General features: G+C 32.9%; 105 protein-coding genes and 3 tRNA genes (1 of these 108 cut by a window edge). 55 read left to right on the top strand and 53 right to left on the bottom strand.

The window, feature by feature from the left end; all coding sequences use genetic code 11:
• Nucleotides 1-113: 113 nt before the first annotated feature.
• The 4 genes from EB819_RS11090 (at nucleotide 114) to lepA (ending at nucleotide 3,604) form a co-directional block, all read left to right on the top strand.
• The gene (locus tag EB819_RS11090) at nucleotides 114-665 is read left to right on the top strand and encodes an RNA polymerase sigma factor (RefSeq protein ID WP_069799924.1); all 552 of its coding nucleotides are present in this window, start codon (nucleotides 114-116) and stop codon (nucleotides 663-665) included.
• A 22-nt stretch (nucleotides 666-687) separates the two neighbouring features.
• Nucleotides 688-1,191, top strand: coding sequence for a hypothetical protein (locus tag EB819_RS11095; RefSeq protein ID WP_069799922.1), 504 nt, complete (start codon nucleotides 688-690; stop codon nucleotides 1,189-1,191).
• 7 nt (nucleotides 1,192-1,198) lie between these two features.
• A complete protein-coding gene (locus EB819_RS11100) occupies nucleotides 1,199-1,711 on the top strand; it encodes a hypothetical protein (RefSeq protein WP_069799920.1) in 513 nt (170 codons plus the stop codon).
• 96 nt (nucleotides 1,712-1,807) lie between these two features.
• Entirely contained in the window at nucleotides 1,808-3,604 is a 1,797-nt protein-coding gene (lepA, locus tag EB819_RS11105) for a translation elongation factor 4 (RefSeq protein WP_069799918.1), read from the top strand.
• A 73-nt stretch (nucleotides 3,605-3,677) separates the two neighbouring features.
• Here lepA and EB819_RS11110 read toward each other — a convergent pair whose 3' ends face one another.
• Nucleotides 3,678-4,478 carry a hypothetical protein gene (locus EB819_RS11110; protein WP_069799916.1) on the bottom strand — a complete coding sequence of 267 codons (801 nt, stop codon included), beginning with the start codon at nucleotides 4,476-4,478 and terminating at the stop codon, nucleotides 3,678-3,680.
• Between the two features lie 55 nt (nucleotides 4,479-4,533).
• On the opposite strand from EB819_RS11110, the gene EB819_RS11115 reads away from it, so the two are divergent.
• Both EB819_RS11115 and EB819_RS11120 read left to right on the top strand, forming a co-directional pair.
• Nucleotides 4,534-6,231: a M14 family zinc carboxypeptidase gene (locus EB819_RS11115; protein ID WP_069799914.1), complete on the top strand. Its 1,698-nt coding sequence runs from the start codon at nucleotides 4,534-4,536 to the stop codon at nucleotides 6,229-6,231.
• Nucleotides 6,232-6,776: 545 nt separating this feature from the next.
• The gene (locus tag EB819_RS11120; protein WP_069799912.1) at nucleotides 6,777-7,277 is read left to right on the top strand and encodes a ferritin; all 501 of its coding nucleotides are present in this window, start codon (nucleotides 6,777-6,779) and stop codon (nucleotides 7,275-7,277) included.
• A 30-nt stretch (nucleotides 7,278-7,307) separates the two neighbouring features.
• Here EB819_RS11120 and feoB read toward each other — a convergent pair whose 3' ends face one another.
• Together feoB and EB819_RS11130 are read right to left on the bottom strand one after the other, a co-directional pair.
• Nucleotides 7,308-9,350 carry a ferrous iron transport protein B gene (feoB, locus tag EB819_RS11125; RefSeq protein ID WP_069799910.1) on the bottom strand — a complete coding sequence of 681 codons (2,043 nt, stop codon included), beginning with the start codon at nucleotides 9,348-9,350 and terminating at the stop codon, nucleotides 7,308-7,310.
• A gap of 32 nt (nucleotides 9,351-9,382) precedes the next feature.
• The gene (locus EB819_RS11130) at nucleotides 9,383-9,637 is read right to left on the bottom strand and encodes a FeoA family protein (RefSeq protein WP_069799908.1); all 255 of its coding nucleotides are present in this window, start codon (nucleotides 9,635-9,637) and stop codon (nucleotides 9,383-9,385) included.
• Between the two features lie 206 nt (nucleotides 9,638-9,843).
• On the opposite strand from EB819_RS11130, the gene EB819_RS11135 reads away from it, so the two are divergent.
• Nucleotides 9,844-10,356 (top strand): methylated-DNA--[protein]-cysteine S-methyltransferase, encoded by a 513-nt coding sequence (locus EB819_RS11135; protein ID WP_245993147.1) that lies wholly within the window; start codon nucleotides 9,844-9,846, stop codon nucleotides 10,354-10,356.
• A 50-nt stretch (nucleotides 10,357-10,406) separates the two neighbouring features.
• Here the strand turns inward: EB819_RS11135 and EB819_RS11140 are convergent, their stop codons facing one another.
• Both EB819_RS11140 and EB819_RS11145 read right to left on the bottom strand, forming a co-directional pair.
• Nucleotides 10,407-12,527 (bottom strand): carboxy terminal-processing peptidase, encoded by a 2,121-nt coding sequence (locus EB819_RS11140; RefSeq protein WP_069799906.1) that lies wholly within the window; start codon nucleotides 12,525-12,527, stop codon nucleotides 10,407-10,409.
• A gap of 165 nt (nucleotides 12,528-12,692) precedes the next feature.
• On the bottom strand, nucleotides 12,693-14,972 hold the full coding sequence (locus EB819_RS11145) for a DUF5686 family protein (RefSeq protein ID WP_069799904.1): 2,280 nt from the start codon (nucleotides 14,970-14,972) through the stop codon (nucleotides 12,693-12,695).
• Nucleotides 14,973-15,386: 414 nt separating this feature from the next.
• Here EB819_RS11145 and surE point away from each other — a divergent pair, with 414 nt between their 5' ends.
• The 5 genes from surE (at nucleotide 15,387) to guaC (ending at nucleotide 21,235) form a co-directional block, all read left to right on the top strand.
• Nucleotides 15,387-16,154 carry a 5'/3'-nucleotidase SurE gene (gene surE / locus EB819_RS11150; protein WP_069799902.1) on the top strand — a complete coding sequence of 256 codons (768 nt, stop codon included), beginning with the start codon at nucleotides 15,387-15,389 and terminating at the stop codon, nucleotides 16,152-16,154.
• A 254-nt stretch (nucleotides 16,155-16,408) separates the two neighbouring features.
• The gene (locus tag EB819_RS11155) at nucleotides 16,409-16,621 is read left to right on the top strand and encodes a helix-turn-helix transcriptional regulator (RefSeq protein WP_069799898.1); all 213 of its coding nucleotides are present in this window, start codon (nucleotides 16,409-16,411) and stop codon (nucleotides 16,619-16,621) included.
• Nucleotides 16,618-17,574, top strand: a complete 957-nt coding sequence (locus EB819_RS11160; RefSeq protein ID WP_069799896.1) for a hypothetical protein — start codon at nucleotides 16,618-16,620, stop codon at nucleotides 17,572-17,574. The genes EB819_RS11155 and EB819_RS11160 overlap by 4 nt, the downstream gene beginning before the upstream one ends.
• A 49-nt stretch (nucleotides 17,575-17,623) precedes the next feature.
• Nucleotides 17,624-19,609 carry an N-6 DNA methylase gene (locus tag EB819_RS11165; RefSeq protein ID WP_069799894.1) on the top strand — a complete coding sequence of 662 codons (1,986 nt, stop codon included), beginning with the start codon at nucleotides 17,624-17,626 and terminating at the stop codon, nucleotides 19,607-19,609.
• Between the two features lie 582 nt (nucleotides 19,610-20,191).
• On the top strand, nucleotides 20,192-21,235 hold the full coding sequence (guaC, locus tag EB819_RS11170) for a GMP reductase (protein ID WP_069799892.1): 1,044 nt from the start codon (nucleotides 20,192-20,194) through the stop codon (nucleotides 21,233-21,235).
• 227 nt (nucleotides 21,236-21,462) lie between these two features.
• Here the strand turns inward: guaC and EB819_RS11175 are convergent, their stop codons facing one another.
• The 5 genes from EB819_RS11175 to EB819_RS11195 all read right to left on the bottom strand — a co-directional run bounded on the left by EB819_RS11175 (nucleotide 21,463) and on the right by EB819_RS11195 (nucleotide 26,218).
• Nucleotides 21,463-22,041 carry a 5'-methylthioadenosine/S-adenosylhomocysteine nucleosidase family protein gene (locus EB819_RS11175; RefSeq protein ID WP_069799890.1) on the bottom strand — a complete coding sequence of 193 codons (579 nt, stop codon included), beginning with the start codon at nucleotides 22,039-22,041 and terminating at the stop codon, nucleotides 21,463-21,465.
• 224 nt (nucleotides 22,042-22,265) lie between these two features.
• The gene (fabG, locus tag EB819_RS11180) at nucleotides 22,266-23,009 is read right to left on the bottom strand and encodes a 3-oxoacyl-[acyl-carrier-protein] reductase (RefSeq protein ID WP_069799888.1); all 744 of its coding nucleotides are present in this window, start codon (nucleotides 23,007-23,009) and stop codon (nucleotides 22,266-22,268) included.
• Nucleotides 23,010-23,105: 96 nt separating this feature from the next.
• On the bottom strand, nucleotides 23,106-23,780 hold the full coding sequence (gene rsmI / locus EB819_RS11185; RefSeq protein ID WP_069799886.1) for a 16S rRNA (cytidine(1402)-2'-O)-methyltransferase: 675 nt from the start codon (nucleotides 23,778-23,780) through the stop codon (nucleotides 23,106-23,108).
• Nucleotides 23,777-25,144, bottom strand: a complete 1,368-nt coding sequence (locus EB819_RS11190; RefSeq protein WP_069799884.1) for a UDP-N-acetylmuramate--L-alanine ligase — start codon at nucleotides 25,142-25,144, stop codon at nucleotides 23,777-23,779. Before EB819_RS11190 ends, rsmI begins: the two co-directional genes overlap by 4 nt.
• 66 nt (nucleotides 25,145-25,210) lie before the next feature.
• Complete coding sequence (locus EB819_RS11195; RefSeq protein WP_069799883.1) at nucleotides 25,211-26,218, bottom strand: DUF8457 domain-containing protein; 1,008 nt, start codon at nucleotides 26,216-26,218, stop codon at nucleotides 25,211-25,213.
• Between the two features lie 60 nt (nucleotides 26,219-26,278).
• Here EB819_RS11195 and EB819_RS11200 point away from each other — a divergent pair, with 60 nt between their 5' ends.
• The 6 genes from EB819_RS11200 to EB819_RS11225 all read left to right on the top strand — a co-directional run bounded on the left by EB819_RS11200 (nucleotide 26,279) and on the right by EB819_RS11225 (nucleotide 34,860).
• A complete protein-coding gene (locus EB819_RS11200) occupies nucleotides 26,279-26,863 on the top strand; it encodes a thymidine kinase (RefSeq protein WP_069799881.1) in 585 nt (194 codons plus the stop codon).
• On the top strand, nucleotides 26,863-29,310 hold the full coding sequence (locus EB819_RS11205; RefSeq protein WP_069799879.1) for a bifunctional UDP-N-acetylmuramoyl-tripeptide:D-alanyl-D-alanine ligase/alanine racemase: 2,448 nt from the start codon (nucleotides 26,863-26,865) through the stop codon (nucleotides 29,308-29,310). The genes EB819_RS11200 and EB819_RS11205 overlap by 1 nt, the downstream gene beginning before the upstream one ends.
• A 35-nt stretch (nucleotides 29,311-29,345) precedes the next feature.
• Nucleotides 29,346-31,502, top strand: coding sequence for a patatin-like phospholipase family protein (locus EB819_RS11210; RefSeq protein ID WP_069799878.1), 2,157 nt, complete (start codon nucleotides 29,346-29,348; stop codon nucleotides 31,500-31,502).
• Nucleotides 31,503-31,514: 12 nt separating this feature from the next.
• Nucleotides 31,515-31,925, top strand: a complete 411-nt coding sequence (ybeY, locus tag EB819_RS11215) for an rRNA maturation RNase YbeY (protein ID WP_069799876.1) — start codon at nucleotides 31,515-31,517, stop codon at nucleotides 31,923-31,925.
• 180 nt (nucleotides 31,926-32,105) lie between these two features.
• Entirely contained in the window at nucleotides 32,106-33,971 is a 1,866-nt protein-coding gene (mnmG, locus tag EB819_RS11220) for a tRNA uridine-5-carboxymethylaminomethyl(34) synthesis enzyme MnmG (RefSeq protein WP_069799874.1), read from the top strand.
• A gap of 70 nt (nucleotides 33,972-34,041) precedes the next feature.
• Nucleotides 34,042-34,860, top strand: a complete 819-nt coding sequence (locus EB819_RS11225) for a class I SAM-dependent methyltransferase (protein WP_069799872.1) — start codon at nucleotides 34,042-34,044, stop codon at nucleotides 34,858-34,860.
• A 184-nt stretch (nucleotides 34,861-35,044) separates the two neighbouring features.
• On the opposite strand, the gene EB819_RS11230 is transcribed toward EB819_RS11225, so the two are convergent.
• The gene (locus EB819_RS11230) at nucleotides 35,045-36,235 is read right to left on the bottom strand and encodes a phosphoglycerate kinase (RefSeq protein ID WP_069799870.1); all 1,191 of its coding nucleotides are present in this window, start codon (nucleotides 36,233-36,235) and stop codon (nucleotides 35,045-35,047) included.
• 657 nt (nucleotides 36,236-36,892) lie between these two features.
• On the opposite strand from EB819_RS11230, the gene EB819_RS11235 reads away from it, so the two are divergent.
• The 10 genes from EB819_RS11235 to tsaB all read left to right on the top strand — a co-directional run bounded on the left by EB819_RS11235 (nucleotide 36,893) and on the right by tsaB (nucleotide 46,068).
• On the top strand, nucleotides 36,893-37,324 hold the full coding sequence (locus EB819_RS11235; RefSeq protein ID WP_069799868.1) for an RpiB/LacA/LacB family sugar-phosphate isomerase: 432 nt from the start codon (nucleotides 36,893-36,895) through the stop codon (nucleotides 37,322-37,324).
• A gap of 69 nt (nucleotides 37,325-37,393) precedes the next feature.
• A complete protein-coding gene (gene rnr, locus EB819_RS11240) occupies nucleotides 37,394-39,541 on the top strand; it encodes a ribonuclease R (protein WP_069799866.1) in 2,148 nt (715 codons plus the stop codon).
• Nucleotides 39,542-39,652: 111 nt separating this feature from the next.
• Nucleotides 39,653-40,339: a LysE family translocator gene (locus EB819_RS11245; protein WP_069799864.1), complete on the top strand. Its 687-nt coding sequence runs from the start codon at nucleotides 39,653-39,655 to the stop codon at nucleotides 40,337-40,339.
• On the top strand, nucleotides 40,336-41,268 hold the full coding sequence (locus EB819_RS11250; RefSeq protein ID WP_069799861.1) for a S66 peptidase family protein: 933 nt from the start codon (nucleotides 40,336-40,338) through the stop codon (nucleotides 41,266-41,268). Before EB819_RS11245 ends, EB819_RS11250 begins: the two co-directional genes overlap by 4 nt.
• A gap of 67 nt (nucleotides 41,269-41,335) precedes the next feature.
• Nucleotides 41,336-41,707, top strand: coding sequence for a YraN family protein (locus EB819_RS11255; protein ID WP_069799859.1), 372 nt, complete (start codon nucleotides 41,336-41,338; stop codon nucleotides 41,705-41,707).
• A gap of 22 nt (nucleotides 41,708-41,729) precedes the next feature.
• The gene (locus tag EB819_RS11260; RefSeq protein WP_069799977.1) at nucleotides 41,730-42,479 is read left to right on the top strand and encodes an SDR family NAD(P)-dependent oxidoreductase; all 750 of its coding nucleotides are present in this window, start codon (nucleotides 41,730-41,732) and stop codon (nucleotides 42,477-42,479) included.
• A 52-nt stretch (nucleotides 42,480-42,531) separates the two neighbouring features.
• Nucleotides 42,532-43,584 (top strand): DNA cytosine methyltransferase, encoded by a 1,053-nt coding sequence (locus EB819_RS11265; protein WP_069799857.1) that lies wholly within the window; start codon nucleotides 42,532-42,534, stop codon nucleotides 43,582-43,584.
• A complete protein-coding gene (locus EB819_RS11270) occupies nucleotides 43,581-44,693 on the top strand; it encodes a DUF262 domain-containing protein (RefSeq protein ID WP_069799855.1) in 1,113 nt (370 codons plus the stop codon). The genes EB819_RS11265 and EB819_RS11270 overlap by 4 nt, the downstream gene beginning before the upstream one ends.
• The gene (locus EB819_RS11275; protein ID WP_069799853.1) at nucleotides 44,683-45,396 is read left to right on the top strand and encodes an MAE_28990/MAE_18760 family HEPN-like nuclease; all 714 of its coding nucleotides are present in this window, start codon (nucleotides 44,683-44,685) and stop codon (nucleotides 45,394-45,396) included. Before EB819_RS11270 ends, EB819_RS11275 begins: the two co-directional genes overlap by 11 nt.
• Nucleotides 45,397-46,068 carry a tRNA (adenosine(37)-N6)-threonylcarbamoyltransferase complex dimerization subunit type 1 TsaB gene (tsaB, locus tag EB819_RS11280; RefSeq protein WP_069799851.1) on the top strand — a complete coding sequence of 224 codons (672 nt, stop codon included), beginning with the start codon at nucleotides 45,397-45,399 and terminating at the stop codon, nucleotides 46,066-46,068. It begins immediately after the preceding gene.
• Nucleotides 46,069-46,247: 179 nt separating this feature from the next.
• Here tsaB and porW read toward each other — a convergent pair whose 3' ends face one another.
• The 9 genes from porW to EB819_RS11325 all read right to left on the bottom strand — a co-directional run bounded on the left by porW (nucleotide 46,248) and on the right by EB819_RS11325 (nucleotide 54,728).
• Nucleotides 46,248-48,716 (bottom strand): type IX secretion system periplasmic lipoprotein PorW/SprE, encoded by a 2,469-nt coding sequence (gene porW, locus EB819_RS11285; RefSeq protein ID WP_069799849.1) that lies wholly within the window; start codon nucleotides 48,714-48,716, stop codon nucleotides 46,248-46,250.
• A 78-nt stretch (nucleotides 48,717-48,794) separates the two neighbouring features.
• The gene (locus EB819_RS11290) at nucleotides 48,795-49,355 is read right to left on the bottom strand and encodes a Maf family nucleotide pyrophosphatase (RefSeq protein ID WP_069799847.1); all 561 of its coding nucleotides are present in this window, start codon (nucleotides 49,353-49,355) and stop codon (nucleotides 48,795-48,797) included.
• A 115-nt stretch (nucleotides 49,356-49,470) separates the two neighbouring features.
• On the bottom strand, nucleotides 49,471-49,989 hold the full coding sequence (locus EB819_RS11295) for a KdsC family phosphatase (protein ID WP_069799845.1): 519 nt from the start codon (nucleotides 49,987-49,989) through the stop codon (nucleotides 49,471-49,473).
• An 83-nt stretch (nucleotides 49,990-50,072) separates the two neighbouring features.
• A complete protein-coding gene (locus EB819_RS11300; RefSeq protein WP_069799843.1) occupies nucleotides 50,073-50,822 on the bottom strand; it encodes a Rossmann-like and DUF2520 domain-containing protein in 750 nt (249 codons plus the stop codon).
• A gap of 135 nt (nucleotides 50,823-50,957) precedes the next feature.
• Entirely contained in the window at nucleotides 50,958-51,863 is a 906-nt protein-coding gene (locus tag EB819_RS11305; protein ID WP_069799975.1) for a glycosyltransferase family 9 protein, read from the bottom strand.
• 44 nt (nucleotides 51,864-51,907) lie between these two features.
• Nucleotides 51,908-52,327, bottom strand: a complete 420-nt coding sequence (locus EB819_RS11310; RefSeq protein WP_069799841.1) for a SufE family protein — start codon at nucleotides 52,325-52,327, stop codon at nucleotides 51,908-51,910.
• A gap of 132 nt (nucleotides 52,328-52,459) precedes the next feature.
• Nucleotides 52,460-53,293, bottom strand: coding sequence for a TraB/GumN family protein (locus tag EB819_RS11315; protein ID WP_069799839.1), 834 nt, complete (start codon nucleotides 53,291-53,293; stop codon nucleotides 52,460-52,462).
• A gap of 76 nt (nucleotides 53,294-53,369) precedes the next feature.
• Nucleotides 53,370-54,497, bottom strand: a complete 1,128-nt coding sequence (locus tag EB819_RS11320; RefSeq protein ID WP_069799837.1) for a glycosyltransferase — start codon at nucleotides 54,495-54,497, stop codon at nucleotides 53,370-53,372.
• A 12-nt stretch (nucleotides 54,498-54,509) separates the two neighbouring features.
• Nucleotides 54,510-54,728: a uroporphyrinogen decarboxylase gene (locus EB819_RS11325; RefSeq protein WP_069799835.1), complete on the bottom strand. Its 219-nt coding sequence runs from the start codon at nucleotides 54,726-54,728 to the stop codon at nucleotides 54,510-54,512.
• Between the two features lie 160 nt (nucleotides 54,729-54,888).
• On the opposite strand from EB819_RS11325, the gene EB819_RS11330 reads away from it, so the two are divergent.
• The gene (locus EB819_RS11330; protein WP_069799833.1) at nucleotides 54,889-57,405 is read left to right on the top strand and encodes an ATP-dependent Clp protease ATP-binding subunit; all 2,517 of its coding nucleotides are present in this window, start codon (nucleotides 54,889-54,891) and stop codon (nucleotides 57,403-57,405) included.
• 45 nt (nucleotides 57,406-57,450) lie between these two features.
• On the opposite strand, the gene EB819_RS11335 is transcribed toward EB819_RS11330, so the two are convergent.
• Nucleotides 57,451-57,975, bottom strand: coding sequence for a hypothetical protein (locus EB819_RS11335; RefSeq protein ID WP_069799830.1), 525 nt, complete (start codon nucleotides 57,973-57,975; stop codon nucleotides 57,451-57,453).
• A gap of 108 nt (nucleotides 57,976-58,083) precedes the next feature.
• Between EB819_RS11335 and mnmA the strand changes: the two genes are divergently transcribed.
• Both mnmA and EB819_RS11345 read left to right on the top strand, forming a co-directional pair.
• Complete coding sequence (gene mnmA, locus EB819_RS11340) at nucleotides 58,084-59,271, top strand: tRNA 2-thiouridine(34) synthase MnmA (RefSeq protein WP_069799828.1); 1,188 nt, start codon at nucleotides 58,084-58,086, stop codon at nucleotides 59,269-59,271.
• Between the two features lie 131 nt (nucleotides 59,272-59,402).
• Nucleotides 59,403-60,632, top strand: coding sequence for a DUF6051 family protein (locus tag EB819_RS11345; RefSeq protein WP_069799972.1), 1,230 nt, complete (start codon nucleotides 59,403-59,405; stop codon nucleotides 60,630-60,632).
• A 10-nt stretch (nucleotides 60,633-60,642) separates the two neighbouring features.
• On the opposite strand, the gene EB819_RS11350 is transcribed toward EB819_RS11345, so the two are convergent.
• The 5 genes from EB819_RS11350 to EB819_RS11370 form a co-directional block, all read right to left on the bottom strand.
• Nucleotides 60,643-61,383, bottom strand: a complete 741-nt coding sequence (locus tag EB819_RS11350; RefSeq protein ID WP_069799826.1) for a LytR/AlgR family response regulator transcription factor — start codon at nucleotides 61,381-61,383, stop codon at nucleotides 60,643-60,645.
• Between the two features lie 116 nt (nucleotides 61,384-61,499).
• Nucleotides 61,500-61,811, bottom strand: a complete 312-nt coding sequence (locus EB819_RS11355) for a 2TM domain-containing protein (protein WP_069799824.1) — start codon at nucleotides 61,809-61,811, stop codon at nucleotides 61,500-61,502.
• 4 nt (nucleotides 61,812-61,815) lie between these two features.
• Nucleotides 61,816-62,124, bottom strand: coding sequence for a 2TM domain-containing protein (locus tag EB819_RS11360; RefSeq protein WP_083250191.1), 309 nt, complete (start codon nucleotides 62,122-62,124; stop codon nucleotides 61,816-61,818).
• On the bottom strand, nucleotides 62,115-63,458 hold the full coding sequence (locus EB819_RS11365; protein WP_069799822.1) for a 2TM domain-containing protein: 1,344 nt from the start codon (nucleotides 63,456-63,458) through the stop codon (nucleotides 62,115-62,117). Before EB819_RS11365 ends, EB819_RS11360 begins: the two co-directional genes overlap by 10 nt.
• A gap of 23 nt (nucleotides 63,459-63,481) precedes the next feature.
• Nucleotides 63,482-63,775 (bottom strand): 2TM domain-containing protein, encoded by a 294-nt coding sequence (locus tag EB819_RS11370; protein WP_069799820.1) that lies wholly within the window; start codon nucleotides 63,773-63,775, stop codon nucleotides 63,482-63,484.
• 197 nt (nucleotides 63,776-63,972) lie between these two features.
• On the opposite strand from EB819_RS11370, the gene EB819_RS11375 reads away from it, so the two are divergent.
• Nucleotides 63,973-64,584, top strand: a complete 612-nt coding sequence (locus EB819_RS11375; protein ID WP_069799818.1) for a hypothetical protein — start codon at nucleotides 63,973-63,975, stop codon at nucleotides 64,582-64,584.
• Between the two features lie 44 nt (nucleotides 64,585-64,628).
• Here the strand turns inward: EB819_RS11375 and EB819_RS11380 are convergent, their stop codons facing one another.
• From EB819_RS11380 to EB819_RS11395, 4 genes are all read right to left on the bottom strand, one after another.
• Nucleotides 64,629-65,285, bottom strand: coding sequence for a hypothetical protein (locus EB819_RS11380; RefSeq protein WP_069799816.1), 657 nt, complete (start codon nucleotides 65,283-65,285; stop codon nucleotides 64,629-64,631).
• Nucleotides 65,286-65,417: 132 nt separating this feature from the next.
• Entirely contained in the window at nucleotides 65,418-67,634 is a 2,217-nt protein-coding gene (locus EB819_RS11385; protein WP_069799814.1) for a TonB-dependent receptor, read from the bottom strand.
• Between the two features lie 96 nt (nucleotides 67,635-67,730).
• Nucleotides 67,731-68,636, bottom strand: coding sequence for an AraC family transcriptional regulator (locus EB819_RS11390; protein WP_069799968.1), 906 nt, complete (start codon nucleotides 68,634-68,636; stop codon nucleotides 67,731-67,733).
• A gap of 130 nt (nucleotides 68,637-68,766) precedes the next feature.
• Nucleotides 68,767-69,654, bottom strand: coding sequence for a GLPGLI family protein (locus EB819_RS11395; protein WP_069799812.1), 888 nt, complete (start codon nucleotides 69,652-69,654; stop codon nucleotides 68,767-68,769).
• A 127-nt stretch (nucleotides 69,655-69,781) separates the two neighbouring features.
• Between EB819_RS11395 and EB819_RS11400 the strand changes: the two genes are divergently transcribed.
• Together EB819_RS11400 and EB819_RS11405 are read left to right on the top strand one after the other, a co-directional pair.
• Nucleotides 69,782-70,279, top strand: coding sequence for a DinB family protein (locus tag EB819_RS11400; RefSeq protein WP_069799810.1), 498 nt, complete (start codon nucleotides 69,782-69,784; stop codon nucleotides 70,277-70,279).
• A gap of 95 nt (nucleotides 70,280-70,374) precedes the next feature.
• Nucleotides 70,375-72,165 (top strand): DUF885 domain-containing protein, encoded by a 1,791-nt coding sequence (locus tag EB819_RS11405; protein ID WP_069799808.1) that lies wholly within the window; start codon nucleotides 70,375-70,377, stop codon nucleotides 72,163-72,165.
• Between the two features lie 32 nt (nucleotides 72,166-72,197).
• Here EB819_RS11405 and nth read toward each other — a convergent pair whose 3' ends face one another.
• The gene (gene nth / locus EB819_RS11410; protein WP_069799806.1) at nucleotides 72,198-72,818 is read right to left on the bottom strand and encodes an endonuclease III; all 621 of its coding nucleotides are present in this window, start codon (nucleotides 72,816-72,818) and stop codon (nucleotides 72,198-72,200) included.
• 30 nt (nucleotides 72,819-72,848) lie between these two features.
• Here nth and bcp point away from each other — a divergent pair, with 30 nt between their 5' ends.
• Complete coding sequence (gene bcp / locus EB819_RS11415) at nucleotides 72,849-73,295, top strand: thioredoxin-dependent thiol peroxidase (RefSeq protein WP_069799804.1); 447 nt, start codon at nucleotides 72,849-72,851, stop codon at nucleotides 73,293-73,295.
• Nucleotides 73,296-73,407: 112 nt separating this feature from the next.
• Here the strand turns inward: bcp and EB819_RS11420 are convergent, their stop codons facing one another.
• From EB819_RS11420 to EB819_RS11435, 4 genes are all read right to left on the bottom strand, one after another.
• The gene (locus EB819_RS11420) at nucleotides 73,408-73,920 is read right to left on the bottom strand and encodes a GNAT family N-acetyltransferase (RefSeq protein WP_069799802.1); all 513 of its coding nucleotides are present in this window, start codon (nucleotides 73,918-73,920) and stop codon (nucleotides 73,408-73,410) included.
• A 5-nt stretch (nucleotides 73,921-73,925) separates the two neighbouring features.
• A complete protein-coding gene (locus tag EB819_RS11425; protein WP_069799801.1) occupies nucleotides 73,926-74,993 on the bottom strand; it encodes a calcium:cation antiporter in 1,068 nt (355 codons plus the stop codon).
• Between the two features lie 17 nt (nucleotides 74,994-75,010).
• Nucleotides 75,011-75,487: a YdeI/OmpD-associated family protein gene (locus EB819_RS11430; RefSeq protein ID WP_069799799.1), complete on the bottom strand. Its 477-nt coding sequence runs from the start codon at nucleotides 75,485-75,487 to the stop codon at nucleotides 75,011-75,013.
• A 166-nt stretch (nucleotides 75,488-75,653) separates the two neighbouring features.
• Nucleotides 75,654-77,786, bottom strand: a complete 2,133-nt coding sequence (locus tag EB819_RS11435; RefSeq protein WP_069799797.1) for a S46 family peptidase — start codon at nucleotides 77,784-77,786, stop codon at nucleotides 75,654-75,656.
• Between the two features lie 93 nt (nucleotides 77,787-77,879).
• Between EB819_RS11435 and EB819_RS11440 the strand changes: the two genes are divergently transcribed.
• The 7 genes from EB819_RS11440 (at nucleotide 77,880) to EB819_RS11470 (ending at nucleotide 82,647) form a co-directional block, all read left to right on the top strand.
• Nucleotides 77,880-78,302: an META domain-containing protein gene (locus tag EB819_RS11440; protein WP_069799795.1), complete on the top strand. Its 423-nt coding sequence runs from the start codon at nucleotides 77,880-77,882 to the stop codon at nucleotides 78,300-78,302.
• 104 nt (nucleotides 78,303-78,406) lie between these two features.
• On the top strand, nucleotides 78,407-78,670 hold the full coding sequence (locus EB819_RS11445; protein ID WP_069799793.1) for a SemiSWEET family sugar transporter: 264 nt from the start codon (nucleotides 78,407-78,409) through the stop codon (nucleotides 78,668-78,670).
• Nucleotides 78,667-79,326 (top strand): endonuclease/exonuclease/phosphatase family protein, encoded by a 660-nt coding sequence (locus EB819_RS11450; RefSeq protein ID WP_069799791.1) that lies wholly within the window; start codon nucleotides 78,667-78,669, stop codon nucleotides 79,324-79,326. Before EB819_RS11445 ends, EB819_RS11450 begins: the two co-directional genes overlap by 4 nt.
• 236 nt (nucleotides 79,327-79,562) lie before the next feature.
• On the top strand, nucleotides 79,563-80,777 hold the full coding sequence (gene hflX, locus EB819_RS11455) for a GTPase HflX (RefSeq protein ID WP_069799789.1): 1,215 nt from the start codon (nucleotides 79,563-79,565) through the stop codon (nucleotides 80,775-80,777).
• Between the two features lie 153 nt (nucleotides 80,778-80,930).
• Nucleotides 80,931-81,587: a DUF4919 domain-containing protein gene (locus EB819_RS11460; RefSeq protein ID WP_069799787.1), complete on the top strand. Its 657-nt coding sequence runs from the start codon at nucleotides 80,931-80,933 to the stop codon at nucleotides 81,585-81,587.
• Nucleotide 81,588: 1 nt separating this feature from the next.
• Nucleotides 81,589-82,305: a DNA alkylation repair protein gene (locus EB819_RS11465; protein WP_069799966.1), complete on the top strand. Its 717-nt coding sequence runs from the start codon at nucleotides 81,589-81,591 to the stop codon at nucleotides 82,303-82,305.
• Nucleotides 82,306-82,359: 54 nt separating this feature from the next.
• The gene (locus EB819_RS11470) at nucleotides 82,360-82,647 is read left to right on the top strand and encodes a DUF6122 family protein (protein WP_245993150.1); all 288 of its coding nucleotides are present in this window, start codon (nucleotides 82,360-82,362) and stop codon (nucleotides 82,645-82,647) included.
• On the opposite strand, the gene EB819_RS11475 is transcribed toward EB819_RS11470, so the two are convergent.
• The gene (locus EB819_RS11475; RefSeq protein ID WP_069799785.1) at nucleotides 82,642-83,028 is read right to left on the bottom strand and encodes a group III truncated hemoglobin; all 387 of its coding nucleotides are present in this window, start codon (nucleotides 83,026-83,028) and stop codon (nucleotides 82,642-82,644) included. The genes EB819_RS11470 and EB819_RS11475 overlap by 6 nt on opposite strands.
• Before the next feature lie 80 nt (nucleotides 83,029-83,108).
• On the opposite strand from EB819_RS11475, the gene EB819_RS11480 reads away from it, so the two are divergent.
• A complete protein-coding gene (locus tag EB819_RS11480; RefSeq protein WP_069799783.1) occupies nucleotides 83,109-83,597 on the top strand; it encodes a YkgJ family cysteine cluster protein in 489 nt (162 codons plus the stop codon).
• 71 nt (nucleotides 83,598-83,668) lie between these two features.
• On the opposite strand, the gene gdhA is transcribed toward EB819_RS11480, so the two are convergent.
• The 3 genes from gdhA to EB819_RS11495 all read right to left on the bottom strand — a co-directional run bounded on the left by gdhA (nucleotide 83,669) and on the right by EB819_RS11495 (nucleotide 87,111).
• Nucleotides 83,669-85,027: an NADP-specific glutamate dehydrogenase gene (gene gdhA / locus EB819_RS11485; protein ID WP_069799781.1), complete on the bottom strand. Its 1,359-nt coding sequence runs from the start codon at nucleotides 85,025-85,027 to the stop codon at nucleotides 83,669-83,671.
• A gap of 185 nt (nucleotides 85,028-85,212) precedes the next feature.
• Nucleotides 85,213-86,316 (bottom strand): DNA-processing protein DprA, encoded by a 1,104-nt coding sequence (gene dprA / locus EB819_RS11490; protein ID WP_069799779.1) that lies wholly within the window; start codon nucleotides 86,314-86,316, stop codon nucleotides 85,213-85,215.
• Nucleotides 86,317-86,340: 24 nt separating this feature from the next.
• Nucleotides 86,341-87,111, bottom strand: coding sequence for a rhomboid family intramembrane serine protease (locus EB819_RS11495; protein WP_069799777.1), 771 nt, complete (start codon nucleotides 87,109-87,111; stop codon nucleotides 86,341-86,343).
• A 165-nt stretch (nucleotides 87,112-87,276) separates the two neighbouring features.
• On the opposite strand from EB819_RS11495, the gene EB819_RS11500 reads away from it, so the two are divergent.
• Entirely contained in the window at nucleotides 87,277-88,383 is a 1,107-nt protein-coding gene (locus EB819_RS11500; RefSeq protein ID WP_069799775.1) for a DUF3078 domain-containing protein, read from the top strand.
• Nucleotides 88,384-88,458: 75 nt separating this feature from the next.
• On the opposite strand, the gene EB819_RS11505 is transcribed toward EB819_RS11500, so the two are convergent.
• The 4 genes from EB819_RS11505 to EB819_RS11520 all read right to left on the bottom strand — a co-directional run bounded on the left by EB819_RS11505 (nucleotide 88,459) and on the right by EB819_RS11520 (nucleotide 93,969).
• On the bottom strand, nucleotides 88,459-88,917 hold the full coding sequence (locus EB819_RS11505; protein ID WP_069799773.1) for a DUF5362 family protein: 459 nt from the start codon (nucleotides 88,915-88,917) through the stop codon (nucleotides 88,459-88,461).
• A 21-nt stretch (nucleotides 88,918-88,938) separates the two neighbouring features.
• Nucleotides 88,939-90,474: a YifB family Mg chelatase-like AAA ATPase gene (locus EB819_RS11510; protein ID WP_069799771.1), complete on the bottom strand. Its 1,536-nt coding sequence runs from the start codon at nucleotides 90,472-90,474 to the stop codon at nucleotides 88,939-88,941.
• 205 nt (nucleotides 90,475-90,679) lie between these two features.
• Nucleotides 90,680-91,525: a hypothetical protein gene (locus tag EB819_RS11515; protein ID WP_069799769.1), complete on the bottom strand. Its 846-nt coding sequence runs from the start codon at nucleotides 91,523-91,525 to the stop codon at nucleotides 90,680-90,682.
• A gap of 317 nt (nucleotides 91,526-91,842) precedes the next feature.
• The gene (locus EB819_RS11520; protein WP_069799767.1) at nucleotides 91,843-93,969 is read right to left on the bottom strand and encodes an elongation factor G; all 2,127 of its coding nucleotides are present in this window, start codon (nucleotides 93,967-93,969) and stop codon (nucleotides 91,843-91,845) included.
• Nucleotides 93,970-94,306: 337 nt separating this feature from the next.
• Between EB819_RS11520 and EB819_RS11525 the strand changes: the two genes are divergently transcribed.
• The 4 genes from EB819_RS11525 (at nucleotide 94,307) to EB819_RS11540 (ending at nucleotide 98,951) form a co-directional block, all read left to right on the top strand.
• Nucleotides 94,307-95,707, top strand: coding sequence for a spore maturation protein (locus EB819_RS11525; protein ID WP_069799765.1), 1,401 nt, complete (start codon nucleotides 94,307-94,309; stop codon nucleotides 95,705-95,707).
• A 96-nt stretch (nucleotides 95,708-95,803) separates the two neighbouring features.
• Nucleotides 95,804-97,153, top strand: coding sequence for a TolC family protein (locus tag EB819_RS11530; RefSeq protein ID WP_069799763.1), 1,350 nt, complete (start codon nucleotides 95,804-95,806; stop codon nucleotides 97,151-97,153).
• 126 nt (nucleotides 97,154-97,279) lie between these two features.
• Entirely contained in the window at nucleotides 97,280-97,882 is a 603-nt protein-coding gene (locus EB819_RS11535; RefSeq protein WP_069799761.1) for a SprT-like domain-containing protein, read from the top strand.
• A complete protein-coding gene (locus EB819_RS11540; RefSeq protein ID WP_245993153.1) occupies nucleotides 97,872-98,951 on the top strand; it encodes a mannose-1-phosphate guanylyltransferase in 1,080 nt (359 codons plus the stop codon). The genes EB819_RS11535 and EB819_RS11540 overlap by 11 nt, the downstream gene beginning before the upstream one ends.
• A 38-nt stretch (nucleotides 98,952-98,989) precedes the next feature.
• On the opposite strand, the gene EB819_RS11545 is transcribed toward EB819_RS11540, so the two are convergent.
• The 8 genes from EB819_RS11545 to EB819_RS11580 all read right to left on the bottom strand — a co-directional run bounded on the left by EB819_RS11545 (nucleotide 98,990) and on the right by EB819_RS11580 (nucleotide 105,505).
• On the bottom strand, nucleotides 98,990-99,514 hold the full coding sequence (locus EB819_RS11545) for a DUF6973 domain-containing protein (protein ID WP_069799759.1): 525 nt from the start codon (nucleotides 99,512-99,514) through the stop codon (nucleotides 98,990-98,992).
• 110 nt (nucleotides 99,515-99,624) lie between these two features.
• Nucleotides 99,625-100,476 (bottom strand): acetyl-CoA carboxylase, carboxyltransferase subunit beta, encoded by an 852-nt coding sequence (accD, locus tag EB819_RS11550; protein ID WP_069799756.1) that lies wholly within the window; start codon nucleotides 100,474-100,476, stop codon nucleotides 99,625-99,627.
• 54 nt (nucleotides 100,477-100,530) lie between these two features.
• Nucleotides 100,531-101,601 (bottom strand): class II fructose-bisphosphate aldolase, encoded by a 1,071-nt coding sequence (gene fbaA, locus EB819_RS11555; RefSeq protein ID WP_069799754.1) that lies wholly within the window; start codon nucleotides 101,599-101,601, stop codon nucleotides 100,531-100,533.
• 75 nt (nucleotides 101,602-101,676) lie between these two features.
• Nucleotides 101,677-102,543 carry an NAD kinase gene (locus EB819_RS11560; protein WP_069799752.1) on the bottom strand — a complete coding sequence of 289 codons (867 nt, stop codon included), beginning with the start codon at nucleotides 102,541-102,543 and terminating at the stop codon, nucleotides 101,677-101,679.
• 30 nt (nucleotides 102,544-102,573) lie between these two features.
• Complete coding sequence (locus EB819_RS11565) at nucleotides 102,574-103,227, bottom strand: CBS domain-containing protein (protein WP_069799749.1); 654 nt, start codon at nucleotides 103,225-103,227, stop codon at nucleotides 102,574-102,576.
• A gap of 186 nt (nucleotides 103,228-103,413) precedes the next feature.
• Nucleotides 103,414-104,289 carry a DMT family transporter gene (locus tag EB819_RS11570; protein WP_069799748.1) on the bottom strand — a complete coding sequence of 292 codons (876 nt, stop codon included), beginning with the start codon at nucleotides 104,287-104,289 and terminating at the stop codon, nucleotides 103,414-103,416.
• Between the two features lie 105 nt (nucleotides 104,290-104,394).
• Nucleotides 104,395-105,057, bottom strand: a complete 663-nt coding sequence (gene aat, locus EB819_RS11575; RefSeq protein ID WP_069799746.1) for a leucyl/phenylalanyl-tRNA--protein transferase — start codon at nucleotides 105,055-105,057, stop codon at nucleotides 104,395-104,397.
• Between the two features lie 67 nt (nucleotides 105,058-105,124).
• On the bottom strand, nucleotides 105,125-105,505 hold the full coding sequence (locus EB819_RS11580) for a DUF3127 domain-containing protein (protein WP_069799744.1): 381 nt from the start codon (nucleotides 105,503-105,505) through the stop codon (nucleotides 105,125-105,127).
• A 164-nt stretch (nucleotides 105,506-105,669) separates the two neighbouring features.
• On the opposite strand from EB819_RS11580, the gene EB819_RS11585 reads away from it, so the two are divergent.
• The 3 genes from EB819_RS11585 (at nucleotide 105,670) to EB819_RS11595 (ending at nucleotide 105,931) form a co-directional block, all read left to right on the top strand.
• A tRNA-Leu gene (locus tag EB819_RS11585) sits at nucleotides 105,670-105,751 on the top strand.
• A 14-nt stretch (nucleotides 105,752-105,765) separates the two neighbouring features.
• Nucleotides 105,766-105,838: transfer RNA gene (locus EB819_RS11590), tRNA-Gly, on the top strand.
• Between the two features lie 9 nt (nucleotides 105,839-105,847).
• Nucleotides 105,848-105,931 (top strand) — tRNA-Leu (locus EB819_RS11595).
• Nucleotides 105,932-105,987: 56 nt separating this feature from the next.
• Here EB819_RS11595 and EB819_RS11600 read toward each other — a convergent pair.
• Nucleotides 105,988-106,731 (bottom strand): NUDIX hydrolase, encoded by a 744-nt coding sequence (locus tag EB819_RS11600; RefSeq protein ID WP_069799958.1) that lies wholly within the window; start codon nucleotides 106,729-106,731, stop codon nucleotides 105,988-105,990.
• A complete protein-coding gene (locus EB819_RS11605; protein ID WP_083250189.1) occupies nucleotides 106,721-107,944 on the bottom strand; it encodes an MFS transporter in 1,224 nt (407 codons plus the stop codon). Before EB819_RS11605 ends, EB819_RS11600 begins: the two co-directional genes overlap by 11 nt.
• A gap of 191 nt (nucleotides 107,945-108,135) precedes the next feature.
• On the opposite strand from EB819_RS11605, the gene EB819_RS11610 reads away from it, so the two are divergent.
• The 4 genes from EB819_RS11610 to bglX form a co-directional block, all read left to right on the top strand.
• Nucleotides 108,136-110,910, top strand: coding sequence for a SusC/RagA family TonB-linked outer membrane protein (locus EB819_RS11610; protein WP_069799742.1), 2,775 nt, complete (start codon nucleotides 108,136-108,138; stop codon nucleotides 110,908-110,910).
• Nucleotides 110,911-110,977: 67 nt separating this feature from the next.
• On the top strand, nucleotides 110,978-112,405 hold the full coding sequence (locus EB819_RS11615; protein ID WP_245993156.1) for a RagB/SusD family nutrient uptake outer membrane protein: 1,428 nt from the start codon (nucleotides 110,978-110,980) through the stop codon (nucleotides 112,403-112,405).
• Nucleotides 112,406-112,516: 111 nt separating this feature from the next.
• Nucleotides 112,517-113,914, top strand: coding sequence for a glycoside hydrolase family 30 protein (locus EB819_RS11620; protein ID WP_245993157.1), 1,398 nt, complete (start codon nucleotides 112,517-112,519; stop codon nucleotides 113,912-113,914).
• A gap of 11 nt (nucleotides 113,915-113,925) precedes the next feature.
• A protein-coding gene (gene bglX, locus EB819_RS11625) for a beta-glucosidase BglX (RefSeq protein ID WP_069799738.1) crosses the window boundary here: on the top strand, nucleotides 113,926-115,343 show its 5' portion. 802 nt of this gene lie beyond the right edge of the window; only the first 1,418 of its 2,220 coding nucleotides appear in the window; its start codon is at nucleotides 113,926-113,928; the stop codon falls past the right edge of the window.

A 115,343-nucleotide genomic window follows, 5' to 3' on the forward strand; every position in this document is an offset into this window, starting at 1 on the left:
ATAAAACCATTCCGAATATCGGGATGGTTTTTTTATTTTATAAACTTTTGTTTTTTTTATTTTTAAATTTAACTTTCCTTAAAAAGAACAATCAAACCATTGAAAACTAAATTATGAAGTGTAAAGACGACGAAATCATCAGCTTGATGTTACAGCCCAATTCTTCGGAAAAAGGACTTCGTGCGATGATGGACACCTACCAAAGTCGGCTTTATTGGCATATCAGAAGGTTAATTGTGCAACATGATCTTGCGCAAGATGTTTTGCAAGACACTTTTATTAAGGCATATAACAATTTTGGGCAATTCAAGCAAGACAGTAAATTGTACACTTGGCTCTACAGAATCGCTACCAATGAAGCGCTTCAGCAATTGGCAAAATTGAAAAAAATGCAAAAAACAGATGAAGATGCAGAATACTACATGCAAAACTTAGTCGCCCAAAATGCAGAACATGACGCAGAAGAAATTCAAGTTTTATTGCAGAAAGCCATTCAAACATTGCCAGAAAAACAAAAATTAGTTTTCAATATTAGATATTATGACGAATTGCCTTTCGAAGAAATAAGTAACATTCTAGAAATGAGCGTAAGTACTTGCAAAACCAATTACCACTACGCCAAAGAAAAAATAGAAAACTACATCAGAGAAAACTACGAATCATAAGAAAATTTAAAATTTTTAGAAAATGAAAGATTTTAATATAGAACAATTAGCTAAAAAAACACCCTACAAAATTCCCGAAAACACTTTCGAGGAAATGCAGGAAAATGTGTTTAATAAAACCGTAAGAAAAAAAGAACATCAACCGAAGATTTTTAAAATCAATTTTTCTATGGTGACTTCTATTGCTGCTGCTTTAGCATTAATTTTTGGCTTTACTTTCTTATGGAAAACCAACCAGACAGAATTTTCTAAACCAAGTCAAGATTCAGTGCAATCCATAACCAAAGTAGAAACTACACAGCCAAAACCAGAACAAAATAACACCCAAAATTCATCACAAAATATTGCCAAAGGAAACAATAGTGAAGTTGCTTATATCCAAAACCCAGAAATTACAGAACAAATTTTGAATTCTAAAAACACTGATGAAAATTATGAGCAACTTCTTAATTCTTTGACTCAAGAAGAATTGGCAGAATTATCAAAAAATACCAGTCACGACATCTATTTAGACCTTTATAACTAAATCTATTATGAAAAATTTTATTTATATCCTTCTATTTTTTGGAACCTTTATGTGTTTTAAAGCTCAAGAAAAGCCAAATTTTAGAGAAATGACACCAGAACAGCGCAGAGAATACATCAGACAAATGTCTCCTGAGCAAAGAAAACAATTGATGGAAGATGCCGCTACCATGATGGCCATCAAAAACTTACAGGTTCCTGTCGAAAAGCAAGAAGCTTTTAAAATCCTTCTCAAAGAATATCTAGAAAGTCAAAAAACCATCAAAAATAAATTCAGAGCAGATTTCTCTCAAGAAAACCTTTCTAATGCAGAAGCTAAGAAAATGTTGAACCAAAGTTTTGACTTAGGTCAACAACTGCTCAACAACCGAAAAGTGTATGCTGATAAGTTTCTCAAAATTTTGACACCTCAACAAGTGCTGAAACTTTTTAATCAAGAAGGAAGAATGCGCGAAAAATTTATGGAACGCAGACAAAAAATGGGACCACCAAAAGGTCGCGAACCGATGCCAAATCCTTAAAATCTTTAAAATATACTCCGAAAATCAATTCGGAGTTTTTTATTTTTAGGATTTTACCTTAAAATCAATATCTTTGCAAATCATTGAAAAAGAAGAATGAAGAACATTAGAAATTTTTGCATAATCGCACATATCGACCACGGGAAATCTACCCTTGCTGACAGACTTTTAGAATATACCAATACGGTTTCTCAAAGAGAGTTGCAAGCGCAAACTCTTGACGATATGGATTTGGAAAAAGAACGTGGAATTACCATAAAATCTCACGCCATTCAAATGGATTATGAATATAAAGGCGAAAAATATATTCTCAACCTGATCGATACACCGGGACACGTAGATTTTTCTTACGAAGTATCTCGTTCCATCGCTGCTTGTGAAGGTGCACTTCTCATTGTAGACGCTGCACAAAGTATTCAAGCACAAACGATTAGCAACTTATATTTAGCGCTAGAAAATGATTTGGAAATTATTCCAATTCTGAATAAAATAGACTTACCTTCTGCTAATCCGGAAGAAGTTACCGATGAAATCGTAAATCTTTTGGGTTGTAAACCAGAAGATGTTTTGCGTGTTTCTGGGAAAACTGGAGCTGGCGTTCATGAATTGCTTGAACAAATTGTAGAAAGAATTCCTGCACCAAAAGGTGACGAAAATGCGCCGCTTCAAGCATTGATTTTTGACTCTGTTTATAATCCTTTCCGTGGAATTGAAGCTTACTTTAAAGTAGTAAACGGTAAAATTTCTAAAGGTGAGAAAGTAAAATTCATGGCGACGGATAAAGTCTATGAAGCAGATGAAGTAGGAACGCTGAAACTAAAACAAGCGCCAAAATCTGAAATCAAATGTGGAGATGTAGGCTATATTATTTCTGGAATTAAAGACGCAAGAGAAGTAAAAGTAGGTGATACCATTACTTCTATGGCAAATCCTGCAACCGAAGCAATTGATGGTTTCGAAGATGTAAAACCAATGGTTTTCGCGGGAATTTATCCTATAGAATCAGAAGATTTTGAAGAATTAAGATTTTCTCTAGAAAAATTAAGGTTGAATGACGCTTCTTTGGTTTTCGAGCCAGAAAGTTCTGCGGCTCTTGGTTTCGGTTTCCGTTGTGGTTTCTTAGGAATGCTCCATATGGAAATTGTACAGGAACGTCTTGACAGAGAATTTAACATGAACGTAATTACTACAGTTCCTAACGTTTCTTACTACGGATATTCTAAAAAAGAACCGAATGTTCCGATTTTGATTAATAACCCGTCAGAAATGATGGATCCTATTGCTCTAGATCGTGTAGAAGAACCTTATATCAAAGCTACCATTATTACAAAATCAGATTTCGTAGGTGCTGTAATGACGCTTTGTATCGAAAAACGTGGCGAAATTGTAAACCAATCTTATTTGACTTCAGACCGTGTAGAATTAGTGTTTAATATGCCTTTGTCAGAAGTTGTTTTTGATTTTTATGACAGATTAAAATCAATTTCTAAAGGTTATGCTTCATTTGATTACCACCCAATTGGTTTTAGAGCTTCAAAATTGGTGAAAATGGACATTTTAATCAATGGAGATATGGTAGATGCACTTTCTTCGTTAATTCACGACAGCAACGCGTATTACATTGGTAAAAAAATGTGCGAAAAACTAAGAGAATTGATTCCTCGTCAACAGTTTGATATTGCAATTCAGGCAGCTCTTGGTTCAAAAGTTATTGCCCGTGAAAACGTAAAAGCTTTAAGAAAAGATGTTACCGCAAAATGTTATGGTGGTGATATTTCCAGAAAGCGTAAACTCCTAGAAAAGCAAAAAGAAGGAAAGAAAAAGATGAAGCAAATTGGTAGAGTCGAAGTTCCACAATCTGCATTTATGGCAGTTTTGAAATTGAATGATTAAACGTAGGGACAAGTCGCGACTTATCCTTACTTTAAATACAAATCCACAGAAATTTCTGTGGATTTTTTTATTTCTAAAAATCCATAATATATCTATTTCTTTGATCTTCAATAATTTTATCATCAATAGAAATATCAAATTCTTTTGAAGAAGCGTCATGAAATTTCACTTTAGCTTTATGCACTTTTCCTTTTTTGAAGTAAGGATAAGCATAAACTAAAATTTCATTGGGTTTGAGTTCGAAATAGTTGTAGAAATTAATTCCTGTTCCGCAAATCATATAATTACTATTTCGAAGATAATAGAAATTTTTTCTCTCATTATCATAAGCATAAAAGGCTACACCTTTAGATTCAGTTGGGATTTTTAAAGTTTTGTTAGAAATATTCTTAATAAAAACAGGAAATGCTTTGAACGTTTTAAATTGATGAGTTATATAATCTTGCTTATAAATAGGAATTGTATCTTTTTGTTTTACAATAATTTGTAGGTTTTTATTTGTTAAAGAATCATAAGGCTCATTTTCTTTAGAAAAATGAATTTTCAATAAATTTCGTTTAAAATATGGTTTTTGACTTAAATTGATTGAGTCAATTTCTTTCTTTATTCTTTCATTGAAAGTTTTATCTATCTCATTGATTTTCACAGGTGGAGGTGGGGGAGGCAAAATACTCTCATAATATTTCACATCAATATTTGGAATAATTTTTCCAACATATATTAAATTATCGCCTCCTAAATTACCATCTTCATTAAACTCCTGAATTTTCATTTTAGTGTTTTTTGGATAAGCCAAAGTAATATCATCAGCAAAAGTTTTCTCTTGGCAACTGATAATGAATAGTGAAACGAAAATAAGGTAGAATGTTTTCATTGTTTAGTTTTATCAAAGATATAAAATTAATACCTTCGTTTAAAATTTCCTTTCAATGAAAAAAATCACAATACTTTTCCTCTTTCAAACGATATTTTCTTTTGCTCAAGATTTCAAAACACCTTACGAAAAAGGCAACGGAAATCAAACCACCACCTATGAAGAAATGGTGAAGTTTTATGAAGATTTAGACAAAAACTTTGAAAGTATTTCGGTGGTAGAAAAAGGAAAAGATGACAACGGAGAACTTATTAGAGTCGTAATTTTTGATAACTCAAAAAAACAAAATATTCCCGTAATTTTCATTAATAATGGCATTCATCCTGGTGAAAGTGACGGAATTGATGCTACCATGATGCTGATACGAGATTTGGCTTTAGGAAAAATAAAAGTTCCACAAAATACCAAAGTTGCAGCAATTGAAGCATACAATATTTCGGGAATGCAAAGACGCGGGAAATTTTCAAGAGCCAATCAAAACGGACCAGAAGAACACGGTTTCCGTGGAAATGCTAGAAATTTTGATTTGAACAGAGATTTCATCAAAAATGATACAGAAAATGCCAAAGCTTTTCAAGAGATTTTTCATTGGCTAAAACCGATTTATTTTATTGATAATCACGTAAGTAATGGCGCAGATTATCAGTATACTTTTACCTATATTTCTACCAATAAAGAAAGATTAGGAAATTCTCTCGGAACGTATTTTCACAAAGAAATGCAACCGAAACTGATTCAAAATATGGAGAAATCTAAAATTTTGAACGTTCCTTACATCAATATTCACGGAGATTCTCCAGATGAAGGATTTCCAGCGTTTATGGATTCTCCTCGTTATGCAACAGGTTACACTACCCTTTTCAATATTCCGGGAACCGTGGCAGAAACGCACATGCTAAAACCTTACAAAGACCGCGTAAATGCAACGTATGAATACATGAAGCACTCCATCAATTTTGTGGATGAAAACTACTTGGATATTTCTAAAAAAATGATGGAAGAATTAACCAATTATTTACCAAATAAAAAATACGCAATTCGTTGGAAATTAGACAGCACCAAATACAGTTTTATTGATTTCAAAGGTTATGAAGCTGGAAAAAAACCAAGTGAAATTTCAGGAAAACCAAGACTTTTCTACGACAGAAATAAACCTTTCACAAGAAAAGTAAAATTCTTTGACACTTACAAAGCTGACAAAGAAATTGTAATCCCAAGTTACTATGTGATTCCAAAATCTGAAGGGAAAATCATAGAAAATTTAAAACGCAATCAAATCAAATTCAAAGAATTACAATCAGATTCTTTGATAACAGTTGAATCTTATAAAATTGTAGATTTTAAAACCGTAAAAAATCCTTACGAAGGTCATTACTTGCATTTCGATACTCAAGTTTCATCAGAATTAAAGACTAAAAAATTCAGAAAAGGAGATTATTTGGTTTCTACAAAACAATCTGGCGTGAAATTCCTTTTAGAAACGCTAGAACCAGAAGCAGTTGACTCTTACTTTAACTGGAATTTTTTCGATGGAATTTTGGGACAAAAAGAGTATTTTTCTGACTATGTTTTCGAAGATACTGCTGCCGAATTATTAAAAACCAACAAAGCTTTAAAAACCGCTTTTGAACTGAAAAAAGCTTCAGATGCTAATTTTGCAGAAGATGGAGCTGCTCAATTAGATTGGGTGTATAAAAATTCAGAATATTACGAAGGTTCTGTAAATCAATATCCTATTTATAGAATTCGGTAATTTAAAAATAGATTTTTAAACCATTAAGCAAGAAAGCTATTAAGAAAAAACTCGAAGAATTAAAACTTATTTTTCTTAATTCCTTAATAAACTCTTAATGTTAGAAAAAGGTTTTCAATGTTTTAAAAATCATGAACATCCGCAATCTTTATCGCAATGCGTTCTTTTACTATCGAATTTTTTTGGAGAAAAAGTTTTTTTAATGATGTTATAAATAGAATAAGATGCCGCTAATAAAGCCGCAAAAATGATAACGTATTGAAGGACTAAACTTTCCATGACAAAAATCTTATTACAAAATTACATAATTATTTTGAACTATTCTAAATAAAGATTAATTTTGTATCATGGATTTCAGAACTAACCCTTATTTCAATCTTGTTGTTCCAACCATGGAGAGCAAAAATTACGAACAATATTGTGGCAAAAAGAAATGTTGCAAGAAATTTAAGAAAGGGAAAAGATGTAAAAAATGCCCAGGAAGAGATAAAATTTCTTAAAACTAAATCAGATTTCTTTCTTATCTTTGAATAAATTCATTTATTATGAACAGAGATTATATATTTGATTTGCTGAATCAGCAAATTGCAAAAGAACAATATGCCGCGCAATTGTATCTATCCATGAGCGCTTGGTTTTTAGAACAAGATTTAGACGGAATTGCCAATTATTTCAGAGTTCAATCTAAAGAAGAACTGATGCATTCAGAAAAATTCTTTGATTATTTGAACGATATCGGTGGAAAAATTGTGCTACAAGAAGTAAAACAACCTCCTCATGATTTCAAAGATGCTTTAGAAATTTTTGAAAAAGCTTTAGAGCACGAAAAATTAGTAACCAAAAGTATTTTTGACATTGTAAAAGCTGCTAATGATGCAGGAGATTACTCTACTGCTGCTTTCTTACAATGGTTTGTGAATGAACAGGTAGAAGAAGAAGCCAATGCTTCTCAATTGATTTCGAAAATTAAAATGGTGAAAGACAATCCTTCTGCTTTGTATCTTTTTGATCAAGAATTGGCGAAACGCGTTTTCGTAGCTGAATAAAATGAAAAACTGCTTTTAAAAGCAGTTTTTTTATTTGAAAAATTGGTAAACCAACATGGAAGCTAGATAAGCTAAACCAGACATGAAAACCAATTGAATCGCCGTCCATTTCCAAGATTTTGTTTCTCTGTAGACTACAGCAATCGTAGAAATACATTGCATCGCAAAAGCGTAGAATATAAGAATGGAAAGTCCTGTTGCAAAACTGAAGACTTTTTCGCCATTCGGTTTTACATCACTTCTCATTTTTTCAATAACAGATTTTTCTGGAGCATCATCATCAAGACTGTAAAGTGTTGACATTGTGCCAACAAACACTTCTCTCGCTGCAAAACTGGTAAGAATTCCTACTCCCATTTTCCAATCGTAACCCAAGGGTGAAATCACAGGTTCCATTTGTTTCCCGATTTTAGCCAAATAAGAATTTTCTAATTTCACATCTGAATGATGTTCTAAAATATGGAAATCATCTTTCGGTCCGAAATAACTTAAAAACCAAAGAATTACACTTACCGCCAAAATGATTTTTCCAGCTCCAGTAATAAATTCCCAAACTTTACCTAAAACCAATTTGAAATCATATCTCCAAAGTGGCATTTTATACGTTGGCAAATCCATTACCAAGAAGGTTTTTCCTTTATTTTTAATGAAATATTTTAAAATAAATGCGGCTAAAAGCGAAGTCGCAAATCCTAAGAAATACATTCCCAGAAGCGCAATCGCTTTATATTTTACGCCAAAGAAAGTTCCATCGGTAAATATAAGCGCAATAATAATACTGTAAACCGGAAGTCTTGCAGAACACGTCATAAAAGGCGTAATCAGAATCGTAATGAGTCGCTCTTTTACATTTTCTATGTTTCTGGTACTCATAATTGCAGGAATGGCACAAGCTGTTCCCGAAACGAGCGGAACAATACTTTTTCCGTTTAAACCAAACGGTCGTAAGAATCTGTCCATCAAGAAAATAACTCTTGCCATGTAACCAGAATCTTCTAATAAATACAAGAAATATAAAAGAATCCCGATTTGTGGAGCAAAAATCACAATTCCGCCAATTCCTGGAATAATTCCGTCAGAAATTAATGAATTCAATGGACCTTCTGGAAGCCAAGTTCTGGAAGTTTCTGATAGCCAAGCAAAAGCAGCATCAATCCAATTCATAGGATATTCTGCGATGAAAAATACACTTTGGAAAATGGTGAGTAAAATAATCCCAAAAACCAAATATCCTAAAACAGGATGTACTAAAACTTTATCTAATTTTTCGGTGAGAAGTTCCTTGAACTGAGGTTTTTTAGAAATGGTTTGAGAGATAATTCCGTCAATTTGTTGGTATCTTCTGATGGTTTCCTGCACTTGTAAACGCTTAGGAACCATACATTTTCTGTCTTCTTGATTCAGTTGTGTTTTTACACTTTCTAATTTGCCGAGATAAGTATCTGCAGCAATAAGCGTCCACACTTTATAGAAATTGTTCTCCTCGATTTGTCTTGAAATCTTGAAAACCAATCCTAAATTCTCTGAAGGAATATCAAAATAAGGCTTATCCGAAACCGAAAATTCATCTTTAAAAATAGATTCTCTTATTTCTTCAATTCCGATATTCTTTTTGGCATTGGTTTCTAGAATATTTTGACCTAGAAGTTCGCTCAGTTTTTTAGAATCAATGTGTAAACCTCTTTTTTCCGCTAAATCTACTTGGTTAATGACCATCAAAACAGGAATTCCCAAATCTTTAATTTGCTGATAAAGCAGTAAGCTTCTTTTGAGATTCAGCGCATCTGCAATGTAAATTACACCGCTGTATTTTTCTTGTTCTTCAATCAAATATTTAGTGAAAATAGCCTCGTCTTCAGAAGTGGGATAAATGCTGTAAGAACCTGGCAAATCTACAATTTCTACTTCTTCGTCTTTGTATAGGTAAGTTCCTTCGTGTGAAGCAACGGTAACTCCAGCGTAATTGCCGGTTTTTTGGTTTTTGTTACAAAGCAAATTGAAGAGGGTAGATTTTCCTACATTGGGATTTCCTACCAAAAGAATATGTTTTTGTTTTTTTGCTGAGTTCGGCATATAATTTTCCAAATTTCAGTAGAAATTATGGTTTAATTTTCTGGTTCTACGAAAATAAATCTCGCTTCTTCTTCACGAAGAGCAACTCTCGTTTTTTCTTCTCCGTATTCTATGTACAGAGGACCGCTAAAAGGCGCTTGATGTAAGATGACGAAAGATGTTTCTGGCAATAATCCCATTTCGATAATCTTATTGGGCATCTGCAAGTTTTCGTTATCATAACCTTTGATTTTCCCCTTTTTATTTCGAGGAAAACAGCACAATTTATTTGAAATATTTGTCTGCAAGATTTCTATAATTAATTGAGGAGCAAATATACTTTATTTATTTTAATTCTAAATAAGACTTCCATAGTTTTTTTCAAAAGAATTGCTGATTAAAAACATCTTCTCACGAAAAACGATTCTCCAATTGATGAAATGAAAAAGTATTTTAAAAATTAAACCCTCTTTTCGCAAAAATTCTTCCTAAATTTGTTGAAAACTCATTCATTATGAATATGCTGTACACCAAATCATACGAAACTCCACTTGGTAAAATGGTGGCTTTTGCCAATCAAAATGCCTTGCTTCTCCTCGATTTTGAAGATTCTAAATATTTTGAAAAGCACATGGAAGAAATTTCGCAAGGTTATGGCGTCATCAAAACATCGAATAACAGAGTTTTAAAACTTCTGGAAAAGGAATTGAGCCAATATTTCAAAGGTAAATTGACAAAATTTACCGTTCCAGTAGAATTTACGGGTACAGATTTTCAGAAAAAAGTTTGGGAAGAGTTGCAGAACATCAGCTTTGGAGAGTACAGAAGCTATCAATCTCAAGCCGATGCCATGAAACGTCCAAAATCGGTAAGAGCAGTTGCCAATGCCAATTCTAGAAATAAATTATGCTTGGTGGTTCCTTGCCACCGAGTAATTGGCAAAAATCTTTCATTAACGGGTTATGCTGGTGGTGTCAATAGAAAAGCCGCGCTTTTAAAACTTGAAGGAGTAGAATTGACGTTCTAAATAAAAACTCCTCCAAAAATTTGGAGGAGTTATAAATACATCAAAGATGTTTATTTGAGTTCAGAGATAATATTTACGGTTTCTTGAAGGTAAATATCTCTTTTCAGATTTTTCATCCAGTTTTCAGATTTTTTAGCAAAAACCTCATCGGTTTTTCCTCTGGCAACTTCGTCTGCATGAAGCGCGAAGTTCAATCCGTTATTGTATTTAATCAATGGTTTGAATTTATCAATCTGTGCTTTTCTGGTTTTCATCACCGTTTCAAAATCTTTTAGATTAAGAGAAATCTTTTCTTCTTTGTCTAATTTTTCTCTCCATTGTGCAGATTCTAATAACAATTGATAAAATTTATTTTGAGCCATTCTTGACTGACTGTTTTTCGCCAAATCTGCAACATTTATTGGATTATTCACTGTAAAACTGCTAGAGTTAACTTGATCCCAAGGTAAAGCATAATTGTCAAACCTTTCGCCGATTTCTTCATAAGAGAACACATCTTTCATCGGGATGTCAGACTCAACTCCTTTTAACTGGGTAGATTTTCCGTTGATTCTATAAAATTTCTGAATGGTTAATTTCAGTGAACCAAAATCATCCGTACTGTTTAAAAATCTATTCAGTTCTACGAAAGTCTGCACTGTTCCTTTCCCGAAAGAATTAGGAGAACCAACAATCACTGCTCTTCCGTAATCTTTCATCGCACCTGCTAAAATTTCAGAAGCAGAAGCCGAAAGTTCGTTTTGCATGATTACCAATGGACCAGTCCAAATTGGGTCATTTTGTTTGTTTCTCATCACCTGAACTCTACCGTTTCCGTCTTTTACTTGAACAACAGGTCCGTTATTCATGAAAAGTCCCATAATATCTACCACTTCGGTAAGAGAACCACCTCCGTTATTTCTTAAATCAAGGATGATTCCTTCTACCTTTTGAGCTTTTAGTTTAATAAGTTCTGCTTTTATGTCGTCTGAAGCATTTCTTCCTTTAGCATCTTCAAAATCTGCATTGAAACTTGGCAAATTGATGAATCCATATTTTTTACCATTCGCTCCATTGATGATGATACTTCTCGCAAAAGTGTCTTCTATCGCTACTTCTTCACGAATCATCTTCACTTCTTTGATGGTTCCATCTTTTTTCTTAAGCGTAAGAACTACTTCTGTTCCTTTTTCGCCACGGATAAAACGCACCGCTTCATCTACCAACATTCCCGTCACATTAATTGGTTCTTCTCCTTTTTTAGACTGAACTTTTAGAATCTCGTCTCCTTCTGAAATCTGTTTCGATTTCCAAGCTGGAGCGCCAACTACCAATGTTCCGATTTTTATTTTTCCTTTGCTTTCTTGAATCGTTGCCCCAATTCCAATGACTTTTCCTACGAAATTCACATCAAAATCTTCTTTGTCTTGAGGTGAAAAATAATTGGTATGCGGATCAAAAACTTCTGTGTATGCATTCATGTAAACCGAGAACCAATCCATTTTTTTACGCTTTTGGAATCTCTTAAACATAGAAGTCATTAAATCTTTTACTTCTTCCGTAGCTTTTACTTGTTTCTGCGCAGGTGTAAGAATTTCTAACTTGATGGTATCTTTCAGTTTCAGACGGTTTACACTGTCTTTTTTCTCACGTTGCGTTTCTTCTTTTGCATTGAGCGTTTCTATTTCTTGAAGAATATTGTACTTGATGAATTTTTTCCACTCGTTTTTTAATTCTTCTTGATTCTGAGGATATTTTTTCAGTTTTGGCTCCAGAATTAATTCATCATTTTCTTCAAAATTAATGGGTTTGCTCAAGATTTCCTGAGAATATTTTTCGATTTCTGCGGTTCTGTCGTACAATTTATCAACCGTTAGTTTATAAAAAGTTAAATCACCTCTGTTCAGATAATCATCTAATTTGGTTCTGTGTTTGCTGAATTCATCTACTTCTGATTGCAGGAAAAATCTTTTTCCTGGGTCTATCATTTCCATGTATTTATCGTAAACATCAGCAGAATAAGCATCATTAATCGGCTTAGGCGAATAATGCAGATAAGAAAGCGTATTTTTTACACTTATCATAATCGTTTGCATCTTCTCGTCATCATTCTGCGGTGCATTGAAACAGAACATTAGCGTTACAAGTGGCGCAAAAAATAAAAGTCTATTGAGTTTGAATTTTTTGAACATATTTTTTAATAAAATTATTTACAATAAGTTGGGTTAACTATTGCTTTGTTACAGAATACATTTTTAAATAAAGCTCAAATTTAATGTCTTATTTAAAAATATGATATATTTTTTTGATTTTTTTCTTCGATTTTAAAAATTTACAGAAACAAGAATGTATTTTTCTTAATAATTATACTGTAATCCGAATTTAATCCCAAATTTTTGTGCACCTGGATTTTCTAAATAATTGCCTCTCCAATTGAAATCTATTCTCAGCATTCTGATGTTCCCGAAACCAATATTTTCAATCCCAAAGCCATACTCGTAATAAGGTTTTTGATGTGGCGCAGAAAGCAAGATATTGGTAGAATTAATATTTTTAGACGCATCGCTTAAACTACCGATTGCGGTTCTGTAAAATGCTACTTCTCTCAATTTCAGTTTTTTAATTAAGGGAATATAAGAAAGTAATTTTCCATTAAAATGATGTTCGGCCTGAAAACTAAGGTACTCATCCGTAACAAATTCATAATAATTGAGTAATGAAAACGTGTTGGGCGTAAGCCCGTAAGATTGATTGCCTGGGATTACATTTTGCAAAGCCAAAGGAACCGTATTGAAGTTTTTACCCGCTTCTACATTCAGAATTAATCTTCCGAAACTCTTCAATAAAAATGGCTGATAATAGTAAAACTGCAATTTATTGTAATTAAAATCTGCATTGAAAACGCCTTCTAAACCTCTGGTATATTTCAAAACAAATGTTGGCGCCAAAGTACTATGTTCGTAACGATCTACACCATATTGTGAGAATTTTGCGCCAGGTCTTGCGGTAATGCTCAGTGCTAGTTTACTATCTTTAAGTTCTGAAAAAAGTTGGTTATTTTGATAAAAATCCAGCGAAAATTTAGTCGGATTGGCAGATTTTATGGTTTGATATGTTGCGTCTAATCTTACCGTAAAATTTTTAAAAGGGTCTATAGCTGCAAATGCACTGGTCTGATTTACAGAACTTAAATTAAAATTATTCCCTGAATTAAGAACTCCTGAAGAGGCAAAAGAACGCGTCATAATTCCCTCATCTGTAGTAAGTTGCGCGCCTAATTGCATTACATCTCTTCTGGTGCCAATTCCTATGGTAAATCTATTATCTCGGTTGAACATTTTTCTGGCCTCGAAACCGTATTTTATCTGCCCGTCTTTAAATCCGTAGGCGGTATAAAATGCAGCCCTCCACATATCATTTGGCGAAAAAAAGGTTCTTGCGCCAACCCTCACCCTAAAGCCTTCAACATCATTAAAACCAATGGTAGAATACAAATCGCCAATATCAATAGCGTTCCCAACGTTGTAATAGCCAGATGCAAGCGTTTCATAAAGCTTTACAGCTCTTTTAAATTTCGGAACATTATTAAGCTCATCCATCATTACATAAATGTTCTTTTCTGATTCAGAAAGTGGTGTTTTTCTGTTTTCTTCCCAAAAATTTTCGTCTTTTTGCAACTGTTCATCGCTTAGAAATTCCGTTTTCTGTTCAAATACCTCATCTTTTAAATTTTGATTGAATAAATAATCAGAAAAAGTAGTATTCTTTTTGATTACCAAGCTTTTAGACTTGTCTTTTTTACTTAAGATAGACATTTGTATTTCCTGATAATTTTTCTTTGGCAAGAAAATACTATCATTTGGGTTATCAAAATCCAACTCATTATAAAAATTGTTCACAAAATTTACGTTTAGGTTTTTGCTAGATTTCAAAGTAGCTCTTACAACCGCATAATTTTCTTTAGAAATATACAACATCCCATAAATAGACAAAACATCTTTTCTTTTTGGAGTATATTTTATTCTATAACAATCTACACTATTGTAATTTTGGTCTGATAAAAGTTCATAATCATAACTCATAAAACCATCCTTCGCAACAGGACTTGTAAAGCCTATGTTAAAGAAATTCAGAATATTATCATAAATATTAATGTCTTTATAAAGGTTTTTAGCAGTATTGGCGACTACTTCGTTACTAGAAAATCCTGAAGCTTTATTGGCTAAAACTTCTTTTTTCTCTTTTTTTACAGGTTCTTTTTTACCCCAATTTTTATAGACCGTTTCATTAAAATAAATAGGTAAAGACAATTTATTATCAACAGTATCCGCATATTTAAAAATAAAATCTACTTTGTTGAAAATTTTCTTTTGCGTAAAAGTACTGTCTAAATTAATAACATCTACCTGTATTTTTTCGTACTCATTATACTGATAGTCTTGAAACTGAGAAAGACCATTGTTTTTCTTGTGTTTCCACACTTGTTGCAAGATTTCGTATGCAGGATTGTCTTTTTTCTTCAATTTCTTTTTTGAAGATTTTATAACTACTGCATCAATATTTTTCTCTTTAATCTGAGAAAAAGCTACAATTGGTATAAGAAAAGTAAAGACTAAAAGTAGTTTAAAATAGTTCATATTCTTCGGTATTAAATATCCTTTCAATTTTTGTTAATAAACAAGGGCGCAAATTAATATTAATTTTGATTTATTTTTGTAACCAAAATTTCATTATTCATTATATTTAAAATTTATAAATACAATCATTAAACGAAAAAACTTTCGTTTTTATTCTGAAAACTGTGTTTTCGCACTTCAGAAAACAATTAGGTCTGTGTTTTGTATGACAAACAAAATATTCTTCAAAAATTACGAAAAAATTAATCGGATTAAAAAAGCAATAATCTTACCATTTTATAGTAAAAATCTGTTTTTAATAAATTAATTTTGTCTGAAATCTAATTTTAAGAAGAAAATCGCACTAATTAAATTGATAATCAATCCCCAAAAAAGTTTGCGAAACTACAAAAATCAATAAAAATAATTTTTAGAATGAAAAAACCTTTGATATTAGTTACCAATGATGACGGAATTACCGCTCCAGGAATTAGAAATTTGGTGAATTTTATGAACGAAATAGGCGAAGTAGTTGTAGTAGCGCCTAACTCACCTCAATCTGGAAAAGGACATGCCATTACCATCAATTCTACTCTTACTTTCGAAGAAATCAACTTAGAAGGACCTCAGCGTGATTATTCACTGAGCGGAACTCCTGTAGATTGCGTAAAATTTGCTCTAGATAAAGTCTTGACCAGAAAACCAGATTTAGTGGTTTCTGGAATTAATCACGGTGCTAATTCTTCGATTAATGTCATTTATTCTGGTACCATGTCTGCCGCAGTAGAAGCAGGTGTAGAAGGTTTACAGTCTATAGGATTTTCTCTGCTGGATTTTGCGTGGGATGCAGATTTCTCACAATGCAAAGATTATATCCAAAATATTGTAAAAAAGGTTTTAGAAAATCCTTTGCCAAAAGGAATTGTGCTGAATGTGAACATTCCGAAACTGAAAAAAGAAGAAATAAAAGGCATCAAAGTTTGCAGACAAGCCCAAGCAAAATGGGAAGAAAGCTTTGACGAACGCGTAAATCCTCATGGCAAAAAATACTATTGGCTCACAGGTTATTTTAACAACCAAGACGAAGGAAAAGATGCCGATGAAAACGCACTTGCCGATGGTTACATCTCTGTAGTTCCCGTGAAATTTGATTTAACCGCCCATGAATATTTGCAGGAATTGGGAGAGGTTTTGAATGGGTAAAGTTTTTCTAAGCGAAAATTTTTGTATAGTTGAGTTATACGGAGAAATCCTACAAACGGAAGTAAACTCCCTTCGTGGTAATTCGCAAATCCGCCGAACCGTTATCTGTCATTCTATAAACGACAGTGCTAACATTAACTAATACGAAAACATCAAACATACCAAACCCACCCACCACCCGAAAGTATTCTTTAAAAAAATTATGTTGACGATTGACCGTTGTACAACTTTCTACAAATAGAGACTTTTGTGCTATGGACATTAAGCAAAAATTTGGCAATAACTTAAAACGTCTGCGATTAGAAAAAGGTCTATCACAAGAGAAACTTGCATTAATTGCTGAAATCGATAGGACATACATTCCAAGCATTGAAAAAGGCGAAAGGAATGTATCAATCGTTATTGCAGAAAAACTTGCCATTGCTTTAAATGTTCCAATTACAGAACTATTTAAAGAATTAAAATGAGTATTATAAACCAAATCCAGCAATTTGTTGCGGTAAAATTTAAGACCACCTTAGAAACATTTTTAGAAGCTTTGAAAATAAGTCCAAATGCTCAGGGCTATGTTAATGGTTCAATTACAGAACTTCTCTTAAAACAACACCTTGAGAATAATCAATTTGAGGTTTTAAGAATAAAAGAAAAATGGGAAGGATTAAAACACCCTAAACATCACGGTGATTTATACATAAAAAAGAATCAAACTGATAATTGGTATGTAGTTGAGTCCAAGGGTGTAAAATCTAATACTGAAATTTGGAATAAATTATATAATTATTCTAACTTAAAGAAATTCTTGTACGACCATAATGAAATAATAAGTTGGATTGACCACTCACAAGATATAGAATTACAAATAGAACAGTGGCTAGGAACAAACCTTCCCGAAGTACGTACTTGGAATACTATTTATAGTTTTGAAGAAATCAGAAAGTATCTTGCATCACCACCTAGAAGAGAAACTGAAAAATTAGTATCAATGAGGGCTTTATCTGCATATTCCAGAACTCAAATAGAAGGAATTATAAGACAGCGTATTAATTATCTGCACACAAAATTAATGGTTCTTGATACCCACTTTGTTTCTGGTACATCTGGAGCAAGTGAAAGAACACAAGCAACACCAAGAAAGGACGAATTCAATATTATTTCAATTGATATTGTGCTAAGATATAATGAACATAAATTTTTATTTGCTAATCCTCAACATTTAGATTCTTCAGGAAAAGATGAAAACCATCTTCAACAAAACTATATTATGGGTATTGTATTTCCACAAGAAAATGGTCAAATGTTAATAAACTTATATGAGGATTGGTACGATAACATTGATGATGTTTACAATACTTTAGATGTAACGGATTCGGTACAACAACAAGATATGCAAATTGATTTGAGAAGAGATTTGATTGAATAACTTGCATATTACACATTTGTGTTTTATTTTTGACACAAATGTGTAATATATGAATTCTTTATTTGACATAGAACTTTCCAAAGAAGACAACCTTTTAAAAAGGTTTGAGGAAATTCACGACTATATTTATGCCAATGACGGCTTATCACCACAACAAACTTTGGAAGAGTTTGTAAAAATTTTGTTCATCAAAATTTTTGACGAAAACGAAAAACTGAAACAGTTTTCCGTTTCTTCTGAAGAATGGAACGATATAAAATCGGGTAAAAGCGTCTCTTCATTTTACGACCGAATAACTGCGTTATTTGATAAAACACAAAAAGAATATAAAGATATTTTTGATACGGACGACCGTATAAAATTAAGTCAAAACGCACTTGGTTTTACAGTCAATAAATTACAGGGAATTTCACTACTTGGTTCTTCACAAGACGCAAAAGGTTTGGCATTTCAAAAGTTTTTATCACACCACGAAAAAGACGGACGAGGACAATTTTTCACGCCAGAACCTGTCATTGACTTTTGCGTTTCAATGATGCAACCAAAACCAAACGAAACAATCATTGACCCAGCTTGTGGAAGTGGTGGTTTTTTGATGTCGGCTTTGAAATATATACAAGACAACAACCCTAAATTAGACACATCAAAAGTTGTTTCGCAAAACATTTTCGGTTTGGACATCAACAGAAGTATTGCCCGAATTGCCAAAATGAAATTGCTTTTGGAAGCCAACGGAAAAACAAACATTCTTTGCACTAATTCGTTAGAAGATTTAGACAGTATTAAACTTTCATTAGGTCAAAAAAATGGTTTTGATTTGGTTTTGACTAATCCGCCTTTTGGTGCAAAAATCACTCAATCATCTGTTTTGTCAAAGTTCGATTTGGGACATAAATGGGGGAACAAAAGCAATGAATTTTACCAAACAAAAACTGTTTACGCAAACCAAAATGCTGAAATTCTTTTTATTGAGCGTTGTTTGCAACTTTTGAAAGAAGGCGGAAGAATGGCAATCGTTTTACCAAACGGAAATTTTGAAAATCCGTCATTGGATTATTTACGTTATTACATCAAACAAAAAGCAAAAGTTTTAGCTATTGTAAACTTACCACAAGAAACCTTTATTCCATTTGGAACAGGTGTAAAAACATCGTTATTGTTTTTGGAAAAAGATACTAAAAACGAAGAAAAACATTATCCGATTTTCTTCGGTAGAATTACAAAATTAGGTTATCAAGGAAACAAAAATGGAACGCCAATTTATCAGAAAGATAAATACGGACAAATTATAAAAGATGAAAACAAACAACCGATTTTGGATGAAGATTTTTCGGCTACAATCGAAAACTATAAAGCATTTCTAAAAGGCAAAAAAATTGAAACACAAAACTCTTTTTCCATTCAATTCAACGAATTAAACGGGCGATTTGACTATGATTTTTATTCACCTGAAAATCGTAAGTTATTTTCGAACTTGACGAATTTTAAAACTGTTCGTTTAGGCGATATATGTGAAATTGTAAAAACAAAAAGCAGAAAACTAAAAGACCCGAATTTAATTGTTGAATACGTTGAACTTTCCGACATCAACACACATTCTTACGAAATCATCAACTCTACAACAAGTCAAGTTCACGAATTACCAAGCAGAGCAAGTTATGAAATTGAACAAGGCGACATCATTACAGCAATCGCAGGAAATTCGGTTGGAACACGAAAACACGCAACAGCTTTGGTAACAGAAGATTTAGCAGGAAGTATTTGCACAAATGGTTTTAGAGTATTTCGAAACTTCAAAATTGACAGTTATTATTTGCTCTATTATTTGAAATCAGAAATGTTTTTAAAGCAAATGTTTATGTATCGAACAGGTGCAGCTATTCCAAATGTTTCAGACACAGATTTAGCGAACATTATCATTCATTTGCCCGAACAAAAAACGATTGACGACATCAGCAACAAAATGAAAAAAGCATTTGAACTGCGACAAGCATCGAAACAACAAATAGAAAGTATAGAATTAGAATTTGCATAACAAACGAAAAAAGAACGACAGATAACAGCAGTAGCTGTTGCACAACTCCTTTTTTTTGAAAATAGTTTTCAAAAACATACGTTTTGACCTCGTTTAAGTACTTTTAAGCGAGGTTTTATTTTTTAGTTAAGATTAAAAATGCTAAAAGATGGGGTGCTTAACATTGAGTTATTGAAGCTTTGAAAGACTTTTTTACAAAAGCAAAGCACTTCCCTGTCTTAAGAAAATAACTTGGTGCCGATGTCTCGGATTTCTAATCCATTACTTAGAAAAATATAAACCCTAAAATCCGCAAAAAGCGGATTTTTTTATGGGCTATCCTTTAAGTTTTCTAGCAGTCAAATAGGAGTTTTGCTTGGGATTTGTTCGTGGTTTGTTCGTGTTTCCTTCGAATCAGCCTCGGAAAAGTACCCTAAATTACGAACAAACCACGAACAAACGTAAAACTTGAGTCAACTTTGACCCAAATGAAACTCCAGAGAATTGCACTGCTTTCTAAATCATTTTGAATTATACATTTGTCGAATTTTTCTGCTCAAGAAATCCAAAAATTCCTTATTTTTAACAAAATAATTTTACCAAATGCGCATAGAATATGATATAAAATTGGGCTTCAAAGACGTGATGTTTCGCCCAAAACGTTCTACTCTTAAATCTCGTTCTCAAGTAAGTCTAGAAAGGGAATTTATCTTTAGAAATTCTAAAAAAACTTGGCGTGGTGTTCCCATTATCGCTGCCAATATGGATACGGTAGGAACTTTTGAAATGGCAACGGCTCTTGCAGAAGAAAAAATCATTACCGCCATTCATAAGCATTACACGCTAGAAGAATGGTCGGCATTTCTAGAAAATTCTCCAGAAAGCATTTACCAATATATCGCCATCAGCTCTGGAACAGGAAGCAGTGACGAAGAAAAAATTAAAGAAATCATCAGTAAATTTCCAAAAATAAACTTCATCTGCATCGATGTAGCCAATGGTTATTCGGAACATTTTGTGAATTTTGTGAAAAAAGTTCGCGCAAATTTTCCAGATAAAACCATCATCGCAGGAAATGTGGTAACTGGCGAAATGGTAGAAGAACTCATTTTAGCTGGTGCAGATATTATAAAAGTAGGAATTGGGCCAGGTTCTGTGTGTACTACTCGAGTGAAAACTGGAGTGGGTTATCCTCAGCTTTCGGCGATTATAGAATGTGCAGATGCAGCGCATGGTTTGGGTGGACATATCATCGGTGATGGTGGTTGCAAAGTTCCGGGAGATGTAGCCAAAGCTTTTGGTGGAGGTGCAGATTTTGTAATGCTAGGCGGAATGTTTGCTGGTCACGACGAAAGTGGCGGTGAAATGGTAGAAGAAAACGGTAAAAAATTCAGATTATTCTACGGAATGAGTTCTAAAACCGCCATGGAAAAACACAGTGGTGGCGTTGCAGAATACCGTGCTTCTGAAGGAAAAACTGTAAAGGTAAAATACAAAGGACCAGTTGCGGAAACGGTAAAAGATATTTTAGGCGGAGTTCGCTCTACTTGTACGTATGTTGGCGCTTCTCAACTCAAGGAATTATCGAAAAGAACGACCTTTATCAGAGTACAAGAACAGCATAATGAAGTCTTTGGAAACGAATAGCTTAGATAAAAAAACTTTTTATTTATGTTAATGCAACAATTTTATTTGTATTTACTGGTTAAAATGGTAATTATTATCTAAACTACTGTAAATCAAGCGATTTCTAATCAATTTTTTTGGAGATAAAAAATATTATTTTTATATTTGCACTCGAAAACACAAGTGCTCCAATAAAATATAATTCTTTGAATTATAATAGCTTAATCCTCGAATTACTCGAGGATTTTCTATTTTAGAAGGGTTTCTCTGAGTTTTTGGGCTGCTTTTCTTACTTCAGTACTCCAATCATCTACTGCGTTTCCATCTGCACCATCGGAAATATATTTTAAACAAAGAAAAGGGATATTTTCTTCTTTAGAAACTTTGGCTAAAGCAAATGCTTCCATTTCTATCACATTGTATTCTGGATTTTTATGTTCCATTTCGAATTGGTCTCCGCTTCCGCAAATTCCATTCGGAATATTTTCTAAAGTGATGCCGTGTTCTAGAATAATTTCTCCATTCGCAAAAGGCGTTTCAAATTTTTGAAAACCGAGTGCCATCACATCCATATCTCTTTGGATAAATTGGGTACAACACACCACATTTCCCTTATTAAAAGCCGTGCTTCCTGCGGTTCCCAGATTGATGACAATATCGGGATTGTACTTTTCTATGCCTTTAAAAAGATGATATGCTGCATTAATCTTCCCTACTCCAGTAAAAATTTTCTGAAAATCATTAAACTCTTCTTGTGCTTCTACTTCTAAAGCAAAAACCAGAAGTGGATTTTGGTAAACAGTTCCGTTGATATTTATTTCTTTCATTTTAATTATTTTTTTAAACGCAAAGAATATCATCTATCCAAACTTTTCTAAGAAAGCAAAGTTCATTCGCTAGCGAATGGTAAAAGCTTATGGAAATCAACTTGTTGATTCAATCTTTGCTTCCTTTTTATCGTTTTAATCTAATTTGCTTTGCGTTTTAAGGCTTTAAAAATGAAAAGACTTCCGAAGAAGTCTTTTGTATTTATTGATTGATTTTCAGAATTTTAAGTAAGCATTCCACCATCTACATTCATGACTTGACCTGTAACATAAGCAGACATTTCGCTTCCGAAGAATACACATGCATTGGCTACATCTTCTGGAGTTCCGCCACGTTTTAAAGGAATAGCATCTCTCCAACCTTGTACGGTTTTCTCGTCTAAAACAGCCGTCATTTCAGTTTCTATAAATCCGGGCGCAATTGCATTACATCTGATATTTCTAGAACCCAATTCCAAAGCTACAGATTTTGTAAAACCAATTACCCCAGCTTTAGAAGCCGCATAATTCGCTTGTCCTGCGTTTCCTTTTACCCCAACTACAGAAGTCATGTTAATAATAGAACCGCTTCTTGCTTTCATCATAGGTTTAATTACCGCTTTTGTCAAGTTGAAAACAGAATCTAGATTTACTTTGATAATGGTGTCCCAATCTTCTTTTGACATTCTGAGCATTAAATTATCTCTGGTAATTCCGGCGTTATTGATTAAAATATCGATTTTTCCAAATTCTGCCATTACATCATCTACCAATTTCTGAGCTGCTTCATGGTCTGAAGCATCTGATTGATAACCTTTGATTTGGGTAACAGAACTTAATGATTTTTCTAATTCCTGTGCTTTTTCTACAGAACCTGCATAAGTAAAAGCCACTTTCGCACCTTGTGCTGCAAAAACTTCTACAATTCCTTTTCCGATTCCGCGAGTTCCTCCTGTGATAAGAGCCACCTTTCCTTCAAGTAGTTTCATTATGTATATATTATTTTTTTACTTTAAATTTTTGCAAATTTAATAGAAAATATTTACTCTTCATTCAAAGCTTTGCTTTCAAAATATTTTAACTAATTAAATAGCATTATTTACTATCAAAACAATCTCTCCTTTCAAGGTCTTGCTTTTAGAAAAAGCAATGAGTTCATCGATAGTTCCACGTTTGGTTTCTTCGAACTTTTTAGAAATTTCACGGCTTAAACTTACTTTGGTATTTTCTCCGAAAAATTCTTTAATCTGTTCTAAAGTCGTATTAATTTTATGCGGACTTTCGTATAAAACAATGGTTTTTTTTTCTTCGGCGAGTTGTTTCAGTTTGGTTTGTCTGCCTTTTTTTTGAGGTAAAAACCCTGCGAAATAAAAATCGTGATTTGGTAAACCCGAAACCACCAAAGCTGGAACAAAAGCAGTTGCTCCCGGCAAACAAATCATTTCCAAATCTTCATCTGCACAAGCTTTTCCGAGCAAATATCCAGGATCTGAAATTCCGGGAGTTCCTGCATCGGTAATAATGGCAATGTTTTGTCCAGATTTTAAATCTGCAATTACTTTTTCGGTTGCAGCGTGTTCATTATGAAGATGATACGATTTTAGATGTTTTGAAATTTCGTAATGTTTCAACAAAATTCCCGAAGTTCTGGTGTCTTCACAAAGGATATAATCTACTTCTTTCAGCACTTTTATCGCTCTGAAAGTCATATCTTCTAGGTTTCCAATCGGTGTTGGAACAAAATATAGGATTCCGCTCATAACTTCTCATACAAATCTTTACAAAATTCCTCCAAGCTAGGATCTCTAGCTCCCATCAACAATAAAACCGAATTTTCTGATAATGAAGGTTTTACCGTTTCTAAAAACTGATTTCTATCTTCTACAAAAAAAGCTTTTTTGCCTTTCGCTTTTATGTCTTCAATTAAATCATTCGCAGAAATATCTTTCACAGCGGTTCCGCCTGCGTAAAAAATTTCGCTCATCCAGATTTCATCATTTTCACGAAGTGTATTCGAGATTTCTTCTACAAAATCATTTCTCAAAAATCTTGTCGGTCCATAACCATGCGGTTGAAACCAAGCCACCACTTTCTCTGCCAAAGGTTGACAAGCCTTAATACTTGCAGCACATTTTGCAGGATTGTGAGCATAATCATCAATCACCCAAACTCCATTTTTTTGTCCTAAAATCTGATGACGACGATAAATTCCTTCATATTTTGATAAACTTTCGGCACAAGTTTTTAAATCTACCCCAATTTGATTGGCAACTGCAACTGCAGCCGCAGCATTTTCTACGGTGTGCTGTCCTATTGCGTTCATTGTAAATTCTTGATTATCAATTTCAAAGCTTAATTTAAAACCTTCTTGTTTGAAGTTTTTAGCATTAAAACCAGCTTCAGTTTCAAAACCGAAATCGTTATTTACATTCGCCGACAAAGTTTTGGCTAATGCATTCGATTGATTTACAATGTATAAACTTTTAGTATTATTTTTAAAAATCGTGAAAAGTTCTATCAATTCATCAATTTCTTGATGGTCTTTATCAATATTCAAAAGCAAACCAATTTCTGGTTCGTATTGAACAACCGAACCATCGCTTTCATCCGCTTCAATAATGAGCCAATCTCCTTTCCCAACGTAAGCATTGCCAATTTTTCCTTGTTTAATAATGCTCGTTAAACCCGCTCCAGAAATAATGGACGGCTCTAAACCAGCATCCAACAAAATTTGAAATAGCATTGCCGAAGTGGTTGATTTTCCTGAAGTTCCCGCAACAGCAACCGTCTTTTTACTTTTCGCAATCATCGCGAGAAGTTGACTTCTTTTAATAATCGGAATTCCGAGTTCTTTGGCTTTTTTTACTTCGTAAACGGTGTCTTCAATCGCAGTAGAAACTACTACCAAATCAGTTTCCGCAGTAATTCCACTTCCGTCTTGTAGAAAACACTTTATTCCTTCATTTTCAAGTTGTTCCTTAGTTTTATTGTATTCATCAGGATGAAAATATCTATCGCTTCCCGATACATTTTTGCCAATTCCCTGCAAGTATTGAGCAATTGCACTCATCCCAACTCCTGCAACTCCTATGAAAAAAGGATTTTTAAAATCTGAAATATTCATTATTTGTTAGATGTTAGATGTTAGATGTTGGGTGTATTTCATTCAAGCACCAACATCTAGCAATTTCTATAAAAATTTATTTTCTACTAAGCTCCACAATCTCTGTGCGTATTCATCTACTTTTTCCCAGCCTTTTTCATAATAAACTTCGCTGAGATATTCCTTCGCTTGTTCTAGAGTAGCATAAGAATTCAGACGATTCACCACTTGATTCAGTTCTACCTGACTTCCGTTAAAAAGAACCTTTGTAAAAGCAATTCTGTCATTAATATCTAACTTAAAATCTGGAAGTGTTTTTTCGGCTTCCATATAATCTGTAGGAAGATTAGTTTTCAGTAAACTTGGTGCTTTTTTCTCTTCTGGAATATGAGTAACATCTATTTTTTCTTGAATATGTTCTAAAGGATCATCATCAAAAAGGCTTTGAACAGTGGCTTTCAGTCCTTTAATATGCGCCAATTTGAATTTTTTCTCGTGATGTTCTTTGATTTCGTGATGAGAGTGTTCTTGGCTCGCAGATTTTTCTTCTGAAGTTGGCTCAGATTTTTCTTCGTGATGATGAACAGGAGCAGGAATATCTATAATTTTTCTTCTTTCCTCATGAAGTCTTTCTTCTTCATCTTTTTTCTCCATTTCTTCTTTAGCCAAAGTAATTTCAGAAATTTCTTGCTCTTTTTCTTTTTCTATATTTTCAGCCAAATCATTGATATTCTGTTCTTTTTCAATGAAATATTCTTCGTCAAGTTTTTCTGCCACTGCATTTTCTTCAACTGCTGGTTCCTCTTCTAGTTCTTCTTCAATTTCTGCAACAGGTTGAGTGAAATCATCTACTTTTTTAGTATCAATTTCAAAGTTTATCACTTGTCTTTCAACATCTTGTTCTACATTTTCTTCGGCACGAATAACAGAAAGCATCTCTGAATAATTTTTCAAAGAAATAACCTTTTCCTGAAGTTCTGTGAAAACTCTTGCTTCTGCTATAAAATCTTCTTCATTTGAAAAAGATGAAATCTTTGAAATCAATTCTTTAATTTCAGCGAATAATCTTTCTTGTGTTTCTTGTAATTTTTGCATGGCAAATCTTTTAATTTTTTGCGTAAATTTGAAACTTATTTATATCTGCTAATTTAGACAATGTTTTTAGAAAATACAATAAACCACGCAAAACAAAGTGGATGGATGGAAGTAATTTGTGGCTCAATGTTTTCGGGGAAAACCGAAGAACTGATTCGCAGATTGCGCAGAGCTGAAATGGCTGGACAAAAAGTAGAAATTTTCAAACCGAAAATAGATACTCGCTATGATGAGGAAGAAGTTGTTTCTCATAATCACAACAAAATTAGAAGTACTCCTGTAGAAAGTTCAAACGAAATTTTACTCCTGGGTTCTACTTGTGATGTGGTAGGAATAGATGAAGCACAGTTTTTCGATGATGGAATTGTAGAAGTAGCTAATCAATTGGCTAATAACGGAATACGAGTAGTAATTGCCGGTCTAGATATGGATTTCTTAGGAAGACCTTTCGGACCGATGCCTTTTTTAATGGCAACCGCAGAATACGTGACAAAAGTACACGCGATTTGTAAAACCACAGGAAACTTGGCCAACTATTCTATGAGAACTTCTAGCAGCAAAGACTTGGTACAACTTGGGGAAACCGATAGTTACGAAGCCGTAAGCAGAAGAATTTTTATAGACGAAGTTTTGAATAAAAAATAATGAATTACACCACAAAAGAAATAGCAGAAATTACTCAATCTCAAATCATTGGGGATAAAAATCTGCAAATTCATCATATTGCTTTTGACAGCAGAAATATTTATTCTACCCTCAAAACTGCATTTATCGCCATCAATACTCACAAAAATTCTGGTGAGAAATACATTCCGCAAGCGATAGAAAAAGGAATTAAAGTCATTATTTCTGAAAATTTTTATTCAGAATACGACGGAATTACATGGATTATTGTAGAAAATTCTGTAAAATTTCTACAAGATTTAGCACACTATCATATTGAAAATCATTCTATTAAAACCATAGGAATTACGGGAAGTAACGGAAAAACCATCGTGAAAGAATGGTTATACCAATGTTTATGGAATGAATTTCCCACCGTGAAATCCCCAAAAAGTTTCAACTCACAGATTGGTTTACCGATTTCTCTGTTACAAACTTCGGAAAAACATCAAGTAGGAATTTTCGAAGTGGGAATTTCTAAACCACAAGAAATGAAGACTTTAGAAGAAATTTTTTCTCCTAAAATTGGAATTTTGACTCACATTGGAACAGCGCACTCTTCTAATTTCGAAAATGAACTTCAGCTGATTAAAGAAAAACTGATTCTTTTTAAAAATTCAGAAATTATTATCTATAATGGTGATAATGAGCAAGTTTGTAAAGAAATAAAAACGCAATATTCTGACAAAAAACTCATTAGCTTTGGTCTAAAGACTCATAATGATGTAAAAATTATCTGTAATTATAATGATAGAAATCAAGAAATTTTAGTTCAATATTTCTCAGAAAAATTGAGTTTTCCTGCGAACCAAAGAGACGAAGCTACATTGACCAATGCTTTGGCGGTAATCTGTATTTTAAAAGAATTTGGTTTTACCAACGAAAAAATAGTTGAAAAAATCAACAACCTGAAAGCGGTAGAAATGCGCTTAGAAAGTGTAAATGGAGTACGTAATAATTTGATTATCAATGACTCTTTTAACTTAGATTTAGACTCGCTCATTATTGCATATCAGTTTATTAATCAATACAATAGAGACGAAAAAACCTTAATTCTTTCGGATATTTTTGATGTAAAAAATGATGATGTTTCGCTGTATCATAAAGTGGCAGAAATTACCAATCAGCAAAATTTCAAACAGATATTTTTAGTTGGCAATCAAATTTCTAGATTTCAAGAAAAATTTAATGCTAAAACATATACTTTTTCTACCACAAAAGAATTATTAGAAAGTCAACAGCTCAATTCCATTGAAAATCAACTGATTCTGCTGAAAGGAGCAAGAATTTTTGAATTTGAGAAAATAAAATCACATTTAGAACTTCAAAAACACGATACTGTTTTAGAAATAAATCTCAATGCCATTCTGCATAATATTAATGTTCATAAGTCATTGCTAAAACCAGAAACCAAAATGTGTGCAATGGTAAAAGCCTATTCTTATGGACTTGGCGGTTATGAAATTGCAGAGTTTTTGCAACATCATCACATTGATTATCTGGGAGTTGCATACGCAGATGAAGGAGTAGACCTTAGAAAAAATGGAATCACCACGCCCATTTTGGTCATGAATCCTGAACAAGGCAGTTATGATGTGATTATAGATTATAATCTCGAGCCAGAAATTTACAGTTTGAGAGTATTAGAACTTTTTGCCAATCAATTGCAATTGAAGGGAATTCAGCAGAAATATCCTATTCATATCAAGGTAGAAACAGGAATGCATCGTCTTGGTTTTAAGGAACATGAAATAGATGAATTGGTTGAAAATCTTAAAAAATACAATGTAAAAGTTGCCAGTATTTTCAGCCATCTTTCTTCTGCAGACGTTCCTGAAGAAGATGATTACACGATGGAGCAAATTCATACATTCCAAAGAGTTTCTTCTAAAATTTCTGAAGCTTTGGGTTATCAACCCATCAGACATATTTTAAATACTGCTGGAATTACCTATTATTCTGATTATCAGTTTGAAATGGTAAGAATTGGAATAGGAATGGTAGGAATTTCTGCCAATCCCGAAGTGAAAAAACAATTACAAAGCGCTGTAACTTTTAAAACCGTAATTTCACAAATTTCTGAGGTAAAACAAGGAGAATCAATTGGTTACAACAGAAAGTACAAAGCAGAAAAAGACACCAGAATTGCTACCATTCCTGTAGGTTATGCAGACGGAATTCCAAGATTAATTGGCAATAAAAAAGGATTTGTAGGCATTCATAACCAAAAAGTATCCATCGTAGGAAATATTTGCATGGATATGTTAATGGTTGATTTACAGAATATTAAAGCTAAAGAAGGAGATGAAGTGATTATTTTTAACGGTAATCCTACTTTGGAAGAATTTTCTGGATATTGCCAAACCATTCCTTATGAAGTGCTTACTTCTATTTCTAGAAGAGTCAAAAGAATCTACATAAAAGATTAAAACACCACACCAAAACACCCAAATATTACCCACCAATGAAAAAATTAATATTTTATATATTATTGATTTTCTTCACTTTACATACAAATGCTCAGGTGAAAGAAAATCTAAAAATTCCCAAAAATCCTAAAATTGGATTATCACTTTCTGGAGGCGGAGCAAAAGGATTTGCGCATGTAGGCGTTCTAAAAGTGCTGGATTCTCTAGGTGTAAAAGTAGATTACATCTCTGGAACTAGTATGGGAGCGATTGTAGGCGGTTTATACGCTTCTGGTTACACCGGAAAAGACATTGAAAAAATTATTTTAGACACTGATTTTTATAATTTGATTTCTAATAAAAATAACCGCGCCGAAAGTTCCTTTTTCAATAAATCCGTTGATAAATATCTACTAAAAGTTCCTATAAAAAATGGAAAAGCTACACTTCCCACTTCTATTTCTTCTGGTCAAAAAAATCTATACTTGCTCAAAGAATTATTCAAAAATGTATCTAACATAAACGATTTCAGCAAGTTACCGATTCCATTCATGTGTGTAGCGACCAATTTAGAAACTGGAAAAATTAAAATTTTTGAAAACGGAGATCTCTCAGAATCTATTTTGGCAAGTTCTGCATTTCCCTCATTAATGGATCCTGTGAAAATTGGCGATAGTATTTATGTAGACGGAGCAATGACGGTGAATTATCCTTCAGAATTTCTAAAGAAGAAGGGAATAGACATTGTAATCGGTGTAGATTTAAATCAAGGACTTAATAAAAGAGATAAAATTAACAGTATTGTAGATATTTTGAATCAAATCATTGATTTTGGGATTGTAGAAGAGACTAAGAATCAATTAAAATTTACAGATGTAAATATCAAGCCTAATCTTGAAGGTTTAGGAGTAACCAGTTTTGATGATAAAGCCAAAATTCTGAAATCTGGTTATGACGAAGCCATGAAATATCTGGAAATTCTAGATAAACTCCCTAAAAAGAATTTTGATAATCTTAGGATGCCCGTCAACCCTATTTTCTCTAATATCTATAAAATAGACGATATAGAAGTAGAAAATAATAAAATATATGACAAAGACTATATTATTGGAAAAATGACGCTAAAACTGCCCTCATCTCAAACGTATGGTTCCATCAATAAAATGATTGATAAACTATATGCCACCAATAATTATAAAATAATTAATTACGAAATTATCCAAAAAGATAATAAAAACGTTTTAAAACTTTTTGTAACCGAAGATAACAACAGATTATTCTTAAAATTTGGTTTGCATTACGATGATATTTTTAAATCTGGCTTGCTTGCAAATATTACAGTAAAAAGACTTTTATTTAAAAATTCGAGTATCTCTATTGACGGAGTTTTTGGAGATAAATCTAGATATTATGTAAACTATTTTATAGATAATGGTTATATTCCTGGTATTGGACTTAATGCTTCCGGAATGAGTTTTGACCTTAAATCACAAGATAAATTAGCTTATGAAACCTGGAATTGGTACAGAACAGAGCTTTTTATACAATCTACTTGGAGAAATAAATTTGCTATTGGAGGCGGTATAAGCTATGATGTTTTTAATGGAAAAAATCTTTTTACAGGAGATAGAAGAAAAACAGATTACTTAAACCCTTATGTTTTTCTAAAAGGAGATACACAAGACAGTAAAACCTTTCCAAAAAGAGGTTATTACACCAATATAGAAGCGAAATCTTATGATTTCATAGAAAGTGGCACAAAAGAAAAATCTTTTCAAATAAAGGCAGATATTAGAGGTAATTTTCCTATTACAAAATTCCTCACGTATAGATTAAGAACTTTTTATGGAGTTTCATTTAATAGAGTAGACGATTTTTACAAATATCACCTCGGAGGTATATTTGAGCAAAATTTGGTAAACTTTGTTAAATTTAACGGTTACGAATTTGGAGAAGCCAGCAACAATAATGTTTTCACCGTTGGAAATGATTTTCAATTTAACTTTATGAAAAATTATTATGTAACGGCAAGTCTAAGTGTAGGAAATTTATTTGATAATTTTAATGATGCAAATTTCATCAAAATTAATTATTCTTCTTTTGGAATTACAGCAGGATATGACTCACCGTTCGGACAAATCAAAATAAATTATAGCAATGCCTTTAAAGATAAACCAGGAATTATAGCAGTAGTTCTTGGTCATTGGTTTTAAATTACATTAAAAATGATACATTTTTTTTACGAAAATATAGACGAAAATATAGACGAAAATCTTAAAAATTGGATCGAAAATATCATTGTTTCCGAAGGAAAAAAACTCGGAGAAATCAATTATATTTTCTGTGATGATGAATATTTGCTCAAAATCAATCAAGATTTTCTAGACCATGATTATTATACAGACATCATTACTTTCGACCAAGTTCGTGGAAAAACCATTTCAGGAGAGATTTTTGTATCTTTGCAGCGAATTAAGGACAATGCTAGTCTTATTTCAAAAAATTACGAAGAAGAAAAGAAAAGAGTAATTGCACACGGCATCCTTCACCTTTGTGGTTATAAAGATAAAACCGAAGAAGAACAAAAAACAATGCGTGCAAAAGAAGATTTTTATTTGTCATTAAAAACAGAATAAATATTTTTAGAAGCTATTCCCGCTTTCCACTTTTACTCCTCACTCCTAAGCTAAATCCAATGCTTGTTGCGGGGTACCGTTGCAATCGGGGCTAGTTACACTCCGTAATTGGTAGAAAATTTATACAATGTTTCACGTGAAACATTTGAAAAAAAATAGAAAATTTATAAATAGATATAAATGTTATTTAACGAAACATATGATGTAATCGTAGTTGGAGCTGGTCACGCTGGTTGCGAAGCTGCTGCTGCTGCTGCTAATCTAGGTTCTAAAACCATGCTTATTACCATGAATATGCAAACCATCGGACAGATGTCTTGTAATCCAGCAATGGGTGGTATTGCAAAAGGTCAAATTGTAAGAGAAATAGATGCAATGGGTGGTTTTAGCGGAATTGTAGCGGATAAATCTGCTATTCAATTCAAGATGCTTAACCTTTCAAAAGGACCTGCAATGTGGTCTCCTAGAACACAAAATGATAGAATGAAATTCGCAGAAGAATGGCGATATGTTCTAGAAAATACACCAAATCTTGACTTTTTTCAGGATATGGTGAAATCATTAATCATCAATAATGGCAAAGTAGAAGGCGTAATTACTTCTTTAGGTATAGAAATCAAAGGAAAATCTGTGGTTTTAACCAATGGAACTTTCCTAAATGGCCTGATTCACGTCGGTGATAAACAGTTAGGAGGAGGAAGAATGGGAGAACCAAAAGCTTATGGAATTACCGAACAATTGGTAGATTTAGGTTTTGAAGCTGGTAGAATGAAGACAGGAACTCCAGTTCGTGTAGACGGAAGAAGCCTTGATTATTCTAAGATGGAAGAACAAGCTGGAGACAAAAATCCTCAAAAATTCAGTTATTTAGACACCCCTAAATTAACGAAACAACGCAGTTGTTACATTACTTATACCAATGATACCGTTCACGAAATTTTAAGAACTGGATTTGATAAATCTCCAATGTTTAATGGTACTATCCAAAGTATTGGACCAAGATATTGCCCAAGTATTGAAGATAAAATCAATCGTTTTGCAGAAAGAAACCGTCATCAATTATTTGCTGAACCTGAAGGTTGGAATACCGTAGAAGTTTATGTAAATGGTTTCAGTTCTTCATTACCAGAAGATGTTCAATTGAAAGCATTACATCATGTTCCTGGCTTTGAAAAAGCTAAAATTTTCAGACCTGGTTATGCTATAGAATATGATTACTTCCCTCCTACTCAATTAAAACATACTTTGGAAACTAAATTGATAGAAAACCTTTATTTTGCTGGTCAAATTAATGGAACTACTGGTTACGAAGAAGCTGCAGGACAAGGTTTAATGGCAGGAATCAACGCTCATAATAAAGTTCACGAAAAAGATGAATTCATACTTAGCAGAGACGAGGCTTATATTGGAGTTTTAATAGATGATTTAATTACCAAAGGAACCGAAGAACCATACAGAATGTTTACTTCTAGAGCAGAATACAGACTGCTTTTAAGACAAGATAATGCTGATATTAGACTTACAGAAAAAGCTTACAATCTTGGTCTAGCTAAAGAAGAAAGACTCAAAAATATGGAAGAAAAAGTAGCTAAATCTTCGGAATTAGAAAAATTTTTAAGAGAAACTTCTTTAAAACCTGGTATTATCAATCCTATCTTAGAAGCTAATGAAAGTTCACCGGTAGACCAAGCTTATAGAGCTGCACAAATTCTTACAAGACCTAACCTTTCCTTAGAAAAATTAACTGCAATCGATTTCATCAAAGAAAAAGTAGAACAGTATAATGAAGAGCAAAAAGAACAGGCAGAAATCAATATCAAGTATAAAGGGTATATAGAAAAAGAAAGAGATAATGTAGCCAAATTACAAAGATTAGAAACCATTAGAATTCCAGAAGATTTTGATTATTCTAAAATTTCATCTCTTTCTGCAGAAGCAAAACAAAAGCTCAATAAAATTCAACCTAAAACCATAGCACAAGCTGGAAGGATTTCTGGAGTTTCTCCAGCAGATATTAATGTATTGCTTATTTATTTGGAAAGATAAAAGTAAAATGTTTCACGTGAAACATTTTAGAAATTTGTAATAAATTTAGATTGGACTTAGCAAATTAAATATGAAAATTAAAGATCATTTTTTAAGCAAAGAAATTTTTGAAATTAAAGAAACCGAAATAGAAGGAGTTTTTAAAACCTACCCTATTCCAGAAAATTTAGGTAAATATTATGAGAGTAAAGATTACATTTCTCATCACCAAGATTCTAATTCTTTAAAAGAAAAAATTTACAAATTTGCTCAATCTTTTAATTTAAATTATAAAAGAAATATTCTTTCTTCAGTAAGTTTTGAAAATGCTAAGGTTTTAGATTATGGTTGTGGTGCTGGTGAATTTTTAAAACATATAGAAAATGATGTTCAAACTTTCGGATATGAACCAAGTGAAGCTGCCAGAAATTTTGCAAAGCAAAAAACGACCAAAACAAAATTTATAGAAAACTTAAATGAAATAGAAAATGGTAGTTTAGATGTTATTACGCTTTGGCATGTTTTCGAACATATCGAAAATCAGACTGAGATACTCTCATTATTTTATGACAAATTAAAATCAAACGGTCATTTAATAATTGCGGTTCCCAATTGTACTTCTTACGATGCTAAATATTATAAAGATTTTTGGGCAGCTTATGATGTACCTCGTCATATTTTTCATTTCTCAAAAAAAGGAATGGAAAAATTTTTCAACACCGAAAATTGGAAATTAGAAAAAATCAAACCTCTCCTACTCGATTCTTATTACATTTCTATTTTGAGTGAAAAATATAAGAAAAATCCACTTTTTTGGATTTGTGGAGGAATTCTTGGAGCGATTTCTAACATAAAAGCATCAAAAAACGGCGAATTTTCAAGTTTGGTATATATTATCAAAAAAATCTAGAAAATCGATTTTTAAGCTATTTCTGGAAGTCAATTTTCAGCTATTTTGATTAAAATTTCTAGTTTTTGGAAATTTTATACATTAAAAAAAAATTCCTTTTTTAAAACAAAAAAAATCTTCAGAAAAATTTCTGAAGATTTTTTTTATGATATTTAAACTTCAATAAAGTTTAAATGAAAATTTTTTAATTATTTATTGCAGCAACTCCTGGAAGTTCTAAACCTTCTAAAGATTCTAACATAGCACCTCCTCCTGTTGAAACATAAGAAACTTTATCTGCATATCCGTTTTGTTTAACAAAAGCAACAGAATCACCTCCACCAACTAAAGAGAAAGCTCCTAATTGTGTAGCTTCGTCTATACTGTCTCCTAAAGCTTTAGTTCCAGCTGAGAAATTCTCCATTTCAAAAACTCCAATCGGTCCGTTCCAAAGGATAGTTCTAGAATTCATAATCACATCATGGAAGATTTCTCTAGTTTTTGATCCTGCATCCATTCCCATCATATTTTCTGGAATGTGATAAATATCTACTTCTTCTCTATGCGCATCATTATTAAATTCATCTGCAGCAATTACGTCTACAGGCAAGAAAACTTTTACATTATTTAATTTAGCTTTTTCTAAAATTTCTAAAGCCAAATCCATTTTATCTGCTTCTAATAAAGAAGTTCCGATATTTCCTCCTAAAGCTTTAATAAAAGTAAAAGACATTCCACCTCCGATAATTAAATTATCAACAGCCGGTAAAATATTTTCGATAATGGTAATTTTAGTAGAAACTTTAGAACCACCCAATATTGCAGTAACTGGTTTTTCTCCACTTCTTAATACTTTATCTATCGCTTCTAATTCTTTAGCCATCAATAAACCGAAAAATTTAGTTGAAGGGAAAAATTTAGCAATTACAGCAGTAGAAGCATGAGCTCTGTGAGCCGTACCAAACGCATCATTTACATATACATCTCCTAATTTTGCTAATTTTGCTGCAAATTCTTCATCACCAGCTTCTTCTTCATTATAAAATCTTAGGTTTTCTAACAAAAGAATTTCTCCTGCTTGAAGCTCTGCAGCAGCTTTTTCTGCAACTTCACCGATACAATCAGAAGCAAATTTCACTTCTTTTCCTAATACTTTAGAAACTTCATCTACTATTTGAGAAAGAGAAAACTCTGGGTTTACTTTACCTTTTGGTCTACCAAGATGCGTCATGATAATTACAGAACCTCCATCATTTAAGATTTTATCAATCGTAGGTTTTGCAGCAACTATTCTCGTATTATCCGTTACTTTTTTATTTTCATCTTGAGGTACATTGAAATCTACTCTAATTAATGCTTTTTTTCCAGCGAAACTGATATCATTAATGGTTTTCATAAATTTTTTTCTTTTTAAAGTTTTTAGATTATTCTGCTTTTTTTAAGCTTTACAAATTTAAGATTTCTAAAATGGCAAAAAGAAAAATCCTGAGAAAAATTTCCACAAACTGACGAAAAACATTTTCTAACATATTTTCTTCTTTTTAATAAAAAAAGAAATGAATACTATTGTTGTAGTTGTGAATAATGGGGAAAACTATTTTCTAATTTTTTTACGGAAAGAGTTGTAGTACAATTCATAAGTTTTCCATATTATAATAGATTAATAATCAAATAAATAATAAGTTTACTAACAAATGTGAATATCTCTTATTTCATGCATATATTGAAAAACATGTTATTGAAAAACTAAAGAATTTGACCTCAAAAAAATAGATAAACAAAATCTATAATCTTGCAAGATTTTTTCTATTACACAAAAATTCTTTAACTTTTTATTTTATTTAGCAGAAGTTTTAAACATAGTAATTAACATTCTGTTAATAATTGTGTAAAATTCTCTTAAAATACTGTAAATTAGGATAATACAATTGAAAGTAAATTGCTGAGATTTTCTTAAACACTTGATTTTAAAGCTCATTTAAAAAATCGATTTTAAAATTTAATCCACAATTCACATTTAAAGTGTTAATTTTGTAGAAATAATAAGAATAAAATGAAAAAAATAGCAATCGCCGCAGATCACGCAGGCTATGAATACAAGGAATTTGCAAAGAAACAATTAGAAGGAAAATATGAATTGATAGATTTTGGAACCCATGGTTTAGATTCTGTAGATTATCCAGATTTTGTACATCCTGCTGCAAGTGCTGTAGAAAACGGAGATTGTGAATTTGGAATTTTATTTTGTGGAAGCGGACAAGGTGTACAATTAAGTGCTAATAAACACCAAGGAATAAGATGTGCTCTAGCTTGGATGCCAGAAATTGCAGAATTATCTCGACAACATAATAATTGTAATATGGTAGCAATGCCTGCCAGATTTATTGCCAAAGAATTGGCGCTAGAAATCATAGAGAAATTTCTCACCACCGATTTCGAAGGAGGAAGACATCAAAATAGAGTAGATAAAATCACTTGTAAATAGAACCATCTCCGACGAAAGTTGGAGATTTTTATTTAAATTTATAAAAATTAATAAACACAAAGACAAAATATGAAACAACAACATAAATCACAAAAACAAGACCAGAAACTTCGCGATATTGGGAAGCTCATTCTGCGTTTTATGAATAAAAAAGCGTCTAAAATATACAATTACAAACAGATTGCAGACGGAATAGAATATAAAAATCCTAGACAAAGAGAACTCGTTATTCAGGCACTTCATAAATTGAAAGCTGAAGATAAAATTAAAGAAACAGAGAAAAATAAATACATTGTAAACCTTCAAATTACCGATACGTTAACAGGAGTTATCGATTTTGCAGCCAATGGAAATGCCTATGTAAAAGTAGAAGGAATAGAAGATGATGTTTTTATTCATCAAAAAAATGTAAAAGATGCGTTGCAAGGTGACACCGTTCTTATCGTCACCTATCATTTCAAAGGTAAAAAACTAGAAGGCTCAGTTTTAGAAGTTCTAGAACGTGCAAATGATACTTTTGTTGGGACTTTTCAGTTCGTTCCGCATAAAGATTTTGGATTTGTAGTCATTGACAAAAAACAAATCAACAACGACTTCTTTATCCCAAAAAATAAAATAAACGGTGCTAAAGATGGCGAAAAAGTAGTGGTAAAAATGCTGAATTGGGATGCTAATTCTAAAAATCCAGAAGGCGAAATTATCCAAGTTTTGGGACTTCCTGGAGAACATGAAACTGAAATCCACTCTATTCTCGCGGAATATGGTTTACCTTATGAATTTCCACCAGAAGTAGAAGCAGAAGCAGATAAAATCAATAGAAAAATTACTGCTGCAGAAGTGAAAAAACGCAGAGATATGCGTAAAATTCTCACTTTTACCATTGACCCAAAAGATGCAAAAGATTTTGATGATGCCCTTTCTTTACAAAAATTAGAAAACGGAAACTGGGAAATTGGTGTTCACATTGCAGACGTTTCGCATTACGTAAGACCAGGAACTATTTTAGATGATGAAGCTTATAAAAGAGCCACTTCTGTGTATTTGGTAGACAGAGTTGTTCCTATGCTTCCTGAAGTTTTGAGTAATGATGTTTGTTCGCTTCGTCCCAATGAAGATAAATTCACATTTTCAGCAGTTTTTGAACTCAATGACAAAGCTGAAGTTCAAAATCAATGGTTTGGAAGAACGGTTATTCATTCAGACAGAAGATTTACCTATGAAGAAGCGCAAGAACGAATTGAAACGAAAACAGGAGAATTAGCAGAAGAAATACTGGTATTAGATAAACTCGCTAAAATTCTAAGAAAAAATAGAATTAAAAATGGAGCAATTACTTTTGATAGAAGTGAAGTAAGATTCAATTTAGACGAAAATAATGAACCTATTGGTGTTTATTTTAAAATTAGCAAAGATTCTAATCATTTGATTGAAGAATTTATGCTTTTGGCTAATAGAAAAGTATCTGAATTTGTTTCATTGACCAGAAAAGGAGAAACTACGGGAAATACTTTTGTGTATAGAGTTCACGATGATCCTAATCCTACAAAATTAGAAGCTTTGAGAGAATTTGTAGGAACTTTCGGGTATAAAATGAACCTTGCTAATTCTAAAAAAGTAGCAGAATCTCTCAATAATTTATTGCGAGATGTAAAAGGAAAAGGTGAAGAAAACATGATTGAAACTCTTGCCATGCGAAGCATGAGTAAAGCAGTTTATTCTACCAATCCTATTGGACATTACGGTTTAGGATTCGAATACTACTCGCACTTTACCTCTCCTATTCGTAGATATCCGGATTTAATAGCTCACCGTTTGTTACAACACTATTTAGATGGCGGAAAATCTCCTTTTGCTGCAGAATACGAAGAATATTGCAAACATTGCAGTGATATGGAACGTCTCGCATCAGATGCAGAAAGAGATTCTATTAAATTTATGCAAGTAAAATTTATGGAAAAACACGTAGGAGAATTTTTCGAAGGGGTGATTTCTGGAACTGCAGACTTCGGATTCTGGGTAGAAATTCCAGAAAACGGCGCAGAAGGTTTAATAAAATTGCGTGATTTAATGGATGATTCTTATTTCCACGAAGCTAAAACCCATTCTATCGTAGGAATGAGAACAGGTAAAACCTATCAATTGGGAGACACTATAAAAATTAAAGTGGTGAAAGCGAATTTGGTGGCAAAACAATTAGATTTTAAAGTGGTTGATTAATGCTATTCATCGCAAAGAATAAACTTTAAAATTTGTAAGATTTTAGTTCAAACAACAAGCAAAGTTTTAAAAAATATTAATCTTTAAATACTTATTTCTTACCTTTGTTAAATGCTTGAACTTATACTTTCGGCAATCGGATTAGGATTTATGTTGAGTCTTGTTTTTATAGGACCAATATTCTTTTTATTGATTGAGACTAGTTTTTGTAGAGGTCATCGTCATGCATTGGCATTAGATTTAGGCGTGATTACTGCAGATATTTTGTGTATTGTAGCTGCTTATTTTGCCAGCGCAGACTTGGTAGAACTTATAGACAAACATCCAGGATTTTACAGAATTACAGCGCTTATTATTTTGGTTTACGGAATTTTTATGATGCTTACCAAAACTCAAATGCACGTGGCTAATGAGAAAAAAATCATCAGTCAAAATTATTTCAAAACCTTTGTAAATGGTTTCTTGTTCAATATTTTGAATGTAGGGGTTATTTTATTTTGGTTGGTTACTGTAATTTCGGTGAGAAATGAATATCCAGATTTGCAGAATTTCTTGCTTTATATCAGTTTAGTGATTGCGACTTATCTTGTGATAGATTTACTCAAAATATTATTAGCCAAGCAATTTCACTATAAATTGACTCAAAATTTAGCTAATAAAATCCGAAAAACTGTAGGGATTATTCTTATCATTTTTAGTTTTTTCATCTTTCTGCAGAGTTATAAAAAATTCAATCAATTTGATAAGCGTTTAGAAGAAGCAGAAAGCAAAGAAATTCTCTACCAAAAAGCAAAATGAAAAATATTGTATTTCCTAAAAATTTAAAAAAAGGTGACCAAATAGCTATTATTTCTCCTGCAGGATTTGTGGAAGAAGCATCACTACAGAGCACCATCAATTTGATAAAATCAAAAGGCTACGAAACTATTCTTGGTAAAAATACTTTAGGAAAATTTGAAAACGGTTACAATTATTCAGGAACCGAAAAAGAAAGAATTCAGGATTTAAATTGGGCTTTCAATAACCCAGAAATTTCAGCGATTTGGGCTTCTAGAGGTGGTTATGGTTGTCAGCATTTGTTGAGACACCTCAAACTTTCAGAATTCAGACAAAATCCGAAATGGTATATTGGGTATTCTGATAATACAGTGATCAACAGTTATTTACTTAAAAATAATTTCGCTTCTATTCACGGACAAACCGTTAAAACGGCGAGTTTCGGGGTTTCTGAAGGAAGCTATGAAGATATTTTCAAAATTTTAGAAGGAAAAAAAATCTATTATTCCGTAGAAAAACATCAACTTAATAAAAACGGAAAAACTGAAGGAGAACTCATTGGCGGAAATTTAGCTTTGATTTATGCCCTTTTAGGAACGCCGTATTCATTTGATTTCAAAGATAAAATTCTTTTTATAGAAGATATTGGCGAGAATTTTTATGCGCTTGATAGAATGTTAATAAGTCTAGATTTGGCAGGAGTTTTCAGAAAAATTAAGGGATTAATCATCGGTGGAATGACCAATATGGGAGACGAAAAAGAAAATAAAAACTACGAAGAACCTTTTGACGAATTCGCTTACGAAATCATTGCTCAAAGAATCAAAAAATACAACTTCCCTACTCTTTTTGGTTTTCCAAATGGACATATTTTTGATAACAGACCTTTAATTATAGGAAGTAAGGTAAAGATGGAAGTTGAGGAAAAAGGATTAGTAAAAATTTTATAAACCACAGTGAAACAGAGAATTCACAGTGTTCACAGTGAAAACTCGGAGCTCTCTGTGTTTAAATATTATGGCAGAACACAATGATTTTGGCAAACTTGCAGAAGAATTGGCAGAGCAATTTTTAGTTGAAAAAAACTATAAAATCTTAGCCAAAAACTTTCGTTTTCAAAAAGCAGAAGTAGATATCATTACAGAATTTGGAGGGAAAATAGTAGTGATAGAAGTAAAAGCGAGAGGAACAGATATTTTTATGGAACCTCATGAAGCGGTGACCAAAAAGAAAATTAAATCCATCGTTTCTGCCACAGACGAATACCTAAAATCTCTAAATATAGACAAAGAAGTCAGGTTTGATATTATTTCTGTCCTTCCAGACGAAACAGGAAAACTTAAAATTTCACATTTAGAAGACGCTTTTGAAGCATTTGATGCAAATTAAAAAGAAATCTATCAACTATAAAATGAAAACAATATTCATCACTGGTGCAACTTCAGGAATTGGAAAAGCTACCGCAGAAACTTTTGCTAAACAAGGTCATAGATTAATCATTTGTGGTCGTAGAAAAGAAGTTTTAGAGCAATTACAAATCGAATTAAGCAATATTACAGAAGTGTACAGTTTGGTTTTTGATGTAAGAAACCAAGAAGAAGTAGAAAATGCCATCCATTCACTTCCAGAAGAATGGAAAAACATAGATGTTTTGGTGAATAATGCAGGAAATGCTCATGGATTAGAATCGATATCCGAAGGAAATATTGCAGATTGGGACGCGATGATGGACGGAAATGTAAAAGGACTGCTTTATGTTTCTCAACCGATTATTAAAATCATGAAAGAGAGAAATACAGGTCATATCATCAATATTTCTTCGGTTGCTGCGAGACAAACGTATGCAAATGGTGTGGTGTATTGTGCATCAAAACGCGCTGTAGACGTTATTTCCGAAGGAATGAGAATAGAACTTACAGAATTTGGAATCAAAGTGACTAATATACAACCAGGAGCTGTAGAAACTGATTTTTCTAAAGTAAGATTCAAAGGAGATGAACAACGTGCTGCAACAGTTTACGCGGGTTATGAAGCACTGAAAGCAGAAGATATAGCAGATGCGATTTCGTATTGTGTAAACGCGCCAGAAAGAGTTTCTATTGCAGAATTATGCATTTATCCAAAAGCACAAGCAGAACCGAGAACGATTTTTAGGAAGTAATTATTTCAATTTGAAATAATTTTGTTATAATTTTGAAAAAATATTTTTATTAATGCCAAATGTAATTGACTTATTTTGTGGAGTTGGCGGACTTTCACACGGATTCATACAAGAAGATTTCAATGTTCTTGCAGGAATTGATATTGATGAAACCTGTCGTTTTGCGTTTGAAGAAAATAATAAATCAGAATTTATAGCAAAAAGTATAACTGACATATCTGCCCAAGAAATAAATAGAATTTATGGGGAAAATACTGATTTAAAAATATTAGTTGGATGTGCACCTTGTCAAAATTTTTCTTCATATATGTTTAAAGATAAAGATAAGGATAGTAATAAATGGAAACTTTTATACGAATTTTCACGTTTGATAAATGAAGTTCAGCCAGATATAGTTTCAATGGAAAATGTGGCACAGCTCATTAATTTTAAAAAAGCCCCAGTATTTGAAGATTTTGTTTCCAATCTAAAATCTTTAGGTTATTATGTTCACTATGAAGTAGTAAATTGTCCAGATTATGGTATTCCTCAAAATAGGAAAAGATTGATTTTATTAGCTTCTAAATTTGGTGAAATTAAACTAATTCCTAAGACTCACAATAGAGACTCATATGTTACGGTAAAAGATGCTATTGGAGAATTACCTTTCATTAAGGACGGAGAAAAAGACATAAATGATCCTATTCATTTTAGTCGAAAACTCACACCGAAAAATAAAAAAAGGATTGAAGCAACACCTTATGGTGGAAGTTGGAAAGATTGGAATGAAGACTTGAGATTAGAATGTCATAAAAAAGAAACTGGTAAATCTTTTCCTAGTGTTTATGGAAGAATGGTTTGGGAAAAGCCATCTCCAACAATGACAACTCAATGTATTGGGTATGGAAATGGTAGGTTTGGTCATCCAGTACAAGATAGAGCAATATCACTTAGAGAGGCAGCTTTATTACAAACCTTTCCCTTAGATTATAAATTTGTTAAAAATGATCAAGATTATAATTCTACAATTTTAGCAAGACAAATAGGAAATGCTGTTCCAGTTAAATTAGGGCAAGTAGTTGCAAAAAGTGTAAAAGAACATTTAAAAAAACTAAATAAATTATGAAAACACCAGAAGAACAACAATTAGCTGAGGAACAAATAAAAGAAATACAAATTGAGTATTTATATAGGATAGCAGATTTTTCTATTGGAGAACTTTTAAAAAAATTTGTTTTAAAAGATCAGGAAGCTAGTTTTGAGGAAGAATATATTTCTGGGTTATATGTTCCTGTTTATCAAAGAGATTTTGTTTGGCATGTTGACATGCAATCTAAATTTATTGAGTCTCTCTTCATGGGAGTGCCTATTCAACCTTTATTTGCGTTTGAATTAGACGATGATGGAAATATGGAACTTTTAGATGGAGTTCAAAGACTTTCATCTATTAAATCATTTTTTGATAATGAATTAACTCTTAATGCTTTAGAGGAATTATCAGCACTAAATGGCTTTACTTTTTCTGATTTGAGTTCTTCACGTCAAAGAAAATTTCTAAATACACAAATCAAATTGTATATTATCAATGAAAATACAGATGAAGGAGTTAGAGCTGATATCTTTAGAAGAGTAAATGAAGGAGGAATAAAATTATCCCCTGCAGAAATAAGAAAAGGCAAATTTATAGGAAATAAGTTTTATTCATTTATTCTTGAAATGTCCAATTCAGAAGAATTTAATAAACTTTTCAGTTCAAGAAAAGAAACAGAAAAGTTAAGAGGAGAAAAAGAAGAGCTTATTACTCGTTTTTATGGATATTCTAATGAATATACAAACTATAATCAAAAATTAACACCTAAAGCATTTTTAGATAATTATATATCGGAAACAGATAAAATTTTTGATGAAAGTCAAAAAACTATTATGAAGAATGAATTAGATAGAACTTTAGAATTTATTGAAAAAAATATTCCAAATGGTTTTAGAAAAACTGAAGGTTCTAAAACTATTCCTAAAGTTCGTTTTGAAGCAATTTCTGTGGGAACTAATTTAGCATTAAGAGAAAAAAGCAATTTGGAAGTGGAGGATACTAAATGGTTAGATTCTAATGAATTTAAAAAATGGACAACTTCAGATGCTGCGAATAATAAAAGCAAAGTAATCGGTAGGATTGAGTTTGTAAGAGATTGTCTTTTGGGTAAAATTGATATAAATTCTTTAAACTATGGAAATTAGAAATGAGTTTGTTAAAAGAATTTCAGAAATAAATTCATTTTATGAAATCTTAAGAATTATTGAGTTTGAAAAGCCTAAAATTTCTGGATTTAATATTGATGAGAATAAAATAGAAAATTTGATTATTGATAATAACAAAATAGATACATTAAGATCTACATCATATCTTTTATTGTACAATCTTATAGAATCAACAATTTATAATTCTATCATAACAATTTTTGATGATATAAATGATAAAGGTTTAAAATATTTTGATATTATTGAAGAGATTCAAAAATATTGGCTCAATAATCTTTACAAACATGATGACAAAAAACTAAAGGAAACGATTATTGATACCATTATGAATATTGCAAACCAAATATTCAGTGATACTATTGTTCTAGCCTCAAATGAAATTAATTATGGTGGGTCTTTGGATGCTAAAACCATTTTTTCAACTGCAAAGTCCGTTAAATTGCAAATAGGAAATATAAAAAGAGTTTACGATGAAAATACTCATGGACAAACATTACTCGAAATAAAAAGAAAGAGAAACTGGTTAGCACATGGAGAAAAGTCATTTATTGAAGTTGGCAGTTCAAGTACTTTTTCTCAGTTAGAAGACGCAAAAACTTATGTTATAGAGTTTCTTTCAGAATATATTTCTTCTGTGGAAAACTATATTAGCAATCAAGAATATAAAAAAGCTATAATTTAAATGAAAATCCTCCATATAGAAACCTCGTCTAAAAACTGTTCAGTTGCTATTTCTGATGGCGAGGAATTATTATGTCTTTGCGAAGAAGTTTCAGAAAACTATAAACAGTCAGAATCGCTACACACTTTTGTAGAATGGGCTTTAGAAGGCGCAGAAATTTCCTTGAAAGATATTGAAGCAGTTTCATTAGGAAAAGGTCCAGGTTCTTACACCGGTCTCAGAATTGGCGCAGCTTCGGCAAAAGGTTTTTGTTATGGTTTGAAAGTTCCTCTCATTGCTGTCAATTCTCTGGAAACGATGATAGAGCCGTTTTTAGGTCAAAACTATGATGTAATCATTCCATTAATCGACGCAAGAAGAATGGAGGTTTATTGCGCCGTTTTTGATGGAAATTCAGGGGAGATGTTGACGGAGACAGAAGCAAAAATCTTAGATGAACAATCTTTCAAAGAATTAGAAGGCAAAAAAATCCTTTTTGTAGGAGATGGAGCCAAAAAAGCGCAAGAGATTATACAAATTTCTGGAGCAGATTTTAATGAAAATGTGTATCCATCTGCGAAATATCTCATCAAAAAATCGGTGGAGAAATTCAACCGAGAAGATTTTGAAGACGTGGCGTATTTTGAGCCGTTTTATTTAAAAGATTTCCACGGGGTAAAGAAGAAATCTTAATCTTCAATCCTTCCTATTTATCACGCAAAGATTTCTTAAAAATTGGTATAAGAATAAGAAAGCAAAGAAGCGAATAAGTTCGCCTTTTAAGCGATAGCTTTTTCATTCGCCAAAGCGAAAAAACTTTGCTCACTCTGTTAAAGATTGTAAAAATTTAAGCTTTGCGCTCAGAAAACTGCTTATTTTTTAGGTTTTAAATCTTTTGGTTGCAGCGGATCATCTTGTTGCATTTCTTGCAAATTCCTTTGTTTAGAATCATTTTGCTGAATTCTTTCAGGATTTGTAGAGCTAGAATTCACATTCTGTGGCGCAACTGCTGGTTCATTTTTCGGTGAAATAGGATTTCCGTTATCATCAAACTGTTCCACTTTTATGTCGCTTTTCAGATATTGAAGCATTTCCTTTGCTTTTATACCTTCAGGAGTTTTCGCATAATTCAGCATTAATTGTTCTAGTTGAAGAATCATGATTTCTTTTCCTGCAGTTTTTCCTGTGTTAAAGGCATTCAACAAGGTAAATTTAGGAACCAAAACATCTTTTGGATATTTCTGTAAAGTTTCTTCAATCAATTTTTTAGAATCATCAAATTTTTCTTCAGAGTAAAGAGCAAAAGCTTGTGTATAGATTTTTTCTACCTCAGAATCAGACGTGGTGAAATCTGCCTTTTTAGGATTTTTCACAAATTCTGCATAAGAAGTGTAAGGATATTTCTCTAAAATCAACTGTTTAGCACGTTCTGCAGCACTCGGATTTTTCTCATAATTCATAGAAAAAATTTGATACAATGCTTGCAATTCTGTTTCTTCATCAGTCTTAGAATCTACCAAATCGTAAAGTGTTTTGGTAGCTAAAGAAGTATTAGAAAAGAAGTTTTCGTACATTCTTCCCAGACCAAGACTTGCCGTATCTCTGTCTTTTTTGAGCGCTAAAATTTCTTCTGTTTTGGTCGGAATTTTCTCAATGTAGAAATCAGGTTCATATCTTCTAGGATCTGGAGCAGCCGTAATTCCGAGTGCTTCATTTTTAAGATCTTCTATAGAATTCATTTTGGTAGAAGTTCTCCAATTGTCTGTAAGCGCTCTATTTCCCCAGATTTGCTTAAATTCTTTTTCTCCTTTAGAAATATTGGCTTGATTGGCAAAATAGAAGCCTTTGCTTCCATTAAAATCCAAGAAAGAATTGTTGTTGTCTGTATTCCCTAGTAAGGCAAAATCTACGGTTTCTACTCTATTTTTGCTTTCTTTTTCTGCTTTTTTACGTTCGAGTTCTTCCTTAGCTTCTTTGGCTTTTATCCCTTCAATATGTTTGTTGAAAAAGGCAATTCGCTCATCATTAGACATTTTAGTCAGTTTCAGAATGCTGTCGTTCTTTTTGATGAGATAATAATTTTTAGAAATGTCTTTTATGTTTTCGGTAAGTGATTTCAGTTCTTCTTTTGCAGGTGCATAATTCATTGCGGCATAAGCAGAATCGTAGTATACACCAGCGCTTAAATAGTCATTATCTTCAAAAAACTTTTTCCCGATTTCATAGTAAGCCAAACCTCTAACTTGAGGATCAGATACTTTTTCTTTAATAGATTTCTGGAAAAATTCTTGCGCTTCTTCCTTTTTTCCCGCTTTTTTCGCCATTAAACCGAGCGCATAATAGAATTCATTTTTTCTAGAAGCATAGGTTCCTTTTTTACTGATTTTTTCCAAATATTCTTTTGCACCTTCGTAATCATCGTCTTTTCCGTTGAAAGTTTTGGCAATTTCTACTTGAGATTTTACTTCAAATTCAAAATTTCTGGCGTTTTTATAAGCGGTAACGAAACTTTCTCTCGCTTCTTCATTTTTGCCAAGATTAGCAAGGATTTGTCCACGAAGAAAAGCAATTCTACTTCTTAATTTTTTGTTTTTATTGAGTTTATAAGCACTTTCTAATTCTGCTACAGCTTCTTCCTTTTTACCAGCGTTTAAAAGCATTTCCGAATAGAAAATACTGAGTAGTTTTTTCTCAGATTTTTTGAGTTTTTTATTTTCTTTCAGCTCACGGAAGGTTTCATCTGCGCGGTAATAGTCCTTCATTTTTCCGTATGTGTACGCTTCGTAAACTTTGGCTAAAGAAAGTCTCTTGTCTTTTTTATAAATTTTTTGAACTGTATTCAGTGCGTCAAGTGCTTCTAAAGGCTTATTTTGGAACAATCTGGCTTTTGCTAAAACAAGATAAGCATCAAAAATAGTTTTGTTTTTTTCTTCGCCCTTAAACATCATCGAATGTTTATCAATCGCTTTTTGAGCCTTCATTTCTGCGATTTCTAAAGTGCTAACTCCAGTATTGGTAACAGAAGCTCCAGTTTCGGTGTCATCTCTGTAAAAATCTTCTGGCGCTACTCCTTCTTCGTTATCAGAAACGCCTAAATTTTCCATTTGAGCAGAAGAAATTTGCTCTTCGTAAGTGAGTAATTTAATGTAAGGCGCATGAAAATTATCTCGATAAGATTTATCTCGCTGTTTCAATTCGGCATTGAGCGCTTCTTCTCCATTGAACAAAACATTGTAAAAAGTGGTGAAACCTTGATATTTACGGTTCAAATAGCCATCTTTTCTTGGCGAACAAGCCAAAAAAACTGCAGAACCTAAAGCGAGAAGTATATATTTTTTCATGGAGTGTTTTAATAACTGAAATTGCCACAATTTATTGTGATTGAGGCATAAAAACATTCAGTAAAAATAAGGAATTTTTTAGAAACCTAAATCTTTTAAAGTTTCGTAAACCAAATGTGTTGGCAATCCCATAATTGTGTAAAAACTGCCGTTGATTTTCGAGATTTTTGCCATGCCTAACCATTCCTGAATTCCGTAGCTTCCTGCTTTGTCAAAAGGATGATAATTTTCGATGTAAAAATTGATTTCTTGGTCAGTAATTTCTGAAAATTCTACATCTGCTACATCTGTTTTAGTGATGATTTTTTCAGAACTTTTAAATGAAACTGCGGTGTAAACTTGGTGAGTTTTCCCTGACAAATGTTGAAGCATTTCTACCGATTCTTCCCTATTTTTAGGCTTTCCGAGAACTTTTCCTTCAAAGGTAACAATGGTATCAGAAGTGAGCAAAATTTCATTTTTTTCTAAATTTCTATAAGCATCTGCTTTGAGTTCCGAAAGGTATCCTGCAATGTTTTCTACGGATAAATTTTCTGGAAAAACTTCGTCACAATCTATAGAAACCACCTCAAAATCAAAACCTAAACTTTGTAAAAGTTCTTTTCTTCTGGGTGAATTAGAGCCGAGTAATATTTTCATTTACGATTTTAGATTTTAGATTTTAGATTTTAAAAAGATATATAATTTACAACTTTTAATACAAACAGGAAAATTGTTTTCACTTTTTACTCTCCAATTCTACAAACTCTCCCACTTAAATAGACTGCGTATCATCGTCAATCCAAGTTCCTTGCACTTTCATGACTTGTTCTATCACGTCTCTTACAGCGCCTTTTCCACCGTAAATAGGAGAAATATAGTCCGAAATTTCTTTTACTTCTGCAACAGAATTGGGCGGACAAGCCGAAATTCCAGAAATTTTCATCATTTTGATGTCTGGAATATCATCTCCCATCGTAAGAATTTCTTCGTTTTGAAGTTGATATTTGGTTTTAAACTCTTCGAATTTTTCTAATTTATGATGCACTTTTGCATAATAATCTGTGATGCCTAAATAATGAATTCTGTGACGAACCATGGGATCATCTCCGCCAGTAATCACACAGATTTTATATTTCTTTTTCAATGCTTTTACCACTGCAAAACCATCTAAAACATTCATTACTCTGCACATATTTCCTTCTGGTAATAGATAAACGCTACCGTCTGTGAAAACGCCGTCTACATCAAAAACAAAGGCTTTTATATTTTTTAATTTTTCTAAATGACTCATAAAATTTACGATTTGAGATTTGAGATTTGAGATTTGAGATTTTGAAAAAAGTTATTCGTAAATCTAAAATCTTACATCTAAAATCAATGATACATTTTCTTTATCGATTCGTTTAAGGTTTTATAGATTTTTAGTTTTTCTTCATCAGTTAATAAAGATTCATGAAGCTTCAGCACTTTTTCATCATTTCTGATGGCAGGTCCAGTTTGTGCCAATTTTGGTTCTAATTCATGAATTTTCTGGGTAGTTTCGTCAATCAATGGCAAAAAATAATCAAACGGAATTCCTTGACTATCAGAAATTTCCTTGGCTCTCGCGTACAAATGATTCACAAAATTACAAGCAAAAACCGCCGTCAAATGAATGTATTTTCGTTTTTCATCATTGGCAAGCATTACATTTTTAGAAATCTTTGAGGCCAAATTTTTCAAAATTTCTTCATCATTTTCGTTTTCTGCATCTATGAAAAATGGAATTTTAGAATAGTCTAAATTTTTTGATTTTGAAAACGTTTGAAGCGGATAAAAAACTGATTTTCTGTAATTTCCACTCAATGCTTCACGTGAAACAGAACCAGAAGTATGTGCAACCAAAGCATTTTCATTTTTGATGAGCGCTGAAACTTCAGCAATCGAAGAATCACTCACCGAAATAATGTACAAATCAGCTTCAGCAAGCGTTTTCGCAGAAAAAGGAATGGAAAACTGCTCAGAAATTTTCTGAAGTTCGGTGGTATTTCTTCCAAAAATTTGAGAAATAGGAATTTGAGCTTCTGTAAAAGCTTTTGCTAAGTGAAATGCCACATTTCCAGAACCGATGAGTACAATTTGCATAGAGCAAAGATAAGAAATACAAGTATTTATTGAGATTAAAATTTAAACATTAAGTCTCTATTAAGGGATTAAGTTCACTAAGAAAACATCTTAGATGTTTTTCAAAAATTAATAAAACTATGAATTAACTTAAATCTAAATTTTCTTCAAGATTTCTGAAATTTCTATTTGATTAAGACACGCGTAATCTCCTCTGTAACAAGGTTTATTGCCAAAAACAGAACAAGGTCTGCACGCTAAATCTGCAATTTCTACAATATCTTTTTCAGATTGTCCGTATCCTAAAAAGCCAGCGAAATAATGCGTAGCTCCCCAAACCGAAACTACTCTAGTTCCTACCAAACTTGCCAAATGCATATTGGCAGAATCCATAGAAATCATGAGTTCTAATTCAGAAATTTTCTGAAGTTCTTCTTTTAGTGAAAGTTTCCCAGCGAGAGAAGTTACATTTTCAATCTCTTGCTCCCATTTTGATAGAATTTCTACTTCCTTTTTTCCGCCACCAAAAAGATAAATTGGATGATTTTTAGAAAGTGTTTTTACCAATTCTAGAGATTTTTCAATCGGAAGCATTTTCCCTGCATGTTGCGCAAAAGGAGCAAATCCAATTCCCGATTTTTGTTGAGTTTTTGGGAATAATTGATGAGAAAGTGTCAGCGTAAAACCTAATTTTCTAAAAACATCTGCATAACGTTCTGTAGTTGGTTTCAGTGGTTTTTTAACTTTATTTTCCTTTCTCGTAAGTAATTTTTTATCGGTTCTTCCTTTGTCAAGTGTTGCCGTTTTTTTGAAGAAAAAACTCAGAATTTTAGTGCGCAAAACATTGTGCAAATCCGCTACAAAATCGGGCTGAAATTCCTTTTTCAGTTCTAAAGCCAATTTTCTCAATCCGAAAAATCCTTTGTAATCATCCAGATTTACACCACGAAAAGTCAATCGCTCTACTCCATCGAATAAATCGGCAAAGTTTTTTCTGGAAACAAAAACAATTTCTGTGTCAGGATTTTGCGCCAAAAATTCTTTCAAAACAGGCACAATCATCGCTACATCTCCAAAAGCGGAAAAACGATATGCTAAGATTTTTTTCACGATTTTAACTGAAATGCAACGGCGTAAAACTTAATTTGTTTGGTCATCGCCATCAAACCATTGGCTCTGGAAGGCGATAAAAACTCTTGCAAACCGATTTTTGAGATAAAATCAAAATCAGAATCCAAGATTTCTTGGGTAGAATGACCGCTGTAAATTCTCACCAAAAGAGAAACAATTCCTTTCGGTAAAATTCCGTCAGAATCTGCATTGAAGAATAATTTTCCGTCTTTAAATTCGGCGTCTAACCAAACTTTTGACTGACAACCTTTAATCAGATTTTCTTCTGTTTTTTTGTCTTCAGGCAAACCTTTCAGTTCTTTTCCCAAGTCTATAATGTATTCGTATTTCTGTTCCCAATCGTCCAGAAACTCGAATTCTTCTATGATTTCTTGTTGTTTTTCTTGAATTGTCATGGTACAAAGGTAAATCTTTTTTGCGGGAAGGTAGAAAGTTAAATGTTGGAAGTTTTGTAAAAAAATAGTAGATGTTTTTATTTTTGGAAATTAAATATTTATGTTAAAACTTTAACTGACAGATAGAAACTTCTAATTTAAAATTATTTCTTCTACAGAATAGCCTCTACTTTTTAATAACTCTAATAACCCCTCTTTAAAATCCAGATGGTATAATCCTACAAATATAAATGCTTTTTCTTTTTCTTGAATTGCATTATCTATTTTCACAATCCAATCCTTATTTCTTAAGGTAATAAACTTCTCTTGACTTTCTCTTTCAAAGTTAAAAATGTGCTTTTTTGTTCTATATTCATTTAAAATAAGACAATTAATATTTTGATTTTCAGAATTAAGAAGTTTTATTTTAGATTTTATTATTTCTATTAGTTTTTCTTCAGTAGTATTTGAGTAGAGATTGTGGTTTAGATAATCAAATGTTTTTTCTGTAGGTTCTAGACCTTCTAACTTTATTCTATTTTTTAGACAATATTCTTTTATAAAATCATCCATTTTCGTTTCATCAATTTTTTCTTTATCTGTTAAACAAAATTTTTGCGTAATTTTCCCATCAATAGTTACAATTAATTCTCTTAAAGTCATTTTGTTTGAATCAATATAAGAAGGGACTATTCTTTTAATCGTTTGCAATTCATTTTTATTCATTTTTTTTAATTGCAAATTTTCATTTCTCTTATTAATGAAAATTTTTGCCGAATCAATATTTTCAGATAATGCAATTTTAGATTTTTTAAGTTTTTCTAAAATAATGTTGTTATTTAATAAAAAATCTTTTCCCAAATAATGATATGTTCCTAATATGTAAGCTTCGTTACCTTTTTTTGAGATTTTCCAAAAAATTGATTGTTGTGATAAAACAAATGATGAAAATAGAATGAATATTGCGGTTAAATTGATTTTCAACATATTATGGTGTAATTATTTTTACTAACTTTCAAATATAAGCATTCTAATAATTCAATTAAATGCTATTTTAATATTATTACAAACTACTTTTTGTAAATTTGAATTGCCTTTGCTGAGCTGCTACTCTTTCATAAAGTTCCAGAATTTTCGGAGCTTCATTTTCCCAGCACAGTTCTTGGGCAGCAATTTCCAGTTGAGGTAGATAAGAACTTCTTCCCTTTTCTAAAACATTTTTTACTTTTTCGGCTAAATGTTTTGGTTCGTGAGAAGTGATAAATTCGCCTACGTGATAATTTTCTACAATTTTCTGCATTTCGGGGAATTTAGAAACCACTACAGGAACTCTGGCTTGTATGTAATCTGAGATTTTATTCGGAAGTGAGTAGTAATAACTTAAGCCTTTATTTTCTTCGATGCTTAAACCTACATCTGCTTTTTCGGTGATTTTTCTTAAATCATCTGGATGAAGATTTCCTAAGAATTTTACTTTATTTTCTAGATGTAATTTTTTAGTAAGTTGTTGATATTCTTCTAAAAAAGGACCTCTTCCTGCAATGTGAAATTCTGCATTTTCTATAAATTGCATGGCTTCAATCATCTTATCTATTCCTCTGGAATAATTGATGGTTCCTTGGTAAAGAATGATTTTAGGAGAATTTTCAACGAAACTTTTCGGTGATTCTGATTTTTGAGGAAAATTTCTAATGACAATAGGTCTTTTAATCTTATAATTGGTTTCAAACCAGTTGGCATAAGAATCATTTGCCGTGATAAAATATTTGATTTTTCTAATCAAAGCATTTTCCAGAAGTCTCCAAACATGCTGAACCCAACGATTGGTAACAGTTGGCATTTCGGTAAAAATCTCGTGACTATCCCAAACTAAAGGAATTCCTTTGATTTTTGAAACCAAATAATTGGGTAAAAGCGCGTCTAAATCGTTGGCGTGAAGAATTGTATTTCGGTCGGCTTTTTTCAGCAGTTCAAAAAATAATTTCCACTGAAATTCTAAATAAGCGAAACGTAATTTTTTGGACTGTAAAGAAATTCTTGAAAATGGATAAGGTCTTTTCATTTCGGGATTCCCGCCCCAATTATTACCTATTACTTCTATTTGGTAAGCATTTTCGTGCAAGGTTTTGCAGAATTTTTCCACACGCTGATCGGTGTATAAATTATTGAAAACGCTTACCAAAATTTTCATTATGTAAAACTTTTAATCGTGTTTTATTAAATGATAAAGTTGTATAACGCAAAGAATTGCGTTAGGAATAATGATAGGCCACAACATTCCGCTGAAAACACCATAAATTACAAAAGCGATACAACCGATAAGATTAATCACTCTAATTTGCTTGATGTTTTTCACCATAAAGCTCAGCACTACAAAGAATGATGCAGCATAACCTACATAATTTGCCCAATTCGCGTCCATTTCAAAAAAATTTAAGACGACAAAATTACTAATTTCCTGCTATTAATTTTGTAAAATAATGTCATAAAGTCATAATATGAGTTTGGTAAAGTATTTGTAACTTTGATTTAGGAAATCAATTCATATTGACTTCATTAGAATTTTATTGAGAGAAATTATCATGGAAAATAAATTTTCAGAAGGCTTAACCAAAGTCTTCAAACACAGTAAAAGCGAAGCAAAACGTTTGCATAGCGAATTTTTATCTACTGAACATTTCTTGTTGGGAATTATTCAGACGGATAATTCTGCGAAAGAAATATTAGAAAATCTTCAGGCAGATCTTACTCAGATTCGCAGAAAGATTGAAAATATGAACGTAAATACCAATCCTTTTTCAGAAGAAAAGGAAAATATTTCTTTCACCAAATTAGCAGATTATGCGGTAAAAAGAGCAGATTTAGAATGCAGACAATACAGAGCTTCAGAAATTAATACTGTTCATCTATTGTTAGGAATTCTCTATAAAATGGAAGATCCTACTACCAATATTTTAAGCGCTTACGAAATTGATTATGATAGCGTAGCTAAAGAATATCAATCTATGCTTAAAAACTCTGGTCAATTGCCAAAAAGTTCTGCGTATGATGATGACGAAGAGCGTGAAGAATACGGTCAAATGAAAAAACCTACTGGAAATCTAGGAACAGGAAAGAGCAAAACGCCAACTTTAGATAATTTTGGTAGAGATCTTACTGCGCTAGCTTCTGAAGGGAAATTAGACCCTGTAATTGGTAGAGAAAAAGAAATAGAAAGGGTTTCTCAAATTCTGTCAAGACGTAAGAAAAACAATCCGCTTTTGATTGGGGAGCCAGGCGTTGGTAAATCTGCCATTGCAGAAGGTTTAGCGCTCAGAATTATGCAGAAAAAAGTATCTAGAGTTCTGTTTAACAAGCGTGTAATTACGTTGGATTTAGCAAGTCTCGTTGCTGGAACTAAATACAGAGGTCAGTTCGAAGAAAGAATGAAAGCGATTATGACTGAATTGGAGAAAAACAGAGACGTCATTCTTTTCATAGATGAGTTACACACGATTGTTGGTGCTGGAAGCTCTACAGGAAGTTTAGATGCTTCTAATATGTTTAAACCTGCTTTAGCAAGAGGCGAAATACAATGCATCGGTGCGACTACTTTAGACGAATACCGTCAGTACATCGAAAAAGATGGTGCTTTAGAAAGACGTTTCCAAAAAGTAATGGTAGAACCTACTACTGTGGAAGAAACCATCTTGATTTTGAATCAAATTAAAGACAAATACGAAGATCACCACAATGTAACGTATACAGACGAAGCGATTGCTGCGTGCGTAAACCTTACTTCGAGATATATTACCGATAGATTCCTTCCAGACAAAGCGATTGATGCGATGGATGAAGCGGGTTCTAGAGTGTATATCAAAAATATGAAAGTTCCTACTGACATCATTGAGCATGAAAAGCAAATTGAAGAAATTAAGGAACTGAAACAAAAAGCGGTAAAAGCTCAAGATTATTTAGAAGCTAGAAAATTAAAAGATGAAGAAGAGCGTTTACAACTAGAATTGGCTGTGGCTCAAGATAAATGGGACAAAGAAGTGAAGGAGAAAAAAGAAGTGGTGACCGAAGAAAATGTAGCTGAGGTAGTTTCGATGATGTCTGGAGTTCCAGTAACAAAAGTGGGTAAAAACGAGATGGATAAATTAGCCAATATGGATAATTTACTCAACGGAAAAGTGATTGGTCAAGAAGATGCTGTGAAAAAAGTGGTGAAAGCCATCCAAAGAAACAGAGCAGGACTGAAAGATCCAAACAGACCAATTGGAACATTTATTTTTCTAGGAACAACAGGTGTGGGTAAAACCGAATTGGCAAAAGTAATGGCTCGTGAATTATTCGATTCTGATGATGCATTGATTAGAATAGACATGAGTGAATACATGGAGAAATTCGCGGTTTCTAGATTGGTAGGAGCGCCTCCAGGATATGTAGGTTATGAAGAAGGCGGTCAATTAACTGAAGCGGTTCGTAGAAAACCTTATGCGGTAGTTTTATTAGATGAAATAGAAAAAGCGCATCCTGATGTTTTCAATATTTTATTGCAAATTTTAGATGAAGGTCACGTTACCGATTCTTTAGGAAGAAAAGTAGATTTCAGAAATACGATTATCATCTTGACTTCTAACATCGGAACCAGAGATTTAAAAGATTTCGGTGATGGAGTAGGATTCGGAACTTCTGCGAAGAAAACTTCTTCTGATGCAAGAGCGAGAGCAACCATAGAAAACGCTCTGAAAAAAGCTTTTGCACCAGAATTCTTAAACAGAATAGACGATATTATTATCTTCAATTCTCTTGAAAAAGAAGACATCAAGAAAATTATTGACCTTGAGTTAAATAAACTCTACAAACGTCTGGAAAAACTAAACTACAAAGTAGAATTAACAGACGAAGCTAGAGATTTTATCGCAGAGAAAGGATGGGACAAAGATTTTGGAGCAAGACCTCTAAAACGAGCCATCCAAAAATATATAGAAGATTTATTGGCAGAAATGCTCGTAAACAAACAATTCTCTGAAGGCGAAACTGTAGTTCTAAAACTAAACGAAGCCAAAGATGCTTTAGAAGGTGAAACCCAAAAGAAATCTAAACAAAAAGCATAAAAAGAAACCTCCGAATTTTCGGAGGTTTTTATTTTTTAAAATATTCTACAACCCAAAAACCACCCCAATATTAGGTACAAAACCACTGCTGAAAATACTGCTGTTTTGTTTCCAAAGTACATTATACATTCCGCCAATCTGCAAATAAGAATTATTGCCCATTCTTTGCATATAACCGCCACCAATGTAAAGTGCAGCTTCGTTTGAACTGTATTTTTCTTCTGAAGATTTTACTTTTTGACTGATAAAATATTCCTGAAATTGAGAACCTAAATAGAAATTTCTGCCCAAATAATAATTCACAAATGGCCCAATTCCAAAAAGTGTAGAATAAGAGTAAGAAGAGTTTTGCCAATTGAGACTTCCCATTAAACCTGCTTCTAAATTTTCAGAAATTTTATAGCCTACTCTGGGTGCAATATGTACTGCAATGCCGCTATTACTGCCAAAACCGCCAGTTAAACCAGCATAACCACCAAAAGTCCATTTAGAGTTTTGTGTAGGAGTTTCCACCTGTGAAAATGCCGAAAAAGACATCAAAATCAGAAAGAATAGAGATAATTTTTTCATTTTTAGAAAATTTCTATGATTCAAATTTAGCAGAAAAATTTCAAATGAGTTTTTAATTCGTAATTTTGCAGTTGTAAAACTTTCCCTTAACGAAAGCGTAACTCAATTATGAAAATAGTAGTCGGTTTATCAGGAGGTGTAGACTCCAGCGTTGCAGCGTATTTGTTGCAGAAACAAGGTCACGAAGTCATCGGACTTTTTATGAGAAATTGGAACGATGCTTCCGTAACTTTAGAAGATGAATGTCCTTGGATTGAAGACAGTAATGATGCTCTTTTAGTGGCAAAAAAACTCGGGATTCCGTTCCAAGTGATTGATATGAGCGAACTCTACAAAGAACGCATTGTAGATTATATGTTTGCCGAATACGAAAAGGGTAGAACACCCAATCCTGATGTTCTGTGTAACCGAGAGGTAAAATTCGATGTTTTTCTAGAAACCGCACTTTCACTAGGTGCAGATAAAGTAGCAACAGGACATTACGCTAGATTAGATTCTTTTACCAACGAAAATGGGGAAGAAGTGTATCAACTTTTGGCAGGAAAAGATAACAACAAAGATCAAAGTTATTTCTTGTGTCAATTGAACCAAAAACAGCTTTCTAAAGCGCTTTTCCCAATTGGCGAACTTACTAAACCAGAAGTAAGAGAAATTGCCAGAGAAATGGAATTGGCAACTGCTGATAAAAAAGATTCTCAAGGTCTTTGTTTCATCGGTAAAGTAAGTTTACCGACTTTTCTTCAGCAACAATTAAAAGCCAAAGAAGGTGAAATTGTAGAAATTTTCAGTGATTTTGCTGAATATCACAAAGAAAAACCTGAATTTTCTTCAAAATTAGAAGAGTTAGAATATTTGTCTGCAAAAATCCATTACAAAAAATCAGACGGAAAAGTAATTGGCAAACATCAAGGTGCACAATTCTACACGATTGGTCAAAGTAAAGGTCTCGGAATTGGCGGACATAAAGAATCTTGTTTCCTCATTTCCAGAGATATGGAAAATAATTTAGTTTATGTAGGAGAAGGAAGAAATTTCCCAGGATTGTTTAGAAAAGCCTTGAAAATTGACAATTCAGAATTGCATTGGGTTCGTGAAGATTTACGTCTTAAAAACGGAGAGTCTATGGAAGTAATGGCGAGAATCAGATACAGACAACCATTAGAAAAAGCCACGCTTTATCAGTTTGAAGAAGGATTTTTCATAGAATTCCAAAATCCACAATCCGCGATTGCAGAAGGACAATTTGCGGCGTGGTACGTTGGTGATGAATTGCTAGGAAGCGGAGTGATTTCTTAGAAATTTTAAAAATATAAAGGAAAGCAGTCTGTCTTAGGCTGCTTTTTTTATGTTTTGAAAAAAAACCTTATCAACAAAGGATTTTAAGCAATAAAAACTTTTATTTTGAAGTTATAATTAAAATGATGCTTATGAATTACAATGAACTCTATGAAATTTTAAAAGAAAACTTTGAAAAAGAAGGAAATTTCAAAACCATTGAACACTTAAATGTAACGATAGAAACCATTCATTTTCATTCTAAAAAAGCAGATTTACTCAATGGTTCTTTTTCTACCACTTCTTGCGAAAAACATCAAACACATTTCAAGGAAAGCAATGAAAATCAAATGCTTTACGGTTTTTCCAGTATTGATGTAAAAGATTTTGACATCGAAAGAAATAAACGTTTCGACTATTATATTCTCAAAAGAGCAGATATAGAAATCGCCGAAGGAACGCTCATTTTTTTCCATGGATTGAACGAGAAAAAGTGGGATAAATATTTACCTTGGGCTTATGAATTGGCTCAAAAAACAAAAAAAGCCATCATTCTTTTCCCGATTGCTTTTCACATGAACAGAGCCGAAGAAATCTGGAGTGACAGACGTGCAATGGTAGAAGTAGCACAGTTCAGAAAGAAAAATTATCCCGAAAATACCAATTGTTCATTTGTAAATGCTGCGATAAGTTCACGTTTAGAAGCGCATCCTCAGAGAATTTTTTGGTCTGGTTTTCAGACGTATTCAGATGTGATACAAGTGGTGAAATATATTAGAAATCAGAAGATTAAAAGTATTTCAAAGGAAACTTCTATTGATTTATTTGGCTATTCTATCGGTTCATTTTTGTCGATGATTCTAAAAATGGCAGATCCTGAAGGAATTTTTGAAAATTCAAAACTCTTTTGTTTTTGTGGTGGAATGACGATTGATAGAATGTTCCCGATTTCTAAATACATTATGGATGCAAGAGCTGCCATAAAAATGCAAACGGTTTTTGCAGAATTGTTAAGCTCTGATTTTCAGTCAGATGAAAGATTAGGTCATTTTCAAGACGAGAAATTACATCCACAGGAAAGTTGGTTCAAAATGATGTTGAGGTACAATTATTTCCAAAAAGAAAGAGAAGACAGAATTAAAAAACTGCATCATCAAATCAAACTCTATGTCCTTGAAAAAGACGAAGTTGCATCACCAATGGAAGCACTCAATACTTTGCAAGGCGGTTACAGAAATATAAAAACAGAGGTAGAAATTCAGGATTTTCCTTATGAATATTCGCACATGGTTCCGTTTCCTTTAACCAATAAAATTCAGAAAGAAGTTACGGAAGCTTTTCAGCATTTTATCAATTCTGCGAGTGAGTTTTATAATTCTTGAAAATTAGATTTTACTTCACCAACCAATCTTTAAAATCTTTCACACGTTCTCTACTTACCGTAATTTCCTCGGCAGGTTGCGCTTGCAATTCTACTTTGTAATTCGGTGAAGTATGAATGTTTTTAATAAAATCTGAACTGATGATAAACTGTCTATTCACACGGAAAAACGTCTTTTCATCCAAAACTTCTTCCAGTTCATCTAAGGTAAAATCTGTTGGGAAACTGCGTTCTAAAGTCTGTGCATAAACAATTTTGTTTTCAGAATAAAAACAGCAAATTTCTTCAGTTTTGATGACCTTCAAATTATAACCAATTTTCACTAGAATTCTAGACAATTTCGGTTGATTTTCTTTGATTAAAGATTTCATTTCCAAAGCGTTGTGCGTTTCTTCTGAAGGTAAAAAACTTTTGAATTTTTCAATTGCTTTGGCTAAATCTTCCTCTGAAATGGGCTTGAGAAGATAATCTATGGAATTGAGTTTGAAGGCTTTCAATGTGTATTGATCAAAAGCAGTGGTGTAAATAATGAAACTTTTGGTAGGAACTTTTTCAAAAATATCAAAAGACAAACCATCGCCCAAAACAATATCTGAAAATATCAGTTTCGGATGTTCGTTTTTACTGAACCAATCTACAGCATCTTCCACAGAATGGAGCGTTGCAACCAATTGTAAATCAGTAAAATTGCTTATTAATCTTTCGAGTTTTCTTGCAGCTGGTTTTTCGTCTTCTATAATTACTACTTTCATATTTTCAATTCAAAGTTCAAGGTAAAGTTTTGGTTTTCTAATGTCATTCTGAGTGAAGTGAAACGGAATTAAAAATTTATTTTTAAGAATAATTTCATCTCCAAATTAGCTCATTTTTATATTTTCAAATTTCTATTTCTTTCCATCAATTCACGAATTTTCTTTTCTTCCCAGTTTTTTCCGAGGATAAAATTAGGCAAGAAAACGGATAAACCATGCGCAAAAAGTCCAATTCCCCAAAGTCCAATTCCCCAGAATTGATTTTGCTGGAAAAACGTTTCAAAAGAATCGTATTTTATGGATGTTGACAAAATTAAAAACAAGTTGACCAAAACATAAACCAAAGCGTGAATATAGAAACCTTTGATTTCTTTCACCCTTTTTCTGGCTCTTTCGTATTGAATATTTTTATCGTTTATAGGTTCCATTTTTTTAATTTTTTTGTTTGTATTTCTCCATTAATTCTTTGGTTTTTCTTTCTTCCCAATTTCTGAAATAAGGTGTGAATAAATAAATTCCGTAACCCAAAAGAAAAATTCCCCATAAGATAACTATCCAAACGCTGTAATTTCTAGAAATATTGAAAATATTACCGTCATAATTTCGGCTAACAATGAAATAACCCACTGCTAAATATCCCAAAACCATGTAATAATACGTTCTGATGTCTTTTACTCTTTTTTGTGCTTTTTTGTAAGCAATTTCGTTGAATTTATCTTGGTTTTCCATAATTATTTCCATTTTTTAGCGTTTTCTTCCTCTTTTTGCATGTATTTTTTGATTTGGCGCTCTTCCCAATCTGTTCCGATTCCGAAAGTCTTAATTCCGTGAGAAATTACACCGATTCCCCAACCTAACAATGGCCACCAAAACCAATGATATTTAGGCGAAGTTTGGAAGTTGATAAAAATTAAAAATGGGATAAAAATGCAGTAAGAAATTAAGTTTCCGTAGAAACCTTTGAGTTCTTCTACGCGTTTTGCGGCTTTTTCGTAAGCCAATTGTTCTTGTGATGGAGTATATGGATTCATAGGGTTCAATTTTTCTGTTAAAATAGGGAGTTTCACACGGAAGAAAGCTTCTGATTTTTCTACAAAGACATTTCTTTCGGTTAATAAATTATATCTCGAAACTATGTTCGCTAAACCTACTCCTGTAGATGTATTGGGCAATTCTCTGGTTTGCAAATTATTTTCGATGATGAGGTTTCCTTTTTCTGTAAATATTTTGATATTCAATGGTTTAGATGAAGTGGCAAAATTATGTTTAATAGAATTTTCGAGCAAAAGTTGCAAAGAAAGTGGCACTACAAAACCTTTTTTGTCTTCCTCTGAAATGTTGAAATCAAAGGTTACTGCGTCTTCAAATCTGGTTTTCAGTAGTTCGCAATAGGTTTTGGCAAAGTCTATTTCTTCTTCCAACGAAACCAGTTCCTTGTCTTTTTGTTCCAAAACATAGCGATAAATTTTTGACATAGAATTGGTAAAACGTTGCGCTTGAACAGGATTTTCTTCAATCAAAGAATCTAAAACGTTCAGAGAATTGAATAAAAAATGCGGGTCTAATTGATTTTTTAAACTTTCGAATTGTGCATTGGCAGATTTGGCGATGAGTTTTTGTTCTACTACTTCTTTTTTGGTAGAGTTTTTCCAAGCCGCCATAAAACCTCGAGCGTGACCAATTGACGAAATCATAATCGCAAAATTGATGAAAAACCAATTGATGAAGTTCATCTCACCATTGAAGAATTTTTCAGGATTTTTGCCTTGTATAACAATGAAATTCAAATAATTACAAAAATAGACTAGTGCAATATTCATCACCAAAGTTCCTACAATCGCAGAGATGGTTCTTTTGCGCGTTTCCTCTGTCCACGAGAATTTAGAATCTAGATAATCGTTTAAAAAACCGTTTCCTAAACCTATGAAAAACGTGTACATTCCAGAAATAAGGAAAGTTATAGAGTATCTTTCGAAGGTTTTTTCTCCACCATCAATTAAGAAGATAAAAAGACTTACAATAATATTGATGTAGAGTAGGTTAAGAGCCGCTTTTTTGATTACCTCGAGTTTCATTTTCTAAAAATAATATTTTAAAATTATTTTTCGTTTAAAATTTCTTGGATTTTTCTTTCTTCCCAGTTTCTGCCTAAAAACAGCTCACCACCAAAAACCGATAAACCATGAGCCAATAAGCCGAAACCCCAGAAAAAAGCCGTGTAATAATTATCCATGTCATTAAAACCTTTTCCGTCTGCAATTGCATTAGAGAAAATAATAAATACGTTTACCAGTACGAAAACCAAAGCGTGCGTGTAAAAACCTTTGATTCTTTTTACGTGCTTTCTAGCGTTTTCTAGTTTCTGTTCTTGTGTAGTTTTGTACGTTTCCATAGTGTTTGAATTTTAAAAATTAATATTTTGTGATTGGGTTAAATTTCTTGATGTAAAGGTAGTTTTATAAGATGCGCTTTCAAATTTTAGTTGACTGAACCGTCATTTTTATATACTGAAATGTAATTTAATCCTTAAAGGATTTCAAATCCTTTAAGGATTGGAAATGAAAAAATGTTATTTTTACAAAAAAACTAATGGATTCTTTAGCCTTAATACCTGGAAATTTTTACCATATTTATAATAGGGGAAATAATGGACAAGATATTTTCTTTGAGAATGAAAATTATATTTTTTTTCTTAATCGATACGACAGATATATTTCGCCCTTTTGTGAAACGATAGCTTGGGTTCTTTTAAAAAATCATTTTCATATTTTAATTTATGTTAAAGATTATGAAGATTTTAATATGAATAACCTAGAATATTCAACTGTGAAAAGTCCCAAACGTATAGATTTGCATTTACAATTTGGACACTTTTTTAATTCTTATGCAAAAGCTATTAATAAACGATATAAAAGAACAGGAAGCCTATTCGAGAAAAAATTTGAAAGAAAAATTGTAAATTCTGATACTTATTTACGAAATCTGATACATTATATCCACTATAATCCTGTAAAACATCGTTTTACGGAAAATATTTGGGATTATCCTTGGAGTTCTTATGAAAGCGTTTTATCTAGTAAACCCACAAAACTTAAAAGAGAATTTGTTCTTAATTTATTTAAAAACAAAAAAGCCTTTGAAGAAGAGCACCAAAAAGAAAAAAATTATATAGACATTGAAGATTTAATTATTGAATATTAAAAAATCCTTTAAGGATTCTTAATCCTTAAAGGATTGAAATAAAACTATTTCGCTTGAGAAATAAAATAATTCGCTTCACCTTGTCCCCAATTTGGATCAAGAGAAGATTTTATTTTGTAAGTTTTGAACTGTTCTAAAGCTTTCTTAAAAAGTTCAATTCCTTTGGTTTTGCTTCCACCAAATTGTTCTGGAGTGAAATATAAATCTTCGGCTTCCATAATCGTAATTCTAGGATTTTCTGGGTCTAATTTTTTAGCTTCAGCAAGAGCGTTTTGAGCAGCGAGACCTTCAGTCTGGTATCTTTCCATAGGATTTACCATCATTTTAAGCCCGTGATTCATTTTTTTCAAAATATAGATTTCTGCATTATTTGGAGAAAGTGCTTCTGCTTTGTCAATGTAATTTTGAGCCTCTTTTGCCACTTCGTCTAGTTGTGCAATTTGGTTTTGTTGCATCAGTGTTCTTCCTTTTTTTAGAATAGAAAAAGCAGCATAATAGTACGGTTGCCAAAGTGTTTTTTCTTTGTCGCCAATTCTTGCAAAATCATTGGCTTGAGCAGTGTAATCATCTGGATTAGGTTTTGGCATTTCGATGGTTTGAACTTTCGGCATCATGGCTTTTTCGTAAGCAGTTTGTGCAAAAGTGTAAGTGGTAGATAGGCTAATCGCAAGTGTAAGAATGGTTTTTTGTAAAGTTTTCATATATAATATTTTTTAATTGTTTTAATTTTATGGTTCAAAGGTATTTTGAAAGAAATTTTCTTGAAATTTTAGTTCACCGAACTGTAGTTTTTCTTGACTGAATGGTTTGTATGGTCAATTTTGGACTTAATTCTATAAGTTATTATTAATGGCTTCTTGAGTTCTGTCAGTACCAAAACTGATGAATGCACCGATGAAAACAAAAGTATTGGTAGGAGGAACGATGGCTCTAGATTTGAGACCATTGCTCGAAAAATTGTATCCAAATTCATTTTTAGTTCCTAGAACGTTATTGATAGAAAGCACCAAGACGGTGAAAGCTCTCGCATCTTTTTTGCCTAAATTCGGTAAGTAATTAAGGCTGAAATTCACCGCTTGATAATCTTTTACAAAGCCTTGATTTTTGAGAAAAGTATTACCATTTTCGGTCACGAAATTGTAATATGGTCTTCCAGAATTATAATTATAAGAAATATTAAATCCTGTTTTCCAATTGGTTACAAATTTTTTAGCCACCACAGAAAGCGTATGTTTTGCCGCAAAATTTGGGAATAAACTTTCGGTGTAATTCAGGTAATCTCTTTTAGAATCTAGATAAGAATAAGACACCCAATAATCTATATTTTTCAAAGATTTTTTATCTCGCCAAAATAATTCTACACCTTTTGCATATCCACTTCCATTATTATTAAGAGTGATAGGTCTGTAAAAATCTGTGGTAGTTTTTATTAAATCTTGATATTTTTTGTAATACGTTTCCAATCTCAAACTTCTTCCATCTGCTGCTCTTTGAACTTGAAAAATATAATGGTCAGCTCTTTGATAATGGGGTTGATAATTTTCGGTAAAAAATCTACTTTCCGGATTTTGGAAGAAAGTTCCGTAAGCTAATGAACTCGTCCATTCTTTAGAAATTCTGTAAGCCATGGCAAATCTTGGCGAAAAATTCCAGCGGTTGATCGAAGAAGAGTTTTCTGCTCTTGCTCCTATTTTTAAAGATAAATCATTGCTGATTTCCAAATCTGTTTCTGCGAAAAGTGAAGTGATATCATCTCTAAATTCATAATTTTTTTGAGCGATGGAAACCCAAGTTTCTTCTTTAGTTGTATTCAGTTCTATTCCTGCTCTTATTGCCGAAATTTTAAATAATTTTCTCTCAATCAATGCTTTGGCGTTGAAATAATTGCCTTTAGAATCTATATCATTACTGAATTGAGACCTTCCGTTTTGGTCTACATTAGAAAAATGAAGAATATTTTGATTATAAGTATATGAACTTCCAAGATTCAAAGTATATCTGCCAAATTTTTCTCGGTAAGAAAGCGAGTGAAACGTATTTTTCCCGTTTTGATTGATTTTATCAGAAGAAGTTTCGTCGTCTAAATTGGGAGAAGAAAGTTTCATAGAACTGGTGTCATAACTTCCGTAATATTTGATAAAACCGCCTCTTGACGTTTTAATTCTGAAGTTACCATTGCCACCAAAACTGTTAGGTGCTTTTTCGAAATCGGTATTGAATTTCAGAATTTTCTGCATGAGTTCTAGGTTAGAATAGCCTAAAGAAATTCCGTAAGAATGCGTTTTTTCTTGATTAATTCGCTGAATTCCGCCACTTGCAAAAATGGGAGAAATCCCAAAATCTGCAGCATTTCTCTCTGGTAAATCGATACTTTCCAAAGCTAAAACTCCAGATAAAGCTTGTCCGTAAACTGCAGAATAACCACCACTCGAAAATACATTTCCTTTGAAAAGCGAAGTATTCAATCTGTCCATCGCTTTAATTCCGGGTACAGAATTTCCGAAATAATTATTGACCAAATTTCCGTCCATGAAGAATTTGGTTTCCGTTCCGGTTCCTCCTCTCACGAAAAGACCTTCTGATTCTCCCACTTTTTGAACTCCAGGTAAGGTTTCCAATGCCGATGAAATTTGACCATTGGCTCCAGCTGTTGTGTAGACGTCAATGGGCGTCAATAGAGTAGTGGCGCGTTTTTTATCGCTGGCTTCTATGCTTCCCGCAGAAATGACTACTGCATCTATTTCGCTCACCGATTCTTTTAGTTCAGCATTTAGAATAAGGTTTTTGTCTTCAATTTGAATAGATTTTTCAATTTCTATAAATTTAGGATTAGAGAAAATCAAGGTTTGGCTTCCTTTTTCAGAAGTTTCAAACTTATAATTTCCTGTTTCGTCTGTTGTAGCGCCATCATAAGAATCTTTCAGTGTTACAGAAACACCTTTCAGCGGTTTGTTATTTCTTCCTAAAACTTTTCCAGAAATGGTAATTTGAGCAATTAAGGTAAAAGTAAAGACAAAGGTAAAGAGTAATGTAAAAATGCGAGTTTTCATAATTCTGTTTTTGATGAAGCAAAGGTATCTCTGCTCATTTCCGAAAAGAAATAAGTTTTACTGAACCGTAAAAAATAGAAACTGAATCGTAGAAAATTACAAAATAGGAATACAAAAATCTACCAAACACTTTTTCTCAGGGTGTTCTTGGTAATCATTATGGTAAATTTCATAAGGACATTCTTTTCTGAACTGATGTCCGTTTTCGTTCATCCAAAGGAAAAGAGCGTTCCAAGCAGTTTCGAATTCGGGAAGCGTAATTTCTTGTCGAGAAACGATATATTTCCCTTTTGGCAAAATTTCTAGGAAAACTTCGCCTTCATTTTTGATGGCTTCTTCTAGCAACATTCCTGCGTGAATTCTCACTTTATTGGGAGCAGTAACTTTGAAACTATCGTGATAAACGGTAATCATTTTCACATTTTCTCTGGGGAAAATATTTTTAGAAATAGCCCAAGAAATAAGGGTGTTATAAGCGTTTCCTATATTTTGTACACCTATGCTTAATACTGATGCAATCTGCATTTCTGGCATTTCTTTTATTTGGATATTGGCTTTATTTTCCATAAAAAATTTCATTTGTTCTAGTTGGTAAAGATATTGCTCGAAAACGACATCTTTTTGTCCGATATTGCTGATAATGGTTTGAATTTTCTTAAAATTTTCTGGCGAATTTTTTCTAAAAGCAGCTGGAGAAATCCCAAAGTGCTTTTTGAAGGTTTTGCCAAAAGTAGAAGGACTATTGAATCCTATTTCCAAGAAAATATCTTCTAAAGATTTTTCTTTTTTTAAGGAAAGCATCATGGCAGCTTTTTCCATGCGTTTTCTGGTGATGTAACTTAGCAAAGTTTCACTGGTAACCGCGCGAAAAATTCTATGAAAATGAAAAGGCGAAAAGGAGCCAATTTCTGCGAGTTTTTCCAAAGGAAGTTCATCGACCAGATGTTGGTCAATGTAATCTAAAACCTTTCTAATTCTTGCTAAATGTTCTTGTGAAGTCAAACGATTATTTTTTACAAATATAAAACTAAAAACCACAGCGCAATGGTCTATTCTTGCTCTTATAAAATGCAAAAAACTCGAAGACGAATCCTCGAGTTTTCTGTTACAAAAGTTTAATATGAAGGGAATTTTATTTTTTCGCTTTTTCTGGAGTGTAGATTTCTACGGTATTATTACTTGCGTTATAGAAATCTTTAATTGATTTTTCTTGATCACTCATCATTTCGCCCATCGTTTTATCATTTCCTGGCATTTTCATCGCTTTCATTTCTGGAGTGATTTGTGCTCTTATCGATGCAAAAGGATCTTTTTTATATTCCTCAAAAGAAGATTCAAATTTATCTCTGTTGATAATCGTTACATCATTTCTCGCACCAAATTGTGCCGATAGTTTTTCGCTGTAAGAAAGTTCTTCAAATTCTTTTAGCGGTTTATTTGCGGTTAAAACCCAAGAGAAATTTTTCTCAGCATCTTCTATTTTTACGATTAATCCTGGTAAACCAGAGAATTTATACGGACCATCAGGGAAAGGAATAGATTCTGTAAACCAAGCCGTCCATTTTCTTCCACCAAATTCTGTGGTAGCTTTTTGAGCTTCGTATTCTCCTATTTTTTGTTTATCGTTTGATATTTTCCAGTTGAATTTTGGTTCTTCATTATATCCAAAAACAGAATTCAGCATTCTTTCGCTAAAGTTTACCTTCATGGTAGGATATTCTTTCGTGATTTTATAAGCAAATTTTGGCATTTGGAAAGACTTTGATAAATCTTTGAAAACACCTGCTTTTTGCATTTTTTCAACTTCAATTTTTAGAACAGAATCCTGTGAAACCGTCAAGTAATCTCTATAAAGTGATTTTTTATCGGTTACGTCTAGAATCATAACCGCTTTTTGTAAAGAGTCTATTCCTTTTTTGGGTTTAAAGGTCAATTCATAAAAAAATCTGTTTGCAGATTGTGCATTTGCAAGAACTACTAAAAACAATAAAGCAAAGCTTAAAGATTTATACCATTTCATTTTTTAAATTTTATTAATTAGTAAGGGATTTTATAATTTGTTACAAAAATTTATGAAAAATTTAATAGCAACTCTTAGAAACGATTCTCTAAGTTGATGTAACTTCGTTCTACCAAACTCAAAAATTATGGACACCTTATCACAACTTAGACAAGAACTCGAACAAGAGTATCAAACCACTAAAAAGTTTTTCGAAAGATTTCCAGAAGGGAAAAATGATTATGCACCACATGAAAAAAGCATGAAAATGATGCCACTTTCTACGCACATTGCCGAAGTTTTCGGTTGGCCAGATTTCATTGTCAAAACTTCTGTTTTAGATTTTGCAGCAGGAGATTATCAACCTACTTTTTTAGAAACTAGAGAGCAGCTTTTACAAAAATTAGAAGAAGATTATCAAAAAAGCAAAGCTACACTTCATGAAATTTCAGAAGACAAACTGAATGAAAGATGGCAAATGAAAATGGGCGAACAAGTTCTCGCAGATTGGGATAAATACGGAGCAATTCGTCATTCATTAAATCAAGCTACGCATCATAGAGCTCAATTAGGCGTTTATTATCGATTATTAGATATTCCCGTTCCTGGAAGTTATGGACCTTCTGCTGACGAGCAAGAAATGTAAATAAAACTCCGAAATTTTTCGGAGTTTTTTATTTTTTATGATTTTAAAATCCACATTTACAGATAATTTATATTTTTGTTTAAAATTTAAGACAAATGAGATTCTTTAGAGCGCCTATTTTAGGAATATTTGCAATGATGCTTTTCGTTATCAGTTGTAAAAAATCAGACATTGCTTTGCCAAAATCCGAAGCCAATATAGACAGCATTGCTTCTAAATATTATGAAGGTTACCTGAAAATGTTTCCTCTGGAAGCCACTATGCAAGGCGATAATAGATATAATGACCAATTGCCAAATGCTATCAGTCAGGATTTTATTTCTAAAGAAATCGGTTTCTATACCGAAACTCAAAAAAAGTTGCAAACTCTTGATTATGAATCTCTTTCGGATAAAGACAAAACCGTTTATGATGTTTTAGATTTTACCTTAAAAGATAAAATTGAAAAGTATGCGTATCATCCAGAACTGATGCCTTTTAACCAATTTGAAGGTTTGCCATTAGATTTTCCCTTGTTAGGAAGTGGAGATGGAAATCAACCGTTTAAAACGACTAAAGATTATGATAATTTCTTGAAAAGAATAGATGCTTTTGCCGTTTGGATGAACACCGCCGAAAAGAATTTCAGAGATGGAATGAAACAAAATGTGATGCTTCCCAAAAAACTGGTGGTGAAAATGATTCCTCAAATGAGAGGTGAAGAAATTATTTCTGAAAATTTTGATAAAAATATTTTCTACGGACCTATCAAAAAAATCCCAGCCAGTTTTTCTGCTGCAGATAAACAAAAGTACACCGTACTTTATCAAAACGCCATCAAAACAAAAATTATTCCCGCTTACACAAGAATGGGTGATTTTCTAGAAAAAGAATATTTGCCAAAAGCGAGAAATACAGATGGAATTAACGCCATTCCTAATGGAAGCAATATTTATACTTATCTCGCAAAATCTTGGACTACCACTAATCTTACTCCCGATGAAATCAATAAAATTGGGTTAAAAGAAGTAGCGATGCTAAGAGCAGAAATGGAGAAAGTAAAAACTCAATTAGGTTTTAAAGGAACACTAGAACAATTTTTAGCAAGCCTAAAAACAGACAAAAAAGCAATGCCTTATAAAACGCCAGAAGAAGTAATTGCCGCATTTAATGGAATTTTAAAGAAAATAGAGCCAAAGCTTCCAACGATGTTTAGTCAATCTCCTAAAACACCGTTTGAAATCAGAAGAACCGAAAAGTTTAGAGAAGCAAGTGCAAGTGCAGAATACAAACCGGGTTCTGCAGATGGAAGCAGACCGGGAATTTTTTATACGCCAATTCCAGATGCTACTCAATATAATGTAACCAATGGTTTCGAATCTCTATTCTTGCACGAAGCTATTCCGGGACATCATTATCAAGTTTCGCTTCAACAGGAAAATATGGAAATTCCTAAATTCATGAGATTTGGTTGGTTCGGAGCTTATGGAGAAGGTTGGGCGCACTATACAGAAACTTTAGGCCCAGAGTTTGGTTTGTACACCGATCCTTATCAAAAAATGGGTTATTTGAGCGATCAAATGTTGCGTGCAGTTCGATTGGTGGTAGATACAGGAATTCATACGGGTAAAATGACCAGAGAAGAAGCGATAAAATATTATCTGAACAATATTTCTGATTCTGAAGAAGGCGCAACTGCCGCAATTGAGCGTTATATGGCGATTCCGGGACAAGCGTTAGGCTACAAAATCGGTTCGCTTAAATTTTTAGAATTAAGAGCCAAATATCAAAAAGAACTAGGTAAGAAATTTAGTTTGGCTAAATTCCACGATGAAATTCTGAACCAAGGATGTCTTCCATTATCTGTTTTAGAAAGAAAGATGGAACTTTGGGCAAAAAAAAAGTAAAAATATAAACCGCAGAATTTTGCGGTTTTTTTTTATTTCTCAAAAAGCATCTTTGTGAGGTAATCATTTTCCTGATTTCCTCTGGCTGGAGAATATTCTCTGCCGTAGAAAATAATTTGAAGGTGAAGTTTATTCCAAGTTTCTTTAGGGAAAAGTTTTTTAGCATCATTTTCGGTTTGAACCACGTTTTTCCCTTCGGTTAATTTCCATTGTTTCATTAATCGATGAATGTGCGTATCTACTGGGAAAGCAGGCACGCCAAAAGCCTGACTCATCACTACACTTGCCGTTTTATGTCCTACTCCCGCTAAATTTTCTAAATCTTCAAAATTAGAGGGAACTTCGCCGTTATGTCTTTCCAGAAGTTGATTGGCCATGATTTTTAGATTTTTGGCTTTGGTGGTAGACAATCCAATTTCTTTAATCAATTCCTTGATTTCAGGCTCTTCTAATGAAGCCATTTTTTCTGGATTGGGAGCTACAGAAAACAATTTGGGAGTTACTTCGTTTACTTTTTTATCAGTAGTTTGAGCAGAAAGTGCAACTGCAACCAGCAATTCATAAGCATTTCTATGGTTCAGTGGAATAGGCGTTTCGGGATAGATTTTTTCTAACTCAGTCATTACTATTTTTGCACGCTCTTTTTTAGTCATTTTCTGTAAATTTGAGCAAAAATAAGCATTATGTTAAAAATAGGTGATACACTTCCTACGTTTCAATTGGATAATCAAGATGGAAATCTGGTTAAATCTTCAGATTTCAAAGGGAAAAAATTGGTGGTTTTCTTTTACCCGAAAGCCAATACGCCAGGTTGTACAGCAGAAGCTTGTAACCTTAATGAAAATATAGAATACTTAACGAAACAAGGCTTTACGATTTTGGGAATATCTGCAGATCCTGTGAAAAATCAAAAGAAATTTCATGATAAATTCGGGTTTAAATATGATTTATTAGCTGATGAAAACCATGAAGTTTGTGAAAAATTCGGGGTGTGGCAACTCAAAAAATTCATGGGCAAAGAATTCATGGGAATCGTGAGAACTACCTTTTTATTTGATGAAAATTCTGTTTGCACAGAAGTCATCGAAAAAGTAGAAACCAAAAATCACGCAGCTCAGATTTTGAAGTAATCTTTTTTACATTGTCATTCTGAACGAAACGCAGTGAAGTGAAGAATCTGTTCTATATTAAAGAGATTCTTCATTCCGTTTCACTTCATTTCAGAATGACAGATAATTTTATTTAAATATCAGCTTCGAAATACAATAATTCTTCTGGATCATCATCCATGAAGAATTTTTTTTGGAATTTTAAACCTAGCTTTTCTAATAATTTTCTGGAAGCGTGGTTGTATTCTACCGTAATTCCTCCCAATTTGGTGATATTGAAATCATTTTTAACCAAATTTTTCATAAAATTGGCACTTTCATAGCCATAGCCTTTTCCTTCAAATTCTGGTAAAAAAGCAAAGCCAATATCAGGAGCATTATCGGTGTTTTCTCTAGCGTAAACTCCACAAGTTCCCATTTTAGAAGAATCTTCCTTTAGAATTACGGTAAAACTTCCGTAACCTAGTCTTTCATACTGAAGAAAACATCTATTGCGAATGTAGTTTTCGGCGTCTTCTATTGTTCTTACGTTTCTGTCACCAATATATTTTATGAAACTTTCAGAATTTAAAAGTTGAAGAATAAATTCGGCATCCTCTAAATCTGTAGGTTTGAGTAAAAGTCTTTCGGTTTCGTAGGTTTTCATATCAATTAAGGATAAATTACAGTAAAAATATAAGCTGCTAAGTTCACGAGTAAAACTACACCGTAAAGAATGTTGGTTTTTCCTCGACTTAGTGATAACATGGTGATAAAAATAGACAATCCCAGCAAAACCATCGATTTATAATCTAATCCTAGAACAAGGTCTAAATCAAAAATACTGCACACTACTGTAACTGCAGGAATGGTAAGTCCAATAGAAGCCAATGCGGAACCTAAAGAAAGATTAAGGCTGGTCTGTAAATCATCTTTTCTGGCAGCTTTAATGGAAGCGATTCCTTCTGGTAATAAAATCACCGCTGCAATGATAATTCCAACCAAAGATTGTGGCAATCCTGCGTTTCTAATGATAGTTTCTATCGGTGTAGAGAGTTTTTTTGCCATTAATACTACTATTCCGAGACAGACCAATAAGGTAATAAAACTCAGAATACTTTCTTTAGCTGTAGGAACAGAAACCACTTCTTCTTTGTTATTGGGTAAAAAATAATTTCTATGTCTCACCGTTTGAACCAATAAAAATGTGCTGTAAATGGTGAGACAAGCTATAGAAACAAAAATTAATTGAGGTTGTGTATAAACAGGACCATTTGCACTCGTGGTAAAATTGGGAAGAATAAGAGTAAGCACTAAAATAGCAATCAAAGAAACGAGTAGGGAATTGGCAGAAGTTCTGGCAAAAAACTGTTCGTTAAATTTCACACTTCCTACCAATAAACTTAAGCCTAAAACACCGTTTAAAATAAGCATTACCGCTGCGAAAACAGTATCTCTGGCGAGATGTGAGGTTTCTTTTCCTCCTGCTGTCATGAGCGAAATAATAAGCGCTACTTCTATAATTGTAATAGAAATCGCCAAGACAATAGTTCCAAAAGGTTCACCAATTTTATGTGCGATGACTTCTGAATGGTGTACTGCAGAAAATACACTTAACATTAAAAAAACGCCACAAAGCATTAAAATAACTGTACTGTCTGAATCGGGAGTTAAAAAGTAAATAAACCAAGCTAAAATAGGTGCAATAACCGTCCAATGGAAAAGTTTTTTTAATTTCATACGCGTTTATATTTAAGTTATATTCCTTTTTTACCAGTTAAAATCATTTCTATTAATTTTACCTTTCGGTTTTCTCTGGTTTCTGGTTTTTTGGCTTCGGTAATCCATCTCATGTATTCTTTCCGATGCGTGTAAGACATTTTTTGATACATTTCAAAAGCTTCTTTGTTCTTTTCGAAAACTTCTAAAACATCTTCAGGAATTTCTACAATTCTCTCTTCTTGGTCTTCCCAAAGTTTCACCGTAACCTTATCCCCAAAAGTTTTCCCAAGTTGTTTTCTTACTTCTTGAGTTAATCCAAGTAGATGACCATCACTTTTCATTTTGGCAAGGCTTCCTCTGTATTCTACTTTTTCGTCAAGCAAAGCTTTGATTTTTACCTGACCTTTTTTGCCAAACAATTCTTCTGTAGAGAAAGGAAAGTCTACAAAGGCAGCATTCATAGTGCCATTTTGTTTAATTTCTGCTTCAAAAGTGATGTAATCCGTTGTCATTTTTATGAATTTTGAGAAAAAAGAAACGTTTAAAAAATTATGATTTCCTAAAAATAAGAAAATTTGAGTTTTTATAAAAGTTTTTTAAAAACTAAACGGAGTAAAAAGTAATAAAAAACCTCGAAGAAATTTCTCCGAGGTTAATTTTAGAAGCAACAAAGCTGCCTTATTTTCTGATAGTCATTTCGTTTAATAAATAACCAGCTCCGTGATATTTATCCATTACCCAAAGTAAGAATCTTACATCTAGGTTGATGGTTTTTTGCCATTGTTTTTCGAAAACGATATCTCCTGAAAGTGCTTCAGAGTTACCATCGAAAGCAAGACCAATTAATTCACCATTTCCGTTTAAGATAGGAGAACCAGAGTTTCCACCTGTAATATCATTATCTGATAAGAAGTTTACAGGCATATAACCTTTTTTGTCTTTGTATGGACCGAAATCTTTTTTCTTGTATAAATCTAACAATCTTTGAGGTAAATCAAACTCTGCGTCGCCTTTTTTGTATTTAGCCACCATACCTTTCATATCAGTATAGAAGTTATCTTTTACGCCATAATATTGTCTGTCTTTTCTGATTGGTAATCTATCTACTTTACCGAAAGTTACTCTCATAGTAGAGTTAGCATCTGGATAGAATTCTTTTTCTGGCATAGATTTTCTAAGACCGTCAAAATATAATCTAGTGTTTTTAGCAAATTGGTCATCAGCTTTTACATATTTGTCTCCAAACATCATAGCTTCTGCTACCATAATTCCTGAGAATTTGTAAAGCGGATCGTTTTCCAGAATAGCTAAACTAGGATTTTCGATGAATTTAAGTAGAGATTCTTTGGTGCTGAAAATAGAAGCGTCTGCTTGGTTTGCTAATTCTGCTGGATTAGAATATTTCATCACCGGAAGTTGATAATCAAACGGTACTTTGTTCTTATAAAGAGAAAGTAAAGTTTGTAACATATCTTTTTCTACTACTGGGTGGAAACCATCGTAAGAAGCTTCTACACCAGCAAGAAGTCTAGCTTTCATAGCTGCTTTTCCAGCTTCGTTTTGCTCAATATAAGATTTAAGAGCAGCGCCAATTCTGTAAGGAAGAACTGCATATTTAGCATTTCTTTGGAATTGAGTAGCGTAGTTTCTTTCTAAATTTCTATCAGCGATTAATTTGTAATACGCTTCGATTTCTGAAAGAACATTTCCGTAAGTAGCTTTGTTTTCAGCTAAGTTTGCCCATTCTTGGAATTTAGCCTCTACTTTTTGTTTGTCTGCAACTGTTCCGTTTTTGTTTACAGATTCTATGGTTCCAGCTCTGTTTTTCCAGTAGTTTGCAACAGAAGCGTATTGTGAAGCGTAATCTAATCTGATTTGAGTGTCTTTGTCCATGTACTTCTTCATCACATCCATTGCAGATTTAGAAGCATCTACCCAACCGATATAATCTTTAGTCACCAATTGATTGATTCCATAAGAAGTTAAATATCTGTTAGTTCTACCAGGATAACCCATAATCATAGTGAAATCACCAGGTTTTACTCCTTTCATAGAAACAGGAAGGTGATATTTAGGTTTTAATGGAACATTGTTTAATGAATATTCTGCAGGATTTCCGTTAGCATCACCATAAATTCTGAAAACAGAGAAGTCACCAGTGTGTCTTGGCCATTCCCAGTTATCGGTATCACCACCATATTTACCGATAGATTCTGTAGGAGTTCCTACTAATCTTACGTCTTTATAATCTTGATATACGAAATAGTAGAATTCATTTCCACTGAAGAAATCTCTTACTACAACAGTATATTTACCATTTTCTGAATTTTCTTTTTGGATGGCTTTGTATTCTGCATCGATTACTGCTTTTCTTTCGTCAGCAGACATTTGAGGATTAAGTTTCCCGTTAATTCTAGCCGTTACATCGTCCATTCTTACTAAAAATCTCACATAAAGATTTTTTGCAGGAAGTTCTTCTTTGTTGTTCATGGCGAAGAAACCATCTTTTAAATAATTTTTTTCTGGAGTAGAAAGTGCCGCAATAGCATCATAACCGCAGTGGTGGTTTGTGAAAAGCAAACCTTCTTTAGAAACTACTTCTGCGGTACAACCACCATTAAATTGTACGATGGCGTCTTTTAGGCTAGAGTTGTTTACAGAATAAATTTCTTCTGCAGTTAATCTAAGACCTTGTTTTTGTAAGTCTTTTCCGTTTAATCTCTTTACGAGCATCATCAGCCACATTCCTTCGTCTGCACGCATTTGTGCAAAGCTCAATAGAAATGTGAATAGTAAAAATATTCTTTTCATTGATCTAAAAAATTTTATGGGTAAATGTATGAATTAAAAGCGATTTTTGAAAATTGGTATATAATTTGACTGGTCTGTTACAAATTACCTACGATGAAAACACGTTTTTTTATAATCAGCATATTATCAATTTCATTTTTTATGATGAGTTTTGCTCCACAGAAAGAAATTTCTTCTCTGGAGAGAAAGTGGATGTTAGTTGAATTTCAGGGATTTACCAAAGAAGAACTCATTCAGAAAAAAGCATATCTAGACCTAACTCACTTCGAAAAAGGAGGTGGCGCAAAAATGGGCTGCAACAGTATTTTTTTCTCTGTAAAACTGAAAAATAATCACAGAATACATTTCTCAGGAGTTGGTTCTACCATGATGTATTGTGACGGAAACATGAAATTAGAAGAAAACTTCGGGAAATTATTACCTACGATAACCAAATATCAAGTAAAAGGACATTTTTTGACTTTGAAAAATAAAAATGGACATGCCATGAAATTTGTTGCCGAAGATTGGGACTGATAGTTTGATATTGAGTAGATTTGATGAAGATTTTGAAAAAATTCGCAAATTTGAATTAAAAAAAATCATCATATCAACTCATCATCATATTAACACATTATCAAATGAATTTTAACCCAGAAATTCTCGGCTTGATTGCAGGAACATTGTCTTGCATTACCTTCGTTCCGCAAATTTTTAAAACTTGGAAGTCTAAATCGGTGAAAGATATTTCTGTAACGTCTTTTATGATTGTAGTAACCAGTACTTTAATTTGGTTGGTTTACGGAATTTGGAAAGAGCTTCCTTCAGTAATTCTTACCAATGTAGTGGTCTGTATATCAGCAGTTATCATGCTTTTGCTCAAGTGGAAATATTATGAAAAATGAAAATCGCTACTTGGAATGTAGAACGTCTTAAAAAGAAGAAATATCTACCCGAAATTATTTCTGAAATCGAAAAAATTAATGCCGATATTTTAGTCTTAACAGAAACCGATTCGCAGATTTTGCCAGAGAATTATCCTTATAAAATTGAAACAAAACCTTTAATTTTAGTCAATTCTTTAGCAAAAACTACAGAAAACCGAGTTTCTATTTTTTCTAAATTTCCTATTGTGGAAACTTTTGAAACCTATGATAATTTCACTTCTTGTTCGGCAGAGATAGAAACGCCTTTCGGAAAACTAGTTATTTATGGAACTATTGTTGGCGTTTTAGGTAATAGAAATGAACAATTCATTCCAGATTTGAAAAGTCAAATGAATGATTTACAAGAGCTTTCAGATAAAAATATTTGTTTTGTAGGTGATTTTAATTGCAGTTTTTCTGATAATTATTACTTTACAAATGAAGGAAGAAATCTATTTAATGAAAATTTTAAAATTTTAAAACTAAAAAATATTACCGCAAAAATCCCTGAAAATATCGACCATATTGTAATGTCTGAAAATTTTATTGAAAGATTCAAAATTAAGATTTCAGAATTTAATTTGGATAAAAAACTATCTGATCATAAGGGAATTATTGCAGAATTAAAATATTAGGAATACCATTTAATCTTTAAAAATTCTATAAAAGCCACGAAGTGGCGAAATATAACAGCATCGGGTGCAAATGGAAAATTAAATTAGGCTAAGGGAAGCCCTGAAAGGGCGAAATGTTTTTAAAGTTTCAACCCCAAAATAGTGTAAATCTGTGTAACCAGAGGGAAATAAATTTCACTAAATTTGCAAAAATCAAGCAGAAAGCAGATTGCTGAATGCCGAAAGCAAAATAATATATGCTCGAAAAAAAAGAACATCAATACGAAAAAGCCGTTTTAGTAGGCTTAATTACACAGCATCAAGACGAAGAAAAACTTACCGAATACCTCGATGAGTTAGAATTTCTTGCTTATACTGCAGGTGCAACTGTAGAAAAACGCTTTACGCAAAAATTATCTCAACCAGATTCCAGAACTTTTGTAGGAAGCGGAAAAGCAGAAGAAATTAAAAATTTTGTAAAAGAAAACGAAATAGGAACCGTTATTTTTGATGACGAACTTTCACCTTCTCAATTGAAAAATTTAGAGAAAGAAATGGAAGTAAAAATCCTCGATAGAACCAATCTTATCCTCGATATTTTTGCACAAAGAGCACAAACTTCTTATGCAAGAACTCAAGTAGAACTCGCTCAATATCAATATCTTCTTCCAAGATTAACCAGAATGTGGACGCACCTTGAACGTCAAAAAGGAGGAATCGGAATGCGTGGTCCTGGTGAAACCGAAATTGAAACAGATAGACGTATTATTCGTGATAGAATTACGCTTCTAAAAGAAAAGTTGAAAACCATTGACAGACAAATGGCAACTCAACGAAATAATCGTGGAAAAGTGGTGAGAGTTGCATTGGTAGGATATACCAACGTAGGAAAATCTACTTTGATGAATGCGCTTTCTAAATCTGAAGTTTTTGCAGAAAATAAACTTTTTGCAACGCTAGATACTACCGTTCGTAAAGTAGTGATTGGAAACTTACCATTTTTATTGACAGATACGGTTGGTTTCATTAGAAAATTGCCGACTCAATTGGTAGAGTCTTTCAAATCTACGCTTGACGAAGTTCGCGAGGCTGATTTGCTGATTCATGTAGTAGATATTTCTCACGAAAGTTTCGAAGACCACATTGATTCTGTGAATCAAATTCTCATGGAAATTAATGCACATCAAAAACCTATGATTATGGTTTTCAATAAAATAGATGCTTTTGCTTATGAGAAAAAAGACGAAGATGATTTAACTCCAGCTACCAAAAAGAACATTTCTCTGGAAGAATGGAAAAAAACGTGGATGGCAAAATCTAAATATCCTACGGTTTTCATTTCGGCTTTATCTAAAGAAAATTTTCCAGAAATGAAGAAAATGATTTACGATGAGGTTCACAAAATTCACATTTCAAGATTTCCATATAACGATTTCTTGTTTGAATATTTTGATGACGAGGAAGTTGTTTAAACACAGAGGCACAACGAAAACACAGAGCATACTGTGAACTCTGTGAAACAAGCTCTGTTTCTCTGTGTTTAAATTTTTAAATTAGATTTTTGCACACTTTGTCATGCTGAAATCTTTAGATTCGACGAAGTCAAAGCATCTAAATAGTAATTTATGAAAAAAGCGCTATTCACTTTTATTTTTTTGTGTTTACATAGCATTGTTTTTTCTCAAGTTAATATTGAGGAAATAAAGAAAAATGTCACCGTAAATCCTCAAAAATATTATTATGAATATTTAGAAATTTTCAAAACTGCTCCAGAAACACTTTCTCAAGAACAACTTAATTATATTTATTACGGGAATAACTATGTAGATTATGGATATGACAGATTAACATTTAATCAAAAATCTGGTAAAATTTCAAAATTCGCACATAATAGAATTTCAAAGAAATTTGCAGAGAAAATTTTACTAGACGCTTTACCTCTCTATGAACAAAATCCATTAAATAAAGAGCTTTTACTTTGTTTGTCAGATTTGTATAAAGCTAAAAGTGAGCAAGAAAAAAGCGATTTTCATTATAATCAATATCAGCTTCTAATTAAAACCATAGAAAAAAGTGGAAATGGAAAGTTAGACAATTCAGCTATTCTAGTCACAAGTTTTCAAGATTTGATGCTTTCTGTGGAGAGGTTTTCTATTGTATTTGTACCGGGTTTAGATTTTAAGGAAAAAGTATTACCAGATGGTTCTTGGCTTTACATTTTCAAGAATGGTATTGATTTATTTTTTGTTAGATTAGTACATCATAAAGATGCATTTAAATAAAATGACACTCCACAACCAAATCCTTGAAGCCTTACAATTTCTTTCTACACCAGAAAAGAGAGATTTTTTGCCGTATTTTTTTAAAACAGGTAAAGGTCAATACGCAGAAGGTGACCAATTCATTGGTGTAGTCGTTCCAGATTCTAGAAAGTTGGTGAAGGAATATTGGCAAAAAGCCACTTTAGATGATGTTCAAGAAATTTTGAAATCAGAATTTCACGAGATGAGATTAGTAGCGCTGTTGATTTTGATAACAAAATTTGAAAAATCAAAAGACGAAAAAGAGAAGAAAAATCTCGTTGATTTTTATCTAAAAAATACAAAGTATATCAACAATTGGGACTTGGTAGATTTGTCTTGTTATAAATTATTAGGAAGGTATTGCTTTGAAAATCAGAAAGATGATATTTTGAAAAAGTTATCGAATTCTGAAAATATGTGGGAAAAACGCATCGCAATTGTGGCGACCATGTATCATATCAAAAAAGGAAGTCATGATTTAACCATAGAATTGGCACTGAATAATTTGAATCACTCACACGACTTGATGCACAAAGCCAACGGTTGGCTTCTAAGAGAAATGGGCAAAAAAGATGAAGAAAAATTCTTGAATTTCTTGAAAACGCATTACCAAAATATGCCCAGAACTTCACTTCGTTATGCGATTGAAAAACTAGACGAAGATTTACGCCAAGACTTTTTAAAAGGAAGAATTTAAACTTTGGAAATTGCAAAAATCATAACGCATTATTTTTTACACTTGATATTTCCAGTGTTTATAGCGCTTGTTTTCTTTAGAGAAAATTGGAAAAAGGCTTATTTCATTATGTTGGCTACCATGTTGGTAGATGTAGATCATGTTTTAGCTACGCCAATTTTCCAAGAGGGAAGAAGCAGCATTGGTTTTCATCCTTTGCATACTTATCCTATGATTTTTTTATACTTTTTAGGCGTTTTATTTCTGCGAGGAAACTACAGAATCATAGCAATAGGATTGCTATTTCACATGTTTACAGATTTTCAGGATTTCTATTTCTGGAGATGGTTAATGAAATTATAGTTTTCTCAATTTGGTATCCATTTCCATTTTATAAGCCATTAAACTGGCAATATTTTCGGCTTTAGATTTGGCAGATTCTGCGATTTCTCCAGAGAATAATTGGTCTACAGTAGATTTCCAAAGACTTAACCACGTGTCAAAATGATGTTTTTCCATTGCCATTTTTTCATTAATCGGGAAATGAGCTCCCATAGGATTTCCGTTAAATTTCACATCAGCAAATAACAAAGCTTGCCAGAAAATATACATTTTGGGCAAATGTTTTTCCCAATTTACTTGGGCGATTTCTTCAAAGAAAAACCCGATTTCTGATTCTCGAACGCTTTCGTAAAAAGTATTAACGAGTAGTTGTATATCTTGAGTAGTGGTAATGTCTTTCATTTTACAAAAATAGAGGTTTAAAACATCAAAAATTTATGATTTCAGTCAATTAGTTATAATTTTGCATCATTAATTATAAGATGGATTTAGAATTTTATAAAAATCAAGCTTTACAAAAGCAGAAAGAGCACAAAAAGTTTTTAGAAAATCTCAAGAAAAAACCGCCGAAAAATTTGGATTATGTGGTTCAAGAAGTACATGATGAGGTTTTCGATGAGGTTGATTGTTTGTCTTGCGCCAATTGTTGTAAAACTACAGGACCATTGTATACCGAAAAAGACATCGAGAGAATTGCTAAGCATTTGAGAATGAAACCAGCAGATTTTGAAGCAAAATTTCTGAGAATTGACGAAGATAATGATAAAATTTTGCAAAATTTACCTTGTTTTTTTCTGAATGAAGATAACACGTGTTCTATCTACGAAGTAAGACCAAAAGCTTGCCGAGAATATCCTCATACGGATAGAAAAAAGATTTATCAAATCAATAATCTCATGTTGAAAAACACTGTGATTTGTCCCGCTGCATTTACCTTTGTAGAGAAAATGATGAAGAATCTTAGCAAATAAAAAAGTCTCGAATAAAATCCGAGACTTTCTACCGTTTTACGGGTCTTTATTTTGAAAAAATCATCAATTATTTAGACTACACCTTGTGCAAGCATTGCTTCAGCTACTTTTACGAAACCAGCAATATTAGCACCTTTTACATAGTTTACGTATCCATCTTCTTCTTTACCGTATTTTCTACAAGCATTGTGAATACCAATCATAATTTCTTTTAGTCTAGCGTCTACTTCTTCAGAACTCCAGTTTAATCTAATTGAGTTTTGTGTCATTTCTAGACCAGAAGTTGCTACACCACCAGCGTTAGAAGCTTTTCCTGGGCTGAATAATACTTTATTATCTAAGAAATAGTTGATAGCATCTAAAGTAGAAGGCATGTTTGCCGCTTCTACTACACATCTACAACCGTTTTCGACTAAATTTTTAGCATCTTCTAGGTGAAGTTCGTTTTGTGTAGCAGCAGGAATCGCTACGTCACATTTTACTTCCCAAGGTCTCTTACCAGCATGGAATTCTGCAGTTGGGAATTTCTTAACATAATCTTCAGCTCTGTTGTTTCCAGAAGCTCTTAATTCTAATAAGAAATCTATTTTTTCGCCAGTAATACCGTCTTTATCATAAACATAACCGTCAGGGCCAGAAATAGTTACTGCTTTTCCGCCTAATTCTTCTATTTTTTTGATAACTCCCCAAGCTACGTTACCGAAACCTGAAACGGTTACGATTTTATCTTTGAAATCTTCGCCATTTGTTTTTAGCATTTGTTCACCAAAATATACTACACCATAACCTGTAGCTTCTGGTCTGATTAATGAACCACCATATGCTAAACCTTTACCAGTAAGAACTCCGGTAAACTCATTTTTAATTCTCTTGTATTGACCGAAAAGGTAACCAATTTCTCTAGCACCTACTCCGATATCTCCTGCAGGAACGTCTGTTTCTGGACCGATGTGTTTACACATTTCCGTCATGAAAGATTGGCAAAAACGCATAATTTCGTTGTTTGATTTTCCTGTTGGGTCAAAATCAGAACCCCCTTTTCCACCACCCATTGGTAGAGTAGTTAATGAGTTCTTGAAAACTTGTTCGAATGCTAAAAATTTAAGCACGGATAAGTTTACTGTAGGATGGAATCTAATTCCTCCTTTATATGGTCCGATTGCAGAATTCATCTGAATTCTGAAACCTCTATTTACCTGAATTTCACCTTTATCATCTACCCAAGGAACTCTGAAAATGATTACTCTTTCAGGTTCAGCCATTCTCTCTAGAAGCTTCATTCCTCTATACTCTTCTTTGGTAGCAATAAAAGGAATAACTGTAACCGCTACTTCTTTTACCGCCTGTAAAAATTCTGGCTCATTTGGGTTTTTTGCTTCAATTTTCGCAACGAACTCTTGTATTTTTTGTTCGATAGTGTTTTGTTCCATAGATGTTATGAATTATTAAAGACAAATTTAATTTTTTTTTCTATTCTCACAAGATTTATTTTGACTTTAATGAAAATTATATAAATTATGTTAAAAATTTTATTAAATTCATAATTATAATGTTTCTGTTAAGGAAAACATGATGTTATGTGAAAAATAATGAAATATTAAAAAATTGTGAATTTTTAAATTATAGAATATTGCTTTCCGGAAAGTGCTTTAATGTATCCTTTTAACTCAAAATCAAGCAAAATGGGCAATAATTTATAAGGTGGAATGTCTAGTTTTTCGCTCAAGTCGTCTAACGAAATTTGAGGTTGAGAAGCAATCGTGTCATAAATCGGTTGCAAGTCTTTGCTCAGTTTAATTTCTCTCGCTGCAAAAAGGCTTCCTATCTTTTCTTTTTCCTTTCCTAGTTGAAGTTCATCTAATATCTCTTCAAAATTTTGTAAAATTCTGGCTTTGTTCTGTGCGATGAGTAAATTACAACCTTGGCTGTACTTATCATTGATTTTTCCTGGCAAGGCAAAAACTTCTCTGTTGTAATCATTGGCATAACTTACGGTACTCATAGAACCGCCGCCAAAAGCAGTTTCTACCACAATGGTAACTGGAGAAAATCCTGCTACGATTCTATTTCTTTGCAGAAAATGTTCTCTGTCTGGTTTATCACTAGAATTAAATTCTGTAAGCAAAGCGCCATCTTGGTCTAAAATTTCTGCAGCTAATTTTTTATGCTGAGAAGGATAAATAAGATGCAAGCCATGAGCTAAAACTCCTGCTGTTTTCAGTTGGTTTTTCAAGGCTTCTGTATGAGCGCAACCATCTGTTCCGAGTGCTAAACCGCTTACAATGAGCACTTTTTTATTTTTTAAAATTTCTAGAAATTCTTCAATGAAATGTTTGCCATAACTCGTCATGTTTCTGGTTCCTACGATGGAAATGGGAGTTAAACTTTCGTCTAAACTTCCTTTTTGGTAAAGAATTGCAGGAGCGTCATCACAATTAGAAAGTAATTTTGGCAATTCTTTTAAATGGCAAAGATTAATTTTAATGTTATTTTTTTCACAGAAGTCAATTTCCTTTTCTGCGAATTTCAAATAAGTTTCGTTGCCGATTTCTTTCGTAATTTTGGAGCCAATTCCCGGAATTTCTTTGAGCAATTTCTTAGAAAGATGCCAAGTTTCTTTGGCAGAACCTGTAATTTCTACCAATCTCATAAAATTTACATCGCCAATAAGCGGAGTAGCGCGTAACGCTATGGAATATAGATGTTCTTCATGTAACATTCTCAAAAATAAGAAAAAATCGCTTTACTTTTTTCTGATTTCGTCTAAATGTTCCCAGATTTCTTCTTTCTTTTTCTGTGGCATTTCTAGAAAATGTTCAGGATGACCTTCGATATATTCTTGCCAAAGTTTATCGTCTTTTTCGCTGTAATAATTCGGGAATTCCCAAATGAATTTTTTCTTTTTTTCTTGATGTTTTTTTCTAAAAATTAGCGCCAAAGAAAGGCCAACTACCGCTCCAGAAAGGTGAGCTTGCCAAGAAATTCGGCTCGGTTCGTCTAATCGATAGAATAATTCTTCCGGAAAAATTCCCCAGATTAAACTTCCGTAATACAAGGCGACTAAAAGAGAAACAGTAAGTAGTTTTTTGTCTTTTCTGAAAATTCCGCTGAAGAATAAGAAAAATGCTAGCATGTAAACAATTCCACTTGCTCCGATGATGCAGGTATAAGTAGCTTCTTGTCCGAAAAAATTCATAGGTGGAAGTAACCAAACTACGAGTCCCGTAACAATCCATCCGTAAAAAAATACAGGATTGGCCAATTTAGGATAAAACTGATAAAGCAAGAACAGCAATGCTGCAATCGGTACAGAATTACTGGCGATATGTTCTAAATTTCCGTGTAAAAGCGGAGAAAATATTACGCCTTTTAATCCTTCAGGAACTAGAGGAATGAGGGAACCTTCGCAGTTTTCTACAAAACCGATGTGTTGTAAAAATAAACCTAACCACATGGCAGAGAGCATGAAGAGAGGAATTAAAAGCGCTTTGATGTGGATGGTGTTTTTCAGCATAAATAAAATGTGACTAAATAAATGCCAAGACAATTTTATGGAAAAATTGACTATAAATCCCCGATTTTTTTAAAAATTATAGACAAAAAGTAAGATTTTTTCGTTTTCAAGACTTCCATTCGTTTTACAAATTGTATTTTTGAACTGGTTTTTTAAATTTTGAAAATGAAGAAGTTGTTAATTTTTGTGTTCGGTTGTCTATCTGTAAATATGTATTACTCCCAAATTGAGAGTAAAAGAATTCTAGATTCAATTAGCGCAGAAAACTGGAAAAAAAACATTCCTAATTTAGATTCTTTGGCAGAGATTAATCTACAAAAAATAGATGTAAAGCACAAAGACACCATTATTCTAAAAACCGATAAAATTACTGCGGAACTCGGCACAGAGCTTCCTATTACACCGTTTCAATTGATTAAAACCAAAGAAGAAAAAGTTTGGTATTTCTATGGTCAAAACAATATGGTTTTTAATCAGGCGAGTTTCAGCAACTGGAATTCTGGGGGAAATAATAACATAGGGATTTTAGGGAAAATCAACTATAATTTGAGTTTTAAAAAGCGCAAACATTATTTAGAAAATAATTTCCAATTAGGATATGGAATTGTAGCAGCAAGCGGACAAACCACCAGAAAAACAGAAGATTTCATCAATATCATGGCGAATTATGGTTATGATTTAGGAAGGAATTATTATTTGTCTTCAGGTTTGCAGTTTATCTCTCAGTTTGCGCCGGGTTATAATTATGTAAAAACGCCAAGTCCGAATTTTGATGACAGAATTTCTAAATTTTTAGCACCAGCATATATTAATACGGGTATCGGTATCTCTTATAATCCTAATGAAAATTTCCAAGTCATTTTTAGACCGATTAATGGTAAGTTTACCATCGTGGCTGATAAACATTTGCAAAAAGTAGGTTTTTACGGTTTAGAAAAAGATGGTCAAAGCCTCAGAAAAGAGTTGGGAGCCATGGTGAATATTTTGTACAGACAAAAAATTTATAAAGACATTAATTTGGTAAATCAGTTTAATTTCTTTGCGAATTATTTATATCATACAGAACGAGTGGATTTTTCTTACAACGGTCAATTGAACTTTAGAGTTAATAAATTGATTTCTGCTAATGTAAGTGCAGATTTATTGTACGATCACGATCAAATTAAGAGAATGCAGTTTAAGCAAACTTTAGGTATAGGTTTTTCTTATAATTTAGGCGTAGAAAACCAAGATAGACCGAAAGTTAAAAAAGTGGTAAAGCCGTTTTTATAATGAAATTTAAATAATTTAGAAAAATATAATCCACCAAATTATTGGTGGATTTTTTATTTTAAGTAGGAATATTTGTTAATTCATCATTGCAGCAGCTCCCGCTCCAATAAGTCCAATGAAAATCATAATGGCATAAAAAGAAAGCAGAATGATGGTCAAAATCCCCATAAATTTATAATGAGATTTTAAAAATTCAAATGCATCTCTAATAGCGTTATTGTCATTGTTTTCAATTGCTTTTTTAGTATTTTCTGAAAATTGATACAAGTAAGAAATTGGGAAATAGTATAAAACAGCAAATGCCAAATAAAGAAGCATCATAAATATTTTTCCACCAAAAGGAAAATCTCCATTAGACATTAATGATGACGGAGCAAAAAGCATTACTAATGAACCCAAAACCATTAATCCAATTCCTACGAAACCTAAAATGGCTAAAAACTTAGTCCATTTTGCCGTTTCTTTTAAAAATTCTTTCGAACGCCAATCGATTACTAAATTTTCGCCGTTCTCTACATGTAAATTGTCTTCCATAAATTATAATAGTTTAAAAAATTAAGCATTCCAAAATTCTCTATCCAGACTTCTGTATTGTATGGCTTCAGAAATATGATGAGAAAGAATATGTTCTGATTGTTCTAAATCAGCAATCGTTCTAGAAACCTTCAAAATCCTGTCATAAGCTCTCGCCGAAAGATTTAGTTTTTCCATTGCGTTTTTGATGAGGTTTTTAGAATCTTCATTCAGTTCGCAGTATTTTTCTAATTCTTTAGGGCCGATTTGAGCATTGTAACTGATGTCTAAATCTTGGTAGCGCACATTTTGCATTTCTCTGGCTTTCAAAACACGCTCTCTTATTGCAATACTGCTTTCGCCTTTTCTTCTGTCTGAAAGTTGCTCGAATTCTACTTTTTGAACTTCTATATGAATATCAATTCTATCCAATAAAGGTCCAGAAAGTTTGTTCATGTAGCGTTGCATTTCAAATTGAGAAGAAGTATTATTAGGATCATCTGGGAAATAACCACTTGGACTTGGATTCATACTCGCCACGAGCATAAAACTCGCAGGATAATTCACCGAAAATCTCGCTCTGGAAATCGTTACTTCTCGGTCTTCCAACGGTTGACGCATTACTTCCAGAACTGTTCTTTTAAATTCTGGCATTTCATCCAGAAATAAAACGCCATTATGTGCCAAAGAAATTTCGCCAGGTTGAGGATAACTTCCGCCACCAACTAAAGCTACATCAGAAATGGTGTGATGCGGACTTCTAAAAGGCCTAACTGTCATCAAAGAATTATTAGCGCCCATTTTTCCTGCCACAGAATGAATTTTGGTAGTTTCCAAAGCTTCTTTCATGGTTAAAGGTGGCAGAATACTCGGAACGCGTTTAGCGAGCATGGTTTTTCCACTTCCAGGAGGACCGATGAGAATAATGTTATGACCACCAGCTGCGGCAACTTCCATCGCACGTTTTGCCGTTTCTTGACCTTTCACTTCAGAAAAATCAAAAGGAAAATGGTCTATTTTTTCTTGAAATTCTTTTCGGGTGTCAAATTCTGTTCTTTCCAGCGGAATATCTTCGTTAAAGAAATCAATAACTTGTTTAATGTTTTCTACGCCGTACACTTCCAGATTATTGACTATTGCAGCTTCTCTTACGTTTTGTTTGGGTAAAATAATGCCTTTGAAACCTTCTTCTCTGGCTTTTATCGCAATGGGTAGAACGCCTTTTATCGGTTGCAAACCTCCGTCAAGGGAAAGTTCGCCCATGATGATGTATTTTTCTAGATTTTCGGCTTTTATTAAATCTGAAGCTGCCAAAATCCCAATGGCAATGCTTAAATCATAGGCAGAACCTTCTTTGCGCAAATCTGCAGGAGCCATGTTGATGGTGATTTTCTTCCCCGGAATTTTGTAGCCTACATTTTTGAGTGCTGCATTAATTCTATAGCTGCTTTCTTTAATGGCATTATCTGGTAAGCCTACAAGATGATAGCCTACTCCGCCTGTATCTACATTAACTTCTATAGTGATGGTTTGCGCCGAAACGCCATGAATAGCGCTCCCGAAAATCTTTACTAGCATTTTGGTTATTAGTTTTTTATAAAAGTAAAAGTAAGGATTTTTTTGAAATGAAAAAACCTCAATTTTTGGTTGAGGTTTTGGTTTTTTTGCGGATTACAAATCCGCGAGATCGCGTTCAATGATTGAATATGTGCAACGTATTGATCATAAATGGAATATAAGCTAAATTTTGTACTAAACACCACATTGTGCCAATACAATTTTTCTATTTATATGATATTTCAAATATTTGTTTGTCTAGAAGTTTATCATTAACATATTTTTCTGAAATAATGATATTTCCTTTTTTGTCAAAGACATTTTTAAAACATGTTGTTTGTTTGGGCATATAATTATTTATAAGGAAGCCTTTTCTGCACTGTAGATTTCCTTTTGTATCATAAGTCAGATTGGATGCGAAAGAATAATCTTTATTTTTCCCCTCATATAAAAATTCTGTTTTTATGATGTATCCATCTTTATTAAAGTATGTTTTTAAAAAGTTAGTGTTTATTGGGTCACTATTTTTTTTGAAACTTTTAACTGTATAAAATAGTTTTTTATAATTATATTCAAAAACTTCTCTACTATCATTCATAGAATTTTTTGGGAAAGTATATGTTTGTTCAATAGGGTTATTGTGTATGTCATACTTTGATTCTTTAATAAAATAAATCTCTCCATTAAAAATTTGGATATATTTTATGATATTATTTTTGTTATCATAGAAAAAATCCTCTGAATTTATATTTGTATTGTTTTTTGTAACAGTCTTTTGTAAATTTTTATTTTTATAAAAGTAGAAAGTTGAATCTGTGTATTTTTCTTGTTTATCTATTTGAAGCTTAATTTGATTATTAGAATTAAAATAAACTTCAGTTATGGACTTTCTAATTATTGTATCTTTTCTAAATAATGGATAATTATAATTTGTAATTTTTATTTTGGTTATATTGCCTATCAGTTTTTGAGTTTGATTATCATTATCCTGCTTTATTTTATAAGTTCTACATGAAATTAGAATCACAAAAATGAATAATAAAAATAGAATTTTTAAAGGTTTAGTTTTCATGTTATTTTTGCTAAAATCCAAATATACAAAAGTTTTTAGACACTTAAAATCTCTCTTATTTTCTTTGACTAAAGTTCCAGTCAAAGTCTACTCAAGTTTTAGGTTTGCTCGTGGTTTGTTCGTAATTTATGGTACTTTTCCGAGGCTGATTCGAAGGAAACACGAACAAACCACGAACAAACGTAGAGCAAGACTCCTAAAAGACTGCTTTTTGAGTGCTACTTACTTGGTGAAATTTTTATCAAGAAAAAAGAATATGCACCCAACAAAAAACCCCAACTTGCGTTGAGGTTTTCTTCGAAATTATATTAGAAAAACTATGCTTCTACTTTTTCAGCAGCATGTTTTTTCACGAGGTCTTGTTGTACATTGGCAGGAACCAATTGGTAGTCACTAAATTTCATAGAGAATTTTGCTCTACCTCCTGTTAATGAGCGCAATGTAGAACCGTAATCGTTCATTTCAGCCAATGGAACTTCGGCCATAATTTTTTGATAATGACCTTCGCTATCCATTCCAGAAATCATGGCACGTCTGGTTTGTAAATCTCCCATTACATCACCGGTACATTCGTCTGGAGCTAGAATTTCTACATGATACATAGGTTCTAGCAATTGAGGATGCGCATTGTGGAACGCTTCTTTAAACGCACCAGAAGCTGCCAATTGGAAAGAAATATCATTAGAGTCTACACTGTGCATTTTTCCGTCATATACAGAAACTCTGATGTTTTGACAGTGTGAACCAGTTAATGGACCTTCTTTTAACTGTTGCATAATTCCTTTTTTAATGGCGCCGATGTAGCGAGAATCTATTGCTCCACCTACGATACACCAGTAGAATGCAAATTTTCCGCCCCAAGGTAAATCTTCGAATTCTTTATTTCTAATATTTACACCTTCTGGTTCTGGCATTCCTTCGTAGTAGTTTTCTACTCTCATGTGAATTTCACCAAATTGACCAGCTCCACCAGATTGTTTTTTGTGTCTGTAATCTGCTTCTGCTTTTCCAGTGATGGTTTCGCGGTAAGAAATTTTAGGATTTTTCATTTCCATTTTCACTCCGAAATCTTTTTCGAGACGATATTTTACCAAGTCTAAGTGCAACTGACCTTGTCCTCCTAAAATGGCTTCGTGCGTATCATGGTCTATTTCTACTTTTAGGGTAGGATCTTCTTCTTTAAGTTTATTAAGTGCAGCAAAAAGTTTTTCGGTTTCTGCTGTATTTTCTACGAAAACAGCTTTTCTCAATCTGCTTTCTGGGAATTTCATAGGTTCTATTTTTCTATCAACCCCTTTTGTATTTAGGGTGTTGTTAGAATGTCCGCTTTTAAGTTTTACGGTAACACCTAGGTCACCCGCAACTAATTTATCTACGGCGGTTCTCTCTTTTCCTTCTGCTACGAAAATTTGAGAAATTCTTTCGAGTTCACCGTTATTGGCATTAATCAGTTCATCACCTGGTTTTATTTCGCCAGAGAATACTTTGAAATAAGAAACTACGCCAACTTGCGGTTCAGATTGAGTTTTGTAAATGAAAATAGTGGTTTTGTCTGCAGCATTACAAGTCAAAACTTCGCCATTTTCTAGTTTGCTACCAAAACGGTCAGCTGGAGATGGAGCGATATCATCTATAAAGCCCATAATTCTACCAGAGCCCATATCTTTAGCACCAGATGCTACAAATACTGGGAAGAAATCGTGTTTTGCTAAACCAATCATTAAACCTTGTGCCAATTCTTCTTCAGAAAGATTACCTTCTTCGAAATATTTTTCCATTAATCCTTCTTCGTTTTCGGCAGCCATTTCTACCAATGCATTGTGCATTTCATTGGCTCTTGCCATTTCAGATTCTGGGATAGGTTTTTTCTCTGGTTTACCACCAGTTGCAGGGAACTCGTACATTACCATTCTCAAGGCATCCACAATTTGGTTAAAACTTTCACCAGAATTTAGTGGATATTGAATAGGAATCACTTTGCTTCCAAATCTATTTTTAAGTTGTTCTAAAGCAGCATCGTAATCTGCTTTTTGATGATCCATCTGATTAATCACGAAAATAGAAGGTGTTTTGTAATCTTCTACATATTCCCAAACCAATTCAGTGCCTACTTCTACACCAGCTGCAGCATTTACCATAATCAGTGCAGTATCTGCTACTTTTAAGTTGGCAATTACTTCACCTACGAAATCGTCAAAACCAGGGGTATCTAAAATGTTGATTTTATTTTTTTTCCAATTCACGAACATTTGATGTGAGAAAATCGTGTTTTCGCGTTCGTGTTCTAGGTCGGTATTGTCGGAAACGGTGTTGTGTTGTTCTACAGTTCCTCTTCTTTTGATAGCTCCACCTTCGTAGAGCATGGTTTCTATAAATGTAGTTTTACCGCTTCCTGAATGCCCGAGTAAAACTACGTTACGGAGGTCTTTAGTGTTAGTGCTCATATCTTTTGAGTTTTAAAATTATTTTCATCTATCACATCTGATTTACTAAAATTCAGACGGAATGCACACTGCAATTCCTTATAAGGCGAAAATTTTTAAAATCAAGAATGTCTTAAAAGGCACTTTGAATGTAAAAATTTAGGATACTAAAATTACAAAAGATTTTAATACAATGTAAACTTTGGAACATGATTTTTGAAAGGTCGGGAATTGTGAGGTGATGGAAGTTGGGTGCAAGGTGTTTAAATAAGGAAAATATATTTTCAAGAAAACATCCATCACCCATCTTCTAACTTCCAGCAAAATTTTACTACTTTTATCAAAATTTTTCAAGGAAATGGTTTTAAGCAGAATTTGGAGCGCATTTATTATTGTAGCCATTGTAGTGGCAAGTATTAAATATTTATTTAGCGATAACTACAAAGCAATTTATAATGATTTGGTAGTAGGAAAAAGTGGAGACACGGTTCAGATTGCTAAAGTTCCTGTTCAAAAACTTTCTGCGGAAATTCAGAAATCTTTAACCGAAAATCCAGACACCGAACTAGCGAGAATTAATTACAAAAAAGATTCTACCAATCAAGTGGCTGTTTATAGAGTTCAAAAAGCAGATGGTGTAATCTCTACCAGTAAAACTGCGGTAGAAATTTCCCTTGGTTTAATAGGAATTATGACGCTTTTTATGGGTTTTATGAGTATCGCCGAAAAAGCAGGAGGCATCAATTTTCTTTCAAGAATGATTCAACCATTTTTCTCGAAATTATTCCCAGAAATTCCTAAAAATCACCCTTCTTTCGGTCACATGACGCTTAATTTCGCAGCGAATTTATTAGGATTGGATAATGCTGCAACGCCTTTTGGTTTAAAAGCCATGGAAAGTTTACAAACCTTGAATCCTGATAAAGACAGAGCTTCTAATGCACAAATTATGTTTCTGTGTCTTCATGCAAGTGGTTTAACGCTGATTCCGGTTTCCATCATTGCGATTAGAGCTTCTATGAATTCTGCAACGCCAACTGATATTTTCTTGCCGACTTTAATTGCTACTTTTTGTGCAACCATGGCTGCGATGATTATTGTTTCCATCAAACAAAAAATAAATCTTTTTCAGCCTACACTTTTGGCTTTCGTGGGTGGAATTTCGGCACTCATTGCCTTGTTGGTTTGGTTTTTAGTAAGATTGAGCAAAGAAGAATTAGATGATGTAAGTAAGTTGATTAGCAACGGAATGATTTTATTGATTTTCTTTGCCATAATTGCAGGAGCAGTTTACAAAAAAATAAATGTTTTCGATGCGTTTATAGATGGTGCAAAAGAAGGTTTCAATGTCTGCGTAAAGATTATTCCGTATTTGGTAGGAATGCTTATTGCGATTTCTCTTTTGAGAACTTCTGGTGTTTTTGATGTCATTATTGACGGAATGAAATGGTTTGCCCAAATTGCCAATTTAGACACCAGATTTGTTGACGGTTTACCAACGGCTTTAATCAAACCACTTTCTGGTTCAGGAGCAAGAGGAATGATGGTAGACACGATGAATGTTTTTGGTGTAGATTCTTTCCCTGCGAGACTTTCTGGGATTTTACAGGGCAGTTCAGATACTACTTTTTATGTGATTGCAGTGTATTTCGGAGCAGTTGGAATTAAAAACACTCGTTATACAGTTGGTGCCATGTTGTTGGCAGATTTAGTGGGAATTGTTACTTCTATTTTAATGGCGTATTTGTTTTTTGGGTAGTATTTTTTCTAAATAAATGAACAAGAGAAGCAGAAATGCTTCTTTTTTTGTAACAAAAAACACCATTCTTCGTCTAATTAAGAAACTTTTCATCCTATGAAAAAAATATTTTCACTCGTATTGCTATCAGCATTTTCTTTAGGGTTTTCTCAGAAGAAATGGAGTTTACAAGAATGTGTAGATTATGCTGTTAAAAATAATTTGCAAGTTATTAGCAATCAATATAATGCAGATATTCAGGCTAAAAATCTAGAAATTTCTAAAAGAGATAAATTGCCTTCAGTTTCGGGTAGTTTTAACAATAATATGAGCTTTGGAACTACGCAAGGATTCCAAGGAAGTATCGGTAGAAATGATAATTTCAATAATAGCGCTTCAGTAGGGGCAAATATGCAATTGTACAATAACGGAAGATTGAAGAAATCTGCCGAAAAATCTCAATATGATTTAGAAGCGAGTTTGTTAGATGCAGAACGTGTAAAAAATGATATTTCACTTCAAATTGCACAGCAATATTTACAAGTTTTACTGAATAAGGAAGTAAAGAAAATCTCTGATGAAGCCGTAGCAAATGCCGAAAAAGTATTAAGCAGAGCGAAAATTACTACAGAAGTAGGAACCACACCAAAAACAGTAGAAGCAGAAGCAACTGCAGGTTTAGCAAGAGAAAAGCAACGCCAAAAATCTGCTGAAATAGACATTCAGCGTTCTCTTTTTTCATTAGCAATGTTATTGCAACTAAAAGATTATCAGAATTTTGATGTGCAAGAAGTTCCTTTGCCAAGTTCTTTGGAAGCACCATTGAATTCTACCGAAAATATTGTGGAAAAAGCCTTCGAAAATCAACCGCAAGTAAAAGCTGCTGAAACCAGAATTCTTTCTGCACAGAAACAAACCGAAATTGCAAAAACTGCTTTTTATCCTTCTGTTTCAGCATTTGCAGGATTAAGCACATTTTATTTCTATAAAGTTTCGCCTACACTTAATCCAACTACAGGACAGGAAATAGATGTAGAGTATGACAGTTTTTTTAAGCAATACAAAGACAATTTTGGACAAAATATAGGCGTTTCTGCAAACATTCCCATCTTTAACAAAGGGATTACCAAATTACAAGTAGAACAGGCTAAAATTTCTGAAAGCATTGCTAAAAATACTCTGGAACAACAAAAAGTAGAAGTTCAGCAAAATGTTCAGCGTGCTTATTTTGATGCCAATGCAAATTATGAAAATTATCTAGCTGCTTTAGAAGCAGAAAAATCGACCAAGTTAGCATTAGAATTTGCCGAGAAAAGTTATGAAGCAGGTAGAGCTACCATTTATGACTTGAACAATGCAAGAAATAATTATATCAATGCGCAAGGTTCTGTTTCTCAAGCGAAATACAATTTTATTTTCAGCACGAAACTGTTGAATTTCTATGCAGGAATTCCGCTTTCTTTGTAATTGAATCGTGAATATTTTCCTTTAGAAAAGTGAATTCCAAATTTTTTTAATGTATATATTTGTAAAAATTCACTCAAAGAAATTCACAGCGAAACGAATTGATTTGAAAAAATTCACTCGAACTAAATGTCTGTTTCTGTTTTAGAAAAATTTTTGCCAGAGAACGCGCTTCCTTATCTCAAAATTTGGTTTGGGAGTTATCCGTGTCATCTTAAAATTACCAAAAATAGAAACAGTAAACTAGGAGATTACCGAAAATTACCCGATAAATCTCACCAAATTACCGTCAATGGAACACTTGAACCGCAATTATTTTTCTTTGTGCTTACGCATGAATTGGCGCACCTGATTGCTTTTGAAAAATATGGCAGAAGAATTTCGCCTCATGGTGCAGAATGGAAGCAGACTTTTAGAGAAATGTTGCTAGAAAGTTTGACCGTTTATGCAGAAGATTTACGTCCCATCATTCAGAAATTTTCAAAATCTCCGAAAGCCAATTTTATGGCTTCCCCAGACTTAGTGAAGTATTTTCATGTACCAGATGAAGATGAGTTATTATATCTAGAAAACCTTATCGTTGGGGATGTTTTTGTCCTTGAAAATAAAGTTTTCGTAATAGAAGAAACAACAAAAAAGCGCTATCTTTGCCGTAATTTAAAATCTGGGCTAAAATATAAGGTAAATATATTAGCTCGGGTGAAAAAAATGGATAATCATTATGAAAAATAATAACTACTGCGTCATTATGGCAGGTGGAATTGGCAGCAGATTTTGGCCAATGTCTACTCAGAAATTTCCGAAGCAGTTTCAAGATATTTTAGGAACGGGAAGAACCATGATTCAGCAAACTTTTGACCGAATTAAGCAAATCGTTCCTACCGAAAATATATACGTAATCACCAATCAAGAGTACGTAGAATTATCTCATCATCAGTTGCCAGAGATTCCTCTAGAAAATATTGTTGGCGAACCTGTAATGAAAAACACAGCAGCATGTAATATTTACATGGTTAATAAAATTGCTGATAGAGATCCTGATGCAAACGTAATTGTTGTACCAGCAGATCATTTAATTATTAAGGAGAAAACTTTTTTAGAAAAAGTAGAATTAGCCTTTGATTTAGCGAGCAAGCATGACTACCTTATCACGCTAGGAATTACACCAACTCGTCCTGATACTGGATATGGTTACATACAATTTATCGAGAAAAAAGAGGAAGAATTTTTCAAAGTAAAAACTTTTACCGAAAAACCTAGTTTAGAAATCGCTAAAGCATTTTTAGAAAGTGGAGATTTCCTTTGGAATGCAGGAATTTTTGTTTGGAATGTAAAATCTATTCATAAAGCGTTCCAAGAGTTTTTACCAGAAATGACGCATGAATTTGATACTTGCGAATATAATAATGATAAAGAATCTGTTTGTATAGAAACCATTTATCCTAAAGTAGAAAAAATCTCTATAGACAATGGAATTTTAGAAAAGGCGAAAAACGTTTACGTGATTCCCGCAGATTTAGGTTGGAGTGATTTAGGAACTTGGACTTCTGTCTACGAGAATGCTGAAAAAGATGATAACAATAATGCAGTAAAATCTAAGCATGTTCTTACCTATAATTCTAAAGGAAACATCATCAGACTTAGAAATAATAATAAAGCAGCTATTATTGACGGTTTAGAAAACTACATCGTGGTAGATACAGAGAAGGCTCTCCTGATTTGCCCAATTAGCAATGACCAATTGATTAAGGACTACGTTTTAGACTTGAAAAACTTTAAAAAAGGAGAAAAATTCATGTAATTTTTATTCTTTAACCCGATAAAAACAAAAAGAGAAACTTATGCTAAAGTTTCTCTTTTTTCGTCTATTATAATTAGTTCAAAACCGAAAGTTTCGTCTTCTCTTTTTACCGTTTTAATGTGCTGAGTTAATGCCAACAGTTTTTCTACAAAAAAACTGGTCTCAAAAAACTGTCTGTGAATGGTAGGCAATAATTGCATAAAATAATCACGCCCCACTTTATTATTATGTAAATCCATTTTGCGCTGCAAAGGCTCATTGGGAAATAAATCTTCGTGCATTTGCGTGATTTTTTCAGTCCAAATTAGCGCTTTTTTCGGGGAAGAAACCTTGCAACAATACATCATAATCAAACTGTTCCAAAGTGCGTGTCTGAAAGCATTTCCTGAGCCATGCAAATCATGGGTTAGTGGAAATAATTTTTCAGAAATTCTGTACGTTTTATAAGTTGCAAAAAAGGTTAAAATCGAGAAAATAGGATGACTAAACCCAATAAGAAATAATTTCAAAAGGTTTTTTAAACTTAGGCTTTTTAAGATATTAAAAACAAGTTTAGGCGTCATTCTAAGAGATTTTTCTAAGGATTAGTAAGTGTTTTTTTGAAAATGTTTCAAACAAAAATCGTAAAACAATTAAGTTTTACGATTTAAAATTATCTCAGAGAATAAATATTCTATTTATTCATCAATAGTTTCACTGTTTTAGAAACCGTTTCTTTAATTTCAGTTCTTTTTACAATAAAATCTACAAATCCTTTTTCCTGAATAAATTCAGACGTTTGGAAGCCTTCTGGTAAATCTCTACCGATGGTTTCTCTAATTACTCTAGGACCTGCAAAACCGATTAAAGCGCCAGGTTCTGCCATGATTACATCAGCAGTCATTGCAAAAGATGCGGTAATTCCACCAAAAGTAGGGTCGCATAAATAAGCAATGTAAGGCAATTTTTTATCAGAAAGTTGAGCCAACTTAGACTGTACTTTTGCTAATTGCATCAAAGAATAAGCCGCTTCTTGCATTCTAGCACCACCAGATTGGCAGATAATCATGTAAGGAAGTTGATGTTCTATACAATAATCTACAGCTCTTCTGATTTTTTCGCCCATTACAGAACCAAGTGAACCCCCGATAAACGCAAAATCCATACAAGAAATCACCATGTCTACACCATTTACGCTTCCTCTTGCATTTCTGATGGAATCTTTAAGTTTTGTTTTAGATTTTACTTCTTTTAATCGGTCTGTATATGCTTTTGTATCTTTAAATTTAAGCATATCTACACTTTCTACATCGGGATGTAATTCTGTGAATTTCCCTTCGTCAAAAAGTATATCGTAGAACTCTGCGCTTCCTATTCTCACGTGGAAACCGTCTTCTGGAGAAACGTAATTATTTCTCTTAAGCTCGTCATGTTCTACAATCTTACCAGAAGGAGTTTGATGCCAAAGACCTTTTGGAACGTCTTTTTTCTCTTCGGTTCCTGTGGTAATATTTTTTTTCTTTCTTTTAAACCAATCAAAAGCCATAGTTATTTATTTAAGGTTAAAATTGAGGTTTCGAATTTAGTGAAATCTTTGATTTTAGCCTAATGTATTTACGTTATTTAAATCTTCGAAGGCTTTTACTAATCTATTAACGAAAGTTTCTTCACCTTTTCTAATCCAAACTCTTGGGTCATAGAATTTTTTGTTTGGTTTTTCTTCACCTTCTGGATTACCAATTTGAGTTCTTAAATATTCGATGTTAGAATTCATGTAATCTCTAATTCCTTCTGTGTAAGCAAACTGAAGGTCTGTATCGATGTTCATTTTGATAACACCATAAGAAATCGCTTCTCTAATTTCTTCTAATGTAGAACCAGAACCACCGTGGAATACGAAATTTACTGGTTTTTCAGAAGTTCCGAATTTTTCTTGTACATATTTTTGAGAATTGTCTAAGATTTTCGGAGTTAATTTTACGTTTCCTGGTTTGTAAACACCGTGAACGTTACCAAAAGCTGCAGCGATGGTAAATTCTGGAGAAATCGCTTTTAATCTTTCGTAAGCGTAAGCTACTTCGTCTGGCTGAGTGTACAATTTAGAAGAATCTACATCTGAGTTGTCTACACCATCTTCTTCGCCACCAGTTACACCTAATTCTATTTCTAGAGTCATGCCCATTTTAGCCATTCTTTCGAAATATTTAGTAGAAATATCTAAATTTTCTTCGATAGGTTCTTCTGATAAATCTAGCATGTGAGAAGAGAATAATGATTTACCATAAGCTTTGAAGTGTTCTTCGCTTGCGTCTAATAACCCATCAATCCAAGGAAGTAATTTTTTAGCACAGTGGTCTGTGTGAAGAATTACGGTAGCTCCATAAGCTTCTGCAAGGGTATGAATATGTCTAGCTCCTGCAATTCCTCCTAGGATTGCAGATTTTTGATTTTCAGTACTAAGGCTTTTTCCTGCGTTAAATGCAGCTCCTCCGTTTGAAAACTGAATAATTACTGGAGCGTTTAATTTAACTGCTGTTTCCATAGTAGCGTTTATGTTGCTAGAACCTACTACGTTTACTGCAGGAAGTGCGTAATTATTTTCTTTTGCGTGTGCAAAAATTTCTGATACTAATGAACCTGTGGCAACACCTGCCGGAAATTTTCTGCTCATTTTTCTTTTGTTTTATTATTGATTATTAAATGTAAATTTCGAAATGTAAATTTAGTGAATTTTATGCTATTAATACTAATTTCTTTTGTCTTTCCCCCACAGCAATTTCTGCCTTAAAGTTTTGAAAAAGCTCAAGTCTTTTGGGTGCATTAAGATCAGCTGGAAGTCGGCTTTTTTTACCGTAATCACATCATCATTTTTCATGTGATAGAGTCTAGAATCTAGAGAAAGAGAATATTGTGGAACTCTGCTTTCTACTTTTAAGGTAATTTCTATATCGTCTCTTAAAACAATTGGTCTCACGTTAAGGTTGTGAGGCGCAATTGGCGTAAGCGAAAGAATTCCGTTTCCTGGCGAAATAATAGGACCACCACAACTCAGTGAGTATGCGGTAGAACCAGTAGGTGTAGAAATAATTAAACCATCTCCCCAATAATACGTAAGAAATTGGTCGTTAATATGCGTTTCTATCGTAATCATAGAAGTGGTTTCGTTTCTAGAAACGCTCAAATCATTTAGTGCATACGGAAAATCAATAGGAGTACCAGAAGAAGTAACGTGCAAAACGCTTCTTTTGCTCAAATTCATTTCTTTGGTGATGATTTCGTCTATATGACTGAAGATTTCGTCTTTAGAAAAACTTGCCAAAAACCCTAATCTACCCGTGTTTACACCGATGATGGGAATTTCTAATTCTTTGATAAAGTTCAAGGCATTTAGAATGGTTCCGTCTCCACCAAAACTGAAGAAAAAATCTATTTTTTCTTGTTTTACATCTTCGTAGTTAGAAAAAGTGGAAAACTCTTTAGAAAATTCTAAATCTTTGAAGAGCTGTTCATATATAATAGCTTTTACACCTCTTTTGTTAAGTTCTGATATAAACTTACTTAAGTATAAAAATGTATCTAAGTCTTTTTTCTGTGAATAAATGGCAGCTTTCAAAATAAATCTTTTTATAAAATCAAAAATACATTAAAATTCTAAATATTTTTGAAAATATTGATATCGGTCTTTGATGAGTTCTTCTTTTTCGTCGTTGTAAAATTTATGAACTACGTGATAACCAAATCGGTCGAAGGTTTCGTCTATGGAACTTAAATTATCATGATTAATTTTCATGGTAACTTGTATTACATCATCATTTACATGACTGATGAATGCTCCGTAAAATTTAGAATTGTTGCTTTCTACAATTTTGGCAATTTCAGTCATCGAAAACGATTTTAAGTTGGTTTCTACCGTTAAAACCGCTCCGTTTTCAGAAAATAAAGGATATTTCGACAGTTCATTAAAAACATCATCGTAAGCAATGTATCCTAGATATTCTTCATTTTTATTGATAATAGGAATAATATTAGCATTAAAAGTATAGAATAATTTTACAGTATCTAATACGGTTCCGCCTTCTAAAATAGCAAAACGTTCGATGTGAATAAGAAGTTCTTCTAAATTTTTATCTGGATTTTCTTCCAAAAATTCTTTGCAGATTCCTCCCAAAAAAAGATTGTTTTTTTGCACAAAAACATGGGTGAAACCAAATTCCGAGGCTATTTCTAGTGCTTCTTCTGCTGATGAATCAACTTCAAAAGCGGGAAAATCTTTGGATATGTATTCAGAAATTAACATGTTGCAAAGGTAATTAATTCTTATCAATCAGCTAAATGACGGAAATCATAAAAATTTTTCAAACATTTTTGAATTTTACTGAAAAAAAATTTTATCTTTGTCACCTTTCATTTTTACTTTTTATTAGATTTATTTCAAACTGCATTGCTTCCTAAGGGGTTATGCAGTTTTTTTATGTAAAAAATCCTAGCTTTTTTTCTTTCTCAGAAAAATTAATCCTCCCAGAATAATTGCACCGCCTATTCCTTGTAAAAAAGTAAAACTTTCTCCGTCTATGATTCCCCAAGCTACCGCTACAATTGGCATTAATAAAGTTACGGTAGACGCAAATAGCGGATTAGAAACGCTCATTAATCTATATTGTAACATCATGGCTAGTCCAGTTCCGAAGATGGATAAAGTCGCTACAAATCCTAATCCTATCATGTTTTCTCTTGTAAAAGAAAACTCGTGAAAGAAATTTGAGAAATATAAAGCCAATAAAGACGGTAAAAACAAGACGTAGAAAAATACAAATGAGGACAGAAGTTTTGCAGGAATATGCGTGAGTTTTGCGCCAACTGTAGTCACGCTTACAGCGTACAAGAAAGCAGCAAAAAGTAATAATCCTATGTAAAATAAGTGTTCTGTATTATTGTCATGTCCTGAATTCATCAATAAAATCACTCCAAAAAAACTGATGACAATTCCTATAATTTGTCGAGGAGTGGTTTTGGTTTTCCAAAATGCTGCACCTACCAAAATAACAAAAAGTGGCATCGTAGAATTGATAATTCCTGCAATACTGCTGCTGACTTTGGTTTCCGCAATAGGGAATAAGAACATAGGAATAAAATTTCCACAAAGTGCAGCAATAATGAACCATTTTAGATGTGATTTAGGGAATTTTTTGATGTTCAATAAAGCAATCGGCGAGAGTAAAACCCCAGAAATAAGAACTCTTAGCGCTCCTACTTGATACGGATTAAAATGTTCTAGCGATTTTTTTATCAAAATAAATGAAGAGCCCCAAATCAGAGAGAGCAATACCAATAAAATCCATTTTTCTTTTTCAGGGTTCATATTTTTTTTATTTTTTGGGCGCCAATTTCCTCGTACCGCTCTCGCTTTTTTAAAATTTGTTAATTTTAAAAAGAGCTCCGCTCAACTCGGGGCGCAATTTCTTTATCATTTTACGTTCTCGTCTGAGAAATTTTGTTTTAAAGTTTTCAGAAACTCTCTTTTAGGAATTTCTTTAGCACCTAAAGAAGCTAAATGTTCAGTGTAAATTTGGCAATCAATCAGCTCATACTGATTTTTATATTTTTCTACAAAATAAATAAAACCCGCTTTACTTGCATTGCTCACTTTGGCAAACATGCTTTCTCCACAGAAGATATGACCTAAATCTACACCATATAAACCGCCCACTAACACATCATTTTCCCAAACTTCTACGCTTTTGGTTTTGCCATAACGATGCAGAGTGCTATAAGATTTTATCATTTCATCGGTAATCCATGTTCCGTCTTGTCCTTTTCTTTCTGCGGCTTGGCAATTTTTCATCACTTCTTCGAAACATTTATTTTCGGTAAAAGTAAATTTCCCTTCTCGCAGAATTTTCTTCATGGATTTAGAAATTTTCAAATCTTCTGGAAATAATACGAATCTAGGATCAGGACACCACCACAAAATATCATCTTCGGGATTAAACCACGGGAAAATCCCGTTCTGATAAGCAAACCAGATTCTTTCTGGAGATAAATCTCCGCCCATTGCCAATAATCCTCCTTCAAAATCATACAAAGCAGGGTCTGGAAAAGCAATTTCTTCGGAATCTAGTAGAAACATATCTTATTTTAAAAACGAAATCCCACTTATTAAAGTAGGATTTCAAATGTATAAAATTTCTATTATTTTAGAAAGGTAAATCGTCATCACCTTCGTCTGCGAAAGGATTTTCGTTTGTTGTAGCTGGAGTAGCTGCAGTAGATGGGGCAGCGTAAGTAGGTTGAGCGCCGTTATCTGCTACTTTTTCTAATCTCCAAGCCGTAATAGAGTTGAAATATTTTACTTCACCTTGTGGGTTAGTCCACTCTCTACCTCTAATATTGATTCCTAATTTTACAGTTTCGCCTTCAGAAACATTATCTAATAAATTAATTTTATCTGATAAAAATTCTATTGAAATAGGCTGAGGATATTGTTCTTGAGTCAATAAAACCATTTCTCTTTTTTGAAAACCACTTGCAAAAGTCTGGGTATCAAATATTTTCTTAACCGTTCCTTGTAATTCCATATCTATTAATCTTAAAGTTGTAAAAGTAATAAAAACAGAAACAATAATCTAATTTCTAAGTTTTTTTTTCAAAAAATAAAAATTTTCAAAAAAAAGTTGTGAACATTAGGAAAAAGTTTCTATATTTGCACTCACAAAAAACGAACAAAGTTCTTTAAATACTAGCGGATGTGGTGTAATTGGTAGCCACGCCAGACTTAGGATCTGGTGCCGTGAGGCGTGGGGGTTCGAGTCCCTTCATCCGCACACGAAATAGAAATGCGAAAATAGCTCAGCTGGTAGAGCACAACCTTGCCAAGGTTGGGGTCGCGGGTTCGAATCCCGTTTTTCGCTCTCCATTTTGCCCTGGTGGTGGAACTGGTAGACACGCAGGACTTAAAATCCTGTGTCCGCAAGGACGTACGGGTTCAAGTCCCGTCTGGGGTACATTAAGAAGCCTTCTCATTTGAGAAGGCTTTTTTGTTTTTAATATTTTGAAAAATTTATTTTTTCTTAAAAGAATAAAGATAAGGCGCCTTATTTGCAGAACCGCTAAAAAGTTTTTCGTGTCTGTCTAATATATTTAAGCTGAGCATTTTACGCTGAAAGTTGTTTCTTCTGAATTTTTCTCCCAAGATGGCTTCATACAGATTTTGCAAATCTTTCATGGTGAATTTTTCTGGTAGCAGGTTGCTTCCTACAATGTCATAATCTAGCGTTTTTCTAAGATGTTCTAAGCCTTTTTCGATGATTTCTTTATGGTCAAAAGCCATCTCTGGTAAATCATGTACATCAAACCAAGCGCAAGTTTCATTGAACGCATCTGGGAAGGTATGAGATAAGGTGTAGTCTATCAATGCATAATAACCTACAGTTACAAATCTTTTATTAATCCAGTGGTCTTTATCTATTTCTATTCCTTTGTTAGCTAATAATTGACGGTGCGGATTGTTTTTTTCGGTTCTGTCTATTCCTCCAAATGCATAGAACTGTTGCAAATACACGTCTTCTAAATGAGTTCTTTCATATAAAATTCTGTGTGCGGCATCGTCTAGATGTTCATCTTCGAAGATGAAACCTCCAGGAATCGCCCAAAGATTGAGTTCGTGATATTTAAGCAATAAAATTTTTAAAGAATTGTCGTGAAAGCCAAAGATTGCACAGTCTACAGATAATTGATTAATAAAGTTTTTGGTATCAATCAATTCTTGTAGGGTCATCTTATTTTTGGAGTCGTCAAGTTTCATGATCATTTTTATTTATAGACATTCTTTCTTTGATGGAAAATAAAGAAGAAAGTATCAGTATCAAAATTAAGGGAATTGAAGCAAATAACAAGTAATAATTTGCTAAATTTTTTTGAAAAATATATGCAGTGCTTATTGAGCCTATAGAACCGCCTAAAGAAGTGAACAAAATGATGAAGGAAACCATTCTGCTTATTTTTTTCTCGGGGTAGTTGCCTAGGAACTTAGAGTTTAGCATAGGATAAAGTGGCGCAATAAAAAAACCAATCAGTGGAAAAATAAACATTAATATCTTTATTTTTAAATCGCTTTCTTGCCCTATAAAAAATGCTGAACTGATGAGAATAATCCCGGAAATTAAACTGGTGTAAAAGATTTTCATGGGGCTAAACCTATGAATGAGTTTTGAAGCTATTATTCTCCCTAAAAATGAGAAGAACGCCAGTAATGCAGAAGATTGTAGCGCAAAAAAAGAAGAAGAATTGAGGGATTTTTTATAAAAAGTAGGAAGCCACGAGTTGAATATTTGTTCAGCAAAAATAATGAGTGATATAATAGCCAAAAATAGTAAAGAACTTTTGTTCAGTAATATTGTAAAGTCGATTTTTGATTTTTTTACGGGAATGGGTTCAGAATTTTTATGAGTGTGGTGATGTCTTATAATTTGTATGCCTGTCCACAACGAAATAAATCCTACCAACCAAAATCCAAATCTCCAAAATTCTTGATAATCACTGCTCAGAATAAGCGCAAATTCCATGTTTACAATGAAAATCCCGAGCATAAAAGCAGCTTCTGTTCGGCTCATCGTTATAGAAAATTCTTTTTCAGTTTCTGTTGTGTTTTTGATGATGCTAAACACACAGATTTTACCAATAGAAAATGAAATTCCGATAAGAATGAACCATATTTTTAAAAACCAAAATTCGGTAAGAAAAGGGATGCTAAAGCTACAGACGGTACAAATAAATAATGCAAATGCTAATGAAAGGTAGTAACTCTTTTTTTTAATATAATCTACCAAAAAAATAGAAACCAAAGCTATGGGAATATCCTTGAAAAATTCTAAAATTCCTAATCCTGTATAAGTATGCTGAGCGTTTTGAGAGAGCTGTAATATGATAATGCTCATGGAATTAAGGAGCATAGAAAAGACTATGAAACTTAACATTAAGCTTATATTAAGCGATTTATTTTTCTTGTTTATTAACATAATGTTAAAAGTTGGCTCAATTTTTAGTTAAAATTTTTTTGAAAAAATAAGAGGTTTTACTCCTAAAAAGAGATTTTGACCACTCCAAAAGTATCTCAAATAAACGAAAAATTAAAATTATTAAGAAATTATTTTTTTCTTAACTAAATTCTTTTAAATTTATTGTCTCAAAATGAGATAAAAAATATATTATGAACATGAATATTAAAAAAGGGTTAGGACTGATAGCAGTTCTTTATTTCACCTCAAGTTTTCAGGCTCAAATTAAAAGTGATTCTTCAGCTATAAAAGAGAAGAAAATAGATGAGGTGGTTCTGATTGGTTATGGTTCTGTAAAAAAGAAAAATGCAACCAGTGCAATTGAAAACATTAAAGCAGATGTTTTTGAAGACAGACCAATTTATAACGTGACGCAAGCTTTGCAAGGAACAGCAGCGGGTGTAAGTGTAGTACAAAACTCGGGTAAACCAGGGCAGGCTTTAAATATTAAAATTAGAGGGAATAACTCAATTTCTTCTGGTGTAGATCCACTTTATGTAGTAGATGGAATTCAGACTAAGGATATTAGTGGTATTAACCCAGATGACATTGTAGATATTACCGTTCTTAAAGATGCGACGTCTGCAGCAATCTATGGGATTAGCGGCTCTTCAGGAGTTGTAATTGTAACAACAAAAAGAGCTAAAGCCAATAAGCCACAGTTAAACTTTAATGCTTATTGGGGAGTTTCAAATAAAGTAGATAACGTTGATGTTCTTAATCTAGAACAATATAAAGCTTTAATATCAGAAATTAATCCTGCTTGGTTAAATACAATCAATGATCCAATGTATGCAGGGATTAATACAGATTGGGTTAAAAAGGTATATACTACTGGATTTGACCAAAACTACAATGTAAACTATGCTTTTGGTAATGAGAATGTTAGAGCTTATACCGCTTTAGGATATCAAAATATTGCAGGAATTGTATCTCCATCTGATTTTGGAAGAACCTCTGCAAAAGTAAATTTAGATGCAAAAGTAACGAATTGGCTTAAGGTAACATCTAGTTTAAATTATATTAACACAAACTCAAAAAATACAGCAGATAACAATGCGGGAGCACAAGGTGGGGTAATTTTATCAGCCTTAACTACACCAACTTTTATGCCTGCATATGGAAGTGAAGTGAAAGTTAGACCTACTGACAGTTCTGGAAATTATTTGAACGGGTACAAAGATGGGCAGTTTGCTCTAAACCCTTTTACGGGTGGTTGGGAAAATCCAGTTTCTTTTATGAACAGAGAATCAGACAAAACACATACACAGAGATTTTTATCAAATTTAGGAATTGAAGTGAATATCCTTAAAAATTTAGTTTGGAAATCTGCAGCATCATTAGATTATATTAACTCAACAAATGATAAATTCCTAGACCCTTATCGTTCAGAATGGGGAAGACAACAAAAAGGTAGTGGTTCTAAAAATGATTTAACTTTCCGTGATTTTAATTTTGAGAACACATTAAATTATACTCTTAAATCTGGTAATCATGACCTTGGTGTATTGGCAGGTATTCAAATGCATGAAAGAATGAATAGTGGTCAATACTATTGGGGAAGCCAATTTGCAGATCCAATGCAATCTTCGTTTGTTTATGATGAAACAAATCCTTCTCATGGAGAAATATTTAGAAAAGATATTTTAAAAGAATTATCATTCTTTGGAAGATTAGTTTACACACTAAATAATAAATATACAGTTATGGCTGTTTTCCGTGAAAATGGAAGTTCAGCGCTTCATCCAGATAAAAGATGGGGTTTCTTCCCGGGAGTTTCTGCTTCATGGAATATTTCAAATGAAAACTTCCTTCAAGACAATTCTACGATATCTGAATTTAAAATCAGAGGAGGTTGGGGTAAAGCAGGTAATGCCTCAGGAATACCAGCCTATGCTTACTATAACTTAGAAAGGCTTAATAAGGATGGGGGTGCATGGTCTCCTTACCAGACTGGTAGTGACGTATCTTGGGAAACCACTACAGATACTAACTTTGGTGTAGATTTAGGATTTTTAAATAACAGAATTAAGTTAACTGCAGATTTCTATAAAAGAAAAACAGACGATTTGATTATGTCAATACCGATTGGGCTTGGAATTCCTGATGTTTTAAGAAATGTAGGTTCAATGGAAAATAAAGGGATGGAGTTTACTTTGAATACAGTTAACTTTAAAAACACTGATTTTTCTTGGAATACCAACTTTAACATATCATTTAATAAGTCGAAAGTTTTGGAATTGAAGTATGTACCTGTTCTTGATAAGGCAGGAATACCAAGTGCTGGTAATTTAGTAAGATTTGCAGCAGACCAACCAATAAGTTCTTTCTATGGATATAAATATGGTGGAGTAGATTCTAATACAGGAGAAATTATTTATAAAGATTTGGACGGAAACGGAATGTTAAGTGCAGGTGATAGAACTTTTATTGGTGATCCAAACCCTGACTTTACTTTCGGTTTTACCAATAACTTTACCTATAAAAATTGGTATATGGATCTTTTAGTAACGGGATCTCAAGGAGGTGATATTTATAACGCTTCTCGTTTTGAACTAGAAATGATGGATGATCACAAAAACCAATCAACTATAGTACTTAATAGATGGACTACCCCAGGTGATATTACAAATGTACCTAAAGCTAATGCTCAAAATGCTAAATTAGTATCAGACAGATTTATTGAAGATGGATCATATATAAAATTAAAGAGTGTTACTTTGGGGTATAATTTTGCTCAACCGTTTAAGGGTGTAACTAAACTTAATGTTTATGTAACAGGTCAAAACTTATATACATGGACTAATTATTCAGGATTTGATCCAGAAGTGAATGCTTTTGCTACAACAAATGGTGTTTTAGGTATTGATTACGGAACTTATCCACAAGTAAGAACATTTGTATTCGGTTTAAAAGCTAATTTCTAATCATCAAAAATTATCAATTATGAAACTAAATAAAAGAATATTAAACAAAGGTTTATATTTTATACTATTGGGAGCTGGTCTTAGTTTAGGAACAGTCTCTTGTTCAGATTATCTAGATACAGAGCCCATAACAGACAGACCTGTCGAGGTTAGTGAAACGCCTTATACGAAAGCTTCTGAAGCTGAAGATCTAATGAAAACCATGTATGTTGGTCCAGGGTTTGGGCATTCCAACTATTGGCAATTAGATTATTTTGCGAATGGATCTATGCAAACTGATGAAGCATACGTAAGTGGGGATAATCAAGATAACAGACAACAAGCAGAGTACAGAATTTTATCTACTAACGGAAATGTTAAAAGAAACTGGGAAGCTATTTATGAATTAATTAATAACTGTAATAAAGTTCTTAATTTTGTAGATGGAATTAAAGACCATGCTTTAACTGCAGAACGTAAAGCAGAAATGAAAGCTGAAGCTGCTATTGTAAGAGCGTTGTATTATTTTCATGCGGTTCAATTATGGGGTGATGTTCCATTAGTGACCAAATCAGTTACTTCTGTTACTTCAGAGAATTTTGATGAAGTATATAGCCAAATTTATCCTGCAAGAAAGACAAAAGAAGAGGTTTACTCTTTTATAATATCAGATTTAGAAGGTGCTCTAGCTGCAGCTCCTAATGCTTCAGTAAGTAAATACAGAGCAACAAAAGGAGTAGCCCATGCATTATTGGCAAAAGTTTATGCAACAAAGCCAAACCCAGATTACAATAAAGTAATCCAGCATGTAGATCAACTGGCAGGTGATTACAGTTTATTGCCAGACTACAATCAATTATTTGACGGAAACCACAATGCTAATGTAGAATCTATATTAGAAATTAATTCAGATGCAAGTAATATCTGGTGGTGGGGAACAGGTATGTTTATTGGTGATGGATGGCAAAGATTTAATTTACCGACTCATGATTTAGTAAACGCTTTTAATGCACAAAATGATAATATTAGAAAAACAAACTCTATAAAGTTTGATATAGGAGTTAGCGATGCTTATTGGACTGACAAAAATAACTATCCATTTGCATACAAACAAAGAATACAAGATGGCACCCAACATATATATATTCTTAGATATGCAGACTTACTATTATTAAAAGCAGAAGCTAAAGTGAAATTAGGAGACTTTACTGGGGCGGCAGCTTTAGTAAACCAAGTAAGAGGTAGAGTAAGTTTAAACCCTATTACTATCACAAGTGAAACCGATGGTATTAACAAAATCCTTAAAGAAAGATTGCTAGAGTTGGCATTTGAAGGGCAACGTTGGTTTGATCTTAAGAGAACAGGTAAAGCTTTAGAAGTTATTAAAGCCAGAACTGATGGAAAAGGTAACAAGTTAGGTTATGTTAATAATCTTACAGAACAAAGATTACTTTGGCCAGTTCCTCAATCTCAGTTAGATAAAAACCCTAATTTAACTCAAAACCCTGGTTATTAATCTTATATCAAATTAGAATTTATATAACCTTATTCTAAAAAAATTGCTGCGCATTTTATCGTGCAGCAGTTTTTTTGAATATCAAAAATAAATGTTATGGTTCTAAAAAAAATGATCCCCGCCTTAGTTTTAGGCTCTATAGCTTCTCTTATCTCATGTAATTCTTTTACAAAAGTAGAAGCTCCACAAACAATAGAATATTGGCAAACTAATGCTGATGAAACTTTAAAACTTCAAAAACAAAACAATCTTGTTTTTGATAATCCACAAAATAATTTCCAAAACATTCTCATCAATCCTTCAGAAAAATTCCAAACCGTAGATGGTTTTGGGTATACTCTTACCGGAGGAAGCGTAGAGGTAATCAATCAATTATCTCCAGCGAAGAAAAAAGAACTTCTTCAAGATATTTTCGGAAAATCAGAACAATCCATAGGCGTAAGTTATCTTAGATTAAGCATTGGTGCATCAGATCTTAACAGTTCTGTCTTTTCTTATGATGATGTTCCCGCAGGTCAAACAGACGAAGACCTGAGCGAATTCAGCTTAGCAAAAGACCAACCAGTGATTGATATGTTAAAAGAAATTTTAGCCATTAATCCAGATATTAAAATTATTGGCGCACCTTGGTCACCACCAGTTTGGATGAAGGACAACGGAAATAGCATAGGAGGAAGCCTGAAAACTGAATACTATCAAGTTTATGCAGAATATTTCGTGAAATATATTCAGGAAATGAATAAAAATGGAATCACCATTGACGCCATTACTCCTCAAAACGAACCATTGCATCCTGGGAATAACCCAAGTATGTATATGACCGCAGAACAGCAAAGAGATTTCATAAAAAACAATTTAGGTCATGCTTTTAGAGCAGCAAATATTTCTACTAAAATCGTTTTGTACGACCATAATTGTGATAAACCCGAATATCCTATTACAATTCTCCAAGACCCAGAAGCTGCACAATATGTAGACGGATCAGCGTTTCACCTTTATGCGGGAGATGTTTCAGCTCTTGGTGTTGTAAAGAACGCTTTTCCAAATAAAAATCTGTATTTCACAGAACAATGGACGGGTTCTACAGGAACTTTTGCAGGAGACTTTATTTGGCATACCAAAAATGTAATCATTGGAACCATGAGAAATTGGAGCAAAATTGCATTAGAATGGAATTTAGCAAATGACGCACAATTCCAACCTTTTACTCCAGGTGGATGTACCCAATGTAAAGGAGCAATTACCATCAATTCTTCAGAATCTTACACTAAAAATGTAGCGTATTACATCATTGCTCATGCTTCTAAATTTGTACCTCAAAATTCACAAAGAATAGGTTCTACACAAGTAGGAAATTTAAGTACACTAGCGTTTAAAACACCAGAAGGCAAAATAGCTTTAATCGTTTTAAATGAAGGAGCAGAAGTTGAAAATTTTAATATTAACTTTGATGGTAAATCTGTAGCAGCATCATTGCCATCTAATTCAGTGGCTACCTACACTTTTTAAATATAAAATTTATGAAAAAAATATTCCTTTCAATTTTTTTAGCAGGATTGGGAATAACTGTTTCTGCACAGAAATCAATCGACCAAAAAGTTACAGAGCTGATGGCGAAAATGACTTTGGAAGAAAAAATAGGACAGCTCAATCAGTATAATGATGATATTACAGCAACTGGTCCTATTACGAAAGATGCAGACAAAGCTGGTCAAGTTCGTGTAGGGAAACTAGGCTCTATTCTAAATGCTATCGGTGCTAAAAACACTAAGAACTGGCAAGACCAAGCCATGCAGTCTCGTCTTAAAATTCCTTTACTTTTTGGGCAAGATGTTATTCATGGTTTTAGAACTACTTTTCCTATTCCGTTAGGCGAAACCGCTACTTGGGATATGAATTTAATTGAGAAATCTGCAAGAATTGCCGCTATTGAAGCTTCAGCTTATGGAATTCATTGGACTTTTGCACCAATGGTAGATATAGGAAGAGATCCAAGATGGGGCAGAGTAATGGAAGGAGCAGGTGAAGATACGTACTTAGGAACATTGGTAGGAAAAGCTAGAGTAAAAGGTTTTCAAGGAAATGGCTTAGGAAATAAAGATGCAGTAATGGCTTGCGCTAAACATTTTGCAGCTTATGGAGCTGCTGTTGGCGGAAGAGATTACAATTCTGTAGATATGAGCCTTAGACAGTTGCACGAAACGTATTTGCCACCTTTCAAAGCGGTGTCTGATATGGGAGTAGCCACTTTTATGAATTCATTTAATGATATCAATGGAATTCCTGCCACTGGAAATAAATACATTCAAAGAGACTTATTAAAAGGTGTTTGGAATTTCCAAGGATTTGTGGTTTCTGACTGGGGAAGCATTGGCGAAATGATTCCTCACGGTTTTGCTAAAGACAATAAAGAAGCTGCCTTGAAAGCAATTTTGGCAGGTAGTGACATGGATATGGAGAGCCGTTCTTATACCAATCATTTAGCAGAATTGGTAAAAGAAGGGAAAGTAGATATTCAATTAATAGATGATGCGGTTCGCAGAATTTTGACTAAAAAATATGAACTTGGACTTTTTGATGACCCTTATCGTTTCATCAATGAAAAGAGAGAAAAAGAACAAGCCAATAATCCAGAACACAGAAAATTTGCAAGAGAAATTGGTGCAAAAAGTATTGTTTTACTAAAAAATGAAAATCAATTATTACCACTTTCTCCAACTACTAAAAAAGTGGCCATTATTGGTCCATTTGCGAAAGCTACAGTAGAAAATCACGGTTTTTGGTCTATTGCTTTTCCAGATGATAGCCAAAGAATTGTAACTCAGTTTGATGGAATTAAAGCTCAATTGGATAAAAATTCAGAATTGCTTTATGCTAAAGGATGTAACGCAAATGACAATGATAAATCTCTATTTGCAGAAGCGGTAGAAACTGCCAA

The sequence above is a fragment of the Cloacibacterium normanense genome (assembly GCF_003860565.1).
Classification (GTDB): domain Bacteria; phylum Bacteroidota; class Bacteroidia; order Flavobacteriales; family Weeksellaceae; genus Cloacibacterium; species Cloacibacterium normanense.

Bases quoted from the DNA above. Each gene is read 5' to 3' on its own strand.
- EB819_RS11090 (WP_069799924.1), top strand. From the start codon at position 114: ATGAAGTGTAAAGACGACGAAATCATCAGCTTGATGTTACAGCCCAAT.
- EB819_RS11095 (WP_069799922.1), top strand. From the start codon at position 688: ATGAAAGATTTTAATATAGAACAATTAGCTAAAAAAACACCCTACAAA.
- EB819_RS11100 (WP_069799920.1), top strand. From the start codon at position 1,199: ATGAAAAATTTTATTTATATCCTTCTATTTTTTGGAACCTTTATGTGT.
- lepA (WP_069799918.1), top strand. From the start codon at position 1,808: ATGAAGAACATTAGAAATTTTTGCATAATCGCACATATCGACCACGGG.
- EB819_RS11110 (WP_069799916.1), bottom strand. From the start codon at position 4,478: ATGAAAACATTCTACCTTATTTTCGTTTCACTATTCATTATCAGTTGC.
- EB819_RS11115 (WP_069799914.1), top strand. From the start codon at position 4,534: ATGAAAAAAATCACAATACTTTTCCTCTTTCAAACGATATTTTCTTTT.
- EB819_RS11120 (WP_069799912.1), top strand. From the start codon at position 6,777: ATGAACAGAGATTATATATTTGATTTGCTGAATCAGCAAATTGCAAAA.
- feoB (WP_069799910.1), bottom strand. From the start codon at position 9,350: ATGCCGAACTCAGCAAAAAAACAAAAACATATTCTTTTGGTAGGAAAT.
- EB819_RS11135 (WP_245993147.1), top strand. From the start codon at position 9,844: ATGAATATGCTGTACACCAAATCATACGAAACTCCACTTGGTAAAATG.
- EB819_RS11140 (WP_069799906.1), bottom strand. From the start codon at position 12,527: ATGTTCAAAAAATTCAAACTCAATAGACTTTTATTTTTTGCGCCACTT.
- EB819_RS11145 (WP_069799904.1), bottom strand. From the start codon at position 14,972: ATGAACTATTTTAAACTACTTTTAGTCTTTACTTTTCTTATACCAATT.
- surE (WP_069799902.1), top strand. From the start codon at position 15,387: ATGAAAAAACCTTTGATATTAGTTACCAATGATGACGGAATTACCGCT.
- EB819_RS11155 (WP_069799898.1), top strand. From the start codon at position 16,409: ATGGACATTAAGCAAAAATTTGGCAATAACTTAAAACGTCTGCGATTA.
- EB819_RS11160 (WP_069799896.1), top strand. From the start codon at position 16,618: ATGAGTATTATAAACCAAATCCAGCAATTTGTTGCGGTAAAATTTAAG.
- EB819_RS11165 (WP_069799894.1), top strand. From the start codon at position 17,624: ATGAATTCTTTATTTGACATAGAACTTTCCAAAGAAGACAACCTTTTA.
- guaC (WP_069799892.1), top strand. From the start codon at position 20,192: ATGCGCATAGAATATGATATAAAATTGGGCTTCAAAGACGTGATGTTT.
- EB819_RS11175 (WP_069799890.1), bottom strand. From the start codon at position 22,041: ATGAAAGAAATAAATATCAACGGAACTGTTTACCAAAATCCACTTCTG.
- fabG (WP_069799888.1), bottom strand. From the start codon at position 23,009: ATGAAACTACTTGAAGGAAAGGTGGCTCTTATCACAGGAGGAACTCGC.
- rsmI (WP_069799886.1), bottom strand. From the start codon at position 23,780: ATGAGCGGAATCCTATATTTTGTTCCAACACCGATTGGAAACCTAGAA.
- EB819_RS11190 (WP_069799884.1), bottom strand. From the start codon at position 25,144: ATGAATATTTCAGATTTTAAAAATCCTTTTTTCATAGGAGTTGCAGGA.
- EB819_RS11195 (WP_069799883.1), bottom strand. From the start codon at position 26,218: ATGCAAAAATTACAAGAAACACAAGAAAGATTATTCGCTGAAATTAAA.
- EB819_RS11200 (WP_069799881.1), top strand. From the start codon at position 26,279: ATGTTTTTAGAAAATACAATAAACCACGCAAAACAAAGTGGATGGATG.
- EB819_RS11205 (WP_069799879.1), top strand. From the start codon at position 26,863: ATGAATTACACCACAAAAGAAATAGCAGAAATTACTCAATCTCAAATC.
- EB819_RS11210 (WP_069799878.1), top strand. From the start codon at position 29,346: ATGAAAAAATTAATATTTTATATATTATTGATTTTCTTCACTTTACAT.
- ybeY (WP_069799876.1), top strand. From the start codon at position 31,515: ATGATACATTTTTTTTACGAAAATATAGACGAAAATATAGACGAAAAT.
- mnmG (WP_069799874.1), top strand. From the start codon at position 32,106: ATGTTATTTAACGAAACATATGATGTAATCGTAGTTGGAGCTGGTCAC.
- EB819_RS11225 (WP_069799872.1), top strand. From the start codon at position 34,042: ATGAAAATTAAAGATCATTTTTTAAGCAAAGAAATTTTTGAAATTAAA.
- EB819_RS11230 (WP_069799870.1), bottom strand. From the start codon at position 36,235: ATGAAAACCATTAATGATATCAGTTTCGCTGGAAAAAAAGCATTAATT.
- EB819_RS11235 (WP_069799868.1), top strand. From the start codon at position 36,893: ATGAAAAAAATAGCAATCGCCGCAGATCACGCAGGCTATGAATACAAG.
- rnr (WP_069799866.1), top strand. From the start codon at position 37,394: ATGAAACAACAACATAAATCACAAAAACAAGACCAGAAACTTCGCGAT.
- EB819_RS11245 (WP_069799864.1), top strand. From the start codon at position 39,653: ATGCTTGAACTTATACTTTCGGCAATCGGATTAGGATTTATGTTGAGT.
- EB819_RS11250 (WP_069799861.1), top strand. From the start codon at position 40,336: ATGAAAAATATTGTATTTCCTAAAAATTTAAAAAAAGGTGACCAAATA.
- EB819_RS11255 (WP_069799859.1), top strand. From the start codon at position 41,336: ATGGCAGAACACAATGATTTTGGCAAACTTGCAGAAGAATTGGCAGAG.
- EB819_RS11260 (WP_069799977.1), top strand. From the start codon at position 41,730: ATGAAAACAATATTCATCACTGGTGCAACTTCAGGAATTGGAAAAGCT.
- EB819_RS11265 (WP_069799857.1), top strand. From the start codon at position 42,532: ATGCCAAATGTAATTGACTTATTTTGTGGAGTTGGCGGACTTTCACAC.
- EB819_RS11270 (WP_069799855.1), top strand. From the start codon at position 43,581: ATGAAAACACCAGAAGAACAACAATTAGCTGAGGAACAAATAAAAGAA.
- EB819_RS11275 (WP_069799853.1), top strand. From the start codon at position 44,683: ATGGAAATTAGAAATGAGTTTGTTAAAAGAATTTCAGAAATAAATTCA.
- tsaB (WP_069799851.1), top strand. From the start codon at position 45,397: ATGAAAATCCTCCATATAGAAACCTCGTCTAAAAACTGTTCAGTTGCT.
- porW (WP_069799849.1), bottom strand. From the start codon at position 48,716: ATGAAAAAATATATACTTCTCGCTTTAGGTTCTGCAGTTTTTTTGGCT.
- EB819_RS11290 (WP_069799847.1), bottom strand. From the start codon at position 49,355: ATGAAAATATTACTCGGCTCTAATTCACCCAGAAGAAAAGAACTTTTA.
- EB819_RS11295 (WP_069799845.1), bottom strand. From the start codon at position 49,989: ATGAGTCATTTAGAAAAATTAAAAAATATAAAAGCCTTTGTTTTTGAT.
- EB819_RS11300 (WP_069799843.1), bottom strand. From the start codon at position 50,822: ATGCAAATTGTACTCATCGGTTCTGGAAATGTGGCATTTCACTTAGCA.
- EB819_RS11305 (WP_069799975.1), bottom strand. From the start codon at position 51,863: ATGATTGTGCCTGTTTTGAAAGAATTTTTGGCGCAAAATCCTGACACA.
- EB819_RS11310 (WP_069799841.1), bottom strand. From the start codon at position 52,327: ATGACAATTCAAGAAAAACAACAAGAAATCATAGAAGAATTCGAGTTT.
- EB819_RS11315 (WP_069799839.1), bottom strand. From the start codon at position 53,293: ATGTTGAAAATCAATTTAACCGCAATATTCATTCTATTTTCATCATTT.
- EB819_RS11320 (WP_069799837.1), bottom strand. From the start codon at position 54,497: ATGAAAATTTTGGTAAGCGTTTTCAATAATTTATACACCGATCAGCGT.
- EB819_RS11325 (WP_069799835.1), bottom strand. From the start codon at position 54,728: ATGGACGCGAATTGGGCAAATTATGTAGGTTATGCTGCATCATTCTTT.
- EB819_RS11330 (WP_069799833.1), top strand. From the start codon at position 54,889: ATGGAAAATAAATTTTCAGAAGGCTTAACCAAAGTCTTCAAACACAGT.
- EB819_RS11335 (WP_069799830.1), bottom strand. From the start codon at position 57,975: ATGAAAAAATTATCTCTATTCTTTCTGATTTTGATGTCTTTTTCGGCA.
- mnmA (WP_069799828.1), top strand. From the start codon at position 58,084: ATGAAAATAGTAGTCGGTTTATCAGGAGGTGTAGACTCCAGCGTTGCA.
- EB819_RS11345 (WP_069799972.1), top strand. From the start codon at position 59,403: ATGAATTACAATGAACTCTATGAAATTTTAAAAGAAAACTTTGAAAAA.
- EB819_RS11350 (WP_069799826.1), bottom strand. From the start codon at position 61,383: ATGAAAGTAGTAATTATAGAAGACGAAAAACCAGCTGCAAGAAAACTC.
- EB819_RS11355 (WP_069799824.1), bottom strand. From the start codon at position 61,811: ATGGAACCTATAAACGATAAAAATATTCAATACGAAAGAGCCAGAAAA.
- EB819_RS11360 (WP_083250191.1), bottom strand. From the start codon at position 62,124: ATGGAAATAATTATGGAAAACCAAGATAAATTCAACGAAATTGCTTAC.
- EB819_RS11365 (WP_069799822.1), bottom strand. From the start codon at position 63,458: ATGAAACTCGAGGTAATCAAAAAAGCGGCTCTTAACCTACTCTACATC.
- EB819_RS11370 (WP_069799820.1), bottom strand. From the start codon at position 63,775: ATGGAAACGTACAAAACTACACAAGAACAGAAACTAGAAAACGCTAGA.
- EB819_RS11375 (WP_069799818.1), top strand. From the start codon at position 63,973: ATGGATTCTTTAGCCTTAATACCTGGAAATTTTTACCATATTTATAAT.
- EB819_RS11380 (WP_069799816.1), bottom strand. From the start codon at position 65,285: ATGAAAACTTTACAAAAAACCATTCTTACACTTGCGATTAGCCTATCT.
- EB819_RS11385 (WP_069799814.1), bottom strand. From the start codon at position 67,634: ATGAAAACTCGCATTTTTACATTACTCTTTACCTTTGTCTTTACTTTT.
- EB819_RS11395 (WP_069799812.1), bottom strand. From the start codon at position 69,654: ATGAAATGGTATAAATCTTTAAGCTTTGCTTTATTGTTTTTAGTAGTT.
- EB819_RS11400 (WP_069799810.1), top strand. From the start codon at position 69,782: ATGGACACCTTATCACAACTTAGACAAGAACTCGAACAAGAGTATCAA.
- EB819_RS11405 (WP_069799808.1), top strand. From the start codon at position 70,375: ATGAGATTCTTTAGAGCGCCTATTTTAGGAATATTTGCAATGATGCTT.
- nth (WP_069799806.1), bottom strand. From the start codon at position 72,818: ATGACTAAAAAAGAGCGTGCAAAAATAGTAATGACTGAGTTAGAAAAA.
- bcp (WP_069799804.1), top strand. From the start codon at position 72,849: ATGTTAAAAATAGGTGATACACTTCCTACGTTTCAATTGGATAATCAA.
- EB819_RS11420 (WP_069799802.1), bottom strand. From the start codon at position 73,920: ATGAAAACCTACGAAACCGAAAGACTTTTACTCAAACCTACAGATTTA.
- EB819_RS11425 (WP_069799801.1), bottom strand. From the start codon at position 74,993: ATGAAATTAAAAAAACTTTTCCATTGGACGGTTATTGCACCTATTTTA.
- EB819_RS11430 (WP_069799799.1), bottom strand. From the start codon at position 75,487: ATGACAACGGATTACATCACTTTTGAAGCAGAAATTAAACAAAATGGC.
- EB819_RS11435 (WP_069799797.1), bottom strand. From the start codon at position 77,786: ATGAAAAGAATATTTTTACTATTCACATTTCTATTGAGCTTTGCACAA.
- EB819_RS11440 (WP_069799795.1), top strand. From the start codon at position 77,880: ATGAAAACACGTTTTTTTATAATCAGCATATTATCAATTTCATTTTTT.
- EB819_RS11445 (WP_069799793.1), top strand. From the start codon at position 78,407: ATGAATTTTAACCCAGAAATTCTCGGCTTGATTGCAGGAACATTGTCT.
- EB819_RS11450 (WP_069799791.1), top strand. From the start codon at position 78,667: ATGAAAATCGCTACTTGGAATGTAGAACGTCTTAAAAAGAAGAAATAT.
- hflX (WP_069799789.1), top strand. From the start codon at position 79,563: ATGCTCGAAAAAAAAGAACATCAATACGAAAAAGCCGTTTTAGTAGGC.
- EB819_RS11460 (WP_069799787.1), top strand. From the start codon at position 80,931: ATGAAAAAAGCGCTATTCACTTTTATTTTTTTGTGTTTACATAGCATT.
- EB819_RS11465 (WP_069799966.1), top strand. From the start codon at position 81,589: ATGACACTCCACAACCAAATCCTTGAAGCCTTACAATTTCTTTCTACA.
- EB819_RS11475 (WP_069799785.1), bottom strand. From the start codon at position 83,028: ATGAAAGACATTACCACTACTCAAGATATACAACTACTCGTTAATACT.
- EB819_RS11480 (WP_069799783.1), top strand. From the start codon at position 83,109: ATGGATTTAGAATTTTATAAAAATCAAGCTTTACAAAAGCAGAAAGAG.
- gdhA (WP_069799781.1), bottom strand. From the start codon at position 85,027: ATGGAACAAAACACTATCGAACAAAAAATACAAGAGTTCGTTGCGAAA.
- dprA (WP_069799779.1), bottom strand. From the start codon at position 86,316: ATGTTACATGAAGAACATCTATATTCCATAGCGTTACGCGCTACTCCG.
- EB819_RS11495 (WP_069799777.1), bottom strand. From the start codon at position 87,111: ATGCTGAAAAACACCATCCACATCAAAGCGCTTTTAATTCCTCTCTTC.
- EB819_RS11500 (WP_069799775.1), top strand. From the start codon at position 87,277: ATGAAGAAGTTGTTAATTTTTGTGTTCGGTTGTCTATCTGTAAATATG.
- EB819_RS11505 (WP_069799773.1), bottom strand. From the start codon at position 88,917: ATGGAAGACAATTTACATGTAGAGAACGGCGAAAATTTAGTAATCGAT.
- EB819_RS11510 (WP_069799771.1), bottom strand. From the start codon at position 90,474: ATGCTAGTAAAGATTTTCGGGAGCGCTATTCATGGCGTTTCGGCGCAA.
- EB819_RS11515 (WP_069799769.1), bottom strand. From the start codon at position 91,525: ATGAAAACTAAACCTTTAAAAATTCTATTTTTATTATTCATTTTTGTG.
- EB819_RS11520 (WP_069799767.1), bottom strand. From the start codon at position 93,969: ATGAGCACTAACACTAAAGACCTCCGTAACGTAGTTTTACTCGGGCAT.
- EB819_RS11525 (WP_069799765.1), top strand. From the start codon at position 94,307: ATGGTTTTAAGCAGAATTTGGAGCGCATTTATTATTGTAGCCATTGTA.
- EB819_RS11530 (WP_069799763.1), top strand. From the start codon at position 95,804: ATGAAAAAAATATTTTCACTCGTATTGCTATCAGCATTTTCTTTAGGG.
- EB819_RS11535 (WP_069799761.1), top strand. From the start codon at position 97,280: ATGTCTGTTTCTGTTTTAGAAAAATTTTTGCCAGAGAACGCGCTTCCT.
- EB819_RS11540 (WP_245993153.1), top strand. From the start codon at position 97,872: ATGAAAAATAATAACTACTGCGTCATTATGGCAGGTGGAATTGGCAGC.
- EB819_RS11545 (WP_069799759.1), bottom strand. From the start codon at position 99,514: ATGACGCCTAAACTTGTTTTTAATATCTTAAAAAGCCTAAGTTTAAAA.
- accD (WP_069799756.1), bottom strand. From the start codon at position 100,476: ATGGCTTTTGATTGGTTTAAAAGAAAGAAAAAAAATATTACCACAGGA.
- fbaA (WP_069799754.1), bottom strand. From the start codon at position 101,601: ATGAGCAGAAAATTTCCGGCAGGTGTTGCCACAGGTTCATTAGTATCA.
- EB819_RS11565 (WP_069799749.1), bottom strand. From the start codon at position 103,227: ATGTTAATTTCTGAATACATATCCAAAGATTTTCCCGCTTTTGAAGTT.
- EB819_RS11570 (WP_069799748.1), bottom strand. From the start codon at position 104,289: ATGAACCCTGAAAAAGAAAAATGGATTTTATTGGTATTGCTCTCTCTG.
- aat (WP_069799746.1), bottom strand. From the start codon at position 105,057: ATGTTTCTACTAGATTCCGAAGAAATTGCTTTTCCAGACCCTGCTTTG.
- EB819_RS11580 (WP_069799744.1), bottom strand. From the start codon at position 105,505: ATGGAATTACAAGGAACGGTTAAGAAAATATTTGATACCCAGACTTTT.
- EB819_RS11600 (WP_069799958.1), bottom strand. From the start codon at position 106,731: ATGAAACTTGACGACTCCAAAAATAAGATGACCCTACAAGAATTGATT.
- EB819_RS11605 (WP_083250189.1), bottom strand. From the start codon at position 107,944: ATGTTAATAAACAAGAAAAATAAATCGCTTAATATAAGCTTAATGTTA.
- EB819_RS11610 (WP_069799742.1), top strand. From the start codon at position 108,136: ATGAACATGAATATTAAAAAAGGGTTAGGACTGATAGCAGTTCTTTAT.
- EB819_RS11620 (WP_245993157.1), top strand. From the start codon at position 112,517: ATGATCCCCGCCTTAGTTTTAGGCTCTATAGCTTCTCTTATCTCATGT.